Origin of the sequence: Streptomyces panaciradicis (assembly GCF_023516615.1) — a bacterium.
GTDB lineage: Bacteria > Actinomycetota > Actinomycetes > Streptomycetales > Streptomycetaceae > Streptomyces > Streptomyces panaciradicis.
The window spans coordinates 1-99,451 of sequence record NZ_JAMGBF010000067.1 but is presented as its reverse complement, the minus strand read 5'-3'; the positions used below and the strand labels follow the sequence as shown (position 1 = coordinate 99,451).

Here is a 99,451-nt window from a genome sequence, read left to right as displayed (position 1 = left end):
ACCCGATGTCCGACGACATCGACTACAGCAAGGTCGGCTTCGCGTCCCAGGACAACCTCGGCACGACCAAGCTCCAGCGCTACTCGAAGCTGACGGTCAACGCCTCGCCGGAGCCGGTCACCAAGGGCAAGACCATCACGGTCACCGGCAAGCTCTCCCGCGCCAACTGGGAGGACTTCGCGTACCACGGCTACACCAACCAGCCGGTGAAGCTGCAGTTCCGCAAGAAGGGCTCCAGCACCTACACGACGCTGAAGACCATCACCTCGGACTCGACCGGCAACCTCAAGACGACGACGAAGGCCACGGTCGACGGTTACTTCCGGTACTCCTTCGCCGGCACCTCGACCACCCCGGCGGTCAGCGCCGCCGGTGACTACGTCGACGTGAAGTAGTCCTGAAGCAGGCACGAAGCAGGCGCGTTGGGGCGGACTTCATCCGGGATTCGCAATGAGTTCGCAATCCCCGGACAAAGATCCGCCCCACGCGTACAACCCCCCACATCCGTCACGGATCTGATCCCGTGAGCCAACAGGCTCCACGATCACTTTCTCCAACTGGGGAACACATGCGTATACGTGCCACTGTGGCCGCCGTCTCCGGCGCCCTGGCCCTCACCGCCTTCGCCGCGCCGGCTTCGCAGGCCGCCGGCTCCGCCACCTCGTACCAGGCGGAAGCCGCGAAGATCCTCGCCGCGCACGGCAGGACGACGTTCGGCGCCACCACCGCCACCACGGCGGCCGACCTCGGCGTCACCTTCTCCGACCTCAAGATCGCCTCCGCGATCAAGGTCGGCACCACGAACCACGTCAGCACCACGGTCACCTACACGCTGACCCACGGGGCGAACTACGACCTCTCGTCGTCCGACTTCGACAGCGGTCCGGTCATCTACAAGGGCACGCTCGACAACCCGACCAACATGCTCGGCGGCGTGGACCCGGCGACCTGCACCGCGGTCACCGACACCACCGCCACCTGCTCGGGCAAGGTCGACATCTACCCGGCCGACGGCGACCTGATGAATGCCGACGCGGGCACGTGGTCGGCCGGCGCGCTCGCGCTGCAGTACAGCACCGGCGACTACTCCCTGCAGGGCGGCCTGGGCTCCACGCTGGTCCAGCGCTACTCCAAGCTGACGGTGAACGCCGGTCCCGAGCCGGTCTACAAGGGCAAGACGATCACCTCGACCGGCAAGCTCTCCCGGGCCAACTGGGAGGACAACGCCTACCACGGCTACACCAACCAGCCGGTGAAGCTGCAGTTCCGCAAGGCCGGTACGAGCACCTACACCACGGTCAAGACGGTGTACTCGGACAAGTACGGCAACGTGAAGGCCACCGCCACCGCGGCGTCCGACGGCTACTGGCGCTTCCGTTTCGAGGGCACCTCGACCACCCCGGCCGTCTCGGCCACCGGTGACTACGTCGACGTGAAGTAACCCCGGCACGCGCCCGCTAGGCGGGAAAGCGGCGGTCGACCCACTTCCACAGGAACTCCAGGACGACCGCCGCCACCGCCGCGATGCCGACCGCGATCCACGGCATCGTCATGCCGACCAGCTTCAGCGCGAAGAAGTGCTGCAGCGAGGGCACGACGAGCACGAGGAGGAACGCCGCGCCCATCGCGGCGACCAGCGCGATCCGCCACCAGGTGTAGGGACGGGCGATGATCGCCAGCACCCACATGGAGATCAGGAAGAGCGTGAGCGTCGCCGCGCTGGTCTCCGCGTCCAACTGACCCGCACCCGTGTAGTGGTGACGGGCGATCAGGTAGGTGACGAAGGTCGCGATCGCGGCCACCACCCCGCCCGGCACCGAGTACCGCATCACCCGCCGCACGAAGTGGGGTTTCGCCCGCTCCTTGTTGGGCGCGAGGGCGAGGAAGAAGGCCGGGACGCCGATGGTCAGGGTGGACAGCAGCGTCAGGTGACGGGGCAGGAACGGGTACTCGACCTGCCAGCAGACCACCAGGATCGCCAGCAGCACCGAGTAGACCGTCTTCACCAGGAACAGGGTCGCCACCCGCGTGATGTTGCCGATGACCCGCCGGCCCTCCGCCACCACCGAGGGCAGGGTCGCGAAGCTGTTGTCGAGCAGCACGATCTGCGCCACGGCCCGCGTCGCCTCGGAGCCCGACCCCATCGACACCCCGATGTCGGCGTCCTTCAGTGCCAGGACGTCGTTCACGCCGTCGCCGGTCATGGCCACGGCGTGCCCGCGTGACTGCAGCGCGCCCACCATGTCCCGCTTCTGCTGCGGGGTGACCCGCCCGAAGACGGTGCCCTCGTCGAGGTGGGCCGCCATCTCCTCGCGGTCGGCGGGGAGCCGGCGGGCGTCGACCGTCGTGCCGTCGAGCCCGAGCTTCGCCGCCACCGCGCCCACGGAGACGGCGTTGTCGCCGGAGATGACCTTGGCCCGCACGTCCTGCTCGGCGAAGTAGCGCAGGGTGTCGGCCGCGTCGGGCCGCAGCCGCTGCTCCAGCACGACCAGGGCCGTGGGACGGGCGCCCCGCGCCGGCTCGGGGTCGCCCAGCTCGCGCCGGGTGCGGGCCAGCAGCAGCACGCGCAGACCCTGTTCGTTGAGCCGCTCGGTCTCCGCGAGGGCCGGGTCGTCGTCGGCGAGCAGGACGTCCGGCGCCCCCAGCAGCCAGGTGCTGGACTCGCCGTTGCCCTCGCTGAAGGCGGCCCCGCTGTACTTGCGGGCCGAGGAGAAGGGCAGGGCCTCGGTGCAGCGCCAGTCGTCCACGTCCGGGTAGGCGTCGATGACGGCCTGGAGGGAGGCGTTGGGGCGCGGGTCGGCCTCGCCGAGCGCGCCGAGCACCTTGCGGACGTAGGACTCGTCGGCGCCCTGCAGCGGCCTGAGCTCGGTGACGTCCATGCCGCCCTCGGTGAGGGTGCCGGTCTTGTCGAGGCAGACGGTGTCGATGCGCGCCAGGCCCTCGATGGCCGGGAGTTCCTGGACGAGGCACTGTTTTCGGCCAAGCCGGATGACGCCGATCGCGAAGGCGACGGAGGTGAGGAGCACCAGCCCCTCCGGGACCATGGGCACGATCCCGCCGACCGTGCGGGCGACCGAGTCCTTGAAGCCGTGCTGCTTGACGAAGAGCTGGCTGACGACGAGGCCGATCGCGGTCGGGATCATCATCCAGGTGACGTACTTGAGGATCGTGGAGATGCCGGTGCGCAGTTCGGAGTGGACGAGGGTGAAGCGGGAGGCCTCCTCGGCCAGTTGCGCGGCGTAGGCCTCGCGGCCCACCTTGGTGGCCCGGAACGCGCCACCGCCGGCGACCACGAAACTGCCCGACATCACCTGGTCCCCGGGCCCCTTGACCACCGGGTCGGCCTCGCCGGTCAGCAGCGACTCGTCGATCTCCAGCCCGTCGGCCTCGACGCACACGCCGTCGACGACGGCCTTGTCCCCGGGCCCGATCTCCAGGACGTCGTCCAGCACGATCTCCGAGGTGCCGACCCGGACGGCGACCCCGTCGCGCCGCACCGTGGGCCGGGCCTCCCCGATCACGGCGAGCGAGTCCAGGGTCCGTTTCGCCCGCCACTCCTGGATGATCCCGATGCCGGTGTTGGCGAGGATCACGTACCCGAACAGGCTGTCCTGGAACGGCGCGACGAACAGCATGATCAGCCAGAGCACGCCGATGATCGCGTTGAACCGGGTGAACACGTTCGCCCGGACGATCTCGCCTATCGACCGGCTGCTGCGCACCGGTACGTCGTTGACCTGCCCCCGGGACACCCGCTCCGCGACCTCGGCCGCGCTCAGGCCGCGTGCCGCCGCCGGCGTGCCGGGCGGGTGCACCGGGTCGAGCTCGGCGCCCGCGTCGATGTGGGTCATGCATTCGACGGTACGTGCGGATCTACGGCTTCACCCGCCGAGTGCCCGGAAGATCCGACCTGGGGAGGAGCGACGTCGTGCGGTGGGTGTACGGCCTACTCGGCCGCCTCCGGCTCCGCGCCGGCCGACCGCTTGATCGCCGCGTCCCGCTTCCTGACGAAGTAGACGCCGTACAGGCCGAGGACGCCCCCGGCCAGACACGTCCACAGCCACCACGTGTGCCCGTGGTCGTCGAACCAGCCGTAGAAGGGGAGCTGGACGAGGAAGAGGACGAACCAGAGGATCGTGCCGCCGGTGATGACCGGGACGACGGGCCCCTCCAGGGGCTCCGGCGCCTCGTGCTTGGGGGTCCACTTCGCCATGGGCACAGCTTACGAGGCGGCGGGGCGCGGCAGGAGTCGGGCGGGGTGAGCGGGGGTCTACGCGCGGAGATAGCGTTTACGGGATTCATATGTTCATACTGAAACGGTTTCCGTCTGTCCACTTCTGCTCGTAGGAACATCCAATGCCCACCTCGGCTCCCGCCAAGGCCAGCGCCCCGCAGCAGCCGGGGGACACCCCCGCGTCGGGTGCGATCGACCGCTACTTCAAGATCTCCGAGCGGGGCAGCACCCTCGCCCGTGAGGTCCGCGGCGGCTTCGCCACCTTCTTCGCGATGGCCTACATCATCGTGCTGAACCCGATCATCCTCGGCAGCGCGAAGGACATGTACGGGCACCACCTGGACAACGGCCAGCTGGTCACCGCCACCGCCGTGACCGCGGCCTTCACCACCCTGCTGATGGGCGTCATCGGCAACGTGCCCATCGCGCTGGCCGCCGGCCTCGGCGTGAACTCGGTCGTCGCGCTCCAGCTGGCGCCCCGGATGTCGTGGCCGGACGCCATGGGCATGGTCGTCCTGGCCGGTCTCGTGGTGATGCTGCTGGTCGCCACAGGCCTGCGCGAGCGCGTGATGAACGCCGTCCCCTACAGCCTGCGCAAGGCGATCTCCATCGGTATCGGCCTGTTCATCATGCTGATCGGGCTGGTCGACTCCGGTTTCGTCTCCCGCATCCCGGACGCCGCCCAGACCACCGTCCCGCTCCAGCTCGGCGCCGACGGTCACCTCAACGGCTGGCCGGTGCTGGTCTTCATCCTGGGCGCGCTGCTCACCCTGGCGCTCATCGTGCGCAAGGTCCCCGGCGCGATCCTGATCTCGATCGTGGCGATGACGGTCCTGGCCGTGGTCATCGAAGCGGTCGCGAAGGTGCCGTCCTGGGGTCTGACCACGCCCAAGTGGCCCGGCAACCCGGTCGCCACCCCCGACTTCGGCCTGATCGGCAAGGTCAGCCTGTTCGGCGGCTTCTCCAAGGTCGGCGTACTGACCGGAATCCTCTTCGTCTTCACGGTCCTGCTGTCGTGCTTCTTCGACGCCATGGGCACGATCATGGGCGTCAGCGACGAGGCGAAGCTGACCAATGCCAACGGCGAGATGCCGGGCATCAACAAGGTCCTGTTCGTCGACGGCATCGCCGTCGCCGCGGGCGGCGCCAGCTCCTCCTCCGCCACCACCTGCTTCGTGGAGTCCACGGCCGGCGTCGGCGAGGGCGCCCGCACCGGCTTCGCGAACGTCGTCACCGGCGCGCTGTTCGCCGTCGCGCTGTTCCTGACCCCCGTGGCCACCATGGTCCCGTCCCAGGCGGCCACCCCGGCCCTGCTCGCGGTCGGCTTCCTGATCCTGGCCGGCTCGGTCAAGGAGATCGACTGGGCGGACTACACGCTCGCCATCCCGGCCTTCGTGACGATGGTGATGATGCCGTTCACCTACTCGATCACCAACGGCATCGGCATGGGCTTCCTCACCTTCGCCCTGCTGCGCCTGGCCGCGGGCCGCGGCCGCGAGGTCCCGGTGGCGATGTACGTCGTCGCGGCGGTGTTCGGCTTCTACTACCTGATGCCGGCCCTCGGCCTGACGTGAGCACCGCTCACGTGACCCCGTAGAACTTCTCCGTCTCCTCGACGGCGGTCTGGAACCGCTCGTCGAAGTCGTCCCGAATGAGCGTCCGGACCACGTAGTCCTGGACGCTCATTCCCCTTTTGGCGGCGCGGTCCCGGAGCCGTTCGAGCAGCTCTCCGTCGATCCGCAGGCTGAGCACGCTGGTCCCCATGAGGACGAGGGTCGCTGGCGGGTGCGGCGCGGCGTTCACTTTCCGCGTCGTCGTCACCCGTAAGGGTGATGGTTCGGTTGAGTGGCCGGATTCACGGGAATCCTCCGGTACGTCAGCTTGTTTAGCGAGAGTAATGAGTTACGCTAAGGACATGCCGGACCTCACCCATGGCGACGACGTAGCCGCCGTGAACTCGCTTCGCTCAGGCGTCATGCGACTGTCCCGTCGACTCAAGCACCAGCGGGTCGACGAGTCGCTCAGCCCCACCGAGATGTCGGTGCTGGGCACCCTCTCCCTCTGCGGACAGGCCACCCCGGGCGAACTCGCCCGCAAGGAGCACGTCCAGCCGCCGTCGATGACCCGCATCGTCGCGCTGCTGGAGGCCAAGGGACTGGTCCGGCTGGAGCCGCACCCCGAGGACCGGCGCCAGAAGGTCGTCACCAAGACCGAGCAGGCCGAGACCATGCTCGCGGAGAGCCGCGCCAAGCGGAACGCCTTCCTGGCCGATCTGGTCGCGGGCCTGGACGAGGACGAGTGGGCCGCACTGCGCGCCGCCGCCCCCGTACTGGAGAAGCTCGCACACCTGTAAGCAGCCCTACGCAAGGAGGCGACCCTTTTGAGTTCGGGATCCGGAGCAGCTTCCGCCCCCGCACCGACCGCCACTACCCCCTCCCGCACGTCCTCGATGTTCAGCTCCCTGAAGGTCAGGAACTACCGCCTGTTCTTCCTGGGCCAGGTCGTCTCCAACATCGGCACCTGGATGCAGCGCATCGCCCAGGACTGGCTGGTGCTCAGCCTCACCGGCTCCGCCACCGCCGTCGGCGTCACGACGGCGCTGCAGTTCCTGCCGATGCTGCTCTTCGGCCTCTACGGCGGCGTCCTCGTCGACCGGCTGCCCAAGCGCCGCACCCTGCTGTTCACGCAGTCCGCGATGGGCCTCAGCGGTATCGCGCTCGCCGTGCTCACCCTCTCCGGACACGTCCAGGTCTGGCACGTCTACCTGGCCGCCTTCTTCGTCGGCCTCGCCACGGTCGTCGACAACCCGGCCCGCCAGTCCTTCGTCACTGAGATGGTCGGCCGGGACCAGCTGCAGAACGCGGTCAGCCTGAACTCCGCGAACTTCCAGTCCGCCCGCCTGATCGGTCCCGCCGTCGCCGGTGTGATGATCACCGGCGTGGGCACCGGCTGGGCGTTCCTCTTCAACGGCCTGTCGTTCATCGCCACCCTCACCGGCCTGGTCATGATGAGGTCGCGCGAGCTGCACGCCGTCGAGCGCGCCCCGCGCGGCAAGGGCCAGCTGCGCGAGGGCCTGCACTACGTCGCCGGGCGCCCGGAGCTGATCTGGACGATCGTCCTGATCGGGTTCGTCAGCACCTTCGGCTTCAACTTCCCCGTCTACCTCTCGGCCTTCGCCGACGACGTCTTCCACGCGGGCGCGGGCTCCTACAGCCTCTTCAACACCCTCATGGCCGTCGGCTCGCTGGCCGGCGCCCTGCTCGCGGCCCGCCGCGGCACCGCCCGGATGCGGGTGCTCGTCGTGGCCGCGGCCGCCTTCGGCACGCTGGAGATCGTGGCCGCGGTGGCGCCCTCGCTGTGGCTGTTCGCCCTGTTCATGGTCCCGATCGGCATGTTCGGCATGACGGTCAACGTCACCGCCAACACCAGCGTCCAGATGAGCACCGACCCGGCCATGCGCGGCCGGGTGATGTCCCTCTACATGATGGTGTTCATGGGCGGTTCCCCGGTGGGCGCGCCGATCGCCGGCTGGGTCACCGACACCTACGGCGTCCGCGCGGGCCTCGCGGCGGGCGGTGCGATCGCCGCGGGCGCGGCGGTCGTCATCGGCCTCGTCCTGGCCCGCGTCGGCAACCTGCGCCTGTCGGTCGGCTGGAACCGCGGCCACCCGCACGTCCGCTTCGTGCCGCGGGAGGCACAGGAGCAGCTGGCGCCCGCCGCCTGACGGGCGCCCCGCCGGGACTACACGCGCCGCTCCAGCACCTGCCCCGGCCAGTCGCCCGCACCGAGATAGGTCTCGGTGCGGGTGAAGCCGTTGTCCTCGTAGTAGCGGACGAGCCTGCCGTCGCCGCCCGCGTAGCAGTCGACCCGCAGCAGGCCGACGCCCGCGCCCCGGGTCACCTCGGCGGCGTGCGCGAGCAGCGCGCCGCCCACGCCGTGGCCCTTGAAGCGGCGGTCGGAGGCCAGCCAGTGGATGTACCGCTCGGGCTCGCCGACCGGCGGCAGGTGGGACAGGTAGGCGCCGGGCGCGTCGGTGAGGGTGAGGGTGGCGGCCGGCTCGCCGTCGGCCTCGGCGATGTAGGCGGCGCCCTCCTCCATGTACCGGACGACCGACTCCACCGTCCTCGGGCTCTGCGACAGCGGCTTCGTGCCCCACTGCCCGGTCCGCCCCTGCCCGGCCAGCCACTCCACGCAGCTGTCGAGCATGCCGAGTATCACGGGGACGTCGTCCGCCCCGGCGTCTCTGATGGTGATCTCCATGCCCCCATGGTGGCAGGCTGGTCCCCATGAGACTCTTCGCCGCGGTGCTGCCTCCAGAGGAAGTGGCGGAGGAACTCGCCGCCGAACTGGCCGAGTTGAGGAGGCTCCCCGGCGCGGACGGCCTGCGCTGGACCGGCCGCCCCGGCTGGCACTTCACCCTCGCCTTCTACGGCGAGGTCGACGACGACCTCGTCCCCGAGCTGTCGGAACGCCTGGAGCGGGCGGCGCGGCGGTCCGGGCCGTTCCCGCTCGCCCTGCGCGGCGGCGGGCAGTTCGGGCACGGCCGGGCGCTGTGGGTGGGCGCCGAGGGGGAGACGGCCGCGCTGCGGCTGCTGGCCGACCGGGCCGAGGCGGCGGGCCGCAGGGCCGGGGTCGACATGGGGGAGCACCGGCGCTACAGGGCGCACCTGTCGGTGGCGCGCAGCCGCGACGCGGTGGACGTACGGCCGTACCTGACGGCCCTGGAGGAGTTCCGCAGCCGCACCTGGACGGTGGCGGAGCTGGTGCTGGTGCGCAGCAATCTGCCGAGGTCCGGGGTGCCGGGCGAGCAGCCCCGCTACGAGACGGTCGCCCGTTGGCCGCTCGGCGGCGCCGGTTAGGCTCGGGGCGTGGACCCGAAGACCCGGAACCGGATCATGGCCGTCGTGCTCGTGCTGTTGTTCGTCGTGGTGGTGCTGGCGGCGGCGCTCGGCAAGTGACCCCGACCGCCGCCGCGCAGCGGTGACGCCTACCAGGCGAAGGCCTCCGGGGAGGGGCCGGGGCCCGGGAAGACCTCGTCGAGGCCGGCCAGCAGTTCCTCGCTCAGCTCCAGCTCGGTCGCGCGGACCGCGGAGGCGAGCTGTTCGGCCGTGCGCGGGCCGACGATCGGGCCGGTCACGCCCGGGCGGGTGAGCAGCCAAGCGAGTGCCGTCTCGCCCGGCTCGACGCCGTGCTTGTCGAGCAGGTCCTCGTAGGCCTGGATCTGCGCGCGGATGGTGGTGTTGGCGAGGGAGTCGGCGGCCCGGCCGCTCGCCCGGCGCCCGCCCTCGACCTCCTTCTTGATCACGCCGCCGAGCAGGCCGCCGTGCAGCGGCGACCAGGGGATGACCCCGAGGCCGTACTCCTGCGCGGCCGGGATGACCTCCATCTCGGCGCGGCGCTCGGCGAGGTTGTAGAGGCACTGCTCGCTGACGAGGCCGATGGTGCCGCCGCGGCGGGCGGCGATCTCGTTGGCCTGGGCGATCTTGTAGCCGGGGAAGTTGGACGACCCGACGTAGAGGATCTTGCCCTGCGTGATCAGGGTGTCGATCGCCTGCCAGATCTCCTCGAAGGGGGTGGCGCGGTCGACGTGGTGGAACTGGTAGACGTCGATGTGGTCGGTCTGCAGCCGCTTGAGGCTGGCGTCCACGGCCCGCCGGATGTTCACGGCGGACAGCTTGTCGTGGTTGGGCCAGGCGTCGCCGTCGGCGGCCATGTTGCCGTACACCTTGGTGGCGAGGACGACCTTGTCGCGCCGGTCGCCGCCCTGGGCGAACCAGTTGCCGATGATCTCCTCGGTACGGCCCTTGTTCTCACCCCAGCCGTACACGTTCGCGGTGTTCAAAGATCAATTTTAACGCCATGATCCGAACCGCATACCGTCACCCCTTGTGCGCGATGCGTGACACAGGGGAGAGGGAGAACGAGCATGGCGAGAGTTCTGGGTGTGATCCGTCTGTCGAGGGTGTCGGACGAGACCACATCGCCGGAGCGTCAGCGTCGGTCCATCCAGCGATGGGCCGATCAGGAGGGGCACGTCGTCGTGGGGTGGGTCGAGGACATCGACGTGTCCGGCGGGGTAGAGCCGTGGAAGCGTCCGGAGTTCGGCAAGTGGCTTCCCTCGACCATCGGGAAGGAGGTCAGCGCGATCGAGCACCGGATCGCGGTGGAGGAGTCGCGCGCCGACGAGTACGACATCATCTGCGCGCTGAAGATCGACCGTCTCTCGCGACGCGTGCTCCACGTGCACGCCCTCCTGGAGTGGTGCGAGAAGAACGGCAAGGAGGTCGCCACCGTCGAGGACGGGATCAACCTCAACACGCAGATGGGGAAGCTCCTCCTCAGCCTGATCGCGTCCTTCGCGGAAGGGGAGCTCGAAGCCATCAAGGCGCGGGCCAAGTCCTCGTACAACCACCTGGTGAAGGAGGGGCGCTGGCGCGGCGGCCGCACTCCATACGGTTACCGGGAGGAGAAACAGGAGACCGGCGACGGATGGAAGCTCGTCCCGGACGACTACGGGACCGACACGGCCGGGACGCTCCGTGAGATCGTCCGCCGTCTCATCGCGGGCGAGTCGGCGAACAGCATCGCGCAGTGGCTCAACGAGGACGTGTCGAAGACCCCGACGTCACTCGACGCCCAGATGATCCGTAACGGCAAGACCCCGAAGGGAAGCCGCTGGACCGCCGCGAACACGGCCAAGGTCGTACGTTCCCGCTGCATCCTGGGGCAGATGGAGGTGTCCGAGGAGGTGATGGTCGACGGGGAGAAGACGACACGACGCCGGGTCGTCCGGGACGCGGACGGTCAGCCCCTCCAGCGCGCGGAGCCTCTGATCACGCACGAGGAGTGGGAGCTGGCCAACAAGAAGCTGGACGAGAACACCAGCAAACGCAACGGCAACCGCAAGGGTGGGTCGCCCTTGCTCCAGGTCGCGTTCTGCACATGTGGGGAGCCGGCGTATCTCGCCCCTGGCCGTAACTGGCCCTACTACCGCTGCGCCTCCCGTACCACGCACAAGCCGTGTCTGACCGGAAGCAAGGGCATCGCGGCGCACACGCTGGAGGACGCCGTGGGGAAAGCGTTCCTCCTCGCTGCCGGGGACGTCGAGATCGTCCGGAAGGTCTTCCGGCCGGGCGTGGACTACACGCGCGACATCGAGGAAGTGAACCGCGCCCTCTCGGACCTGAGGGAGGACCGCGAGGCGGGCCTCTACTCCAGTGAGCTGGGCAAGCAGGAGTACCGGGAGGCGTACAAGCGGTTGGACGCGCGACGTGAACAGCTCATCGCGCAGCCCACGCGCCCGGACACCTGGGAGGAGATCCCGACAGGAGAGACCTACCGGGAACGGTGGAGCACGTTGTCGACCCAGCACGAAAAGGGCAGGGAGCTACGCGCCGCAGGGGTCAAGGCCATCATCCATGCCGAGCCGATTCCCGGGATGACCGCCGCGCAGCTCATGGCTCCCGATGGCCATGACGGGATGTGGCAACACCCAGTCGGGAGGGTTCAGGTTCTGATCCCCATGGACTTCAAGCAGCGTCTGCGCAACATGGCGGCGGTCCACAGCGAAGGCTGACCGACAACTGCATGCGACGAGGAGGGCCCTGTGGTCGGGGCCCTCCTGCGCGTTTGCAGGATGCCCGGCAGTTCGCCGCCGTCGCTCCCGACCGCAAGAGACAGGGTCCAGGCCCGATGCCCTGGGCGCCCAACCTGTGAAGCGCCGTGCCTCCCGCACGGCACCCCCGCGAAGAAGGGAGACACATGTCCCGCCGTCCGGCGGGGTCGTGAGGCGCACCCTCGTGCGCCTCACAGGAAGGAGCCGCGAGCCAGTGGCCATCAGCTTCGGTCATGACCGCCTGTGGGGCGGAGTCTCCCAGCGCGAATACCAGCGCAAGGCGCAGGACCCGCTACACCCGCTGGCCTACCGTGTCCACTTCGCCGCCATCGGATGGGCCGACCGTCACGAGCACGCAGCCTTCGACCCTGGGAAGCTGGCCACCCTCTTGTCCTCACTTGCGGGTGAAGGGAGAGAGCGTCAGTGCCATCGCCAAGGCTCTGGGCGTCTCCCGGGCCACGCTGTACCGGCACCTCGGAGACGACTCCTGACGGCGGAACCTGATGCCCTTGCCTGGAGCGGACTCGAAGCAGTTGGCTTGTGGCCCATGAAGTACACCCAGCTCGGACGCACCGGACTCAAGGTCAGCCGACTCGTTCTCGGCACGATGAACTTCGGTCCGCAGACAGACGAATCAACCAGCCACGGCATCATGGACGCCGCTCTCGACGCGGGTCTGAACTTTCTGGATACGGCCAACGTCTATGGGTGGGGTGAGAACAAGGGCCGCACCGAGGAAATCATCGGAACTTGGTTCGCCCAGGGTGGCGGGCGGCGCGACAAGGTCGTCCTCGCCACCAAGGTGTACGGGAACATGGCGGGCGACGGGGACGTCTGGCCCAACCACGACAAGCTCTCCGCGGTGAACATCCGACGGGCCGTCGACGCCTCCCTCAAGCGGCTGCAGACCGACTACATCGACATCTACCAGTTCCATCACATCGACCGGTCGACGCCGTTCGAGGAGATCTGGCAGGCGATCGACGTCCTGGTCCAGCAGGGCAAGATCCTCTACGCGGGGTCGTCCAACTTCCCCGGCTACAAGATCGCCCAGGCCAACGAGACCGCCGCCCGGCATGGCCGCATGGGCCTGGTCAGCGAGCAGTGCCTCTACAACCTCGCTGAGCGCCGCGCCGAGATGGAGGTCATCCCGGCCGCGCAGGACTACGGTCTCGGTGTCATCCCCTGGTCTCCGCTGCACGGAGGACTGCTCGGCGGCGTCCTCAAGAAGGAGGCCACACAGGGGCGCCGGGCGAGCGGCCGCGCTGCCGACGCGCTCAAGGACACCAAGACACGCGAGCAGATCCAGGCGTACGAGAACCTCCTCGACAAGCACGGCCTGGAGCCTGGTGAGGCGGCACTGGCCTGGCTGCTGACCCGCCCCGGCGTCACCGGCCCGATCGTCGGCCCTCGCACGCAGGAGCAGCTGGACTCGGCGCTGCGCGCCCTACAGCTGGAGTTGAGCGAGGAACTGCTGACGTCTCTGGACGAGATCTTCCCCGGTCCCGGACCGTCTCCCGAAGCCTTCGCATGGTGAGGTAGCGGGGCTGTGGCGGAGTCGTCGCCTTCTGCTTGCGTTCGAGGCGAGTGGGAGGCGGCGGCTTCGTCATTTCCGCTCGGGGTCCGCAGTAGCGGTGAGCGTCAGCGATGCGTTGCTGCGGAATCTGGCGTCAAAATTGCCGGTTGGCGGTGTCGAAGAAGTTGATGCCTGGCGTCCAGCGCCGCGTCCATGATCGCGTGGCTGTCGGCCTCGTTCGTCTGCGGTCCGAAGTTCATGGTGCCGAGGACGAGTCGGCTTACCTTGAGTCCCGTGCGTCCGAGCTGCGTGTACTCCATGACCACCTAGCCAACGGCGTGGAGTGCACTCTAGGCAAGGAGGTTCCGGTCCGTCATGAGGGGGATGTCGTGAGAGCTGCTGTCCACGGTGCCGGGTTGCTGCTGCCGCTGGGGGCCGGGGGAGCCGCGGCCGGGGTGACGGTGTGGGCCGTCGGCGCCACCTGGCGTGCCTGCGACGTCGGCAACACGTCCGCGAACGGGATGATCCTGCTCCTCGGCTTCCCCGTGCTGTGGGGCGGCTTCGCCGCGCTCTGGAGCACCGTCCTGCGGCTCCTCGGCGCGGAGCGCCGCGCGAGCGCCTGTGCCGTCGCCGTCTGCGTGAGCGTGGCGCTGGTCTGGGGGCTGATCGCGTGGATCGGCGTCCTCGACTCCTACCCGGCGCCGGTGTGCCCGGGGAACGTGCCCCCGTGGTGGCCGGAGATCATCCCCGTGTAGCGGACACCAGCGAGCCGAGGAACCGCGTCCAGGCGAGCGGGGCGACCTGGAGGGGGCGGACTTCCGGCGACTTGGAGTCGCGGATGTGGAGGGTGGTGGGGGTGCGGGCTATTTCCAGGCATTCGCCTTCGCCGCTGCTGTAGCTGCTCTTGAACCAGACGAGGTTCGTGCTCATAGCTCCTGCGCCACCCTTTCCATCAGCTGCGCGGACTCCTCGGGGGTGAGAGCCTGCGCCCGCAGAATGCCATATTTACCGAACAGGTCTCCCACGTCCGGCCGTTCGCTGACGAAGTAACCGCCGCTCGGGCCTTCGATGTAGGCGAGATGGTCTCGTTCGTCCGTCTCCAGAAGGATCATGCTGCCGGTCAGTCCGGCGTGCACCTCCCGGTGGTGTGGCATGACCTGAATCTCGACATGGCGCAGTTCGCTGATCGCGAGGATGTGGTGCAGTTGCTCCTTGAGCGTGGCCGCGCCGCCCAGGGGGCGGGTCAAGGCGCTCTCTTCCAGCACGTAGCTGATGCTGGGAGTCGGCTTGCGCTCGAAGAGTTGCTGACGTTCCATCCGGGAGGCCACGCGCCGGTCGATCTCTTCGTCGTCCAGGGTCGGACAGCGGTTGGACGCGTAGACGGCGCGTGCGTATGACTCGGTTTGGAGTGAACCGGGGACCAACTGGGTCTGGTACACGTGCAGGCCCAGAGCCCTGCGCTCCTCCGCGAGGTAATCCTCGGTCCACGGGGGCAGCCCGCTCGTCCTGAACTCCTTGTCCGCCACCACCAGCAGTGCACCTTGTGCACCGACTGCCTCGTCCGCGCTCTCGACGAACTGTCCCCTCGGAAAACGCTCCCCGCGCTCCACCATCGCCACCTGCGACTTGGAGTATCCGACCTGGTTGCCCAGGGCTTCCTGCGTGATTCCGGCGCGCTCGCGGAAGAACCGCAACAACGCCCCGAATGACTTCGATCCACGTTCACCCGAGTGCACAACTGCCTCCCCAAGTGCACAGCGCTGCACGGACGTTCCGCAGCTCTGGTCACAGTATGTGAGGGGGCGGAACCATTTGCGTCATGAACGAGAGAATCTCCGCCCCCTGGATCCCGCTCTGGGTCCCCGCCTCCGGCCACGCCCTCCGTCATGCGGGCATCCATTTCGACGCCGTACGCGTCAAGGGAGCTGTGGGGGAACGCGTCGCGGCGGAGCTGATGGCGGCGACCGGCTTCGACGCGGGACCGGTCGTGCAGGAGTTCGCGGGCGACCGCAACATGTACTTCCTGTTGCCCCCGCAAACCGCGTCGGCGCACCACTGGCCGCCCGGCGCACGGGCGTTGACGCGCGGTCACGGCTGCCTCGCCTATGTGGGCGTCCCGGCGCTGACCGGCGTCACCTGGCCGCTCGGCTGGCGGTCGGTGCCGTCGAGGGAAAGGCCCTTCGTCGACGGGGAGCTGCTGTCACGGATCGTGTCGGCGCACCCGATCGTCAGCCGCCGTTGAAGAAGATCAGCAGACCACGCGCTGAGTCCGTCGCGGTGGTCGTGTTGGCCACGGCGAGGACGACCAGGGCAAGCGAGGCCACCCCGGAGAGCGCGCCGAACGATCCCAGTACGCGCCGTGGCCGCCGCTGCGGCGTTCCCGTCCTCGCGAACCGCCGCCACAGGGCGACACTCATGCCGGCGAAGACCGTCGCGACGACACCGGCGGTCACCGCGAGGGTGGCGTGGTAGCGGGAGTTGTCGCTGATCATCGTCGCGAGGGCGGGTGGGGCCGGGGCGCCGCCCGGGTGCGAGGCGTCCGTCAGGCGCTGTCGGACCTGGTCGAGGGTGTCGGCGAGGGCGCCGTGGCCCGGTGTGCCGACGGGCAGCATCGACAGCAGCGAGGTGAAGGGGGCCGCCGCGCCCTGGACGTTGGCCATCACGACGAGCAGGGAGAGCAGGGAGAGGGCCGCGACGCACGTGCCCGCCGCGGCGAGCGCCGCCCTCCGTGCCGTACCGGGGCCGCCGGACCGGGCGTAAGCCCGCCACAGCAGGACGCCGAGTGCGGTGAGCACGAGCAGCAGGAGCGCGGCGATCACGGCCTTGGCGACGTGGAAGCGGAACCAGTAGTCGACGAGTTGCCGCATGTCCGGGGAGAGACGGCGGTCGCCCGCGTGCCAGTACCCGACGAAACCGTCGCCGACGGCGTCGACGAGGTGGCGCTGGTCCGCGAGGCCGTCCTGCGAGCCGTTCGCCGCCAGGGCGTGCGGGGCGAGGAGGAGGGCGGGGACCAGGGCCGCGGCGAGCGTGGCGAGCAGGGCGAGCAGGCGCCCGTGGGCGGGGACGGGCGTGGCGGCTGGACTGGACAAGGGGTTCCCCCGGGTTTCGTACGGCTGCCGGTCACCCTGCCGCACGCGGGGCCGCCCGGGCACTGGGGAGGGCCACCGGCCCGGGCGGGGGGTTCGCCCTACCCGGCGCTCGGGCCGTGGAGGGCGGCGAACAGCGCGCGTGCGCGGGTGCCTTCGGGGGCGTCGGGGGACTGCCAGGCGCCGGTGACATGGCCGATCGCGTGCGCCGGGCGGGTGTCCGGGGCGGTCGGGTCGAGGACGCGGTGGACGCGGAGGGTCGTGCCGCCCGGCGCGGGGAGCACGGTGCCTTGCTCGTCGTCGGTGACGTCGACCGGCCAGGACGGTGCGCCCAGGCCGGTGCCCGCGTAGGAGCGGGCCACCTCGTGGTCGGCGGTGTCCGTGATGCTCTGGGCCATGGCCGGGGCACGGCCCTCGATCAGGGCGAGGAGTTCGGTGTACAGCACCGGGTCGTGGCAGCCGTCGTAGGCCCAGCGTGGGCCGAGGACACCGTGCTCCATGGTGCCGATCAGAGCGTGTTCGGCGCCGGGGAGCGGGGCGCCGCGGTAGGTGAGGGGCACGTGGTAGGCGACCGGTCCGGGGCCGGAGGTGTCGACGGCCACCATGAACTCGATCCCGACCTCGCCTTCCGGGTCGTCCAGCCGGAACCCGCCGGCTCTGGTCAACTCCGGTGTGCCGGAACCGGCGTACCACGGCCTCGTGGGCAGCCAGGGGGCGAGCAGTTCCAACTTGGTCGGCTTGACGGTGGTGTTGTGGATGATCGCCATGTGCCGGATTGTGTCAGTCAGCCGCGGGGGAACTCATCCGTCTTGAGCGTGAGGCCGAGATCCGTGACGGTGAGGTCGACGTCCCCTCCGAAGCTGACGGTCGTCTCCGAGACGTAGTCGCCGTCCTTGGGCTGGGTGAACAAGTGGCACTTGCCCTGGTAGGGATCGGCGATGAGGTAGACCGGGACTTCGGCGACGGCGTAGGCGGTCTTCTTGGGCTCGTAGTCGTTGTGCGCCGTGCCCCTCGAGATGACCTCAGCGACGAACTCGACGTCCTGGTAGCTCCAAAGACCCTTCTCGTCCTTCTCGGCGTCCTCGGACACGAGGGTCACATCGGTGGCGAAGCCGTTGAGGTGCCCCGGGTAGTCGATCCGGACGTCGGACTTCACGCGCCTTCGCGGGTACTTGGTGCGCAGTTGCTCGACGATGTCGGCGATGATCTCCCAGTGCGTGTCCCGCTGCGGCGTCATGAAGATGCCGCCCTCGACGATCTCGACCTTGTAGCCCTCGGGGGTGGTCCGCTCAAGAGACTCGAACAACTGGTCCAGAGTCAGCTCGCCGCCGTCGTCGGCCATCTCGATCCTGTCTTCAAGGACGGTCATCGTGGCGCTCCTCCCCGGCTGCCCCACGGACAGGTACAGCCGCGCGGTACAACGATACGCACGGTGACCGGGTCACGCGGAGGGGAACAAACGCCCGATCGCGGCGGTGCCGGAGGTCAGCCCTGGTACGGCTCCCCGACCCCCCACGCCTGGTGCAGGGCGTCCGCGAACGCCGCCGCGATCTTGTGCTCGCCGCTCGCGTTCGGGTGGGTGCCGTCGTAGGTGTCGAGGTGGATGTCGTACGACGGCGGGGGTGAGGCCAGCAGGAGGGGGGAGCGGGGTTCGTCCAGGTCGGCGGCCGCCTTGGCGAGGAGTTCGTTGAAGAGGGTCACCTGGGCGGCGAAGGGCGCGTCCTCGGCGGCGCGGACGTTCGGGATCACCGGCAGTACGGCGATCCGGACGCGCGGGTTCGCCGTGCGGGCCTCGGCCACGAAGCGGCGCACGTTCTCCGCCGTCTGCTCGGCGTTGGTGTAGAAGCCCAGGTCGATCAGGCCCAGCGAGACCAGCAGCACGTCCGCGCGCTGGGCGCGCACCGCCTCGGCGATCAGCGGCGCCATGTGCAGCCAGCCCTCGCCCCAGCCGGCCAGGTGGGCGCGCGGGAAGTCGGGGTCGGCGTACGCGTACGACGTCGGGGCGTCGGCTGCCTTGTCGTACAGCGTCTCGCGGGGCCCGACGAGGGCGAAGGGGCCGCCGTGGGTGTCGCGCAGGTGCTCCCACATGCGGTAACGCCAGGTGTGCTCCCCCGCGCTCCCGATCGTCATGGAGTCACCGACCGGCATGAACCTAAGCATCCGCTCATGATGGACGATGCCGGTGGGATCAATGGGACGGCCGGGGTGTGAGGCCCGCCACCTGTCGCCGCGGTGGCCGGCCCGTCCCGTGAACCCCGGGCGGGGATGGCAGGCTTGGCCCATGCGCCGACCGTTCGCTCTCCTCGCCGGGGTCCTGCTCGTGGGTGCCTTCGCCGTGCCCGCCTCCGCCGCCGGCGGCAAGGGGGACAAGGGGTTCACGATCTCCGACCCCCGGATCACCGAGTCCAGCGGACTCGCCGCCTCCCACCGGCACCCCGGTGTCTACTGGACCCACAACGACAGCAGCGACGGGCCGTACATCTACGCGGTCGACAGCGCCACCGGCAGGACGGTCGCCCGCGTCGCCCTCAGCGGCATCGGCTCGCCGCGCGACGTCGAGGCCATCTCCATCGGTCCGGACGACCAGATCTACGTCGGCGACATCGGCGACAACCTCGGCGGCAAGTGGCCCTACGTGTGGATCTACCGGCTGCCCGAGCCGAAGAAGCTGGTCGACCAGACCGTGCGGGCCACGCAGTACGTCGTCAAGTACACGGACGGCGCCCGCGACGCCGAGTCGCTGGTCGTCGATCCGAAGACCGGGCGCGTGTTCATCATCGACAAGAACGAGAACGGCGGGCACCTCTTCGAGGGCCCGGCCCATCTCTCCGCCTCCGGCACCAACTACTTCCGTCCCGTCGCCACCGTCGACCTCTGGGCCACGGACGCCGCCCTCTCGCCGAACGGCGAACAGCTCGCCGTGCGCGGCTACTTCGGCGGCATCTACTACGACTGGAACGGCGGCAAGATCAAGCGCAAGGGCCGGCTGGACGTGCCGTTGCAGCGGCAGGGGGAGTCCGTCAGCTACTCGGCCGACGGCACCCGGCTGATGTACGGCAGTGAGGGCGCCGACAGTCCCGTGCAGGCGCAGGACGCCCCCGGCGGCGCCACCAAGACCCCCTCCGGCGGCGGCAGTTCGAGCGCCTCCGGCAGCGACGGCGGCAGCTCGGGCGGCAACCTCAAGATCGGCGCCGTCGCCGTGGTCGTCGCGGCGGCACTGCTGTTCGGGGCGCGCCGGCTGTTCCGGCGCGGCTGATCCACGACGGCGCGGCGGACGCCCGGGCGACGCATCGCGGTGCTCCCCGCGGGGCTTCAGCGCTCCGGTCGGGCGGACGGGCCGATCTCTCCGCGGGGCTTCAGCGCTTCGGACCGGTGGCGCATCGCGATACCTCCCGCGGAGCGTTCAGCGTTTCGGTCCGGCGGACGGGGTGATCTCTCCGCGGGGCTTCAGCGCTTCGGACCGGTGGCGCATCGCGATACCTCGCGCGGGGCTTCAGCGTTTCGGTCCGGCGGACGGGGTGATCTCTCCGCGGGGCTTCAGCGCTTCGGACCGGTGGCGCATCGCGATACCTCGCGCGGGGCTTCAGCGTTTCGGTCCGGCGGACGGGGTGATCTCTCCGCGGAGCGTTCAGCGCTCCGGTCCGCCGGACGCGTCGATCTCCCCGGCGAACACGATGACCTGGTCGATGAGGTTGCGCCGCAGATGCACGACGTCCGTTCCCGCCAGGCGGGGGCCACCGTCGGGCGTGGTGAACACCCACTGGTACCGGGCCCACTCGCCGGGCATGTCCACCGTCGAGCACCGCACCATCGTGCCGGTGCCCGCCGGGTGGCGCCGCAGGTCCGTCACGAACCGCTCGACCGACTCGATCCCCTCGCTGCGGCCCAGCGGCCCCCAGAACACCACGTCCGAGGTCAGGGCCTGGGCGAGCAGCCCGGTCACATAGGCGTCGCTGGAGGCGTTGAACGCCGAGATGAACGTGTCGATGGCGGACCGCGCGATCTCTTCCTGCATACACCAGTAGTACCAGCCGCACCTGACCCACGACGCAGGGGCGGCCGTCGGCCTCCACCCCTCTTCTCCGGTCGTCCGCGTCCGAACTATTGACGCGGTCATGACCTGTCGGTTTCCTGGGAGGCGTATGGGTGGTGGGAGCGCTCCCATCGGTTCCGGGCCCGGCACTTCCGAGACTGACGAGACCCCCGAGAGGAACCAGGCACATGTTCCGCAGCTTGCGAAGAGCGCTGTGCGCCGCCGCGGCGGCACTGCTGTTGCCGCTCGCCGCCGCGCACACGGCCGACGCGGCCGACAGCGCCGCCGGCGCCGGGTACTGGCACACCAGCGGTCGTCAGATCCTCGACGCCGCCGGGCAGCCGGTCCGGATCGCCGGGATCAACTGGTTCGGCTTCGAGACCGCCAACTACGTCCCGCACGGCCTGTGGTCCCGCGACTACAAGTCCATGATCGACCAGATGAAGTCGCTCGGGTACAACACCATCCGGCTGCCCTACAGCGACGACATCTTCAAGTCCTCCACCGTCCCCAACAGCATCGACTTCAGCAGCGGCAAGAACGCCGATCTGCAGGGCCTCAACTCCCTCCAGGTGATGGACAAGCTCGTCGCCTACGCCGGCCAGGACGGGATGAAGGTCATCCTCGACCGGCACCGCCCGGACTCCGGCGGCCAGTCGGCGCTCTGGTACACCGCGGCGGTCCCCGAGTCGACGTGGATCGCCAACCTGAAGGCGCTGGCGGCCCGTTACAAGGGCCAGGACACCGTGGTAGGCATCGACCTGCACAACGAACCGCACGATCCGGCCTGCTGGGGCTGCGGGGACACGGCGACCGACTGGCGGCTGGCCGCCCAGCGCGCCGGGAACGCGGTGCTCTCCGCCAACCCCGACCTGCTGATCTTCGTCGAGGGCGTGCAGACGTTCAACGGTGTGTCGGGGTGGTGGGGCGGCAACCTCATGGGGGTCGCCCAGTACCCGGTGCAGCTGAACGTGGCGAACCGGGTGGTGTACTCCGCCCACGACTACGCCACGAGCGTCGCCCAGCAGCCCTGGTTCACCGACCCCTCCTTCCCCGCCAACATGCCGGGCGTCTGGGACAAGTACTGGGGCTACATCTTCAAGCAGAACATCGCCCCGGTGTGGGTGGGCGAGTTCGGCACCACGCTGGCCTCCACGACCGACCAGAAGTGGCTGTCCGCGCTGGTGAGCTACCTGCGCCCGACGTCGACGTACGGCGCCGACTCCTTCCACTGGACCTTCTGGTCCTGGAACCCCAACTCCGGTGACACCGGGGGCATCCTCAAGGACGACTGGCAGACCGTGGACACCGTGAAGGACGGGTACCTGGCGAGCATCAAGGCGCCGCTGTTCCCGGGCACCGGCACGGGCGGTGGCGGCGGCGGTGGCGGCGGGAGCACGGCCGCGTGCAGCGCCTCCTATACCGTCAGCAGCGACTGGGGGAGCGGGTTCAACGCCGAGGTGAAGGTGACCAACACCGGCTCCACGGCCATCGGTTCGTGGAAGGTGACCTGGACCTGGAGCGGGTCGCAGCAGGTCACGAACATGTGGAACGCCTCCTACACGCAAACCGGTTCCACGGTCACCGCGGTGAACGCAGCGCACAACGGCAGTGTGGCGGCGGGGAGTTCGGTGACGTTCGGGTTCGGTGGCGCGCCCGGGGGCGGGAGCGTGCCGACGGTGAGCTGTACGGCGTCGTAGGGGCCGTGTGTGACGGAGGCGCCCACGGTGGAACGGGCGCCTCCAGATCACAGGAGATTCAAATCTTTACCCAAGTTGTTCCTTACGTTGGTGCTTCTTCGAAAGTATCCGGACAGGACCGTGAACTTTCCGGTCCTTCCAACCCCCCATGTCGTGAGGGAACTTGATGAGAAGAAGCGCAGCCGTGCTGTGCGGCACGGCCGTCGTCCTCGCCGGATCGGTCACGGCCGTCCCCGCCGAGGCCAGCACCTCGTCCTCCGCCCCCTCCTTCCAGCCGGCCAAGGTCACCTGGAAGAAGTGCGGCACGGACGAGTCCCCGACCCTGCAGTGCGGTTCGGTGAAGGTGCCTCTCGACTACGCCAAGCCGCAGGGCCGGAAGATAACCCTGGCCCTGACCCGGGTCCCACACACCGCGACCAAGTTCCAGGGCCCGCTGCTGGTCAACCCCGGCGGCCCCGGCGGCAGCGGTCTGAGCCTCGCGCCCTTCGTCGCCTCCTCGCTGCCCAAGGCGGTCGCGGCCCAGTACGACGTCATCGGCTTCGACCCGCGCGGCGTCGGCGAGAGCAAGCCCGCCCTCGACTGCAAGCCGGGCTACTTCAACCCGGTCCGCCCGGCCAGCGTTCCCACCAGCCCGGCCATCGAGAAGGCCAACCTGGAGCGCGCCAAGTCCTTCGCCGCCGCCTGCGGCCGCAAGTACGCCGACGTGCTGCCGTACATCAACACCGTCAGCGCCGTGAAGGACATGGACTCGATCCGCAAGTCCGTCGGCGCGAAGAAGATCAACTACTTCGGCTACTCCTACGGCACCTACCTGGGCCAGGTCTACGCCAAGCTCTTCCCGCACCAGGTGCGCCGTCTGGTCCTGGACTCGATCGTCGACCCCGACGGGGTCTGGTACGACGACAACATCGGCCAGGACTACGCCTTCGACGCCCGCCACAAGGCGCTCATGGCCTGGATCGCCAAGTACGACTCGACGTACAAGCTCGGCACCGACCCGGCCAAGATCGAGGCCAAGTGGTACGCGATGCAGGCCGCACTCGCCAAGACGCCCGCGGGCGGCAAGGTGGGCGCCGCGGAGCTGGAGGACACCTTCCTGCCCGGCGGCTACTACAACGGCTACTGGCCCTACCTGGCCCAGGCGTTCGCCGCGTACGTCAACGACCACAACTCCGCCCCGCTGGTGACGGCGTACCAGAACTTCGCCGCCATCGACGCCTCCGGTGACAACGGCTACAGCGTCTACGCGGCCGTGCAGTGCCGTGACGTGTCCTGGCCGCGGGACTGGAAGCAGTGGCAGAAGGACAACTGGGCGGTGTACGCCAAGGCGCCCTTCAACGCCTGGAACAACGCCTGGTACAACGCGCCGTGCGCGTTCTGGCCCACCAAGTCGCTGAAGCCGGTGAACGTCGCCAACTCCAAGCTGCCGCCGGTGCTGCTGTTCCAGGCGACGAACGACGCGGCCACCCCGTACCAGGGCGGTGTCACCGTCCACCGCCTGCTCAAGCACTCCAGCCTGGTCGTCGAGCAGGGCGGCGGCAACCACGGCATCACGCTGAGCGGCAACGCCTGCCTGGACAAGTACCTGGCGAAGTACCTGACCGACGGCACCGTCCCGCGCGGGCACGGCACGGCCGACGCGGTCTGCCAGAAGACGGCCGACCCCAAGCCGCAGGCCACGGCGAAGTCCGCGCTGACGGCCCAGCAGCCGGCCGCCGGGGCGAGCGGTGAGGCCCTGCACGGCCTGCTCGGCTTCCGCGGCTGAGCGGCACGCGAGCGAGGCAGAGGTACGCGAGAAGGGGCGCCCGGTGTTCGCCGGGCGCCCCTTCGTCGTCGTACGGGAAGCGGTGGTGACAGCTGGTTACAGCTTCTCGATGACGTAGTCGATGCACTTCGTCAGCGCCTCGACGTCCGCCGGGTCGATCGCCGGGAACATCGCCACGCGCAGCTGGTTGCGGCCGAGCTTGCGGTAGGGCTCGGTGTCGACGATGCCGTTGGCGCGCAGCACCTTGGCGACGGCGGCCGCGTCGACCTCGTCGGAGAAGTCGATCGTGCCGATGACCTGGGAGCGCTTGGCCGGGTCGGTGACGAACGGCGTCGCGAACTTCACGTCCTCCGCCCAGCCGTACAGCGTGCGCGCGGAGGTGGCCGTGCGGCGCACCGCGAAGTCCAGGCCGCCCTGGCCGTTGAGCCACTCCAGCTGCTGGTTCAGCAGGAACAGGGTGGCCAGCGCCGGGGTGTTGTACGTCTGGTTCTTGCGGGAGTTGTCGATCGCCGTCGGCAGCGAGAAGAACTCCGGGACGTGCCGGCCCGAGGCGTGGACGCGCTCGGCGCGCTCGATCGCGGCGGGGGAGAAGACGCCGATCCACAGGCCGCCGTCGGAGGCGAAGGACTTCTGCGGGGCGAAGTAGTAGACGTCCGTCTCGGAGACGTCCACCGGCAGGCCGCCGGCGCCGGAGGTGGCGTCGACCAGGACCAGCGAGCCCTCGTCCGCACCGGCCACGCGCTTGATCGGCATGGCGACACCGGTGGAGGTCTCGTTGTGCGTGAAGGCGTAGACGTCGACGCCCGCCTCGGCCTGCGGCTCCGGGTGGGTGCCCGGGTCGGAGGCGATCACGGTCGGCTCGGCCAGCCACGGGGCCAGCTTGGACGCCTTGGCGAACTTCGAGCTGAACTCGCCGAAGTTGAGGTGCTGGGACTTGTTCTCGATCAGCCCGTGCGTCGCGACGTCCCAGAAGGCCGTCGAGCCGCCGTTGCCGAGGATCACCTCGTAGCCCTCGGGCAGGGAGAACAGTTCGGAGATGCCCTCACGGACCTTGCCGACCAGGTTCTTCACCGGAGCCTGGCGGTGGGAGGTCCCCATGAGGGACGTACCGGTGGCGGCCAGCGCGTCCAGCGCTTCCGTCCGCACCTTGGAGGGGCCCGCGCCGAATCGACCGTCGGCGGGCTTGATGTCAGCGGGAATCTGGATCTCAGCCACGAGCCGGAGCGTATCCCCTCGGCGAAACCGCACGGAAACGTGTCCGTTCGATGAGACGAGTCCTCCGGCCCGTGGACTTGTCGTGATCTACGAGGCCGTGAGCCGGACCGGCAGCTCGAACAGGTCGTTCTGGGTCACCACCGGCTTGTTGCGCAGGTCGGTGGCCGGTACCGCCAGGTCGAGGTCCGGGAAGCGGGCGTACAGGGCGGGCAGCGCGACTCCCGCCTCCAGACGGGACAGGGCGGCGCCGGGGCAGACGTGCGGGCCGTGACCGAAGCTGATGTGCCGGTTCGGCGAGGTCCGCGTGATGTCGAAGTCCCCGGCGGTCGGGCCGTGCGCCTCCTCGTCGCGGCCGATGGCGGCGTACGACACGATCAGCGCGTCGCCCGCCGGGAGGACCCGGTCGCCGACCGGGACGTCCTCGGTCGCGAAGCGGATCAGCACATGGGAGGTGGGGGTGGAGTGGCGCAGGGTCTCCTCGGTCACCTGGGACCAGTCGGCCGCGCCGGACAGCACCAGCGCTCGCTGATCCGGGTGGAGTGACAGCTGGACCACCGCGTTGACGATGAGCGAGATCGTCGTCTCGTGGCCGGCCGCGACCATCAGCTGCAGCGTGGAGACGATCTCCTCGTCGCTGAGGTGGTCGCCGTTCTCCGAGGCCAGGATCAGCGCCGAGGTCAGGTCGTCGCCCGGCTCGGCACGCTTGGCGGCGACCGTGTCGGCCATGACCCCCGCGAGTTCGGTGAGGGTGGCGACGACCTCGGCCGGCGGGGTCTGGGTGGAGAAGAACTTCTCGAACAGCTCCTTCAGGCGGGGCAGGCGTGCCTGGTCGATGCCCATGAGGTCGGCGACGACGTACATGGGCAGCGGGTAGGCGAAGGCCGCCTTCAGGTCGACGACACCGTCGGTGGCCGCCGCGGCGAGGTCGTCGAGGAGCCGCTCGGTGAGCTCGGTGATCCGGCCCCGCATCTCCTCCACCCGGCGCGGGGTGAGCGCCTGGGCGACCAGCGCCCGCATCCGCCGGTGGTCGGCGCCGTCCACGGTGAGCATCGAGCGGCCGGGGTTGGCGAGGCCGATGAGCGGCCAGTCCGGCGGGATCTCCCCGCGCCGCCAGGCGCCCCAGACGCCGATGTCCTTCACCAGCCGCGGATCGGTGAGCAGCCGCTTGGCCTCGGCGTGCCGGGTGACCGCCCAGACGGGCACGCCACCGGGCAGCTCCACGGCGGCCAGCGGTCCCGCCGCACGCAGCCGCGCGCTCTCGCCGTCCAGATCCCGCACGAAGGGATCGAGCACGATACGCGTCTCCTCCGCACGGCTCTGTTCAACACCGGTCGTGGTCATACGGGCCTCCTGGGCAGCAGGGCGGTCGGGAATGGCGCACGGGGCTTTCGATCGCGGGGTGGAGCGTGGCGCGGTGGGGCGGGGTGGTGCGGGTCACGGTCGGCGCTGGGGGCGGGCGGTCGAGGCCGGGCGACGGCACGGGATCGGCGGGCCGGGCGGTGGGTCCGGTCGATGGGCGGGGCTTCGGTGGTGGTCGAGGCGGGGCGGGGCCGGTGTGGCCAGGTGGCGGAAGTGGTCGAGGGCTTGCGGCACGGGATTGCAGGGCCGGGCGGTCGGGAATGGCGCACGGGCGGGGCTTCGGCGAGGGGTCAGAGGGTGGGGACCGGGGTGAAGCGGGTCGGGAGGTGGGAGAGGCCTCTGAGCCAGGGGGAGGGGCGGCGGGTGAGGGACCCGGCGGGGACGGCCAGGTCGATGTCAGGCAGCCGGTCCAGCACCACCTCGATGCCGGTGCGCGCGATGACCTCGGCGATCTCCTGCGCCGGGAACGGGCAGCGGTGCTCGCCGTGCCCGAAGGAGAAGTGCGCGCTGTTGCCGCCGGTGAGCGCCGAGCCGTCGGTGCGCACCTGCGGGTCGGAGTTGGCGCCCTGCAGCCCGAGCAGGAGCAGATCGCCGGCGCGGATGCGGCGCCCGCCGAGCTGGGTGTCGCGGGCGGCCCAGCGGCCGGCCACGTTCTGCGTGGGCGTGTCCTCCCACAGCACCTCGTTCATGGCGTCGGCGACGCTGTTGCGCCCGCCGAAGAGGGAGGCCGCGAACCGCTCGTCGGTCAGCATCAGCCGCAGCGAGTTGCCGATCCAGTCGGCCGTCGGCTGATGGCCCGCCGCCATCATCACCATCAGGTCCTGGACGATCTCCTCGTCACCGAAGCCCGCACGGTCGGCGAGCATCCGCGAGACGACGTCGTCGGCCGGACGGGCCTTCCGCTCGGCCACCAGCCGGGCCATCGAGCCGGCCAGGTGGGTCTGCCCGGCGAGCGCCCGCTCCCGGCCGTCGATCATGTCGTTCAGCGCGGTCACCAGGCCCGGCCCCTGCTCGTCGGGAAAGCCGAAGAGCCGGGCGAGGACGCGCACGGGCAGCAGCATGGCGTACTCGGCGACGAGGTCCGCCCGGCCGCGCCCGCACACCGCGTCGATGAGTTCGTCGGCGAACTTCTCGGCGTGGCCCCGCAGTTCGGAAGGGGCGACGGCCTCCAGCGCACCGCTGATCATCGCGGCGCGCTCGCGGTGGCGTTCACCGACGGTGTAGAGGATCGAGGGCTGCCCGCGGCCGATCATCGGCAGCAGCGGCCAGTCGGCGGGGATGCGGTCCCACTGGTTCCACAGCCCGGAGTCCCGGCTGAACAGCACCGGATCGCCGGTGACCTGGTGCAGCTCGCGATAGCCCAGCACCAGCCAGGCCGGTACGCCCCCGTCGAGCACGACCGGGGTCACGGCACCGTGCTCGCGCCGCATCTCGCGGTACAGCCGGGCCGGTTCGGTCTGGAACCTGGGTCCACCGAGCGGCACGGGGACGGTCGCACCCGAGGGGGTGCGGGCGTCAGAGGTTGCGGAGTCCAACGAGCACCTGTTCCAGGACGTCGGGGTCGATGACGGCGGCCTTCCTCGGATGGCGGGCGCTGACGCGGCCCGCCGCGAGGAGGTCGGAGAGAAGGATCTTGGTGATGCCGACGGGAAGCCGCAGCTCGGCCGCCAGCTCCACCACGGCGACGGGGCGCTGGGCCGCGCGCAGGATCGTCACGTGCTCCGACTGCATGCCGGGCACCGGATCGCACTCGGCGACCACGAGGGTCACCAGGTCGAAGGGGCTGTCCGGCGCGGAGCGGGCCCGGCCCTGGGTCAGGGTGTAGAGGCGGTCGGGTGAGTCGTCCCTGCCGGGGCGGCTCATGACGTCCGGGGCTGTGCGCTCAGGTGCGGGCCGAGCTGTTCCACGAGTTCGCTCATCTGGTGCCCGACGAGCCCCGCGTCGGCGTCCTCCTCCGTGAGAACGGCCAGATGCGCGCCGTCGCCCGCCTCCACGATGTACAGCACTCCGCCGTGGAACTCGGTCATCGCCGACCGGATGCCGCCGCTGCCGTCCCCGAACTCGCTGGACGCGCCGTGCGCCAGCGACTGGATGCCGGCGGCGATCGCGGCGAGCTGGTCGGCCCGGTCGACGGTGAGCTCCGGTGTCCGGCACAGCCTCAGCCCGTCCCGCGACAGCACGAGCGCGTGCCGCGCCCCCGGGGTGCGCTCCAGCAGTCCCTCGATGAGCCAGGTGAGCTTCTGGTCGACGGTGTTCGGGCCGGTGCCGATACCGGTCATGAGGTGGCGTTGCCTTCCGGGTGGGGGCGGGAGGTACGGGTCGGATCGGGGGCGGGCTCCGGGGTCGCGGGGGTGGCGGTGTCCTCCGCCGGCGCGGACCCCAGGTCGGAGAGCGAGCCGCGTACGGCCCGCTGGAAGCTGCTGAACCGGGCGGCGCGGGCCAGGGGGTCGTCCAGGGAGACGACGGCGGGGCGCGGCGGCTCCTCGTCGGCACGCGCGCGTGCCCGCTCCTGCTCGGCCTCCGCGAGCGCGCGGCCACGGCGGCGCTGGGGCAGGCCGTCGGGGAGGGGGTCCGTGTCCCGGCCGGAGGAGTCGTGGCGGGGCAGGGGGCCGTGGTCCGGGGTGGCCGGGGCGTGGTGCGTCTCCGCGGGGACGAGCGACGAGGAGCCGTAGGACACCGGCCACTCCTCCCCGTACGGCACCAGCGCCGTCCCGCTCCCGCTCCCGGAGCCGTCGCCGCCGGGCCACTGCTCGTCGTCGTGGGCGGTGTCGTGCGAGGTGCCCTCGAACCAGGGCCAGTGGGGAGCTCCCTGCGGCCGGGAGGCCGGCTGCTCGCCGGTGCTCCACTCCGCTCCCTCGACCGGGCGGCCCGAGGGCGGCTCCGGGAGGGCCGGTGCGGAGGCGGCCGGCGCGGGCTCGACGGGCTGTTCCGGTACGAGGATGTCCTGCGGTACCAGCATCAGCACACCGGTGCCGCCGCGGGCGGACGGGCGGTAGGAGACCTTCAGGCCGTACTTGCGGGCGAGGCGGCCGACGACCGCGAGCCCGAGGCGGGTGCCGGTGAGGCCGCCCAGCCCGCCGACGTCACCGGAGACGGCGCGCTCGGCGCGGCGCATCTGCACATCGCCCATGACCAGCCCGCTGTCCTCGACGGACACGATGACCCCGGCCGGCACCTCCTCGACGTAGACGTGCACCTCGGCGGTCGGCGGCGAGAAGTTGGCCGCGTTGTCGAGGAGTTCGGCGAGCGCGTGCATCACACCCTCGGCGGCGTGCCCGGCGACCGCGGCCTCGCACGCGGAGTGCACGCGCACCCGCCGGTAGCCGCTGATCCGCCCCATGGCGCCCCGCAGGATCGACTCCATGCCGATCGGGCGGGCCCACCGGCGCCCGGAGCGCGCCCCGGCGAGGACGGCGACGGAGTCGGCGATCCGGCCCGCCTGCGCGGTGCGGTGGTCGAGGTGGAGCAGATCGGCGAGGACGTCCTCGTCCTCGTGCCGTTCCTCCATGGCGCGCAGATCGGCGAGCATCCCGGTGGCCAGGGCCTGCATCCGGCCGGCCGCGTTGGCGGTCGCGGCGATCGCGGCGGCCCGCTCCTGCTCGGCCTGCCGGGCCCGTTCGGCGACAGCGGCGTGCTCGGCGGCCTGCCGTGCCCGCTCCTCACCGAGCGCGGCGGCCGACCGGGCGCGCTCCTGGGCGAGTTCGGCGGCGTGGCGGGCCCGCTCCCGGGTCAGCTCCTCCGTCAGCCGCACCCGTTCCTGGTCGAACTCCGCGCTCTGCCGGATCCGGTCCTGCAGCAGCCGCCCGGTGTCGGCGGTGACGGCGTCCAGCCGGCGGCGGGTGATCCGGGCCGTGAGGACGGAGCGGGTGGCCACGGCGACGGCCGCGCACAGCAGCAGGGCCCCGGCGCCCGCGCCGAGGGCGAGCGGCAGGCGCTGCGCCTGGGGGGTCCGGGCGACCGCGCCGGCCACCGCGAGGGCGGCCAGCACGGCGGTGAGCAGGGGGACGGGCGCGAGGGAGCGCAGGGAGGGACGTTCGCCGGGCTGGAGGGGGGCGGTCATGAGTCGGGTCCTCGGTCGGGGGTCCTCGGTGGGGGTCCTCGGTCGTCCTTGTCCGTGTCCGTGCCGTGAGCCTGTCCATCTGCTGAGCGAGTAGAGACACCTGGTGCTCAACTGGCGGTCACTATATGGGAGTTCGTGATCGAATTGGGAAGGTTCGGAATCCGTTCACAGTTTCTGTCCCCTCATCGGTGAGCGTCCGGTGGACAGAGCGGTCGTCACTGTCAGTGGCGGGATGCATGCTGGGGGCATGACGGATCTCGAGGCGGAGCTGCGGGGGGCCGTCCGGGGCGAGGTCGGCTTCGACGCCGTGTCCCGGGCGCTGGCGACGATGGACGCGTCGAACTACCGGCGCGTCCCGCTGGGGGTGGTCGCGCCCCGGGACGCGGACGACGTGGCGGCCGTGCTGGCGGTGTGCCGGGAGCGCGGGGTGCCGGTCGTGCCGCGCGGCGGAGGCACGTCGATCGCGGGACAGGCGACCGGCACCGGTGTCGTACTGGACTTCACCCGTCATATGAACCGCCTGCTGGCCGTCGACCCCGAGGCGCGTACGGCCGTGGTCCAGCCCGGACTCGTCCTGGACCGCCTCCAGGAGGCCGCCGCCCCGCACGGCCTGCGCTTCGGCCCCGACCCCTCCACGCACAGCCGCTGCACCCTCGGCGGAATGATCGGCAACAACGCGTGCGGCTCCCACTCGGTGGCCTGGGGGACGACGGCCGACAGCGTGCGGGAGCTGGACGTGGTCACCGCGCGCGGCGAGCGGCTGCGGCTCGGGCGGGAGTGGGCCGGGGCGCCGGAGGGCCTGCGGGCGCTGGTGGAGGGCGAGTTGGCGCGGCTGCGGACCGGCTTCCCGGAGCTGCCCCGCCGTATCTCCGGCTACGCGCTGGACGCGCTGCTGCCCGAGAAGGGCGCGGACGTCGCCCGCTCCTTCTGCGGCAGCGAGGGCACCCTCGGGGTGCTCACGGAGGCGGTCGTACGACTCGTGGAGGCACCCCGCGCGCGGGCGCTGGCCGTCCTGGGCTACACGGACGAGAGCGCGGCCGCCGAGGCCGCGGCGGGGCTGCTGCCCCACCGGCCGCTCACGGTCGAGGGGATGGCGGCGGACCTGGTCCCCGCGGCGTCGTCGGCCGGGCTGCCGAGGGGCGGCGCATGGCTGTTCGTCGAGGCGGGAGGGGAGTCGGCGCCCGAGGCACGCGCGCGTGCGGAGGCGATCGTGCGGGCGGCGGACGTCCTGGACTCGCTGATCGTGACCGATCCGGCCGGGCAGCGGGCACTGTGGCGCATCCGCGAGGACGCGAGCGGTACGGCGACGCGCATGCCGGACGGCACCGAGGCATGGCCCGGCTGGGAGGACTGCGCGGTGCCGCCCGCGCGGCTCGGCGCGTATCTGCGGGACTTCCGGGGGCTGTTGACGGACCACGGCCTGCGCGGGACGCCGTACGGCCACTTCGGCGACGGCTGCATCCACGTCCGCATCGACTTCGACCTGCTGACCGCGGCGGGCGTCGCCCGCTTCCGCCGCTTCTCGGAGGAACTGGCCGAACTCGTCGTGGCCCACGGCGGATCGCTGTCCGGCGAGCACGGCGACGGACAGGCGCGGGCGGAGCTGCTGCCGAGGATGTACGGCCCCGAACTGATCGCCCTCTTCGAGCGGGCGAAGGCCCTCTGGGACCCCGACGACCTCCTCAACCCCGGCATGCTGGTCCGCCCCGCCCCCCTCGACGGCAACCTCCGCTTCTCGGTCCTGCCGCGCGAGCCGGTCGACGTGGCCTTCGGCTACCCGGCGGACGGCGGCGACTTCGCGGCCGCGGTGCGGCGCTGCGTGGGCGTCGCCAAGTGCCGTACGACATCCGCCGCCGGCGCCTCCGTGATGTGCCCGTCCTTCCGGGCGACCGGCGAGGAGGAGCACTCCACGCGCGGGCGTGCCCGGCTGCTGCACGAGATGCTGGCCGGCGAGGTGATCACCGACGGCTGGCGGTCGACGGAGGTGCGGGACGCGCTGGATCTGTGCCTGTCCTGCAAGGGATGCCGTTCCGACTGCCCGGTCGAGGTCGACATGGCCACGTACAAGGCGGAGTTCCTGCACCACCACTACGCGGGACGACGCCGCCCGGCCGCGCACTACAGCATGGGATGGCTGCCGCTGTGGCTGCGCTGGGTGACGCGGACCCGGACGGCCGGCCTGGTCAACGCGCTCGCCTCGGTGGGGCCGTTGGCGGCCCTCGCCAAGCGGCTGGGCGGGATCGCGCCCGAGCGGGAGCTGCCGCGGATCGCGCCGGAGACGTTCAGCCGGTGGTGGACGCGCAGGACCGTGGAACAGGTGCGGCGGATGACGGCCGAGTGGAAGCTGCGGGGCGGCCCGGCCGACGCCCGGCACCCGCACGACACCGACGACCCCGAGTCCGCGGACGGGGTCACGGACGACGTCGATGACGCCGACTGCGCCGATGACACCGATGACGACTTCCCGCCCGTCGTCGCCCTGTGGCCCGACACCTTCACCGAGCACTTCGCGCCCGAGGTGGGGAAGGCGGCCCTGAAGGTGCTGGAGGCGGCCGGGCTGATGGTGATGCAGCCGCCGCGCTTCAAGTGGAAGGCGCGGGTGGAGCAGATGCCCGAAGGTGAGGCGTGGGGGTACGGCGCGAACCCGCTGACCTCCCGCCGCTCCCGCGTCTGCTGCGGGCTGACGTACCTCTCGACCGGCCAACTCGACCGCGCGCGTGCGGTGTTGCGTCGCACCCTGGACCTCCTGGCCCCCTTCCTCGACCCGCGGCTGGAGACAGTCCCGGCGTTCGTCGTCCTGGAGCCGAGCTGCGCCGCTGCCCTGCGCACGGACCTTCCCGAGCTGCTGCACGACGACCCGCGCGCGGCCCGCCTCGCCGCCTCGGTCGTCACGTTCGCCGAGGCGCTTGAGCGGTACGCGCCCGACTGGACCCCGCCCGCCCTCGACCGCCCGGTCACCGGGCAGACCCACTGCCACCAGCACGCGGTCCTCGGCGACGCCCCCGACCGCCGCCTGCGCGCGGCCGCCGGACTCACCGGCGAACTGACCGGCGGCTGCTGCGGGCTCGCGGGCAACTTCGGCTTCGAGAAAGGCCACTTCGCGGTGTCGGCGGCCTGCGCGGAGGAGCAGCTGCTGCCGGCCGTCCGCGCGGCGGCGGAGGGGGCCGAGGTGCTGGCCGACGGCTTCTCGTGCCGGACCCAGCTGGAGCAGCTGGCCGGAGTACGGGCCCGGCATCTCGCCCAGCTGCTTGCCGAGGGTCTCGACTGAGGGGGCTCGACTGACGTTCTCCAAAAGGTTTCTCTCAGGTTCATAAGAGAACTCTCAGGTTCGGCGGGCGCTCCAAGGATTCTCCAAGGTATTCACAGCGCCTGCTTGCCATTTCCGCGCCGACTTTGCCGTCGCTTGAGTTGCGGGGCATGTAGGTTCATCGGTGTCGGGGAGCCGGACGCGGAATTCCCGAACCATTGAACTGCGAAACGCTAGGAGTCGGAATGAGCCTCAAGAAGCTCGCCCCGCTGCCCCCGAAGCCCAAGAAGCAGCTCCCCCCGCCGCCGCCGAAGCCCAAGAAGAAGCACCCCAAGCCCCCGGTGCCGAAGCCGATCCCCGGCGGCGACGACCACTGAGTGAGTTCTGAGAGGACCGGCGGTTTTTCCGCCGGTCCTCTCCGCTTGCGAATTCGTCGACTTTCGCAGCCGATTCCAGCGACCGAAAGCGGAGGGAATACGCCATGGATATGGACGAGGATGACGAGGAGTGCGAGTACGGCACTCCCACGATTCCGGCCCGTGCCGCTTTCCGCCGTTTCTGGCCGCTGACCGGAGGGCTGCGCCGCTGGCTGCTGCTGGTCTGGGCGTGCACCGTGCTCGCCGCGCTCGCCGAGACCGAGGCGATCCTGGTCTTCAGCGACCTGACCGACAACGCCCTGCAGAAGGGATCACTGGCCGCCTTCTGGGGCCCGGCCGCGAAGTGGCTCGTGGTCGCGGTCGTCGGCGCGGTCGTCGCCTACGCCGGCAACTCCCTCGCCGCCTGGGTCACCGAACGGTTCGTGATGAGACTGCGCGAGCACGTCTTCGACCACGTACAGCAGTTGCCCCCGCACTTCTTCCAACGCCACCGCCAGGGCGACCTGTTGTCCCGGCTGACCAGTGACGTCGAGGCGATCGAGACGATGGTCGTCTCCGGGCTGGTCGGCGCCGCGTCCGCCGCCTTCTCCGCCCTCTTCTACGCGGCCGCCGCCTTCTGGCTGCGCTGGGACCTGGCCGCCGCCACCTTCGTCCTGGCCCCGCTGTTCTGGCTGGCGGCCCGCCGGTTCTCCGGCTCCATCAAGGACGTCTCGCGCGACGGCCGGGTCGCCGACGGCGCGATCACCTCCGTCGTCGAGGAGTCCCTGTCCAACATCGTGCTCACCCAGGCGTACGACCGCCGGGACGCCGAACGCCGCCGGCTGGGCGAGGAGGCGAACGCCTGGTTCCGCGCCTCGGTGCGCTCCACCCGCCTGAACGAGGCGTACCAGCAGCTCGTCGCCGTCATCGAGACCGTCTGCGTGCTCGCGGTGATCGGCATCGGCGCCTGGGAGATCTCCACCGGCCGTATGACGCTGGGCCAGCTGCTCGCCTTCTCCGCCTTCCTCGGCTACCTCTACCCGCCGGTCCGCGGGCTGGCCCAGCTCGGCCTGACGGTCACCGCCGCGACCGCCGGCGCCGAGCGGCTGATCGAGATCCTCGACGTCCGCCCCGCCGTCGCCGACCCCCGTCACGCCGCCGTGACCGGCCGCCCCGACGGCGCCGTCGAGGTCCGCGACGTCTCCTTCACCTACCCGGGCGCCGACACCGTCGCCCTGCGGGACCTGTCCTTCACGGTCGCCCCCGGCGAGCTGGTGATCGTCACCGGCCCGAGCGGCGCCGGCAAGTCCACGGTCTCCAAACTCCTGCTCCGCTTCTACGACCCGGACGCCGGCGACGTACTCCTGGACGGCACACCGGTCCGGGACCTGCCGCTGGCCCGGCTGCGCGAGTACGTCACACTCCTGCCGCAGGAGACGCTCGTCCTGCACGACACCGTCCGCGCCAACATCGCCTGCGGCCGCCCCGGCGCCAGTGACCACGCCATCGAGGAGGCCGCGCGGGCGGCGGACGCGCACGACTTCGTCGTCCGGCTCCCCGACGGCTACGACACCCGGGTCGACCCCCACTCGGCCCGGCTGTCCGGCGGGCAGCTCCAGCGCCTCGCCATCGCGCGGGCGATCCTGCGCGACTCCCCGGTCCTGGTCCTGGACGAGCCCACGACCGGCCTCGACGCCATGGCCGCCCGCCGGGTCGTCAAGCCGCTGCGCCGCCTGATGGCGGGCCGTACGACCATCATGATCACCCACGACCTCAACCTCGCCCCCGACGCCGACCGCATCCTGGTCGTCGACCGGGGCCGGATCGTCGAGACCGGCCGGCACGAGGACCTGCTCGCGCGGGGCGGCGCGTACGCCCGGCTGCACCGCTCCCAGAACAACGCGGTCACCGACACCGGCGAACTGCGCATGCCCCTGTTCGTGGAACAGCAGCCGGCCCCGGAGCAGGCGCAGACGGTCTACGTGTACGAGCCGTACGGCACCTGGCAGGAGCCGGCGTACTACCCCTACGCGCAGGCCGCCCACGACCCCTACGCCCCCGGCGCGGTCCCCGTGACCCTCGATGACGGGCGCCCCCTCTTCCGCGAGGAGGAACCCTGGCCCGGCATCTGAGGCCCACGAGGCGAGGGGGTCGACAAGGTCCACGGATTCCACAGTGCGGGACAGTCCCATACCGGGTTTACGGGCCTGACAAAGGCTATTAGCCTGGACTCGGCAGTACATCACGCTGAACGAAACCCGAGCCGAGCACCCTGGACAGCCCGTGACCAGCTCCAGCACGACCACTCCCGCCGCGTCGCAGGCCGTCGGCGGTCCGCCGCGCCCCGGCGGCTCCCTCGGCCCGGTCGGCCTGGTGCTGGCGGGCGGTGTCTCCGTGCAGTTCGGTGCCGCGGTCGCGGTGAACCTGATGCCGCGGGCCGGCGCGCTGGGCGTCGTCACGCTGCGGCTGCTCGCGGCGGCCGTCGTGCTGCTGGTGTTCTGCCGGCCCCGGCTGCGCGGCCACTCCCGCGCCGACTGGGGCACGGTGATCGTCTTCGGCGTCACCCTCGGCGCGATGAACGGCCTGTTCTACCAGGCCCTCGTCCGCATCCCGCTGGGCGCCGCGGTCACCCTGGAGGTCCTCGGGCCGCTGGCCCTGTCGGTGCTGGCCTCCCGCCGGGCGCTCAACGCCCTGTGGGCCGCCCTCGCCCTCGCCGGCGTCTTCCTCCTCGGCGGCGGGGGCTTCGGCGACCTCGACCTCGTCGGCGTGGCCTTCGCGCTCGGCGCGGGCGCCATGTGGGCGACGTACATCGTCTTCAGCGCGCGCACCGGGCAGCGGTTCCCGCAGGCCGACGGGCTGGCGCTGGCCATGGCGGTGGGCGCGCTGCTCGTCCTCCCGCTGGGCATCGCCGAGTCCGGGTCCAAGCTGACCGACCCGGTGACCATCGGGCTGGGCGCGGCCGTCGCCCTGATGTCGTCGGTGCTGCCCTACACCCTGGAACTGCTCGCCCTGCGCCGGCTGCCCGCCTCCACCTTCGCCATCCTGATGAGCCTGGAACCGGCCCTCGCGGCCTCGGCCGGCTTCCTCGTCCTCGGCCAGACCCTGTCCGCCGTCCAGGTCGCGGCGATCGCCCTGGTCATCGCGGCAAGCATGGGAGCGGTCAGAACCCAGATAGGCCGAGGCAAAGCAAAGCTCCCGGCAACGGCCCCAGAAGCCTGACCCCCTGACGCCGGCCGCCTGGGCCCGGTACCGGGGCCTGATGTCCCGGCGGTGACCTTCGGCTCCTGACGCCGTAGGCGGCCCCCGACTCCCGGCGACCCCCGAAGCCCGACGCCCACCCGCAGGGTGCCGAGGGCACCCGGCGTGCAAATTAATGCAAGCATGCTTGCTTGTTTCTTGGGGCGGTGCCATGCTCGACCCATGGCTGACCCGACGCCCGTCATCGACGCCCTGCGTGCGGAGAGCGAGGAACTCGACCTGATCGTGGCCGAGTTGAGCCCCGAGCAGTGGGCCCTCGCGACCCCCGCCCCCGGCTGGACCGTCGCTCATCAGATCGCACACCTCGCCTGGACCGACCACTCCTCTGTGCTGGCCGTGACCGACCACGACGCCTTCTCCCGCGAGGTCGAGAAGGCCCTGGCCGCGCCGGGGGACTTCGTGGACGAGGGCGCGGAGGACGGCGCGCGCAAGCCGCCCGAGCGACTGCTCGCCGACTGGCGGGCCGGACGCGAGGCGCTGGAGAAGGCCCTGCGCGCCGCGCCCGAGGGCGCCCGCTTCCCCTGGTACGGGCCGCCGATGTCCACCGCCTCGATGGCCACCGCCCGCCTCATGGAGACCTGGGCCCACGGCATGGACGTCGCCGAAGCCCTCGGCGTCGAGCGCACCCCCACCGACCGGCTCCGCCACATCGCCCGCCTCGGCGTCCGCACCCGCGACTTCGCCTTCGGCGTGCACGGCATGTCCGTGCCGTTCGAGGAGTTCCGCGTCGAGCTGACCGCCCCCTCCGGCGAGTTGTGGACCTACGGTCCCGAGGACGCCGCCGACCGCGTCACCGGCCCCGCCCTCGACTTCTGCCTCCTGGTCACCCAGCGGGCCCACCGCTCCGACCTCGGCCTGCGCGCCGCCGGCCCCGACGCCGACCGCTGGCTGGACATCGCGCAGGCCTTCGCGGGCCCGCCCGGCAAGGGCCGCCAGGCGAAGGGGGACACCCCGTGACGGTGCTGCGCGTCGGCAACGCGTCCGGCTTCTACGGCGACCGCTTCGACGCCGTGCGGGAGATGCTCACCGGCGGCGAGCTGGACGTCCTCACCGGTGACTACCTCGCCGAGCTGACCATGCTCATCCTGGCGCGGGACCGCCTGAAGGACCCCGCCGCCGGGTACGCCCGGACCTTCCTGCGCCAGCTGGAGGAGTGCCTCGGCCTCGCCCACGAGCGCGGCGTCCGGATCGTCGCCAACGCCGGCGGCCTCAACCCGGCCGGGCTCGCCGACGCCGTACGGGAACTGGCCGACCGGCTCGGCATCCCCGTGCGCGTCGCCCACGTCGAGGGCGACGATCTCAAAGCCCTGCATCCGGACAGCCTCGCCGCCCACGCCTACCTCGGCGGGTTCGGCATCGCCGCGTGCCTGCGGGCCGGCGCGGACGTCGTCGTCACCGGCCGGGTGACGGACGCGGCGCTGGTCACCGGGCCCGCCGCCGCCCACTTCGGCTGGGGGCCCGGCGACCACGACCGGCTCGCGGGCGCCGTCGTCGCCGGGCACGTGCTGGAGTGCGGCACCCAGGCCACCGGCGGCAACTACGCCTTCTTCCAGGAGGGCGACGTCCGCCGGCCCGGCTTCCCGCTCGCCGAGCTGCACGAGGACGGCAGCTGCGTCATCACCAAGCACCCCGGCACCGGCGGCCTCGTCGACGTCGGCACGGTGACCGCGCAACTGCTGTACGAGACGGCGGGCGCCCGCTACGCCGGGCCCGACGTCACCGCCCGCCTCGACACCGTCCGCCTCACCCAGGACGGCCCCGACCGCGTCCGGATCGAGGGCGTGCGCGGCGAGGCCCCGCCCCCCGACCTCAAGGTCGGCCTGAACCGCCTCGGCGGCTTCCGCAACGAGGTCGCCTTCGTCCTCACCGGCCTCGACATCGAGGCCAAGGCCGCCCTGGTGCGCGAGCAGATGGCACCCGCGCTCGGCAAGGTCGCCGACGTCCGCTGGGAGCTGGCCCGCACCGACCGGCCCGACGCGTCCACCGAGGAGACGGCGAGCGCCCTGCTGCGGCTCGTCGTGCGCGACCCGGACGAACGGCAGGTCGGACGGGCGCTGACCGCCGCGGCCATCGAGCTGGCGCTGGCCAGCTACCCCGGCTTCCACGTCCTCGCCCCGCCCGGAAAGGGCATGCCCTTCGGGGTCTTCGAGGACGCCTACGTCCCCCAGGACACCGTCGCCCATGCGGCCGTCCTGCACGACGGGCGCCGGGTGGCCGTGCCGCCGGCCCACGACACCCTCGTACTCGACGACCTGCCCGAGCCCGCGCCGCCCGAGCCGCTTCCCGCCGGGCCCGTGCGCCGCGCTCCCCTGGGGCTCGTCGCGGGCGCCCGCAGCGGGGACAAGGGCGGCAACGCCAACGTGGGGGTGTGGGCGCGCTCGGAGGCCGCCTGGCGCTGGCTCGCCCACGAGCTGACGGCGGACCGCTTCCGCGACCTGCTCCCCGAGAGCCGGGACCTGCCCGTCACCCGGCACGTCCTGCCGAACCTGCGCGCCCTGAACTTCGTCGTCGAGGGCATCCTCGGCGCCGGCGTCGCCTCCCAGCACCGCTTCGACCCGCAGGCCAAGGCCCTCGGCGAATGGCTGCGCTCCCGCCACCTGGACATCCCGGAGGACCTGCTGTGACGGTGATCAACTCCGGCCTGGACACCGCCGGTCCCGACTACCGGGCGAACCGCGAGGCCATGCTCGCCAAGCTCGCCGACCTCGACGCCGAGCACGCCAAGGCGCTCGCGGGCGGCGGCGAGAAGTACGTCGCCCGGCACCGCGGGCGCGGCAAGCTGCTCGCCCGCGAACGCATCGAACTGCTCCTCGACCCCGACACCCCGTTCCTGGAGCTCTCCCCGCTCGCGGCCTGGGGCAGCGAGTACACGGTGGGCGCCTCGCTCGTCACCGGCATCGGCGTCGTCGAGGGCGTCGAGTGCCTGATCACCGCCAACGACCCGACCGTGCGCGGCGGCGCCAGCAACCCCTGGTCGCTGAAGAAGGCGCTGCGGGCCAACGACATCGCGCTCGCCAACCGGCTGCCCTGCATCAGCCTGGTGGAGTCCGGCGGCGCCGACCTGCCCTCCCAGAAGGAGATCTTCATCCCGGGCGGCGCGATCTTCCGCGACCTGACCCGGCTGTCGGCCGCCGGCATCCCCACCGTCGCCGTCGTCTTCGGCAACTCCACCGCGGGCGGCGCCTACATCCCCGGCATGTCCGACCACGTGATCATGGTCAAGGAGCGCGCCAAGGTCTTCCTCGGCGGACCGCCGCTGGTGAAGATGGCGACCGGCGAGGAGAGCGACGACGAGTCGCTCGGCGGCGCCGAGATGCACGCGCGCGTGTCCGGGCTCGCGGACTACTTCGCCGTCGACGAGCAGGACGCCCTGCGCCAGGCCCGGCGCGTGGTGGCCCGCCTCAACCACCGCAAGGCGTACGGCGATCCGGGCCCGGCCGAGCCCCCGAAGTACGCCGCCGACGAACTGCTCGGCATCGTCCCCGGCGACCTCAAGGTCCCCTTCGACCCGCGCGAGGTGATCGCCCGGATCGTCGACGCCTCCGACTTCGACGAGTTCAAGCCGCTGTACGGCACCAGCCTGGCCACCGGCTGGGCCACCCTGCACGGCTATCCCGTCGGCGTCCTCGCCAACGCCCAGGGCGTGCTGTTCAGCGAGGAGTCGCAGAAGGCCGCCCAGTTCATCCAGCTCGCCAACCAGCGCGACATCCCCCTGCTGTTCCTGCACAACACCACCGGCTACATGGTCGGCAAGGAGTACGAGCAGGGCGGCATCATCAAGCACGGCGCCATGATGATCAACGCGGTCTCCAACTCGAGGGTGCCGCACCTGTCGGTCCTCATGGGCGCCTCCTACGGCGCCGGGCACTACGGCATGTGCGGGCGCGCCTACGACCCCCGCTTCCTGTTCGCCTGGCCCAGCGCCAAGTCCGCCGTGATGGGCCCGCAGCAGCTCGCCGGCGTCCTGTCCATCGTCGCCCGCCAGTCGGCCGCCGCGAAGGGACAGCCCTACGACGACGACGCGGACGCCGCCCTGCGCGCCATGGTCGAGCAGCAGATCGAGTCCGAGTCGCTGCCCATGTTCCTGTCCGGGCGGCTGTACGACGACGGCGTCATCGACCCGCGCGACACCCGCACCGTCCTCGGCCTGTGCCTGTCGGCCGTCCACACGGCACCGTACGAGGGCGCCCGCGGCGGCTTCGGCGTCTTCCGGATGTGAGGGATCACGTGATTTCGACACTGCTCGTCGCCAACCGGGGCGAGATCGCCTGCCGCGTCTTCCGCACCTGCCACGATCTGGGCATCCGCACGGTCGCCGTGCACTCGGACGCCGACGAGGGCGCCCTGCACACGCGCGTGGCCGACACGGCGGTACGGCTGCCGGGCGCGGCGCCCGCGGACACCTACCTGCGCGGCGACCTCATCGTGAAGGCCGCCGTCGCCGCGGGCGCGGACGCCGTGCACCCCGGCTACGGCTTCCTCTCCGAGAACGCCGACTTCGCCCGCGCCGTCCTCGACGCGGGGCTCGTCTGGATCGGCCCGCCGCCGGACGCCATCGAGGCGATGGCGTCCAAGACCCGCGCCAAGGACCTCATGGGCATCGCCCCGCTGGCCGTCGAGGACGTGACCGAGGCCGACCTGCCGGTGCTGGTGAAGGCGGCCTCGGGCGGCGGGGGGCGCGGCATGCGGATCGTGCGCCGCCTGGAGGAGCTGGACGCCGCACTGCAGGCCGCGCGCGCCGAGGCCGCGAGCGCCTTCGGCGACGGAGAGGTGTTCGTCGAGCCGTACCTGGAGGGCGGGCGCCACGTCGAGGTCCAGGTCCTCGCCGACACCCACGGCACCGTGTGGACACTGGGCACCCGCGACTGTTCCCTGCAGCGCCGCCACCAGAAGGTGATCGAGGAGGCGCCCGCGCCGGGCCTCTCCGAGAAGCTCACGGAGGAACTGGCCGCGCTGGCGGTACGCGCCGCCCGCGCCGTGGACTACGTCGGCGCCGGCACCGTCGAGTTCCTGGTCGCCGGCGACCGGGCGCACTTCCTGGAGATGAACACCCGCCTCCAGGTCGAACACCCCGTGACCGAGGCCGTGTTCGGCATCGACCTGGTCGCCGAGCAGATCCGCGTCGCCGAAGGCCACGCCCTCGCGAGCGAGCCGCCCCCCGCGCGGGGCCACGCCGTCGAGGCCCGCCTCTACGCCGAGGACCCGGCGACCGACTGGACCCCCCAGACCGGCACCCTGCACCGCCTCGCCTTCCCGGACGGCATCCGCCTCGACACCGGCTACACGGACGGCGACACCATCGGCGTCCACTACGACCCCATGCTCGCCAAGGCGATCGCGCACGCCCCCACCCGCACGGAGGCGCTGCGCGCCCTGGCGGGCGCCCTGGAACGCGCCGCCGTCCACGGCCCCGTCACCAACCGCGACCTCCTCGTCCGCTCCCTGCGCCACGAGGAGTTCACGCGGGGCCGTATGAACACGGCCTTCTACGACCGCCACCTGCCCGAGCTGACGACCCCCGCCCCCGACCCCCACGCCCCGCTGGCCGCCGCCCTCGCCGAAGCCCACGGCGCCTCCCGCTTCGGCGGCTGGCGCAACGTCCCCTCCCAGCCGCAGGTGAAGCGGTACGCGATGGCCGGCGAGGAGCACGAGGTCCGCTACCGGCACACCCGCGACGGACTGGAAGCCGACGGAGTCCGGGTCGTGCACGCCGCCCCCGATCTCGTCGTCCTCGAAGTGGACGGCGTACGGCGGAAGTTCGAGGTGGCGCGGTACGGCGACGAGGTGTACGTGGGCGCGTCCGCCCTGCGCGCCCTGCCCCGCTTCCCCGACCCGGCCGCCCAGCACGCCCCCGGCTCCCTCCTCGCCCCCATGCCGGGCACGGTCGTCAGGGTGGCGGACGGGCTGGCCGTGGGAGCCGCGGTGCGGGCCGGAGAGCCCCTGCTGTGGCTGGAGGCCATGAAGATGCAGCACAAGATCACCGCCCCGGCCACGGGCACGCTGAGCGAGCTGCGCGTGGGACTGGGGCAGCAGGTCGAGCCCGGCGCTCTCTTGGCGGTGGTGCAAGCGCCCCTTTAGGGGCGCGGGGCTGTATCGATTTGCGGCTACCGCCGCGCGAGCGCGACCAGCCACACACAACCCGCACCCCGAAGGAGTCCTGATGCCCCTCCTCGAATCCGACGAACACAAAGCCCTCCGCTCCGCCGTCGCCGCCCTCGGCAAACGCCACGGCCGCGACTACGACCGCGAAGCCCTCTGGGCCGAAGCGGCCAAACTCGGCTACCTCGGCGTCAACCTCCCGGAGGAGTACGGCGGCGGAGGCGGCGGCATCTCCGAACTCTCCATCGTCCTGGAGGAGCTGGGCGCCGCCGGCTGCCCCCTGCTCATGATGGTCGTCTCCCCGGCCATCTGCGGCACCGTGATCTCCCGCTTCGGCACGGACGCCCAGAAACGGGAGTGGCTCCCCGGCCTCGCCGACGGCACCCGCACCATGGCCTTCGGCATCACCGAACCCGACGCCGGCTCCAACAGCCACCGCATCACCACCACCGCCCGCCGCGACGGCACCGACTGGCTCCTCACCGGCCGCAAGGTCTTCATCTCCGGCGTCGACATCGCCGACGCCACCCTCATCGTCGGCCGCACCGAGGACGCCCGCACCGGCACCCTCAAGCCCTGCCTGTTCATCGTGCCGCGCGACACCGAGGGTTTCCAGCGCCGCCGCATCGACATGGAACTGAACGCCGCGGAATGGCAGTTCGAGCTCACCCTCGACGACGTGCGCCTCCCCGCGGACGCGCTCGTCGGCGACGAGGACGCCGGACTCCTCCAGCTCTTCGCCGGCCTCAACCCCGAACGCATCATGACGGCCGCCTTCGCCCTCGGCATGGGCCGCTACGCGCTCGCCCAGGCCGTCACCTACGCCCGTGAACGCACCGTGTGGAAGACCCCCATCGGCGCCCACCAGGCCATCGCCCACCCCCTCGCCCAGGCCCACATCGAACTCGAACTCGTCCGCCTGATGATGCAGAAGGCCGCCGCCCTCTACGACGCCGGCGACGACGTCGGCGCGGGCGAAGCGGCGAACATGGCCAAGTACGCGGCCGGCGAGGCCTGCGTGAAGGCCGTCGACCAGGCCGTGCACACCCTCGGCGGCAACGGCCTCACCCGCGAGTTCGGGCTCGCCCGGTTGATAACGGCGGCACGCGTGGCTCGTATTGCTCCGGTGAGCCGGGAGATGATTCTCAACTACGTCTCCCACCAGACCCTGGGCCTGCCCAAGTCGTACTAGGAGGAACCGTGTTCCGGAGCGAGTACGCAGATGTGTCCGCAGTCGACCTCCCCATCCACGACGCGGTCCTGGCCCGGGCCGCCGAGTACGGCGACGCCCCGGCCCTCATCGACGGCACCGACGGCACCACCCTCACCTACGAACAGCTCGACCGCTTCCACCGGCGCATCGCGGCCGCCCTCACCGAGACGGGCGTACGCAAGGGCGACGTACTGGCCCTGCACAGCCCCAACACCATCGCCTTCCCCACCGCCTTCTACGCCGCCACCCGCGCGGGCGCCGCCGTCACCACCGTGCACCCCCTCGCCACCGCCGAGGAGTTCGCCAAGCAGCTGGGGGACTCCGCCGCCCGCTGGATCGTCACCGTCTCGCCGCTGCTGGACACCGCCCGCCGGGCCGCCGAACTCGCCGGCGGCGTCGAGGAGATCCTCGTCTGCGACAGCGCCCCCGGACACCGCTCCCTGATCGACATGCTGGGCTCCACCGCCCCCGAACCGGTCGTCGACATCGACCCCGCCGAGGACATCGCCGCCCTGCCGTACTCCTCGGGCACCACCGGCATCCCCAAAGGGGTGATGCTCACCCACCGGCAGATCGCCACCAACCTCGCGCAGCTGGAATCCGCCATGCCGGCTCGCCCCGGCGACCGCATCCTCGCCGTCCTGCCCTTCTTCCACATCTACGGCCTGACCGCCCTGATGAACGCACCCCTGCGGCTCGGCGCCACCGTCGTCGTGCTGCCCCGCTTCGAACTCGACACCTTCCTCGCGGCCATCCAGAACCACCGCATCACCGGCCTGTACGTCGCCCCGCCGATCGTCCTGGCCCTCGCCAAGCACCCCCTGGTCGAGCAGTACGACCTGTCGTCCCTCACCCACATCACCAGCGCGGCGGCACCCCTGGACGCGAGCCTCGCCGAGGCCTGCTCCCGGCGCCTGGGCCTGCCGCCCGTCGGCCAGGCCTACGGCATGACGGAACTCTCGCCCGGCACCCACGTCGTCCCGCTCGACGCCATGCGCGACGCCCCGCCCGGCACCGTCGGCAAACTCATCGCCGGCACCGAGATGCGCATCGTCTCCCTGGACGACCCCGACAAGGACCTCGGCGTCGGCGAGCCCGGCGAGATCCTCATCCGCGGCCCCCAGGTCATGAAGGGCTACCTCGGCCACCCCGACGCCACCGCCGCCATGATCGACCCCGACGGCTGGCTGCACACCGGCGACGTCGGCCACGTCGACGCCGACGGCTGGCTGTTCGTCGTCGACCGCGTCAAGGAACTCATCAAGTACAAGGGCTTCCAGGTCGCCCCCGCCGAACTCGAGGCGCTCCTGCTGACCCACCCCGGCATCGCCGACGCGGCCGTCATCGGCTCCTACAACGACGAGCACAACGAGGTCCCGCACGCCTATGTCGTCCGCCAGCCCACCGCCGCCGAACTCAGCGAAGGCGAGGTCATGATGTACGTCGCCGAACGCGTCGCCCCCTACAAACGCGTCCGCCAGGTCACCTTCATCGACGCCGTCCCCCGGGCCGCCTCCGGCAAGATCCTCCGCCGCGAACTGCGGGCACCGAAGGAGCACACATGACCTTGATCGGACGCACCCGCGCACGGGGAGTGGAGACCCTCAGCCTCGACTCCCCGGCCAACCGCAACGCCCTGTCCGCCGCCCTCGTCGGCGAACTCGCCGACGCGCTCACCGACTGCGCCAAGGACAGCGACGTCCGCGCGATCGTCCTCACCCACACCGGCAACACCTTCTGCGCCGGCGCCGACCTGCGCGACCCGCCGCACCCCGACGCGCTCGTCGCACTGCTGCGGCAGATCGTCGAACTGCCCCGACCGGTCGTGGCCCGGGTCACCGGGCACGTCCGCGCCGGCGGCCTGGGCCTGCTCGCGGCATGCGACATCGCGGTCGCCTCCGCCGAGGCCACGTTCGCCTTCACCGAAGTACGCATCGGCGTGGCCCCCGCCGTCATCTCCCTGCCCCTGCTGCCCCGCACCGACCCCCGCGCCCTCGCCCGCTACTACCTCACCGGGGAACGCCTCGACGCCGCCGAGGCGGCCCGCATCGGCCTGCTCACCGCGGCCGGCGACGACGTCGACGCCGTACTCGCACCTGTCCTCGACGGCCTGCGCAGAGCCGCACCCCAGGGCCTGGCCGAGACGAAGGCACTGCTCACGGCTAAGGTGCTGGAAGCCTTCGACCGGGACGCGGACCGTCTCACCGCGCTCTCGGCCCGGCTGTTCGCCTCCCCGCAGGCCCGCGAGGGAATGACGGCCTTCCTGGAACGACGGGATCCCACATGGGTGCTGTGACCACAGCCGACCGCGGCGAGCGCGCCCCCAAGCAGGACCGCAGCCGGGCCACCCGGCAGCGCCTGCTGGAGGCCGCCGTCGCCTGCCTCGCCGAACACGGCTGGGCCGGCTCCACGGTCTCCGTCGTCGCCGAACGCGCCGGCGTCTCCCGCGGCGCCGCCCAGCACCACTTCCCCACCCGGGAGGACCTGTTCACGGCGGCCGTCGAATACGTCGCCGAGGAACGCTCCACGGCCATCCGCGCCCTCTTCCCCGACGGCGCGGGCGACGACCGGCAGGCCGTCGTCGCCGCCCTCGTCGACCTCTACACCGGCCCCCTCTTCCGCGCCGCCCTGCACCTGTGGGTGGCCGCCTCCAACGAGGAACCGCTGCGCCCCCGCGTCACCGAACTGGAGGCGCGGGTCGGCCGCGAGACCCACCGCATCGCGGTGGAACTGCTGGGCGCCGACGAGTCCCGCCCCGGCGTGCGCGAGACCGTGCAGGGCCTGCTCGACATGGCCCGCGGCCTCGGCCTGGCCAACCTGCTCACCGACGACACCGGCCGCCGCGACCGGGTGATCGCCCAGTGGTCGAGCATCCTCGACCGCGTCCTCACGGACTGAGCCGCTCCACCCGCCAGCTGCCGTCCGCCTCCGCCACGTACCTGAGCCGGTCGTGCAGCCGGTTCTCCCGGCCCTGCCAGAACTCCACCGTCTCGGGCGCCACCCGGAAGCCGCCCCAGTGCGGCGGCACCGGCACCTGCTCGCCCTCCGGGTAGCGGGCCTCAAGCTCCGCGTACGAGGCGTCCAGCTCCGCCCGCGAGGCGACGACGCTGGACTGGGCGCTGGCCCAGGCACCGAGCTGCGAGCCGTGCGGACGGGTGCGGAAGTACGCCGCCGTCTCGTCGCGGCCCGTGCGGCGGGCGACGCCGCCGACGATCACCTGGCGGGCCATCGGGTGCCAGGGGAACAGCAGCGAGACGTACGGGTTCTCCGCGAGATCGAGGGCCTTGCGGGAGCCGTAGTTGGTGTAGAAGACGAAACCCTGCTCGTCGAAGCCCTTCAGCAGCACCGTGCGGGAACTCGGCCGGCCCTGCGCGTCGGCCGTGGAGACCACCATGGCGTTCGGCTCGAACAGATGGGCCTCGGTCGCGGCCTGCGCGAACCAGTGCGCGAACTGTGCCACCGGGGTGGCGGCCAGATCGGACTCGGCGAGCCCTTCGGCCCGGTACTGCTTGCGCATGGCGGCGGGATCGAGGGGGACGGCGTGTCGATCGGTCACGCGGTCATCTTGCCGTACGCACGCGTGCCGTCCGGCAGGGTGCCGGGCATTACAGGGGCCAATGCATGGCACTGAGTGCCACGAAGACTCCCCAAATATGGCACTGGGGGATATCGTGCTGGTGTCGTTCCGGTTGAGCGACCCGCCGCACGGGGCATCACCAGGGTGGCCACCAGGACCGCGAGTCGCACGACCGACCGGGGATCCAGTGGCCGAGCCGCCCGTACGTCCGCCCCCACCCATCACGAGGAGCCGCCTGATGTCCGACTTCGTACCCGGACTCGAGGGAGTCGTCGCGTTCGAGACGGAGATCGCCGAACCGGACAAGGAGGGCGGCGCCCTCCGCTACCGGGGCGTCGACATCGAGGACCTGGTCGGTCACGTCTCCTTCGGCAACGTCTGGGGGCTGCTCGTCGACGGCGCCTTCAACCCCGGCCTGCCGCCCGCCGAGCCCTTCCCCATCCCCGTGCACTCCGGCGACATCCGGGTGGACGTCCAGTCGGCGCTCGCCATGCTCGCGCCGGTGTGGGGCCTGAAACCGCTGCTCGACATCGACGCCGAGCAGGCCCGCGAGGACCTCGCCCGGGCCGCCGTCATGGCCCTGTCCTACGTCGCCCAGTCCGCCCGCGGCCAGGGTCGCCCCATGGTCCCGCAGAGCGAGATCGACAAGGCCCACTCCATCACCGAGCGCTTCATGATCCGCTGGCGCGGTGAGCCCGACCCCAAGCACGTCGCCGCCGTCGACGCCTACTGGACCTCCGCCGCCGAGCACGGCATGAACGCCTCGACCTTCACCGCCCGGGTCATCGCCTCCACCGGCGCCGACGTGGCCGCCGCCCTCTCCGGCGCCGTGGGAGCCATGTCCGGCCCGCTGCACGGCGGCGCCCCCTCCCGCGTCCTTGGCATGATCGAGGAGATCGAGCGCACCGGCGACGCCGAGGCGTACGTCAAGCAGGCCCTCGACAAGGGCGAGCGCCTGATGGGCTTCGGTCACCGCGTCTACCGCGCCGAGGACCCCCGCGCCCGCGTCCTGCGCCGCACGGCCCGCGAGCTCGGCGCCCCCCGCTTCGAGGTGGCCGAGGCTCTGGAGAAGGCCGCCCTGGCCGAGCTGCACGCGCGCCGCCCCGACCGGGTGCTGGCGACGAACGTCGAGTTCTGGGCGGCGATCGTGCTGGACTTCGCCGAGGTCCCGGCGCACATGTTCACGTCGATGTTCACCTGCGCCCGTACGGCGGGCTGGTCGGCGCACATCCTGGAGCAGAAGCGCACCGGACGCCTGGTCCGCCCCTCCGCCCGCTACGTCGGCCCGGGCGCCCGCTCGCCGCGCGAGGTCCAGGGCTACGACGGCATCGCCGCGGGCTGACCCCCATCACGCAGACGACCCGCGAGCTCTGGTCCCTCCGCCTCGGCGGAGGAGCCGGCCGGACGTACCGGCGAGCTCGCGGGTCGGGTGACTGCTTGGGATTGGGCCGGCTGCACGCTTCTCTCACGCGCTGGTCCGGCACCGCACTAGATGTGGTGCAGGGCCACTAGCCCGCAGCCACCTCACGCGTCCGGTATTCATACATTCGCCGAACCACCTCCCTTCTCGTGTGCCCACACATTAAGAACGGCCCGGCCCGGGGATCAACCTCTTTTTCCGAGAGCCGAAATTTCGACAGCCGTCGACGGATGCCGCTCGGTAGCGTTCCGCCCATGACGAACCGGCGTGCGATTCTCAGTGGGTCCTCCTTCGAGGAGCGGATCGGGTATGCCCGGGCCGTGGTCGACGGGGAGTGGGTGCATGTGTCGGGGACCACGGGGTTCGACTACTCGGCCATGACGATCTCCGACGATGTCGTGGAGCAGGCCGAGCAGTGTCTGCGGAACATCGGGGACGCGCTCGCAGAGGCGGGGTGCGGGTTCGAGGACGTCGTGCGGGTGCGGTACCTGCTGCCCGAGCGGGAGGACTTCGAGCCCTGCTGGCCGGTGCTGCGGCGGGCGTTCGGCCAGGTGCGGCCGGCGGCGACGATGATGGTGTGCGGGCTGGCCGATCCCCGGATGCGGATCGAGATCGAGGTGTACGCGCGGCGGCCGCGGCTGCGGATCGAGGCCGTGCACGGGGTGGACATGCTGGAGGAGTGGCGGCACGTGCACAACGTGATCGTGCCGCCCGCCGCGATGTCGCTGGACGACGCGCGGGAGCGGCTCGCGCGGTACCGGATGGAGAACGCGTACCTGGGGGACGTGCTCGTCGGGTGTTCCACCGTGCGGCCGCCGCAGGGCGAGGACGCGGCGGCGACGGTGATCGCCCGGGTGCTGCCCGGGTACCGGGGGCGGGGGTTCGGTACGGCCCTGTACGAGCGGGGGCTCGCCCACGCGCGCGTGCTGGGCGCGCGGGCCGTGGAGACGTGTGTGCTGGCGGTGAACGAGGACGGGCTGCGGTTCGCCGGGAAGCGGGGGTTCGTGGAGACCGAGCGGTACGTGCTCGACGGCGGGAGCGACCTGTGGATCGATCTGCGCCTCGCAATGGATTGATCTTCGGCCGTCGGTGGGCGGATGCTGGAGACAGAGGCGGCTTGCAACGATTCCCTCAATCTTGTGGGAACTCGGTGTGTGCTGCGTCACGTTCCAGTTAGATGATTGCGAGTGAGCGAACCGGCGTTCCGTACGTGCGGACGCGGCTTGGCAGGGGGTCCAGGTGAGTGCTTCCCGGCATAGTGGGACCACCGACGAGCTGGGGCCCGATGAGCCCGAGCGGGACGGTCCCGTGGGTCCCGACGGCTCGGACCTGCTGGCGGCGCTGCTCGACGGGATGGACGCGGCCCTGTGCGCCTTCGACGCGGGCGGTGTCGTCACGCACTGGAACCGCGAGGCGGAGCGGATCCTCGGCTGGACCGCGGCGGAGGCGGTGGGACGGCACGGATTCGCCGGATGGGCCGTGCGGGAGGCCGACGCCGAGGAGGTCGAGGGGCGGCTGATGTCCGCCATGGAGGCCCCGGGACGGCAGGTGCACGAGTTCGCGCTGCTGACCAAGGACGGCGGACGGGTGCTCGTACGCACGCAGTCGGCGGCCGTACGGGGCCCGGACGGCAAGCCCGCGGGGGTGTACTGCGCCTTCAGCGAGGTGCACACCCAGATCGACCTGGAGCGGTCCATCGCGCTGAGCGAGGCGCTGTTCGAGGACGCGAGCTGGGGTGTCGTGCTGGTGGACGCCGATCTGCGGCCCGCGGTGGTGAACGCGCACGCCGCGCGGTCGCTGGGCATCGGCCGTACGTCCGCGCTCGGGCGGCCGCTGGGCGAGTTGCTCGCGCAGGGTGTGGAGGAGCTGGAGAGCGCGCTCACCCATGTGCTGGCGGAGGGCGCGCCGCCCGCGCCGGCCGAGATCTGGGTGAGCGTGCGCGCGCCGGAGGGCGAGCAGCGGCGGTGCTGGCGGTGCGGGTTCGTGCGATTGGCCTCGCCGCTGGCCGAGGAGCCGGTGCCGCTCGGGGTCGGCTGGCTGTTCGTCGACGTCACCGAGGGCAAGCAGGGCGAGCAGGAGGCGTCGCTGCTGCGGTTCCGGGCGAACCAGCTGCACCGCGCGGCCCGCGCGGCGGCGGAGTGCGAGGACCCGCGGGAGGCGGCGACGATCCATCTGGACTTCGCGCTGGCCGGGTTCGCCGATCACGCGCTGATCGACCGGGTGGCGGGTGGCCCGGTGGCCGACGCGGAGGCGGAGGGGCCGGTGCGGCTGGTGCGGGTCGCCGCGACGCCGTCCGGCGCTCCGGGGCCGAGTCTGCTGACGGGCGCGGCGGGGCTGCCGGTGCGCTACGGGCAGGGGCATCCGGCGTTGCAGTGCGTGGAGCGGGCGGGGTCGGTGCGGGCCAGTGCGGGGTCGGTGCCGGCGGAGAAGGCGCGGGAGTGGGCCGTGGGGCGGCAGTGGCCGGCGGACGCGGTGCACGCGCTGTGCGCGGTGTTGCGCAGCCGGGGGCGGACGCTGGGGGTCGTGACGTTTCTGCGCGGGGCCGGCCGGAGTTCGTTCGAGCGGAGCGACGCCGTGTACGCGGAGGACGTCGCGGTGCGGATCGCGACCGTGCTCGATCTGGCGGGGGTCGTGGACCGGGAGTAGCCGGGCGGCCCCCGGCCCCCGGCCGACTCCGGCGCCCTACTGCCGGTAGAAGATCCGGTCCCCGTACTCCTTCATGACCCGTCCGTTCCACTCGTGGCCGCCGTCCACGTTCCCCGACCGGAGCAGCGGTGGTTCGATGCCGCGGTCCGCCAGGGAGCCGGCCGCCGTGGCCATCACCGCCTGCATGATCGCGCTGGTGACGACGGTCGAGGCGGGGGCGAAGGGGGCGGGGACGGTGTCCAGGGCGAGGGTCGCGTCGCCGATGGCGATCATGGAGTCGAGGACGATGTCGCAGTGGTCCTTCAGGTAGGTGCCGGAGGAGTGGCGGGAGCGGGTCTCGGTCGCGTAGGCCACCGACGTGACGCCGATGACCTTCACGCCGAGGGCGCGGGCGTTCATGGCCATCTCGACGGGCAGGGCGTTGCGGCCGGAGAGGGAGATGATCACCAGGGCGTCGCCCGCGCGCAGCGGGGAGGTGTCCAGGACCGCGCTCGCGAGGCCGTCGACGCGCTCCAGGGCGGAGCCGAGCGTGGCCGGCATGACGTCGACTCCCACGACGCCGGGGACGACGAGGAGGTTCATCAGGGCGAGGCCGCCGGCACGGTAGACGACGTCCTGGGCGGGCAGCGAGGAGTGGCCCGCGCCGAAGGCGAAGAGGCGGCCGCCGGCGGCGACGGTGTCGGCGAGCAGGGTGCCGGCCGCCGTGATGGACTCCGTCTGCTCGTCGCGTACGCGCCGGAGGAGGTCGATCGCGGCGTCGAGGAACTGGTCGGCCAGGCTGCCGTCGCTCATGCGGGTCCTTTCGGGGCGCACCGTGCGGAGTCCGTGTCGCGGATCACGGTGCGGTCTGGACCAGTGCCGTGTCAATACGGCCGTACGACCCCGCGACGGGAGGGTGCGGCGGGACCGGTCGTCGTCCCGTACCCGCCCGTAACCCGGTGGTTTCCACGGTGCGGCACGGTTGTCGGTGCCATGCGTCAGAATTGAGTCCAGGGCCAGCGCACGCGCCGGGATGCCGTTCGTGCTTCCGGCAGATCTCATCGAGGGGCACGTATGTCCGGACTGATCGACACCACGGAGATGTATCTCCGCACCATCCTCGAGCTGGAGGAGGAAGGTGTGGTCCCCATGCGTGCCCGGATCGCCGAGCGGCTGGACCAGAGCGGCCCGACCGTGAGCCAGACGGTGGCGCGGATGGAGCGGGACGGACTGGTCGCCGTGGCCGCCGACCGGCATCTGGAGCTGACGGACGAGGGCCGGCGGCTCGCCACGCGCGTGATGCGCAAGCACCGGCTCGCCGAGTGTCTGCTCGTCGACGTTATCGGCCTGGAGTGGGAGCAGGTGCACGCGGAGGCGTGCCGCTGGGAGCACGTGATGAGCGAGGCGGTGGAGCGGCGCGTGCTGGAGCTGCTGCGGCACCCGACCGAGTCGCCGTACGGCAACCCGATCCCGGGTCTGGAGGAGCTGGGCGAGAAGGACGGCGCGGACCCGTTCCTGGACGAGGGCATGGTGTCGCTGGCGGACCTGGACCCGGGTGCCGACGGCAAGACGGTGGTGGTGCGCCGTATCGGCGAGCCCATCCAGACGGACGCGCAGCTGATGTACACGCTGCGGCGGGCGGGGGTGCAGCCCGGTTCGGTGGTGAGCGTGACGGAGTCGGCGGGCGGGGTGCTGGTCGGCAGCGGGGGAGAGGCGGCCGAGCTGGAGGCGGACGTGGCGTCCCACGTCTTCGTCGCCAAGCGCTGAGCGACGGGACGGCGGGCCGCGGGGGCGGGAAGGCGTCGGGGGCGTCTTGACGGTCCGTGGAATCCGAGATTCAGTGCGTCGCATCGCAGCGCTTCGACGGGTCGCGTGCGAGGCTTGCCCGTGAGGCATATGACCGGAGGGGGCGGAGGATGTGCCGGAGACGTGTGGAGGGCCCCGGCGCCTCGCGGCGCCGGGGCCTGTCCTCCCCTGTGCTGACCCGGAGCCCCGAGCTCTCAGGGTCATTCCCCTCGGACCGGTTTCCCCGAGCGGTCCGCCTCCCGCTGAAAATCTCCCCTCGGCTGCGGCGATCATTCCCTGAGTGCGGTCACTCGAACGAGGGGTGTTGTCGGCAGACGAGGCATTTTCGAATACCCATTCGATAGTCTGCGAGTGACAGGGCGGGCGGAATCCGCGCTTCAGCAGTGAGTGCACCGCGGAAGGCAGCACCGGGACACGCACCGGAACAAGCACCAGTACAGACAGCTGCACGGCACGGCAGGACACGGTTCACAGGACCGGCCGGCTCGAGCGGGAGCGAGCGGTCCGAGCGGAGCTAGGGGGGTGCCAGAACCATGGCGCGACGCATCGACGTGACGGGGGCGGGCGGCGTACGCCTCGCGGCATGGGAGTTCGGGGACCCTCCCAAGGCGGACCCCGCGACCCTCGTACCGGAACAGCCCGGCCCGCCGGACCGGGCCGCCCCGCAGGCGCAGCAGGAGCACGGGCCCGGGGTCCTGTTACTGCACGGCCTGATGGGCCGCGCCTCGCACTGGGCCTCCACCGCCCGCTGGCTCTCCGAGCGGCACCGCGCCGTCGCGCTCGACCAGCGCGGCCACGGCCAGAGCGACAAGCCCCCACGGGCCGCCTTCACCCGGGAGGCGTACGTCGAGGACGCGGAGGCCGCCCTCGAACAGCTCGGCCTCGCCCCGGCCGTCCTCATCGGCCACGCCATGGGCGCCCTGACCGCCTGGCAGCTCGCCGCCAAGCGCCCCGACCTGGTGCGGGGCGTGATCATCTGCGACATGCGGGCCTCCGCCCTCGGCGCCGCCTCCCAGCGCGAGTGGGCCGACTGGTTCCGGGCCTGGCCCGTCCCCTTCGCCACCCTGGCCGACGTGCGCAAGTGGTTCGGCGAGGACGACCCGTGGGTCGAGCGGCCCAACCCCGCGCGCGGGGAGTTCTACGCCGAGGTGATGCACGAGGGCCCGGACGGCTGGAAGCCCGTCTTCGACCCCGACCAGATGCTCGAGTCCCGGGAGACCTGGGTCTACGACGCGCACTGGGAGGAGCTGGCGCAGGTGCGGTGCCCGGCGCTGGTGGTGCGGGGGCTCGACGGCGAGCTGGGGCGGGCCGAGGCCCAGGAGATGGTCCGGGTGCTGCCCGCCGGGGAGTACGCGGAGGTCGCCGACGCCGGCCACCTCGTGCACTACGACCAGCCGGAGGGCTGGCGGGCGGCGATCGAGCCGTTCCTGGACGCCGTGCTCACCAGCCCCTGAGGGCGCGTGTCGCCCTGGACCCTCACCCCTTGCTCACCGCGGTCAGGATCTCCGGGAGCCGGGCCGCCGTGCGTGGGGCCGCCAGACGCAGGCCCGCCCAGGTGATCGCCGCGCCGTACGCGGCCCCGAACGGCAGCAGCAGCCAGCCCCAGGAGTCGCCGCCCTGCGCCACGTTCGCCCAGATCGCGGCGGCGATGACCGGCGCGGACAGCAGGGCCGCCGAGACCATGCCGCCGAAGATCGAGATCCAGGCGAGGCCGGTCTGGCCGGGGGCCACGTTCTTGTAGCCCTCCTGCGGGATGGAGTACGGGAACCGGGCGGACGTCCAGGCGCCGGTGGCCAGCATCGCGCCGAGCAGCGCGAAGGACAGGCCGAGGACCTCGGGCAGCCGGGGCCAGTCGCCGAGCATCGCGGTCGTCACGACGGTGACGAAAGTGGCGTACGGCAGCGTGATCACCAGCAGGGCGAGCGCCCGCCCGCGCAGCTCCACGTAGGCGTCCCGGCCCGAGGAAATGGTCAGCGCGACCATCCAGAACGCGGAGGTGTCCTGCCCGAACTGGTTGTACATCTGGATGCCGAGCATCCCGGCGGCGAAGCACGCGAAGTAGACGGAGCCGGTGCCCTGCAGGGCGTTGAAGACGGGCACGATCAGCCCGATGGCCAGCGACGTCACCCAGGCCGCCTTGGTCTTGGGATCGCGCCACACATACCGCAGGCTGCGTTCCATGACCGTGCCGGTGCGGCCGGCCGGCAGCAGGCGCGACAGGCCGGAGCCGGCCCGGCCGCGCGCGGCGGGCTCGGCGGACACCTGCAGGGTCGAGCCGTCGGGCGAGGTCATCAGCCGGGTCAGGTGCCGCGCCCACACGGCGATGAGCGCGGCCAACGCAGCCGCGCTGAGCGCCAGTTGCAGGGCGGCGACCCCGTAGGACCCGGAGCTGACCGAGTCCACCGCGCCGATCGCCGAGGCGGGCGGCACCCACTTCACCACGTCGCCCGCCGGCGCGAGCTGCTTGAGGCCGCTCGAACCCAGCCGCTGCGCACCGAAGTTGACCAGCTGCGCCCCGATCGCGATGACGAGCCCGCTGAGCACCGCCAGATCGCGGCCCTTGCGGCTGGTCAGCAGCCGGATGTTGGCGGCGGCGACGGCCCGCGCGAGGGCCACGCACACCAGCAGCGCGAGCACGACGGCGACGACACCGACGGCGTACGCCGCTCCGCCGCGCGCGACGGTGATCACCGAGCCGGTCAGCAGGAGCAGGGTGAACAGCGGGCCGATGCCGACGAGGGAGGCCGCCAGCAGGGCCCGTACCAGGGGCCGCGGGCGCAGCGGCAGCATGACCAGGCGGGTGGGGTCCAGGGTCTCGTCCCCGCCGGGGAAGAACAGCGGCATGACCGCCCAGCCCAGCGCCAGGACGGCCGTCAGCAGGACGACCACCGCCTCGGCGTGCGCGTGTCCGCGCAGCGCGGCCAGGCCCAGCAGCTGCAGCGCCCCGAAGAGGAGGACGACGACCGCGGAGACGACGTAGGCGGCCCGCCGGCCGCCCGACTGCCGCAGTCCGTTGCGCAGCAGCGACAGCTTCAGCCGTACGACGACGGCGGTGACGTCGGTGGCCGTCATCGCGCGCCGCCGCCCAGCCAGTCGAGATCGGAACCGGTGTCGCGGCCGCCCGCGCCGACGAGTTCCAGGAACGCCTTCTGCAGCGAGGGGGCCTCACCGCGGACCTCGGCGAGGGTGCCCTGGGCGCGGATGCGGCCGGCGGCCATCACGGCGACCCAGTCGCACAGGGACTCGACGAGCTCCATGACATGGGAGGAGAAGACGACGGTGGCGCCGGAGGCGGTGTAGCGCTCCAGCACACCCCGGATGGTCTGCGCGGACACCGGGTCCACGCCCTCGAACGGCTCGTCCAGGAAGAGCACTTCGGGGTTGTGCAGCAGGGCGGCCGCGAGCCCGATCTTCTTGCGCATGCCGGTCGAGTAGTCGACGACGAGCTTGTGCTGGGCACCGGCCAGGTCCAGCACGTCGAGCAGCTGGGTGGCCCGCTTGTCGACCTCGGCGCCGGGCAGTCCGCGCAACCGGCCGCTGTAGACGAGCAGTTCGCGGCCCGACAGCCGCTCGAACAGCCGCAGTCCCTCCGGCAGCACCCCGATCCGCGCCTTCACCGCGACCGGATCCCGCCACACGTCGTGCCCCACGACCTCGACGGTGCCCTGATCGGGCCGCAGCAGCCCGGTCACCATGGAGAGGGTGGTGGTCTTCCCGGCCCCGTTGGGCCCGACGAGGCCGATGAACTTGCCGGCGGGCAGCTCGAGATCGATCCCGGCGACCGCGATCTGCTGCCCGAACCGTTTCCAGAGGCCTTGAACGCGTACGGCGGCTGAGGTCATGAAGGAACCCTACGGGCAGGTGGCGCCGCTCAGGGATGCGGGCCGCACCCGATCCGCGGCTCCGCCGCTCGGGCTCACGTCACCTGTCCCGGCCGCACGCGTAGGCCAGGGGCGACGTCAGCTCCTCCGCGTCCGGCAGCCAGCGGTTGGCGGGCGTGGGGCGGCAGGCCCACTGGACGGCGCCGCGCGAGCCGAACCGGGTGGGCGGCGCGGCCACGTAGGAGCCCTCCCCGAGCACCGCCAGATCGAGGGAGGAGGGAGTCCAGCCGAGCCTGCGCAGCGACTCCGGCACCTTCACCGAGGCGCCCGGCAGCACGAAGAAGTGCATCCGCCGGTCCGGCGTCAGCGTGACCGGCCCCAGCGTCAGCTCCATGCGCTCCATGCGGGCCAGCGCCAGGAACCCGGCCGTCTCCGGCACGGAGATCGCGTCGAACGTACGCCCCGTCGGCAGCAGGATCGACGCCGTCGGCTGCTTCTGCCACATCCGGCGCGCGACGGTCGCACTGCCCGTGGCCTGCGTCGCCCAGTCGTCCCGCGCGGGATGCGCGCCCGGGGCGGCGCACGCCGCGTCACCGCAGGAACAGCGCTGCACCCCGTCGACGGCTTCCAGCCAGGTGCCGGGGAAGACGTCCCAGTGGCGCTCCTCGGCGTAGCGTACGGCGGTCTCCAGCAGCGATTCGCCGCGCTGCTGCGGGATCTGAGCGGCTTCGGTGCCCGCGATCGTCTCTTCCACGATGAACACAACTCCCGCACCCACCTGGAGTTACGGGCGTAACGCGCGCGGGGGAGGGGCATCGATCCCTCGTCCGGGGCGCATGGATGCACGTGTGGGGGCGCGCGGGAGGAACCACGGCGTGAGCTGGGTAGCCACGAACGGGGACGGCTTCCCTTCAAGAGGCCCTTACCCCGGCAATCCTCGGAATTCCTCGCATGGCGCGCATTTTGCGCATGTCGGCGGGGCATCGATCTTCAGGGCCGGATCTTCTCGCCTCCCAGGGCGAGGCGTTCCGGCCGTGGAAGACACGCCAACTCGGTGCGTGGGCAGGCACCGCAGCCACAGGGGGTAGTGCCAATGGCCGCAAGGCCTCTCGTCGCGCGGCAGCCGAACGAACGGCTGCAGGCGCTCATCCAGGAAGCGGGGTGCTCGAACGCCGGGCTCGCCCGCCGGGTCAACATGTGCGGCGCCGAGCACGGCCTCGACCTGCGCTACGACAAGACGTCCGTGGCCCGCTGGCTGCGCGGACAGCAGCCGCGGGGCCGGGCGCCCGCGATCATCGCCGAGGCGCTGGGCCGCAAGCTGGGCCGCACGGTCACGATCGACGAGATCGGCATGGCCAACGGCAAGAACCTCGCCTCGGGCGTCGGCCTGCAGTTCTCGCCGACGGTGCTGGGGGCCATCGAGCAGGTCTGCGAGCTGTGGCGCAGCGACGTCGGCCGGCGGGACTTCCTGTCCGGCTCGTCCGTCGCCGCCTCCGCCCTGGTCGAGCCCAGCCGTGACTGGCTGATCTCCTCGCCCGACTCGCAGGTGGCGCGCTCGGCGGGGCCGCGGGTCGGCCAGTCCGACGTGGCCGCCGTGCAGGCCATGACGCAGGCCCTCGTGGACCTCGACCACCAGTACGGCAGCGGGCATGTGCGCCCGGTCGTCGTGCACTACCTCAACAGCGTCGTCTCCGGGCTGCTGGCGGGCTCCTACCGGGAGGCGGTGGGGCGCGACCTGTTCGCCGCGGTCGCCCGGCTCACCGAACTCGCCGGGTACATGGCCGTCGACACGGGCCAACCCGGCCTGGCCCAGCGGTACTACATCCAGGCGCTGCGGCTCGCCCAGGCGGCCGGTGACCGCGGCTACGGCGGCTATGTGCTGGCCGCCTCGATGAGCCACCTCGCCGCGCAGCTCGGGAACCCGCGTGAGATCGCCCAGTTGGCGCGGGCGGCGCAGGAGGGCGCGCGCGGGCGCGTCACCCCGCGCGCGGAGTCCATGTTCCACGCGGCGGAGGCGCGCGGGCACGCCCTGATGGGCGATGTGCGGGCGGCCCAGCTGGCGTCCGGGCGGGCGGTGAGCGCGCTGGAGTCGGCCGACTCCGCCTCCGGGGACGACCCGGTGTGGATCGCGCACTTCGACGAGGCCTATCTCGCCGACGAGTTGGCGCACTGCCACCGCGACCTCGGCCAGGCCGAGGCGGCGGCGCGGCGCGCGGAGGAGTCGCTGGCCGGGCTGCCGGAGACGAAGGCGCGCAGGCGGGCCATCGGGTACGTGCTGCTGGCCACCGCGCAGGTGCAGCAGCGCGAGATCGAGCAGGCCTGCAACACCGGCCTGAAAGCGGTGGAGTTGCTGGAGAGCGTGCGCTCCAACCGGGGCGCCGAGTACCTGGAGGACTTCCAGCAGCGCCTGGAGCCGTACCGGGAGGAGCCGGTGGTAAGGGAGTTCGGGGCCCGGATGGAGCTGCAGGCCGCGGCATGAACGGGCGGGAAACGGTTGGTTGACGATCGGATTCGATCGGAGGTGGACATATACGGCGACCTGCGAAGCTCCCCTGTTACCGCCGTCACAGGGGAGGAGGTTGCGCCCTGAGCTGTGTCGCACCCGGCTCCGGGGACCCGGTAGCGTGAGCCGACGGTTTCACAAGGTCCCCCATTAGTAGGAGTCCCGGTGACGCAGAGTGGACAGAGCGAGGAGCCCTCGCAGCGCCAGGCGCGCGAAGGCATCGTGCTGCCCTCCGACGGCGGCGAACCGTTGCTGCCGGGCATGCTGGGCAACCAGACCGGCCCGCGGCACGGCTCGCCGCAGGCCCCTCAGGGCGGATCGCACACCGCGCAGTACGGCGACCTCTACGCCGGGCAGCAGCCCGGGCAGCCGCCCGCCTCGGCCCCGCCCGGCGGCCAGTCCTGGGGCACGCCCTGGGGCCCCGACCGGCAGGAGTCCGCGCCCCCGGCGGCGGGCCAGGGCTGGGACACCCCGCAGGCCCAGTCCTGGGGCACGCCGGGCCCGTACCAGCCGCCGGCCACGGACCAGTGGAACGCCGGTTCCCAGCCGCTGCCGCAGGAGGGCGCGCCGTCCCCGTCCTACGGCGGCGCGGCGCAGCCCACGCCGGGCGCCTCCGCGCACGACGGCTACCCGCCCGCCGCCCACCAGCCGACGTCCGGCTCCCCGCTGCCGCCGGCGAACCCCTACCCGGGCGCCCCCGGCTACGGCGCTCCCGCCGCCTTCGGTGCCCCGCTGCCCCCCGCCGACGAGGGCGCCACCCAGCTCATACCCCCGGTCACCGGCGGTGCGCCCGGCAGTGAGGGGGCGACGCAGTATCTGCCGCCCGTGCCCGCGGCACCCGCCGACGAGGGGGCCACGCAGTTCCTGCCGCCCGTGGGGCCCGGCGCGCTGCCGCCCCAGGCCGGTGGCCACCCCTCCGGCGAGGCGACCCAGTTCCTCGGCCGCCCGGCGCAGGCCGGTGCCGGGCCGCTGCCGCCCGCCGCCGACCCGGACGCGCAGGCCACCCAGTTCATCCCGCCGGTGGGCGACCACCGTCAGCCGCCCGCCGAGTTCGACAACCTGTTCCGCGGCGCACCGGGCGGCGAGGCCCCGGCGGGCTCCACGCAGCAACTGCCGCGCATCGAGCAGCCGCAGCAGCCCGCCTACGGCGGCCCCCAGTCCTCGTACTTCCCGCCCGGGCGCGACCACGACGACGACGGTGGTGGCGGTGGCCGGGGCGGCCGCGGCGGCCGTACCAAGTCGCGCGTGCCGCTGATCGCGGCCGTCGGCATCGGCATCGTGGTGCTCGGCGTCGGCGCGGGCGCGCTGATGGGCGGTGGCGGCGGGGACGACGGCAAGGACAAGAACCAGCCGGTCTCCGCCACGGCCCCGGCCGGCGACGGCTCCGCCTCGCCGTCCGCCGACCCCGCCAAGCAGCAGGCCGTCGCCCTGGACAAGCTCCTGGCCGACAGCGGCAACAGCCGGGCCTCGGTGATCAACGCGGTGGCCGACGTCAAGGCGTGCCGGAACCTGGGCGGCGCGGCCTCGGACCTGCGGGCCGCCGCCAGGCAGCGCGGCGAGCTGGTCACCCGGCTGTCGGGACTGTCCGTCGACAGGCTCCCGAACCACGCCGACCTGACCGCCGCCCTCACCAAGGCGTGGCAGGCCTCCGCGTCCGCCGACAACCACTACGCGGCCTGGGCCGACCAGGTCGGCGGACGCAAGGGCTGCCACAAGGGCCAGGCCCGCGGCACCGGGCAGACCGCGGCCGGCAACGCCGCGAGCGGCATCGCCAGCCAGCAGAAGCTCAAGGCCTCGCGGCTGTGGAACGCGATCGCGAAGTCCTACGGCCTGACCCAGCGCGGACCGACCCAGCTCTGAGCCGGTCCCGGCCCGGCCCGGCGCGGACGGTCAGTCGACGTCCGCGCCCTGCAGGGTCTGCGCCACGTCGAGGAAGCCCTGCTTCGCCGCCACCAGCTGCCCCTGCCGCACGACCTGGAGCGTCACGTCCGTGTTGACGATCCGGGAGAAGCCGATGGTGGCCACCGGGCCCTGGTCGCTCCAGTTCAGGGGCGGCGTCAGTCCGCCGGTGGTGACCTTCAGGCCGTCGTCGAGGGCACGGCGCACGGAGTCGGCCGTGACGTCGCCGCCGCCCAGCGAGTCGACGACCTTCTTGAACACCGTGTAGGCGATCCAGGTCGTCTGCACGCCGACGTCGCCGGCGTCGATCCGGTTGTCGCCGAAGGCCTGCTCGCTGATCACCTTCTTCATCGGGGCCCAGCGCGGGTCGCTCGACACCGGGTACCAGCCGGTGACGTAGGAGCCCTCGTACGGTCCCGACGGGCCACCGGACTCGTTGATCACCGTCTGGTCGACGCTGTCGAGCGTGGCTGCGGTCCGTACCGCCGGATACTCCTCGCGCTCGCGCCGGAAGGAGTCCATGAAGGTGCTGGTGCGGTCCCCGAGCGCCGGGATCGCGCACCCCTTCTTCGCCGCGCCGCCGGTGGTGGCGGCCAGCGCCTTCACGGCCGGCCCCGCGTACTCGGTGGTGTCGTCCGCGGCCCGCTGGTCGATCGAGGGCCGGTGCCCGCCGGCCTTCAGACCGGAGTCGAGCATGGGGGGAAGCTCGTCGCCCGCAATGGTGTCGGGCCGGATCAGCGCGACGGGCCCGCAGCTCGCGGCGAGTTCCTTGCCGAGGCCGGCCAGCAGCGTCGGCTGGCCGCCGTTGACCGGGTAGGACAGCGGGCTGGTGAACTCGGAGGTGGTGGCGCCGTAGCCGCCGATGAAGGGGATGCCGGCGCCTTCCAGGTCGGGGAGGTAGGACTCGCCGTACTGGCTGTAGGAGCCGACGACCGCGACGACGTTCTGCTTGACGGCCGTGCGGGCGCACTTGGCGGCGGCCACGCTGTCGTTGTGGTCGTTGCAGGTCAGGACCTTGAGCTTGCGGCCACCCAGGCCGCCGTGCGCGTTGACGTACCGGGCGTAGGCCTGCGCGAAGGCCGGCATCCCGGGCTTGTTGGTGGCGCTGGTGCCCTGCGGCGCCCAGGTCATCACGGTGATCGGGTCGCCCCCGGCGGCACTCGCGGTACCGGGGATGACCCCGCAACCGGTGGCCAGGGACGTACACACCGCGAGGGCTCCCGCCGCGAGGGCGGTAGCTCTGCCGGGCCGGGTGCGGGTGGGGAGGAAGGTGCTGCGGAAGCGTCGCCTGCCGGTCATGGACCCACACGCTTCCGTCACATCGCCAACCCTGTGGTGACCTACGGTTATTGATCGGTGACGTGCAGGTGAATTACGGGGGCAGGTGAGGCGCGAGTGCGAAAGAACGTACGATCGGTGACCGTGCAAGGTTCGGACAACTCTTCCCGTCGCGGTCGTCGCTCCTCCACCATGGGCGGTATGCCACTGAACGACATGCCGTGGTGGCGCTGGCGCAGCAATGTGCGCTCCGCGCTGCACATGCTCTCCGACCCCGGGTTCCAGCAGAACGTCTGGCTGGCCGGCGTCGACGGGTACGGGGACGTCACCGACGCCGTGTACCGCCTGGTCGAGGACACCTGGCTGGACAACTGGTCCGCCGAGAAGTACGTCGGCACGATCTTCCGGGACTCCCAGGAGGCGGCCCTCGTCGACACCGCCGTGCTGCGGGTGCTGCGCATCATGCACCAGGTCGGGCCGGACGCGCCCGTCTCCGCCTACCTGGAGCACCAGGGCTGGCCGGAGGCGGTACGGGCGGCGCGGGACGCGCACGTGCGCATGGCCGTGGCCGACGGCGAGGACCCGGACGCGCCGCCGCGCACCCTCGAGGTGCTGCGGATCATGACGCGTTCCGCTTAGCGGACGCGGGTTCGGACCCGAGTTCACTTATGGGACCCTGTCCTGCATGAGCGAGCAGTCCACCCGAGCCGCGGCGAACCCCGCCGACCAGTACGTCCTCACTCTCTCCTGCCCGGACAAGCAGGGCATCGTGCACGCCGTGTCGAGCTACCTGTTCATGACCGGCTGCAACATCGAGGACAGCCAGCAGTTCGGCGACCACGACACGGGTCTGTTCTTCATGCGCGTCCACTTCTCGGCGGACGAGTCGGTGACGGTGGACAAGCTGCGCGCCAGCTTCGCGGCGATCGGTGACGCCTTCCACATGGACTGGCAGATCAACCGGGCCGACGAGAAGATGCGGATCGTCCTGATGGTCAGCAGGTTCGGGCACTGCCTGAACGACCTGCTGTTCCGGGCCCGGATCGGCGCGCTGCCCGTGGAGATCGCGGCCGTGGTGTCCAACCACACGGACTTCGCCGAGCTGGTGGGCTCGTACAACATCCCCTTCCACCACATCCCGGTGACGAAGGACACCAAGGCGGAGGCCGAGGCGCGGCTGCTCGAGGTCGTCCGGGAGAACGACGTCGAACTGGTCGTGCTCGCCCGGTACATGCAGGTGCTCTCCGACGACCTGTGCAAGCAGCTCAGCGGGCGGATCATCAACATCCACCACTCGTTCCTGCCGAGCTTCAAGGGAGCGAAGCCGTATCACCAGGCGCACACCCGGGGCGTCAAGCTCATCGGGGCGACCGCGCACTACGTGACCGCGGATCTCGACGAGGGGCCGATCATCGAGCAGGAGGTCGAGCGGGTCGGGCACGACGTCACGCCGGACCAGCTGGTGGCGATCGGGCGGGACGTGGAGTGCCAGGCGCTGGCGCGGGCGGTGAAGTGGCATGCCGAGCGGAGGATTCTGCTCAACGGACGCCGGACGGTGGTGTTCGCCTAGCGGCGGGCTGGGGGGCTCGGGTTCGGGGCGGGTGCGGGTGGTTCGTGGCTGGTCGCGCAGTTCCCCGCGCCCCTGGGTGGGTCCACTGCAAGGCTTTTAGGGGCGCGGGGAACTGCGCGACCAGCCCCCACCTACCCGCACCCACCCCGAAACCGAACCCCGCCCTTACATTCTGCTCAGGGACGCCGCCGCGAAGAGGACGTCCCTGATCGCCTCGCGGTCGCCCACCTGCCCCGCCGCCGCCTCCTCCGGCGGCACATGGCCCGCGGCCAGTCTGCAGAACTCCACGCCGTCCAGGGCGACATGGGCGATCTCGTGCTCGGGCGACGCCTCCGCCGCCGGTGAGTCCAGCGGGATCAGCCACTCGCCCCCGCCGAGGCCCTCGATCTCCAGCCGCAGGCTCCGGCCGGGCCCGCCCGCCACACCGAGGTGCCGCCCGGGAGCGGGGGAGGCGAGCCCCTCCTGGCGCCGCCCCGCCAGCACGACGGGAAGCATGCGCGCCGCCAGATCGATCATGCGGTGCAGATGCCGGGGAGCGGGCGGCTCGTACGGGTAGTCGACCGCGTCGGCGATGTCCTCCGCGTGCACCCAGCACTCGAACGCCCGGTCCAGCATCGCGTCGTGCAGCGGCAGGTCGAAGTCGCCGTAGGAGACCGCCAGCCGCCCCGAGCCGGAGCCGCCGGTGAAGGAGACCGTGCGGACCAGGTCGTGGCTCTGCTCCCGCCACGGGCGCCGGACCGCGCGCGTGGGCGGGGAGGGGGCGCTGCGCCAGAGCGCCTCGGTGCGGAACGCCGGGCCGGGGCCGTCCGCGGGGCTGCCGCCCAGCGGGTCGTCGAGGCCGAGCGCGACCGCCACGAGGCCGTCGACGCACAGCAGGTGGGCGATGACGCCGGCGACCGTCGTACGGCGGCTGGTCGGGCCCTCGCCGTCGAACCAGCGCAGCCGCACGGGCGCGTGCCACTCGGCGTCGCCGATGTCCTGCAGCAGGGCGTCGAGCCGGGCCGTCTCCGCGTCGTACGGGGTCGCCCAGTCCGGGACCGGGATGCGCGGCGGGCGCCGGTCGAGGCAGCGCTGCAGCACGCGGGTGCGCAGGGCCGGGTCCAGGTCGAGGCTTTCGGGCGGGTGCAGCAGGCCCACCGCGTCGCGCAGCCGCAGCGCCTCCTCCGCGCAGGGGCCGCAGCCGCCCAGGTGGTCCTCGACGGCCGCCGTCTCCTCCGCCGAGCAGGCGGCCAGGGCCCACGCCCCGAGCAGCGACTTCAGCACATGGTGCTCCAGGACCAGCGGGGCGGACGCGGGCTCCCGCGGCGCGGGCAGCGGCCGGTCGCCGTCCTCGACGGAGGACCGGGGCAGGGGTATGCGCGGCGGCTGCCCGGGCTCGCGCGGTGCGTCGAACGCCTCGAAGCCGCTCACACCGCACCCCCGTACCCGGGGGGTGAGCCGGGCGCGCCGGCGTCGTGGGCGGTGGACAGCAGCTGCAGGCCCAGGCGGAGGCGACGGCGGGCCTCGTCCTCGGTGACGCCGAGGTCGGCTGCGGTCTGGCGGTAGTCGCGGCGCTGGAAGTAGGCCAGCTCCAGGGCGGCGCGCAGCGGGGAGGGCATGGAGGTGACGATGTAGTCGGCGCGGGCGGCGACCGAGGCGCGGCGGACCTTGCGCTCCAGTTCCTCGGTGGAGCCGCCGCCTTGGGCCAGCGCGGCGGTCTCGGTGGCGCGCAGTCGCTGCACGGCGAGGCGGTGGGTCAGCGTGGCCACCCAGGAGCGCAGCGGCCCCTGCTTGGGGTCGTAGGTCTCGGGGTGCTCCCAGACGTGGGCGAAGACGTCCCGGGTGATGTGGTCCGCGGCCCGCTCGTCGCCGAGGACACGGTGGGCCAGGCCGTGCACGAGCGAGGCGAAGCGGTCGTAGAGCTCGCCGAGGGCGGCCGCCTCACCGCGTGCCAGCCGCTGCTGCATCTTGCGGTCCCAGCGCGGCGGTGCGTCCTTCTTCGCCATGCGGTCCCCCCACCCTGTTCGTCGGCCTGCCCGCGCTCTCGTCCAGCCTGCGTCCACCGTCTCCTCGAATGTAGTCGGCACCTGTGACAGCGCACGCCCCTTTATGGCATTGCGCGCCCCCATGGAACCGTCAGGTGGTAGTGGACCTTCATCCACCCCCCCTCTCGGACCAGATCTGTCCCGATCCGATCGAACAGGATCGAAGTAGACAAAAACAAGCCTCTTTCGATCGGTTTCCGTTTCCCCTGAAGGGTTTCAGGGCAAGGCCGCTGGGCAGCCACGCTGCGAGGAAGCGTAAGGATGGCTTCCGTTTTGCGGGGGACCGGCGAACGAAGGGCATGGTGGTGGCGTTCTATGTGAACGGCGACGAGCAGGGCGAATGGACCGTGCTCAGTGTGTCGGGCGAACTGGACCTGGTGACCTCTCCGGCACTGCGTCAGCGCGTGCACGACGCGGTGGCCGACGGCCGCCACAGTCTCGTCCTCGACCTCTCGGAGGTCTTCTTCTGCGACTCCAGCGGTGTCGGCGTGCTCATAGCCGCCCGCCGGCTGATCCGCTCCTGCCAGGGCAGCCTGCGGCTGATCCTCCCCGCGCGGGGCGCGGTCGAAGGCTCCCACGTCAACCGGGTGCTCGGTGCGCTCGGCGTGCGCCGGCTGTTCGACGTGTACGCCGACCTGGACGAGGCCGTCGCCGAGGAGGCCGGACCGCTGTCGGCGTAGCGGCGCCCGCAGAGGTCGCCCATAAAGGGTGCCCGGTCCTTCTGCCACACGGTTGTCCCGGAATTCCCCCGGTCTTGGCACAAGCGTCGCTTTCGCGCGCCCCGAGGCGCCGACGCGTCGTACGCTCCCGTCCAGGAACACCCCGACGTGACGTGAGGCGGCTCGAGAGACATGGTCAGCAGCGAGTACGAGCGCAGGATCGCCGCCCGGTTCGCCACCTTCGACCAGGACGGCAACGGCTACATCGACCGCGAGGACTTCAGCGTGGCGGCCAAGGCGCTGCTCACCGAGTTCGGTGTCGCGGCGCGCTCCGACAAGGGGCAGGCGCTGTACGCGGGCGCCGAGGCGTTCTGGCAGGGCATGGCCGGGATCGCGGACCGGGACGGCGACCAGCGCATCACCCGCGAGGAGTTCGTCACGGGCGCGGTCAAGCGCCTGCGGGACAACCCCGACCGGTTCGCCGAGATCGCCCGCCCCTTCCTGCACGCGGCCCTCGACCTCGCCGACTCCGACGGCGACCGGGCGGCCACCGTCGCGGACACCGTGCGCGTGCTGCGCGTCCTGGGGGCGGACGAGGAGGTCGCCGGGGCGGCCGCCGCCACGCTCGACACCGACGGCGACGGCAGGGTCGGGGAGGCGGAGATCGTGGCCGCGTTCGCCCGCTACTTCACCGTCCCCGAGTAGCGCCGTCCGCATAGCGCTCGCGCAGCTTGTACTTGAGCACCTTGCGCAGCGTGTCGTTGCGGGGAAGGGCGTCCACCAGCTCCAGCTGCTCCGGCAGCTTGTGCACCGACAGCCCTTCCGCGCGCAGGTACGACGTCACCGCGTCCAGGGTCAACTCCGTTGCCCCGGACGGCTGTTCGACGACCGCGCAGACCCGTTCCCCGCGCTCGGCGTCCGGCAGGCCGATCACCGCGACGTCCCCGACGGCCGGGTGGGCGGCCAGCAGGTCCTCGATCTCCTTGGCCGAGATGTTCTCGCCCTTGCGGATGATGACGTCCTTGAGTCTGCCGGTGAGCACCAGGTGGCCGCCGTCCGTCACGAACCCCAGGTCCCCGGTGCGCAGGAACCCCTCGTCGTCGAAGGCCTCGGCGGTCTGCGCCGGGTCCAGGTAGCCCTGGCAGACGGCCTCGCCGCGCAGCCGCACCTCGCCGTCGACGATCCGTATCTCCATACCCTGAGGCGGCCTTCCCTCGGTGGTCGCCAGGTTCTCCACGCTGTCCTCCGGGTCGCCCATGGTGATCATCGGCACCTCGGTCATGCCGTACCCGTGGGTGAGCTGCACGCCCATCTCCCGTACGACCGCGTGGTACACCTCCGGCGGCTTCGGGGCGCCGCCGCCCGCGAGCAGCCGGAGTGAGGGGATGATCTTGGTCCCCGGCTGCTTGCGCTGCTCGGCGAGGAACATCGAGTAGAAGGCCGTGGACCCGCCGGCCACCGTCACCCGGTGCCGGCGGTAGCCCTCCAGTGCGTCGGGCAGCGCGAACTGCTCGAACATCACCGCCGGGAAGCCGTACAGCAGGAGCATCACCGTGTAGTCGGGCCCGGCTATGTGGGCGTACGGGAAGGCCATCGAGCCGACGTCGTCGGCCGACAGGCGCAGCGCGTGGGCGAGGCAGGAGCCGCCGGCGATCAGCGAACGGTCCGTGTGCAGCACGCCCTTGGGGTCCGACGTCGTCCCCGAGGTCCAGTAGATCCAGCGGACCGAGGTGCCGTCGGCGGGCGGCGGGGGCAGGACGGCCGGGTCGCCGTCGGGGAGGGTGTCGTACGCCTCGAAGACGCCCTTCGCGCCCAGCCGCCGGGCCATCCCGGTGTGGTCGAAGCCCCGCCAGGTCCCCGGCACCGCGAAGTACTCCGCCTTCGACTCCCGCAGCGCGAAGCCGACCTCGCGGTCCCGGTAGAAGGGGATCACCGGCGTCTGCACGGCGCCCAGGCGGGCCAGCGCGAAGGACAGCAGCGCCGTCTCGATGCGGGTGGGCAGCTGCCAGGCGACCACCGTGCCGGGGCGTACGCCCATGTCGTACAGGCCGGCCGCCACGCGCTCGGCGCGGGCGCGCAGTTCCCCGAAGGTCAGGCGGCGGTCGTCCTGGAGGAGGACCGGGCGGTCGGGGGTGAGGCCGGCGCGGCGCACGACCAGGTCCCACAGGGTCCGGGCGGAGCTCAGGGAGTGCGGGGTCTCGTTCACGGGTGCCCCCTGCTTGGCTGACGACTCGTCAGGTGACATGCTATCTGACGACCCATCAGATAGCGCCTGTCAGGGAAACACCGTCCGGCGGAGGGGACCATGGACACCGAACTGCCCCGCATCATCAGCGTCGACGACCACGTGATCGAGCCCGCACACCTCTTCGACACCTGGCTGCCGGAGAAGTACCGCGACCGCGGCCCCCAGGCCCTGACCGCCGGCATCGGCGAACTCGCCTACGTCGCCGGCAAGTACCAGATCACGATGGACCCGGACGGCCCGCCGACCGACTGGTGGATCTACGAGGACCTGAAGTTCCCGTACAAGCGCAACATCGCCGCCGTCGGCTTCGACCGCGACGAGATGACCCTGGAGGGCATCACCCGACAGGAGATGCGGCGCGGCTGCTGGGACCCCAAGGCGCGCCTGGAGGACATGGACCTCAACCACGTCGAGGCCTCCCTGTGCTTCCCCTCCTTCCCCCGCTTCTGCGGGCAGACCTTCGCCGAGGCGCACGACAAGGAGGTCGCGCTGGCCTGCGTGCGCGCCTACAACGACTGGATGGTCGAGGAGTGGTGCGGCGACAGCGGCGGCCGGCTCATCCCGCTGTGCCTGATCCCGCTGTGGGACGTGGAGCTCGCCGTCGCGGAGATCCGGCGCAACGCCGCGCGCGGGGTGAGGGCCGTGACGTTCTCCGAGATCCCCACCTACCTGGGCCTGCCGTCCATCCACTCCGGCTACTGGAACCCGTTCTTCGCGGTGTGCCAGGAGACCGGCACGGTCGTCAACATGCACATCGGGTCCTCGTCCCAGATGCCGGCCGCCTCCCCGGACGCCCCGCCGGCCGTCCAGGCCTCCCTCAGCTTCAACAACGCCATGGCCTCGATGATGGACTTCCTCTTCAGCGGCGTGCTGGTGCGCTTCCCGACCCTCAAACTCGCCTACTCCGAAGGGCAGATGGGCTGGATCCCGTACGCCCTGGAACGCGCCGACGACGTCTGGGAGGAGCACCGCGCCTGGGGCGGCGTACGCGACCTGATCCCCGAGCCGCCGTCCACGTACTACTACCGGCAGATGTTCTGCTGCTTCTTCCGCGACAAGCACGGGGTGGCGTCCCTGGACGCGGTCGGCCGGGACAACGCCACCTTCGAGACCGACTACCCGCACGTCGACTCGACCTTCCCGCACACCAAGGAGATCGCCCTCGACCATGTGAAGGGCCTCGACGACGAGACGGTCTACAAGCTGATGCGGGGCAACGCGATCCGCATGCTCGACCTCGACCTGGACCGCTAATGGACCTGTCGTACACCCCGGAGGAGGAGGAGTTCCGGTCGCACTTGCGCGAATGGCTCGCCAAGGTGCTGCCGACCCTGCCGCCGAAGCCGTCCCCGGACGACTGGCCCGGGCGCCGGGCCTACGACCTCGGCTGGCAGCGGATGCTGTACGACGCCGGGTACGCCGACGTCCACTGGGAGGGCACCCCGAGCGTCCGGCTGATCTTCCTGGAGGAGACCGAGAGGGCGGGCGCGCCCTACGTCGGCGCGAACTTCGTGGGGCTCCTGCACGCCGGACCCACCATCGCCGCCGAGGGCACGCCCGAGCAGCGCGCCCGCTGGCTGCCGCCCGTCCTGCGCGGCGAGGAGGTCTGGTGCCAGGGCTTCAGCGAACCCGACGCCGGCTCCGACCTGGCGGCGCTGCGCACCCGCGCGCGCCGGGACGGCGACGACTACGTGGTCAGCGGGTCCAAGATCTGGACCTCCCACGCCGAGGTGGCCGACTGGTGCGAACTGCTGGTGCGGACCCACCCGGACGCCCCCAGGCACCGGGGCATCAGCTGGCTGGCCCTGCCCATGGACGCCCCCGGCGTCACCGTACGGCCGCTGCGCACCCTCGCCGGGTCGGCCGAGTTCGCCGAGGTGTTCCTCGACGACGTCCGGGTGCCCGTCGCCAACCGGGTCGGGGACGAGAACGACGGCTGGCGCGTGACGATGGTGACGCTCTCCTTCGAGCGCGGCACGGCGTTCGTCGGGGAGGTGGTCGCCTGCCGGCGCGTGCTGGGCGAACTGGCGGTCACCGCGCGGCGGAACGGACGCTGGGACGATCCCGCGCTCCGGCGGCGGCTGGGCCGGCTGAACGCCGAGTTCCGGGCGCTGTGGCGGCTGACGCAGTGGAACGTCAGCGAGGCGGAGGCCTCCGGCGGAGTGCCGGGGGTGGGCGGCTCGGTGTTCAAGCTGCGGTACTCGCACGCGCGGCAGGAGCTGTACGACGCGGCGGCGGAGGTGCTGGGGGCGGACTCGCTGGATCTGGAGCGGCCCTGGGTGCTCGACCGGCTGTCGTCGCTGTCGTACACCATCGCGGCCGGGACCTCGCAGATCCAGCGGAACATCGTGGGTGAGCGGATTCTCGGGCTGCCGAAGGGGAGGTGACGATGCGTTTCCAACTGACGGGAGAGCAGGAGGCGTTGCGCGGGGCCGTGCGGGGGGTGTTGCGTCGGGTGGCGGGTGCGGGTTCGTCGTGGCTTGTCGCGCCCCGCGGCGGAGCCGCAGACGGATACAGCCCCGCGCCCTTTCCCGGCGACGCCCGACCCGGCGATGAGAGGCCACGTCTCGACCGGGGGCTGTGGCGGGCCTTGGGGGACCTCGGGTTCTTCTCGCTGCGGTTGCCCGAAGCCGACGGTGGGGCCGGACTGGGTTTGCCGGAGGCCGTGTTGGTGTTCGAGGAGGCCGGGCGGGCGCTCGTGCCCGGGCCGCTCGTCGCCACGCATCTCGCCGCCGGACAGGTGCCGGGGGCGGCCGAGGGGGAGGTCGTCGTGGCCGCCGCCGACGGGCGGCTCGTGGAGTGGCTGGAGGAGGCGGACGTCGTGCGGCCGGGTGCCGAGGGGGCCCTACCGCTGCGGTCGGTGGACCCGCTCACGCCCCTGCACCGGGTGCCCGCACCGGCCCCTACCGATCCCGTCGCCGTGCTGCTGACCGCCGCCGAGCAGCTCGGGACCGCCGCACGCGCGGGCGAACTGGCGGTGCAACACGCCCGGACGCGCGAGCAGTTCGGGCAGCCGATCGGGGCCTTCCAGGCGGTCAAGCACAGTTGCGCGCAGATGCTCGTGCGCACCGAGGTGGCCCGCGCCGCGGTCTACGCGGCCGCCGTCACCGCCGACCGGGCCGACATCGCCGCGGCCCGGCTGCTGGCCGACGAGGCCGCCGTGCGCGGCGCCCGCGACTGCCTCCAGGTGCACGGCGGCATGGGCTTCACCTGGGAGAGCGAGGTGCATCTGCTGCTGAAGCGGGCGTGGGTGCGCTCGGAACGTTGCGGCGGCGGCACGGAGAGTGAGGAGCTGCTCGCGGCCGACCTCGTGGCATGAACAGGGCGGGCCTGCGGCTTTTCGCCGGGCGGCCGTCGGGATGTCGCGGATCGTGGCACAGCGCCATCACGGAGCGTTGATACCGGGTTGTGTCCTACGTGTGACCCGTCACGGCCCGGAGTCGGCGACCGGCTCCGGTACCTTCTGTGGGATGCGAGTGGTTCCGGGCGCGGTCCGTACCGGTGTCGCCCCCGGGGCGGCCCCTCAAACGGCCTGTTCGACTCCTCGTAGGGAGCGTCGCACAGTATGCCGCACGGGTACTCCTTCGCGCTGGAATATGCCCGAAGCGCTTGTTGAGGTGACTGTACGTCAACCATGCTGTCGTGCAAGGGATTCACGTTCCGTGACCCCTGCCCTGGGCTCTGCGTCGGCTGTTGTTCTGGCCATGCAGAAAATGGCTACGATCGTGGCCCTCGCCGCGGTGCCTCTGGCACGGCTCGCGCGGCATGAGGTCATGTGTCCGCCGGTTCGGATGGTGTGAACGGTGCAGGTGCTTCAAGTGCAGCTGGAGATCCGGCCCGACCCCACTGAGGTGGGGCGAGCCCGGAGGTGGACCCGTTCACGCCTCGCCGTGTCCGGAATAGCGGCCGACGAGCCGCTCGCCGAGACGCTGATCCTGCTCGTCTCCGAACTGGTCACCAACGCCGTGGTGCACACCGGCTGTCCGGCCGTGCTGCGGCTGAGCCTGCCCGAGGGGGCGGCCGAGCCGTCCACCGTCCGCCTCGAGGTCGCCGACGCCAGCGACCGGGCCCCGGTGCCCCGCTGTGCGGACGGCGACGCGACCGGCGGGCGCGGACTCGCCCTCGTCGACGGTCTCGCCGACCGCTGGGGCTGGAGCCCCGAGGGGGCCGGCAAGAGCATCTGGTGCGAACTCGACCGCTGCGACCGGCCGCGCGGGGACGCGGCGAGCTGTCTGGGCGGCGTCCCGGCCTACGAGGGGCTGGCGTTCGAGACGGTGTGACCGTCCGGGGTGTCGTCACCGTTCGAGACGGTCTGGCCGATTGTCGTCATGTCCGATGCACGGGTGCAGAAATCCCCGTCGCCCCCGTCCTGCGCGGTGCGGTGCGCCGGGGCCGTGCACCCGTGCGCGGCCACTGCAAAAGGGACGTAAGTCGTAAATCTCCACTGGGCTGTTGACGCGTCGTGACCGGGCGAACACGCTGGTGGTCAGCGATTCGCCGTGAGGGGACGGCGAGGGTTTCGGTGACGGAGGTCCTCGTCGAGCGCGGATCGTGAGTCGGCGTCAGCTCTTTCGGATTCAGGGCCAGAGGGCTGGGGCGGGTACGCCGGGGTCGGATGGCGGCGCGTATGCCGTGCTCGGGGCGGTGGGGGGAGGCCGCGCCGCCAGACGACGCCTCCCGCCGTGCGGCGCACGGCTACAGCACGGCGACGGGGGCCACCGGAGTCCCCGTCGCGCCGACGAAGGGCTCGGGCATCGCCGACAGCAGGAACGCGTACCGGCCGGTTTCTCCACAGGCTGTGGACAACTCTTCCAGATTCCAGTTCTGCCCCTGCAGCATCCCCATCTCCACCAGGTCGAGCGCGTGCACGCCCAGCCACAGGTCCTCGATCTCGGGCGGGAAGATCTCGAAGGTCAGGGTGTCGTCGGCGACGGCGGCCACGTCGCGGGCGTGGAACCACTCCGGAGTGCGGACGGACAGCCCGGGCGACGGATAGCCGTACCCCTCCCGGTCCCCGGCGAGATACACCTGGATCTGCCCGGTCCGTACGAGCGCCACGTCACCGGCGCGCACGCGGGTGCCGGCGAGGTCCTCGGCGGCCTCCAGGTCCTCCGGCGTGACCGCGTGCCCGCCGTCGAGCCGGTCCCTGCCGAGCGCCCGGGCCACGTCCAGCAGCACCCCGCGCGAGACCACGTGCCGCGCCTTGTCGATGCCCCCGAACTCCGCGCCGCCGTGCGGGGTGACGGCGGTGGCCGGGCGGCCGTTGTAGATCCTGCCCGAGTGCGAGACATGGGTCAGCGCGTCCCAGTGGGTGGCCGCCTGCAGGCCCATGGTCACGATGTCGTCGCTGCACGCCACCGTCCCCGGGCCGAAGAGCTCCTGGTTGATCTGCACCATGGCGTGCAGCGGGTTGACCCGGCCCGGGATCATCCCGCTCTGCACGCCGTCCTGCTTCAGGGGCAGGGCGAGCGGGACGCGACGGCCGCTGCGCACGGTCGCCGCCGCCTCGCGGACGACCTCGTCGGTGATCAGGTTGAGGGTGCCGATCTCGTCGTCGGCTCCCCAACGCCCCCAGTTGTTCACGCGCTTGGCGATCTCGTGGAACTCGGCCGGCAACGACATCGGCTCTCCCCGGGGCTTGTCTCCAGGCATCTGACGGGACATAAAATCTAACGGTCCGTCAGAAACCGCGGGAAGGGGCCGGGCGTGGGGAACTTCTTGGCAGGCAAGGTGATCGCCGTGACCGGGGCCGGGCGGGGTATCGGGCGGGCCGTCGCACTGGCCGCCGCCGCCGAGGGGGCGCGGGTCGTCGTCAACGACTACGGCGTCTCGGTGGCGGGGGAGTCCCCCACGAGCGAGGTCGCCGCGAGCGTGGTCAAGGAGATCGAGGCCGCGGGCGGGGAAGCGGTGGCGGTCGCCGACGACGTGTCCACGATGGCCGGCGGACAGCGGATCGTCGACCGCGCGCTGTCCTCGTACGGGCGGCTCGACGGCGTCGTGTGCGTCGCCGGGATCCTGCGCGAGCGGATGCTGTTCAACATGTCCGAGGACGAGTGGGACCCGGTCCTCGCCACGCATCTCAAGGGCACGTTCACCGTCTTCCGGGCGGCGTCCGCGGTCATGCGCAAGCAGCGGGCGGGGACGCTGATCGGGTTCACCAGCGGCAACCACCAGGGGTCGGTGTCGCAGGCCAACTACAGCGCCGCCAAGGGCGGGATCATCTCGCTGGTCCGCAGCGCGGCGCTGGGCCTGCACAAGTACGGCGTGACCGCCAACGCGGTCGCGCCGGTCGCCCGGACCCGGATGTCGGCCAACGTGCCCGTGGAACTGGCCGAGATCGGGGAGCCGGAGGACGTGGCCGCCCTGGTCGTCTACCTGCTGTCCGACCGCGCGAAGGAGATCACCGGGCAGGTGTACACGATCGCCGGGGCGAAGCTGGCGGTGTGGGCGCAGCCGCGGGAGCTGCGGGCGGCGTACGCCGAGGGCTCTTCCTGGACGCCGGAGCGGATCGCGGAGTTTCTGCCGGGGTCGGTGGGGGTGGATCCGATGCCGATGCTTGTGCAGGTGGAGGCGATGGAGAGGGCGGCGCGGGATGGGGCTCGGCCGAACGCCCAGTAGCTCGGGGGTGCGGTGCGTGGGCGGGTGCGGGTTGTCGGTGGCTCGTCGCGCAGTTCCCCGCGCCCCTGGGTGGGGCGAGTCGCCCGGCATCAGGAGCAACCCCCACTTCCTGTGAGGAGACGTTCGTGGACTTCGGATTCAGTGGCGAGGACGAGGTGTTCCGGGACGAGGCCCGGGGCTGGCTGCGTGAGCACGTCGGGTCCGATCCCGATCGTCGGGTCTGGGAGCGCACGCTGGGGAAGGCCGGGTGGATCGGGCTCGGGTGGGGGGAGGGCGGGTACGGCAACCGGACCGCCACCCTCACCCAGCAGGTCGCCTGGGCCGAGGAGTACGCGCGGTCGGGGGCGCCGCCCCGCTCCGGGCACATCGGGGAGAACCTGCTCGCCCCCACCCTCGTCGCCCACGGCACCGACGAGCAGAAGGCGCGTTTCCTGCCGCCGATCGCCGCCGGGGACGAGCTGTGGTGCCAGGGGTACAGCGAGCCGGACGCCGGGTCCGACCTGGCCGGGGTGCGCACCGCCGCCGTGCGGGAGGGGGAGGGCTACCGGATCTCCGGGCAGAAGATCTGGACGTCGCTGGCGCACGAAGCCGACTGGTGCTTCGTCCTGGCGCGCACGGAGGCCGGGTCGCGCCGGCACCACGGGCTGACCTTCCTGCTCGTGCCGATGGACCAGCCGGGGCGGATCGAGGTGCGGCCCATCCGGCAGATGACCGGCACGAGCGAGTTCAACGAGGTCTTCTTCGACGGGGCACGCGCGCGTGCGGAGCATGTCGTCGGCGCTCAGGGGCAGGGCTGGCGGGTCGCGATGAGCCTGCTCGGGTTCGAGCGGGGGGTGTCCACCCTGGCCCAGCAGATCGGCTTCGCCCAGGAGTTGACGCGGGTGGTGCGGACCGCGGTACGCACCGGTGCGGCCGACGACCCCGTCGTACGCGCCGCGCTCGTGCGGCAGTGGGCCGAGCTGCGCGCCATGCGCTGGAACGCCCTGCGCACCCTGGGCGGCTCCGGTGACGCCGGTGCGCCGAGCGTGTCCAAGCTGCTGTGGGCGAACTGGCACCAGCGGCTGGGCGAGTTGGCGGTGCTGGTGCGCGGGGCGGAGGCGTCCGCCGGGCCGCGGGACTGGGCGCCCGAGGCGCCGTACGAGATCGACCGCGACCAGCAGCTGTTCCTGTTCTCCCGGGCCGACACGATCTACGGCGGCTCCGACCAGATCCAGCGCACGATCATCGCCGAGCGTGTGCTCGGCCTGCCGAGGGAGCCCAAGGGGGTCGTCTGATGCGCGGTGTGGTGTTCGACGGGAAGCGGGTCGAGGTCGTGGACGACCTGGAGGTACGGGACCCGGGGCCGGGCGAGGTGCGGGTCGCGCTGTCGGCGGCCGGGCTGTGCCACAGCGACCTGTCGGTGGTGGACGGCACCATCCCCTTCCCCGTCCCGGTCGTGCTGGGGCACGAGGGGGCGGGGGTGGTGGAGGCCGTCGGCGCCGGGGTCACCCATGTCGCGGCCGGGGACCATGTGGCGCTGTCCACGCTCGCCAACTGCGGCACGTGCGCGGACTGCGACCGGGGGCGGCCGACGATGTGCCGGCAGGCGATCGGCCGGCCGGGCAAGCCCTTCGTACGGGGCGGGACGGCGGTGTACCAGTTCGCTTCCAACTCCGCCTTCGCGGAGTCCACGGTGGTCAGGGCCGTGCAGGCGGTGCGCATCCCGAAGGACGTCCCGATGCCGTCCGCCGCGCTCATCGGATGCGCGGTGCTGACCGGGGTCGGGGCCGTCCTCAACCGCGCCCGGGTGGACCGCGGGGAGTCCGTCCTGGTCATCGGGACCGGCGGGATCGGGCTGAACGTCCTCCAGGGCGCGCGGATCGCGGGGGCGTCGCGGATCGTGGCGGTCGACGCCAACCCGGCGAAGGAGGCCGTGGCGCGGCAGTTCGGCGCCACCGACTTCCTGACCTCCACGGACGCGGTGCGCGACCTGCTGCCCCACGGGGTCGACCACGCCTTCGAGTGCGTCGGACGCGTCGAGCTGGTCCGGCGGGCCGTCGACCTCCTCGACCGCCACGGCCAGGCCGTGCTGCTCGGCACGGCGCCCGCGAAGGCGGAGGCGTCCTTCCTCGTCTCCTCGATGTTCCTGGACAAGTCGATCCTCGGCTGCCGGTACGGCTCCTCCCGGCCGCAGCGCGACATCCCGCTGTACGCCGAGCTCTACCGGCAGGGCCGGCTGCTCCTCGACGAGCTGGTGACCGCCACCTATCCCGTGGAGGACTTCGAGAAGGCGGCGGCCGACGCGGAGGCCGGCCGGGTGGCGCGGGCGGTACTGACCTTCTGACCCCGTCAGGCCGATTCCAGCGCCCCGACGGGCTCGGCGGCGGAACCCGTGTTGGTGGCGCGGAAGGTGCGTCGGTAGGCGGTCGGGGTCACCCCGAGCGCCGTCTGCAGGTGCTGGCGCATCGACTGGGCCGTGCCGAAGCCGGCGTCGTGGGCGATGCGGTCCATGGACAGGCCGGTGGTCTCCAGCAGCTGGCGGGCGCGTTCCACGCGCTGCTGGGTCAGCCACTGGCCCGGGCTGACGCCGACCTCCTCACGGAAGCGGCGCGTGAACGTCCGTACCGACATGGACTCCTGCGCGGCCATGTCGCGCAGCTGGATCGGCTCGTGCAGGCGGCCCAGCGCCCAGGCGCGGGCCCCGCGCGTGGTCGCGAGCCGGGGCTCGGGGACGGGCCGCTGGATGTACTGCGCCTGGCCGCCGTCGCGGTGCGGCGGTACGACGGTGCGGCGGGCGACGTCGTTGGCGACGGCCGTGCCGTGGTCGCGGCGCACCATGTGCAGGCACAGGTCGATGCCGGCCGCGACGCCGGCCGAGGTCAGGACGTCGCCGTCGTCGATGAACAGGACGTTCGGGTCGACCTCGACCTGCGGGAAGAGGCGCTGCAGCTGGTCGGTCTCCGCCCAGTGCGTGGTCGCCGGCCGGCCGTCGAGATAGCCGGCGGCGGCGAGGACGAAGACGCCGGTGCAGATGGAGGCGAGCCGGGTGCCGGGGCGGATGTGGGCGAGGGCGGCGGCCAGCTCGGCGGTGAGGACGCCCTCCTCGAAGACCGGACCGAGTTCGTACGACGCCGGGACGATCACCGTGTCGGCGGTGGCCAGCAGCTCCGGGCCGTGCTGGACCGCGATGGCGAAGTCGGCGTCGGTGCGCACCGGGCCGGGCGGCCGGACCGAGCAGGTCAGGACCTCGTACAGGCGGCGCCCCAGGGTGTCCTTGGGGCGCCCGAAGATGCGGTGCGGGATGCCCAGCTCGAAGGGGAGCAGCCCGTCCATGGCGAGGACCACCACGCGGTGCGGGCGGAACTGCGGCTCGGCGGGCTCGCTGCTCGGGCTGCTCATGGCCGTGTCCATGGCCCGATCCTAACGAATGCTGTCCTTCGGGCCAGTGGTTGCGCGGTGCCGCGGACCGGATGCTCTATGGCGTGACCCAGACAACCGAACCCGCAGTCGTCGAGGCGGCTGACGCGCCCCGCAGATCCCGTCGCGTCCACCGCGCCTGGTTCGTCGCCGCCGTCACCTTCGTGACGATCATCGGCGCCGCCGCCTTCCGCTCGCTCCCCGGACTGCTCATCGACCCGCTGCACCAGGACTTCGGCTGGTCGCGCGGCACGATCGGCGCCGCGGTCTCCGTCAACCTCGCGCTGTACGGTCTGACCGCGCCGTTCGCGGCGGCCCTGATGGACCGCTTCGGCATCCGCAAGGTCGTCGCCGTGGCCCTGACCGTGATCGCGCTCGGCTCCGGTCTGACGGTGTGGATGACGGCGGCCTGGCAGCTGATGCTCTGCTGGGGCCTGCTGGTCGGTCTCGGCTCCGGCTCGATGGCCCTCGCCTTCGCGGCGACCGTCACCAACCGCTGGTTCACCGAACGCCGGGGCCTGGTCACGGGCATCCTGACCGCCGCCTCCGCCTCCGGCCAGCTGATCTTCCTCCCCCTGCTGTCCTGGATCGTGGAGAAGCACGACTGGCGTCCGGCCGCCGTCACGGTGGCCCTGGCCGCGCTCGCGGTCGTCCCCTTCGTCTGGCTGCTGCTGCGCGACCACCCGGCGGACGTGGGCCTGAAGCCTTACGGCGCCGTGGAGTTCGTACCGAAGCCCGCGCCCGCGGTCGGGGCCGCCCGCCGCGCGGTCACCGTGCTGCTGAAGGCCTCCCGCACCGGCACCTTCTGGCTGCTGGCCGGCACCTTCGCGATCTGCGGCGCCTCCACCAACGGCCTGGTCCAGACCCACTTCGTGCCCGCCGCGCACGACCACGGCATGCCCGTGCAGGCGGCGGCCTCGCTGCTCGCGGTGATCGGCGTCTTCGACGTGGTCGGCACGATCGCCTCCGGCTGGTTCACCGACCGCTTCGAACCGCGCCGGCTGCTCGCCGTCTACTACGCCCTGCGCGGCATCTCCCTGCTGTTCCTGCCGATGCTGCTGGCGCCGAGCGTCCATCCGCCGATGCTGTTCTTCATCGTCTTCTACGGCCTGGACTGGGTCGCCACCGTCCCGCCGACCGTCGCCCTGTGCCGGGAGCAGTACGGCGAGGACAGCGCGATCGTCTTCGGCTGGGTGCTGGCCTCCCACCAGGTCGGCGCGGCGCTGGTCGCCTTCCTCGGGGGCGTGGCGCGGGACGTCTTCGGCTCCTACGACATGGTCTGGTACGCGTCGGGCGCCCTGTGCGCGGCGGCGGCCCTGATGGCCCTGGTGATCCGCCGCAGGCCGACCCCGGCCACGGCGGTGGCGACCGTGACGGCCTAGAGACCACAGTTCAGGTGTCGCGGGCCCTGCCCCTCGCTCCCCGCTCCCGGCGTCGCCCGAGCGGGGGCGTCGGCGCGTGGGCTCTCTCCTCAGCCGTGCGGTCGCAGGCTCCTCCGGTCACCCACCAGCCAGCCGCGTCACCACCCTGTCCGGACAGCACACCTAGCGGAAGCGGCCGCGGTGGAAGAGCAGGGGTTCGCTCTCCTCGTCGCCGGTGCCCAGTGCCTCCACCCGGCCCACCACGATCAGGTGGTCGCCGCCGGTGTGCACCGCGTGGACCGTGCAGTCGATCCAGGCCAGCGCACCGGCCAGGCGCGGGGAGCCGGAGACCGGGGCCGGGTCGTGGGCGACGCCCGCGAACTTGTCCGCGCCCCTCACCGCGAAGGACCGGCACAGCTCGCCCTGCCCTGCGCTCAGGACGTTGACGCAGAAGACGCCCGCGCGGGCGATGCGCGGCCACGTCGTCGACGTACGGCCGACCATGAACGCGACCAGGGGCGGGTCGAGGGAGAGGGAGGAGAAGGACTGGCAGGCGAAGCCGGCGGGGGTGTCCTCGCCGGGCCCGGGGGGCGCGGTGACGACGGTGACGCCGGTCGCGAAGTTCCCGAGCACGCGCCGGAAGCGGGCCGGGTCGACCGGAGCAGGCTCGTCCTCGCGGACGCAGCGCAGTTCCGGGCGCGGCAGCGCCTCCACGGGGGCCGGGGGCCCCGACCTCAGGTACCGGACGGCGGCCGCGGCCGCTCCTGCGTGTCCCATCACCCCTCCATTGAAGCTGACGGTTCGTCAGATGGGAAGGTCAGCGGCCCCGGTACTCCGGGCTTCTGCGCTCCACGAAGCTGCGGACGCCTTCCTGGGCGTCCGCCGTCGTCATGTTGATCTCCTGCGCGGCGGCCTCGGCGGCGAAGGCGGCCGCCCGGTCCCCGTCGAGGGAGGCGTTGACGAGCTGCTTGGTGAGGGCGAGGGCCCGGGTGGGGCCGGCGGCCAGACGGGCCGCCCACTCCCGGGCCGTCTTGTCCAACTCGGCGTCCGGCACGACCCGGTTGACCAGGCCGACGCACTCGGCGTCGGCCGCGGTGAGCGCGTCGCCGAAGAACATCAGCTCCTTCGCGCGCTGCGGGCCGACCAGACGGGGCAGAAGATAGGCGCCCCCGCCGTCCGGCACGAGCCCGCGGCGCACGAACACCTCGATGAACTTCGCCGACTCCGCGGCCAGGACGAGATCGCAGGCGAGGGCGAGATGCGCGCCGAGGCCCGCCGCCGTGCCGTTCACCGCCGCGATCACCGGCTTCTCGCAGTCGAGGACGGCGGCGATCAGACGCTGCGCGCCCGTGCGGATCAGGCGCGCCACATCGCCGGCGACCCGCTCGCCGCCCGCCGCCCCGCCCCGCAGGTCGGCCCCCGCGCAGAAGCCGCGCCCGGTCCCGGTGAGGACGACGGCCCGCACGTCCGGGTCGGCCGAGGCGCCCGCCAACAGCTCGACGAGCAGCTCGCGTTGGTCGGGGGTGAGCGCGTTGAGGGCCTTGGGCCGGTTCAGGGTGAGGTGGGCGACCCCGGCGTCGACGGTGTGCAGCACCCCGGTCACCGGCACACCGCCAGCGCGTCCAGCGCCACCGCGCCCTGCCCCCTGGGCAGCACCATCAGGGGGTTGATGTCGAGCTCCGCGAGGACGTCCCCGAGCTCCAGCGCCATGCGCTCCACCCGCAGCACGACCTCCACGAGCGCGTCCAGGTCGGCCGGCGGACGCCCCCGCACCCCGTCGAGCAGGGCCCGCCCGCGCAGGTCGCCGAGCATGTCCCGGGCCTGCTCCTCCCCGAAGGGCGGCACGCGGACGGCCACGTCGTGCAGCACCTCGACCAGCACCCCGCCGAGGCCCACGGTCACGGTCGGCCCGAAGAGCTCGTCGTGGGTGACGCCGACGACCATCTCCACGCCCCTCTCCACCATCTGGCAGACCAGCACGCCGTCGAGCGCGACGCCCTCGTGGCGGGCGATGTCGGTCAGCTCCCGGTAGGCGTCCCGGACCTGGCTGGCGGAGGTGAGCCCGACCTTCACCAGGCCCAGCTCGGTCTTGTGGGCGATCTGCGCGCCGGACGCCTTCATCACCACCGGGTAGCCGACCAGGCCCGCGGCGCGTACGGCGGCCGCAGCGCTGGTCACCAGCTGCTCGCGCGGCACCCGGATGCCGTACGCCCGCAGCAGCTGCTTGGCGGCGTGCTCGCTCAGCTGCTGGCCCGGGCGCATGAGGGCCTGCGCCTTGCGGAAGGACGGCGAGGGGGTGCGCGGCGCCTCGTCGAAGGGGGAGCGGTAGCGGGCGGTGAAGCGGTGGTGGTCGAGGTGGGCGCGGACGGCGGTGACGCAGTTCGCGGCGGTGCGGAAGGTGGCCACCCGGGAGGAGCCGAGCAGCACCTCCCGGTAGGCGGGCTCGGTGCCCACCGGGGAGCCCCAGACCACGCAGACCAGTTTGTCGGTGCGCTCGGCCGCGTCCACCAGGTCCTGCACCAGCCGGTCGCTCAGCGGCGGGAAGGGGCCGGTGATCGGGCAGATGAGCACGCCCACCGCGGGGTCGTCGAGGATGGCGTCGATGATCTTCCGGCCGCGCTCGTCGCCGACCGGATGGCCGCCGTTGTCCACGGGGTTGGCGACGCTCAGGTACTCGGGTATCCACTGGTGCAGCTCGGCCTGCTTCGCCTCGGACAGCACCGGCAGCCGCAGTCCCGCCTCGGTCGCGAGGTCGGCGAAGTGGGCGCCCGTGCCGCCCGAGATGGAGTAGACGACGACGCCGTCGGCCACCGGCGGCCTGGCCCGGGCCAGCAGGGCGGCGGTGTCCTGGAGTTCGTCGAGTCCGTCCACCCGGATCACGCCGAACTGCCGCAGCGCCGCGTCCACCACGGTGTCGGCGCCGGTCAGCTTCCCGGTGTGGGAGGCGGCCGTGCGGGCGCCGGTCTCGGTGCGCCCGACCTTGACGGCGACGACCGGCACCTTGCGGCGGGCGGCCCGGTCGGCGGCGAGCAGGAAGGACCGGCCGTCCTTGAGGCCCTCGATGTAGCAGGCGATGGCGCCGACCTCGGGCCGCTCGGCGAACCAGGAGAGGAAGTCGGCCGTCTCCAGGTCCGCCTCGTTGCCGGTGGGCGCCCAGTGGGACAGCCGGATGCCGAGCTCCTGGAGGGCGAAGACCGGCCGGCCCTGGTGGCCGGACTGGGTGATCAGGGCGATGGCCGGACCGTCGAGGTCGTCGCGGAACCGCTCGAAGGCGTTGAGATTGGTGTTGGGGCCCAGCAGGCGCATGCCGGAGCGGGCCACGGCGGCGGCCAGCCGCTCCTGCGCGGCCGCGCCCGCCGCACCCGTCTCGGCGAACCCGGAGGCGAAGACGACCGCGAACTTCGCCTTTGCCTCGGCCAGTTGGTCGATCACCGGCAGCGGGTCGGCGACCAGCAGGACGGCGAGATCGACCTGTTCGGGCAGGTCGGCGACGGAGGGGGAGCAGGGGATGCCGAAGACGGACGGCCGGCTGGGGTGGACGGGGTGCAGACGCGCCCCGACGCGCTCGGCCCAGGCGACCAGCTGCCGGGTGATACCGGTGTTGGGCCGCCCCTCGGCGTCCGAGGCGCCGACCACGGCCACGGACTCGGGCCGGAAGAACCGGTCCAGATCGGGGACGGCGGCATAGAGGGGACGGCCGCTGACGTCGAGGTCGTCGACGTCGGCGGGCCGGCCGTGGACGGCGGGGCCGGGTTGCTCGCCGCAGGCGATGACCCGGGCCCGGCGGGAGTCGGTGGTGAGGGTGCCGTGGGTTGATCCAAGCATCGGTCCGCCCGCTCCTGTGTGACAGCCAATAACTGACGTAGTGTCAGATTAAGTGAACTGACGCTGTGTCAGGAACCGCTGTGCACGCAAAGTTGGTGAACCCGAAACCGGATCAACCCCGGCCCGGAGGATCACAGGGCGGCGAGCACCTCCTTCGCCACCCGCTCGCCCGAGCGCACCGCGCCGTCCATGAACCCGGTCCAGTACGTGGAGGTTTCCGTGCCCGCCCAGTGGATGCCGCCGAACGGCTTGCGCAGGGCCGCGCCGTACTCGGTGAGGACGCCGGGCGGGGCGTAAGCCACCGGGCCGCCGCGCGAGAAGCCCTCGTTGTCCCAGCGCTGCAGGACGAAGGAGGACGGCGACTTCGCCTTGTCGCCGAAGTAGGTGACGTAGTCCTTGAGGACGGCCGCCTTCACCTCGTCGGCGGAGGAGGCGTCGTAGGCGCGCATCTCGTCGGCCTCGATGAAGCCCATCAGGGCGCCGTAGGAGGCGTCGGGCGGGGAGTTGTCGAAGGTGGAGCGGACCACGCCGGAGTCGCTGACGACCTGGCCGTTGAGGCCGTCGGCCCGCCAGAACGGGGTGTCGTAGACCGCGATCGCCTTGCCGATCGAGCCCATCGGCATGCGCTGGCTCAACTGGTCGCGGGCGGCCGGCAGCAGCGGGTCGAAGGCGATCCGGCCGGTCAGCGGCAGCGGTACGGCGACCACGACCTTCCTCGCGGTCACGGTGGCGCCGTCCGCGCTCACCACGTACTTCACGCCGGACTGCGTCACCGAGCGCACCGGTGCGCTCAGCACCACCCGGTCGCCGAGCGTGGCGGCCAGCTTGATCGGCACCTGCTGGGAGCCGCCCACGAAGCGGGACTCCTGGGCGCCGTTCGCGGTGTCGGTGAGGCGTTCCAGGGTGCCGGCGGTGGACTCGTTGCCGGCGGCCGCTATGTAGAACAGGACGTAGAGCAGGGAGAGTTCACGCGGCTGGGCCGAGAAGATCGAGGTGCAGGCCACGTCGAGGAGGAACTTCGCCGACGGCACGATCGCGTTGGCGTTCAGCCAGCTCTCGAAGGTCTGCTTGTCCCACTCGGCGGCCTTGGGTGCCGTCCACGGCGCGTCGACCGGCACCGTCTTGGCCATGTCGTCGAGCTTGGCCTGCACGATGGCGGCGTTGGCGAGGCCGGCCGCGTCGACGGGCGGGACCGAGCCGAGGAGGCCGTCGGTGGCGTACGGGGTGCGGGTGCCGTCCTTGTAGAGCAGGTTCTTGCCGGTGTTGTACGTGGTGAAGGTGGCCACGCCCAGCGAGTCGGCGAGCGCCTTGATGCGGTCCTGGGTGGGGCCGATGAACTCGCCGCCGCCCTCGGTGACTCCGCCGTTGGCGAGGGAGAGGTTGACGACCCGGCCGCCGACGCGGTTCCGGGCCTCCAGGACGGCCACCGTCTTTCCGCCGGCCACCAGGTCGCGGGCCGCGGTCAGGCCGGCGATGCCGCCGCCGATGACGGCGACGTCCACGTCCCGGGTGGTTGCCGCCGCGGCGGTTCCGGCGCCGGTGCCGGCGAGGGTCACGGCGCCCGCCGCCGCGGCGGCGCCGCCGAGCAGGGAGCGCCGGGAGAACTGTCTTTCGCGTGCCACGTGCGTCCTCCGAGGGGAGAGGGTGTGGAGCCAGAAAGTGAGCAGTGTTCACATTCTGGCCCGGCAGGGCGACACACCACAACGCTCCCGTCACATCTGGCACGTGAGCAACGGGAGCGTGGAGAAAGGGAGTTGAGCGGTTCCCGCGTCAGCCGGGCAGCCGGGACAGGGTGTCCCCGCCGTTGCGGACGACCGACTTCGCGATCTTCTCGGCGTCCCTCGCCACCTCGCGGAGCGTGCCGCTGAGGGGGGTGGTGAAGCCGGTGAAGTGCAGGCCGGGCGCGTTCTGCGGGGCGCGGGCGCCGTGCGCGAGGGGTCTGCCACGGTCGTCCAGCACGCCGAGGTGGCCGACGAGGTCCTCCAGCGCGCGGACGTATCCGGTGGCGGCGACGACCGCCTCGGGGGAGATGCGGGTGCCGTCGGCGAGGACGACCTTGCCGGAGTCGAAGCCGTCGACGGCGGCCACCACCTCGACGCGGCCCTTGCGCACGGCGTCGACGAGGCCGACGTCCTGGACCGGGATGGCGCCGTCCCTGGCACGGCTGTACAGGCCGGTGTCCGGGCGGGGCAGCCCCTGCGCGGACAGGTCCGGCACGCTGAGCTTCGCCAGCGGCCGCGCCAGCCGGTCCACCAGCCCGACCGGCAGCCGCCGTACCAGCACGCCCGTGTACTGGGCGGCCCAGCCGGCCGTGGAGCGCCGGACGATGTGCGGGGCCGTGCGCACCGACAGCCGTACCCGCGCGGCGCCGCCCTCCACCAGGTCCACGGCGATCTCCGCGCCGGTGTTGCCGACGCCGACGACGAGGACGTCACGGCCGGCGTAGGGCTCGGGGTTGCGGTAGGCGCAGGCGTGCGCGAAGTCGCCGGTGTAGTCGTCGAGACCGGCCCAGTCGGGGACGTACGGCGTGTGGTTGTAGCCGGTGGCGACGACGACGGCCGCGCCGGTCAGCTCCCGTCCGCCGGTGGCGTGCAGCAGCCAGCCGGTGCCGTCGGGCAGGCGTTCGATCCGCGAGACCTCGACGCCGGTGACGATCTCCAGCTCGTGCACCTCGGCGTACTTCTCCAGGTAGCGCACCACGTCGTCCCGGGCCGGCCAGCGCCCGAACCGGCGCGGGATCGGCAGTCCCGGCAGGGCCGACAGCCGCCGGGTGGTGTGCAGGCGCAGCCGGTCGTAGTGCCGCCGCCAGGAGTCGCCCACGCTGTCGGACTTCTCCAGCACGACGGCGCGTATGCCCCGGGCCCGCAGCGCGTACGCGACGGAGAGCCCCGCCGGACCGCCGCCGACGATGTAGACGGGGCGGTCCGAGGGGCTCGGGGACGGTGTGGAGTCGGCCATGAGCGCGAGCGTAATCACGCAGCAGCTTGATGGGTCTCGGTCAAGACCACAATTGGTTGCGGATTGATCACGCCTGTAGGAGGAGTGGGTGGGGCTTGTGACGTAGGCCACCTGGTTGTGGTCGTACGGGGAAGCCGGGCCCGGTGACCTCGGGTGCCTGCTAGTTCTTCGCGCGCTTGAACCCCGTCACCTCGGCGATCCAGGAGATGAAGTCACCCGGGTCCGTGTTCGCGCCGTGGCCCTGGTCCCAGTAGTAGAGGTGGTTCACCTCGTCGCCCAGGCCGGCCGCGGCGGCGGCGAGGTTGGCGGAGATGACGTGCGAGGTGTCGGTGTCGTCGGTGCCGAGGCGGATCCACCAGTGCTTGGAGCGGCGGCCGTTGACCTTGTCCACCAGGTGGTGCATCGGGTTCATCAGGCGCAGTTTCTCGGGGATGTCGGCGGCGACCCGCTTCGTGCCGAGCCCGGTGGTGTCGTTCTTCGCGCCGTAGGCGGTGAAGTGGCGGTTCGCGGTGGTGCCCGCGCCGAACTCGTTGTTCTCGCCGGCCGACAGGTCGAAGGCGTCGAAGGCGGGCGCGGTCTTCTTCCGGGCGCCGACGTGGGCGAGGTAGCCGTCCCAGGTGAAGGCGGCCTTGCCGCCGGACCAGGTGATGAAGGTGTTCTTCGCCAGGTACGTCTCGCGCTCGGAGGCCGACAGGGCGGCGAGGTACCGGGTCGCCGACGGCCGCAGGTACTGCTCCAGCAGGTAGTCGTCGTAGTTGCGGGCGGTCAGCGCGCCGAAGCGGTTCAGGCCGCGCAGCCGCAGCGACGCCTGGTACTCCGCGAACTGCGCCGCGAGGTCCCTCGACACGCTCTGGTCGACGACCTTGCCGGTGGACTGGGTGGCGTTGGCGCCCCAGTTCCACTCGTAGGCGCCGTCGGCGTGCTCCAGGTCGGTGATCGGGCACCAGGCGCCCGTCGCGAAGATCGCGTCGGAGGCGTCGGCCGCGCCGAGCTCCTTCAGGTACGGATCGTAGATCGGGCTGTCGCCGGAGGCGCCGAGCAGCGCCGACAGGGCGCCGCCCGCGCTCGTGCCGGCCGACACGATCCGGTCCACGTCGCCGGGGATGCGCCCCTTGTTGGACCTGACGTACCGCACGGCCGCCTTCAGGTCGACGATCGCGGCCGGGGCGGTGCCGTAGTACTCGCCCGCGGAGTTCTTCAGGGTGCGGCCGCGCGCGCCGGGCTCGACGACGACGTAGCCGGCGGCCAGCGCCAGGAGCTGGTTGGAGGCGGTGGCGCCGCCGGTGGCGTTGGTGTTGCCGTTCGCGCCCGGGGCCGAGGCGCTGGGCGCGGCGCTGCCGCTCGGGGCGCCGCCGCCGGGCGCGCCGCCGCCCATGCCGCCGGCGCCGACACCCGTCGCGTCCGCGACGGAGGACGGCATGTAGCCGCCGACGGAGTTCGCGAACAGGATCGGCGCGTCGGACGCGTCGACCGCCTTGCCGTCGATCTCGACCGGCGCGCTGACGACGAGCGACTGGTAGGTGGCGTCCACCGGCTTGGCGACGTAGGTGATCGCCTTCCAGAAGTGGTACGTCACCGCGTGCTCGGCGCCGTCGGTGCCGGTGACCGTCGTCGTCAGCTTCTCGTAGCCGTCCGGGTCGAAGACCAGCGAGCCGGAGGAGGACGCGGACGACGAGGAGCCGGTGGACGCCTGGGCGCCGAGGGCGATGCCGCCGGCCGCGGCGACGCCCGCCGTGGCGCCGATGCCCATCACGACGGTCCTGCGCTTGACTGCCCTGTGCTTCACGGTTTCGTCTCCCTCGGTATGCGGGTTGCGTCTGTGAAGCTAGTGAGAGTGCAGACAAAATTGCCAACAATCCGCGGGTATTCATGGCGACCCCACAGCTTCACGGGTGACGCACAGGCGGCTTCCGGGATCGCGTTATCTGACGTACCGTCAGATGTCATGGACTCGATCTGGCTCACGGGCGCGCAGTGGCTGGCCGTGCTGCGCATAGGACTCGGGCTGTGGTGGCTGGAGAGCTGGCGGCACAAGGACCGCAAGGCCTGGTTCGAGCGCGGGACCGGAATCCAGTGGGCGGCCGGCATCGCGGCGAAGCACCGCTGGAACGCCGTACGCTCCGGCTTCGAGGTCATGGTCGCGCCCCGGCCGCGCACGATGGCGTACGTCGTCGTCTACGCGGAACTGGCCATCGGCCTCGGCCTGGTCGCCGGATTCCTCACGCCCGTCGCCCTGGTCGGGGGCCTGCTGCTGAACGTCCTCTACTTCATCCTCATGATCCACGAGGTCGCCGAGCAGGGGCAGAACGCGATGATGGCGCTGATGTCGCTGGTCGGCCTGTTCGGGATGTCGTGGCAGACCTGGTCGCTCGACAGCGCGCTGGGCCTGTTCCGATGACCGCCGCCCGTAACGACGTCCCCGAGCCCGACGCCTTCACCCGTACGTACTGGGAGGCGGCCGCCGAGGGCCGGCTGCTGATCCGCCGCTGCGGGGCCTGCGGGCGGGCGCACCACTACCCGCGGGAGTTCTGCCCGCACTGCTGGAGCGAGGACGTGACCTGGGAGCGGGCAGGCGGGCGGGCCGCGCTCTACACCTGGTCCGTCGTCCACCGCAACGACCTGCCGCCCTTCGGGGAGCGGACGCCGTACGTCGCCGCCGTGGTCGACCTCGCGGAGGGGCCGCGGATGATGACCGAGGTCGTGGAGTGCGCGGAGCCGGCCGCCGGCCTGGAGCTGGAGGTGACGTTCCGGGACGGAGTGCCGGTGTTCCGGCCGCGCACGGGCGGCACAGCGGCTTGAATGGGGCGATGCCCCCCGTCGACGGACAGCACGCCCTCTCGCCCTTCCCCGTCCTGCACGGGTACGGCCTGCGCCTGCGCCTGTGGGACGCCGGCAGCGAGACCGACGTCGCGCACTGGCTGCGCGGCCTGACCGACCCCGACTTCCGGCGCTGGAACACCCCGCTCAGGCCGGTCACCGACCTGGAGTCGGCCCATGAGTCACTGAGCGCGAAGACGCTGAGCGCGACGGAGGGCACCGGGGCGTCCTACTGCGTGACCGACGCCGGCAGCGGCACGATCCTCGGCCACATCGGCCTCAACCTCATCAACCACGCGCTGAGCAACGCCCGCGTCGGCTACTGGGTGCTGCCCGAGGCGCGCGGCCGCGGGGTCGCCACCCGCGCCCTGGCCGTCGCCTCCCGCTGGGCGCTCACCGATCTGGGCCTGCACCGCCTCGAACTCGACCACGCCCTCGGGCACGAGGCCTCCTGCCGGATAGCGGAGCGATGCGGCTTCCGGTACGAGGGGACGCTGCGCGGGGCGATGTTCGAGGCGGGCCGGCACGACGCGTTCCGAGACATGCACCTGCACGGCCGCCTGGCGACGGACGGCGAGCCGGAGGGGCTGTAAGACCCCGGGCGTAATTCGGAGGCGTTCGGTGTCGGGGGCGGGGGAGCATGGGGTATGCGGCCCGATGACTGGTACTTCCTCGACGACCTGGACGCCTTCCTCGCGCGCGCCGGGGCCTTCCTCCGCTCCCGTCCCGCCCTGCACACCGTCCCGCTGACGGTGACCGAGGGCCTGCGCACCCGCGGCTCCGGCCACTACGGCGGCGAGGCGCCGTACTTCGGCGTCCTGGAGAGGGACGGCGCCGTCCGCGCCGCCTGCTTCTGCACCCCTCCCTACGAGCTGTACGTCACCGCCCTCGCCCCCGAGGACGCGGACGCCCTCGCGCTCCATCTGACCCGCTTCGGAAGGGCGTTGACCGGCGTCAACGGCGAGGCGGCCACCGCCGCCGCACTCGCCGAGGCCTGGCGGCGGCACACGGGCGGGACCGCGGCGGAGCGCGAACGCCACCGGCTGTACCGGCTGGGCACCCTGACGGAACCGGGCCCCGTGCCGAAGGGCCGGCCACGGGTGGCGCAGGAGGCCGACCGGGGGCAACTGGAGCGCTGGTACGAGGAGTTCTCGCAGGCCGTCGGCGCCCATGCGGCGGTGCCCGCGGACCGGTGGGCCGACGCCCGCCTCTCCTACGGCGGGGTCACCCTCTGGGAGGACACCGACGGCACCCCCCTGTCCATGGCCGGGGTGACGCCGATGGTCGCCGGGCAGATCCGCGTGGCACCCGTCTACACCCCGGCCCCCCTGCGCGGCCGCGGCTACGCGGGGGCGGTCACGGCCGAGGTCAGCCGGGCCGCGCTGACGGCGGGCGCGCAGGAGGTGCTGCTGTTCACCGACCTCGCGAACCCGACCAGCAACGCCCTCTACCAGCGCATCGGCTACCGCCCGGTGGCCGACTTCACGGTCTACGGCTTCACCGGGGCCTGAGCGGTCACGGCCACAGCAGCTCCTTGGCCCAGCCACCGTCCTGCCGGCGGTAGGTGAGCCGCACGTGCCGGCGCCGTTCGTCGCCCTGGAAGAACTCCGCCTCCTCGGGCCGCAGCCGGTACAGGGTCCAGGTGGGCACGGGCGCGCCGGGCTCCCGCCGGGCCCGCTCCCAGGCCGCCTCGGAGGCCCGCGCCAGCTCCTCGACCGACCCCAGGACCTCGCTCTGCCGGCCGGTGAGGGCGGCGGCCAGGGCGCCGGTGGAGCGGGCGTGCAGATCGCCCTGGGACTCGGCCGAGGGCGCGGCGGTGACCGGGCCGCGCAGCCGGACCTGGCGGCCCAGACGCGGCCAGTAGAAGCCGAGGGCGGCGTACGGCCGTGCCTGGAGCTGCCGGCCCTTGCGGCTGCTCACATGCGTGGCGAACGTCCAGCCGTCCGCGTCCGCGCCGTGCAGCATCACGATCCGTACGTCCGCCGCGCCGTCCTCGCCGGAGGTGGCCAGGGACATCGTGTGCGGCTCCGGCTGACCGGCCGCCACCGCCTCGGCGAACCACGCGGTGAACAGGGGCAGGGGCTCGGCAGGCGTACCGGCCGGGTCGAACGGACGGAGGTCGGTGACCTCCGGGTCCCACACCCGGAGCGACCGCAGCAGTTCGTGGAGATCCTCGCTCATGCGCCGAGTATCGCCTCGCCGGACCCCGCCGAACGATTCGCGGGCAGAGCTGCGCGGTGCCGGGCGACGAGGTCGCCCGCCGTCAGTCCCGCCCCAGCACCACCGTCCCCGACGAGCAGAACCAGCCGCCCGTCCCCGAGGCCACCCCCAGCCGCGGCAACTGCCCGTCCCGTGCGCGCACTTGACGGGCTCCGGCCTCCCCGCGCAGCTGCCGTACCGCCTCCACGAGCAGGAACAGCCCCCGCATCCCCGGATGCTGAGCCGACAGCCCGCCCCCGTCGGTGTTCACCGGCAGCTCCCCGCCCTCCACCCTCAGCCGGCCCTTCTCCACGAACGCCCCGCCCTCGCCTTTTCCGCAGAACCCCAGGTCCTCCAGGGTCACCAGGGTCATGTAGGTGAAGGCGTCGTAGATCTGCGCGAAGTCCATCTCCTCGGGCCGCACCCCCGCCCGCCCGAACGCCAGCCTTCCGCTCACCGCCGCCGGGGACACCGTGAAGTCCGCCCACTCCGACATCGCCGCGTGGCTGACGTGCTCCCCGGTGCCGAGCACCCGGACCGGGGCGGTGCGGCAGTCCCGCACGTACTCCTCGGCCGCCAGCAGCACCGCCGCCCCGCCGTCGGAGCGGATGCAGCAGTGCAGCTTGGTGAAGGGGTCGGCGATCATCGGGCCGGACAGCACGTCGTCCACCGTGACCGGGTCGCGGAACATCGCCTCGGGATTCAGGGCCGCGTTCGCCCTCGCCTGTACGGCCACCTCCGCCAACTGCTCGATCGTCGTGCCGTGTTCGACCATGTGGCGGCGGGCGGCCATGGCGTACTTGGCGATGAGCGTGTGGCCGTAGGGGACCTCGAACTGCAGCGGGCCGCGCGCGCCGAAGGAGAGGTTCCCGGTGCGCCGGCCCGCCCTGATGTCCGCGCGGGCCGTGGAGCCGTACACGAGCAGCACGGCGTTCGCGTGCCCGGCCGCGATCGCGTCCGCCGCGTGCGCCGCCATCACCTCCCACGTCGAGCCGCCGACCGCCGTGGAGTCGACCCAGGTGGGGCGCAGGCCCAGGTACTCGGCCACCTCGACCGGCGGCAGCGTGCCGAGGCCGGCCGACGCGAGGCCGTCCACGTGCCGGCGGTCCAGTCCCGCGTCCGCGAGGGCGCGACGGGCCGCCTGGGCGTGCAGGGCGTACGGGGTCGCGTCGTCGACGCGCCCGCAGTCGGACAGGGCGACGCCGACCACGGCCACCCCGCGGCTCCCGCGTGTCATGAGAGGTCTCCTCCCCCTGGGCATCTGGGTCCCGCCCCCCTAATATGACGGACCGTCAGATCCGGAGGGAAGAGCCATGGACGCGAGCTTCACCGCCGAACAGGACGAGATCCGCCGCACCCTGCGCGAACTGCTCCGCAAACGCTGCGGCCCCGAGGCGCTGCGCGCCGCCCTGGACACCCCGGACGGCCACGACCCGGCCCTGTGGAGCCTGCTCGGCGAGCGGCTCGGCCTGCCCGGCCTCGCCCTCCCGGAGGCGTACGACGGAGTCGGCTGCTCCACGGCCGAGCTCGCCCTGGCCGCCGAGGAGACCGGCCGGGTCCTCGCGCCCACCCCGCTCCTGGCGACCTGCGCCCTGGCCGCGCCCCTGGTCCTCGCCCTCGGCACCGAGGCCCAGCGCGCCGCCGTGCTGCCCCGTCTCGCCTCCGGCGCCCTGACCGCCGCCCTCGCCGTGCCCGGCACCGCCCTCGCCGCCGCCCTCGCCCTGACCGGCGACAACGGCGGCGCGTGGGCCGGCGGCGGGCGGGCCGGGGGAGTGCAGGCCAGGCGGGCGGGGGAGCGGTGGCTGCTGTACGGGCAGGTCGAGCAGGTGCTCGACGGGCACGGCGCGGGTCTGCTGCTGGTCGCCGCCCACACCGGCGGCTTCGCCCGCTCGCGGACCCTTCTCTTCCTCGTACGGGGGAACGCCGACGGGCTGGTGCGGGTACGGCGGACCGCCCTCGACGCCACCCGTCCGCAGGCCCGGCTGCAGCTGCGTGACGTGGAGGGCGAGCTGCTCGGCGAGGACGGCGCGGACGTCCTGGGCGCCCTCGCGGCCGTGGGCGACGCGGCCGCCGCCGTGCTGGCCTGCGAGGCCGTCGGAGCCGCCGACCGGGCGCTGGAGCGGACCGTGGAGTACGTCGGGCAGCGGGAGCAGTTCGGGCGGGCGATCGGCTCCTTCCAGGCGGTCAAGCACCGGCTCGCCGACGTCTACGTGGGCGTGCAGGCGGCGAGGTCGGCGGCCTACTACGCGGCCTGGGCCACCGCCGGTCCCGAGCCCGTGGGCGGGCTGGCCCTCGCGCAGGCGCTGGAGGCCCTGCGGCGGGCCGCCGCGGAGGGCATCCAGTTGCACGGCGGCATCGGTTTCACCTGGGAGCACGAGGCGCATCTCTACTTCAAGCGGGCCGCCGGTGACGAACTGCTGTTCGGGCCGGTGCACCGGCTGCGGGCGCACGCGGCCGACGCGGCGCGGCTCTTCGGCGACCGGGAGGTGGCGGTGTGATCGGCGAACGCGTGGTGCAGAGGATCTCCTCGACGCGAGGCTTCGCGAAAGTGGCCCCGCACGTCGTCCCCGTGCTGGACCGTGCCGTGCACCGGCTGACCCGGGGGAAGGTGCTGCTCAGCGCCCAGATGCTGCCCGGCGTCATCCTGACCTCGACCGGTGCGAAGAGCGGTCTGCCCCGCCGTACGCCGCTCGCGTGCATGCCCGAGGACGGCGGCGGGAGCTGGATCCTCGTCGGCTCGAACTTCGGCCGTACGGACCACCCCGGCTGGACCCACAACCTCCTCGCCCATCCGGACGCGGAGATCAGCTTCAAGGGCGCGGACATCCCCGTTCACGCCCGGCTGCTCGGGGGCGAGGAGCGGACGGCGGTCTGGAAGGAGCTGCTGGTCTTCTGGCCGCCGTACGCCACCTATCAGGAGCGGGTGGACAGGGAGATCCGGATCTTCCGGATCACCCGTCGCGGTCAGTGAGCCGAGACCTGGGTGCAGGCCACGTCGTACTGGGACACCGCGTTGCCGCTGCCCGCGTTCTGGACGGAATGGGGGCCGGAACCGGCGTAGTTGGCCCCGGCGACACCGCCCGGGTCCTCGTTGAACGCGGAACCGGGGGCGCTCGACGCGTGGCCGGGGCTCGCGGGCTCGGCCTGGCAGGACTGGTTGGGCTGGCCCGTCGCGAGGGCGGGCCCCGCGGCGATCCCCGCGGCGCCGGTGATCAGGGCGGCCGAGGCCATGGCGACGGCCGCTCGCTTCAGGAGGTTCATGAGTACGTCTCCCTTCGCGGAGTATCTCCCCATAGATACGCAAACCGGATGGAAAGCACTCACCGCGATCAGGGTGCCGTCGAATCCTTTGCTCAGCACAGCAGGCGGTGGTCCGGGGCTCGATCACCCGGGGCCACCGCCTGCGAGACAGGACTGGGGTCTGAAAAGGAGGGGCGGGCTACTTCGTCGGTTTCTTGCCCGTCACGCCCAGGTGCACCAACAGCGCCAGGTTCGGCTTCAGTTCGGCCTGCTTCACACCCCAGGTCTGAAAGCCCTTCTGGTGCGAGGCGACGGCCGCGAGCATCGCGACCAGTGAACCGGCGACCGCGGCCGGGTTCACGTCCTTGTCGACCTTGCCCTTGGACTGCAGCTCGGCGACCGAGTCCGCGAGGGAGTTGTTCACCGAGTTCAGGATCTTCATGCGGATCTTGTAGAACCGCTTGTCGCCCTCGGCCGCGCCGAGGTCGACGACGCGCAGGATCGCGTCGTTCTTGCGCCAGAACTCCAGGAATCCGTCCACGAGTTCCTGCGCGGTCTGCCAGCCGGCCTTGCCGACCCAGGAACGGCCCTCGAGCAGTGCCGTCAACTGGCCGCCCTCGGTGGCCATTTGCTCGGCGATCTCCAGGACGGCGCCTTCGACGTCCGGGAAGTACTGGTAGAAGGTCGCGGGCGAAGTCCCCGCCTTCCGGGCGACATCGATGACTTTGACGTCCCGGTAGGGGGAGGAGCTGAGCATCTCGCTGAGGCAGTCGAGCAGCTTCTGCCGGGTCGCCTGCCCACGCCGACCCGCCACACGGCCGTCGACGGTACGCACTTGTCCTGTCATGCCGTCAGCTTACCGAGGGGTGATCGGAGCGCGATTCGGCCGACTGCAAATGGGGTGCACGAGGGTGCGGAGACGGGTGTGCCTGGTCCTGCGCGGTGTGCAAGGCGCCGCTAGGTTGGCGGTATGGCCGAAAACAGGGCATCCGCGTACGGAGAGGGCGTCCCCTGCTGGGTGGACGCGCAGCTTCCCGACGTCGAGGCGGGCAAGCGGTTCTACGGTGAGCTCTTCGGGTGGACCTTCGAGGAGCAGCGCTACGGCGGCTCCGTGTGGGCGCACCAGGGGGGCGAGCCGGTGGCCGCGCTGGCCCGCAAGGCGGACGGGCGGCTGCCCACCGTCTGGACGGTGTACTTCTGCACGCCGGACGTGGAGGCGCTGGCCGACCGGGTCTGGGCGGCCGGCGGCCAGGTGGTCACCGCGCCCGTGCCGGTGGGCGACCTGGGCACGACCGCGCTGGTGACCGACCCCGAGGGGGCGGTCTTCGGCCTCTGGGAGCCGGGCGCGCACCCCGGCTTCGGCCGGCGGCACGAGCCGGGCACCTTCGCCTGGGCCGAGCTGTACGCCCGCGACACCGAGGCCGCCAACACCTTCTACGGCGAGCTGTTCCACGACGCCCTGTTCGGGCCGGACGCCGCGCCCGACTTCGGCCGTGCGGCGGTCTCGGAGGTCTTCCCGGCCGAGATGCCGCCGCACTTCCTCGTCCATTTCGCGGTCGAGGACTGCGAGGAGGTCCTCGGCACCGTCGGCCGGCTCGGCGGCCGCGTCCAGGCGCCACCATTCGAGACGTCGTACGGAAGGGTGGCGGTCGTCACCGACAATCAAGGGGCCTCGTTCGCCGTACTGGAGCGGCCCGAGCGCTGAGCCGAGCCGGGAATCGTGCCGTTTTGGGGTGAGACACCCCGATTCGTGTCCGGGTTCGCCACAGGTGCCCGGGCCAGGAAGAATCGGGGTGCGTGCCGCCAGGGCGGTGCGGTGGTGAGACGCTGCACTTCGGTCGCGTAATCATGTGACTGGCGCGGCTCGTACGGGGAGGTGGCAGGCAGAGTGGTGGATCAGCTGACGCAGCACGATCCGCGGCGGATCGGGCCGTTCGAGGTGCTGGGACGGCTGGGAGCCGGCGGCATGGGGCTGGTCTATCTCGCGCGCTCGGCGTCGGGCCGGCGCGTGGCGATCAAGACGGTGCGGACCGAGCTCGCCGAGGACCAGCTCTTCCGGGTGCGCTTCACGCGCGAGGTGGAGGCGGCCCGGGCGGTCTCCGGCTTCTACACGGCGGCGGTCGTGGACGCCGACCCGCGCGCGGCCGTGCCCTGGCTGGCCACCGCCTACGTCCCCGCGCCCTCCCTCGAGGAGATAGTGAACGAGTGCGGGCCGCTCCCGGCCCAGGCCGTGCGCTGGCTCGCGGCCGGCGTGGCCGAGGCGCTGCAGTCCATCCACGGCGCCGGGCTGGTCCACCGCGACCTCAAGCCCTCGAACGTCCTCGTGGTCGAGGACGGCCCCCGGGTGATCGACTTCGGTATCGCCTCCGGCGTCTCGAACACCCGGCTGACCATGACGAACGTCGCCGTCGGCACCCCCGCCTACATGTCCCCGGAGCAGGCCAAGGACTCCCGGAGCGTGACCGGCGCGAGCGACGTCTTCTCGCTCGGCTCGATGCTGGTCTTCGCCGCCACCGGTCACCCGCCCTTCCACGGCGCCAACCCGGTCGAGACGGTCTTCATGCTGCTGCGCGAGGGCCCGGACCTGGAGGGCCTGCCGGACGAGCTGCGCCCGCTGATCGAGTCGTGCATGCAGATGGAGGCCACGGCCCGCCCCAACCCGGCCGACCTCCAGGCCCAGCTCGCCCCGCACCTGTTCGGCTCCGGCTCCGACGACAGCGGTACGGCCTCGGCCTGGCTGCCCGACAAGGCGGTCGCCCTGATCGAGGCGCGGGGCCGCGGCGGCCGCCCGCTGCCCCAGGGTCCCGGCCGCGGCGCCGGCGGCCGCCAGATCCCCGCCCCCATCCCGCCG

The 99,451-nt window shown here is 72.1% G+C and carries 91 protein-coding genes and 2 pseudogenes; 53 read left to right on the top strand and 40 right to left on the bottom strand.

The window, feature by feature from the left end:
- Both M8J74_RS22630 and M8J74_RS22625 read left to right on the top strand, forming a co-directional pair.
- Nucleotides 1–395: pseudogene (locus M8J74_RS22630) on the top strand (hypothetical protein); the annotation flags it as partial.
- Nucleotides 396–568: 173 nt separating this feature from the next.
- Nucleotides 569–1,441 (top strand): hypothetical protein, encoded by an 873-nt coding sequence (locus M8J74_RS22625; RefSeq protein ID WP_249838192.1) that lies wholly within the window; start codon nucleotides 569–571, stop codon nucleotides 1,439–1,441.
- A gap of 16 nt (nucleotides 1,442–1,457) precedes the next feature.
- Here the strand turns inward: M8J74_RS22625 and M8J74_RS22620 are convergent, their stop codons facing one another.
- Nucleotides 1,458–3,851, bottom strand: a complete 2,394-nt coding sequence (locus tag M8J74_RS22620; RefSeq protein ID WP_249838191.1) for an HAD-IC family P-type ATPase — start codon at nucleotides 3,849–3,851, stop codon at nucleotides 1,458–1,460.
- A 95-nt stretch (nucleotides 3,852–3,946) separates the two neighbouring features.
- Nucleotides 3,947–4,213, bottom strand: a complete 267-nt coding sequence (locus M8J74_RS22615) for a DUF2530 domain-containing protein (RefSeq protein WP_249838190.1) — start codon at nucleotides 4,211–4,213, stop codon at nucleotides 3,947–3,949.
- Between the two features lie 143 nt (nucleotides 4,214–4,356).
- Between M8J74_RS22615 and M8J74_RS22610 the strand changes: the two genes are divergently transcribed.
- Complete coding sequence (locus tag M8J74_RS22610; protein ID WP_249838189.1) at nucleotides 4,357–5,808, top strand: NCS2 family permease; 1,452 nt, start codon at nucleotides 4,357–4,359, stop codon at nucleotides 5,806–5,808.
- Between the two features lie 7 nt (nucleotides 5,809–5,815).
- Here M8J74_RS22610 and M8J74_RS22605 read toward each other — a convergent pair whose 3' ends face one another.
- A complete protein-coding gene (locus tag M8J74_RS22605; protein ID WP_058928335.1) occupies nucleotides 5,816–5,998 on the bottom strand; it encodes a hypothetical protein in 183 nt (60 codons plus the stop codon).
- Nucleotides 5,999–6,149: 151 nt separating this feature from the next.
- Here M8J74_RS22605 and M8J74_RS22600 point away from each other — a divergent pair, with 151 nt between their 5' ends.
- The gene (locus M8J74_RS22600; protein WP_058924666.1) at nucleotides 6,150–6,587 is read left to right on the top strand and encodes a MarR family winged helix-turn-helix transcriptional regulator; all 438 of its coding nucleotides are present in this window, start codon (nucleotides 6,150–6,152) and stop codon (nucleotides 6,585–6,587) included.
- A gap of 27 nt (nucleotides 6,588–6,614) precedes the next feature.
- Nucleotides 6,615–7,958, top strand: coding sequence for an MFS transporter (locus tag M8J74_RS22595; protein ID WP_372500238.1), 1,344 nt, complete (start codon nucleotides 6,615–6,617; stop codon nucleotides 7,956–7,958).
- A 17-nt stretch (nucleotides 7,959–7,975) separates the two neighbouring features.
- Here the strand turns inward: M8J74_RS22595 and M8J74_RS22590 are convergent, their stop codons facing one another.
- Complete coding sequence (locus M8J74_RS22590; protein WP_249838187.1) at nucleotides 7,976–8,494, bottom strand: GNAT family N-acetyltransferase; 519 nt, start codon at nucleotides 8,492–8,494, stop codon at nucleotides 7,976–7,978.
- A gap of 26 nt (nucleotides 8,495–8,520) precedes the next feature.
- Here M8J74_RS22590 and thpR point away from each other — a divergent pair, with 26 nt between their 5' ends.
- Nucleotides 8,521–9,093: an RNA 2',3'-cyclic phosphodiesterase gene (thpR, locus tag M8J74_RS22585; protein WP_249838186.1), complete on the top strand. Its 573-nt coding sequence runs from the start codon at nucleotides 8,521–8,523 to the stop codon at nucleotides 9,091–9,093.
- A 128-nt stretch (nucleotides 9,094–9,221) separates the two neighbouring features.
- Here the strand turns inward: thpR and M8J74_RS22580 are convergent, their stop codons facing one another.
- Nucleotides 9,222–10,076: an aldo/keto reductase gene (locus M8J74_RS22580; RefSeq protein ID WP_249838185.1), complete on the bottom strand. Its 855-nt coding sequence runs from the start codon at nucleotides 10,074–10,076 to the stop codon at nucleotides 9,222–9,224.
- Between the two features lie 84 nt (nucleotides 10,077–10,160).
- Between M8J74_RS22580 and M8J74_RS22575 the strand changes: the two genes are divergently transcribed.
- The 3 genes from M8J74_RS22575 to M8J74_RS22565 all read left to right on the top strand — a co-directional run bounded on the left by M8J74_RS22575 (nucleotide 10,161) and on the right by M8J74_RS22565 (nucleotide 13,386).
- Entirely contained in the window at nucleotides 10,161–11,810 is a 1,650-nt protein-coding gene (locus M8J74_RS22575; protein ID WP_249838184.1) for a recombinase family protein, read from the top strand.
- Nucleotides 11,811–12,082: 272 nt separating this feature from the next.
- A complete protein-coding gene (locus tag M8J74_RS22570) occupies nucleotides 12,083–12,340 on the top strand; it encodes a helix-turn-helix domain-containing protein (protein ID WP_249838183.1) in 258 nt (85 codons plus the stop codon).
- A 56-nt stretch (nucleotides 12,341–12,396) separates the two neighbouring features.
- Nucleotides 12,397–13,386: an aldo/keto reductase gene (locus tag M8J74_RS22565; protein WP_093724609.1), complete on the top strand. Its 990-nt coding sequence runs from the start codon at nucleotides 12,397–12,399 to the stop codon at nucleotides 13,384–13,386.
- Between the two features lie 145 nt (nucleotides 13,387–13,531).
- Here the strand turns inward: M8J74_RS22565 and M8J74_RS22560 are convergent.
- Nucleotides 13,532–13,685 (bottom strand): annotated as a pseudogene (locus M8J74_RS22560) (aldo/keto reductase); the annotation flags it as partial.
- Between the two features lie 69 nt (nucleotides 13,686–13,754).
- On the opposite strand from M8J74_RS22560, the gene M8J74_RS22555 reads away from it, so the two are divergent.
- The gene (locus M8J74_RS22555) at nucleotides 13,755–14,120 is read left to right on the top strand and encodes a hypothetical protein (RefSeq protein ID WP_249838182.1); all 366 of its coding nucleotides are present in this window, start codon (nucleotides 13,755–13,757) and stop codon (nucleotides 14,118–14,120) included.
- On the opposite strand, the gene M8J74_RS22550 is transcribed toward M8J74_RS22555, so the two are convergent.
- Together M8J74_RS22550 and M8J74_RS22545 are read right to left on the bottom strand one after the other, a co-directional pair.
- Nucleotides 14,107–14,295: a DUF397 domain-containing protein gene (locus M8J74_RS22550; RefSeq protein WP_249838181.1), complete on the bottom strand. Its 189-nt coding sequence runs from the start codon at nucleotides 14,293–14,295 to the stop codon at nucleotides 14,107–14,109. The genes M8J74_RS22555 and M8J74_RS22550 overlap by 14 nt on opposite strands.
- Nucleotides 14,292–15,101, bottom strand: a complete 810-nt coding sequence (locus tag M8J74_RS22545) for a helix-turn-helix domain-containing protein (protein WP_249838180.1) — start codon at nucleotides 15,099–15,101, stop codon at nucleotides 14,292–14,294. The genes M8J74_RS22550 and M8J74_RS22545 overlap by 4 nt, the downstream gene beginning before the upstream one ends.
- Nucleotides 15,102–15,184: 83 nt before the next feature.
- Between M8J74_RS22545 and M8J74_RS22540 the strand changes: the two genes are divergently transcribed.
- The gene (locus M8J74_RS22540; RefSeq protein ID WP_249838179.1) at nucleotides 15,185–15,607 is read left to right on the top strand and encodes a hypothetical protein; all 423 of its coding nucleotides are present in this window, start codon (nucleotides 15,185–15,187) and stop codon (nucleotides 15,605–15,607) included.
- On the opposite strand, the gene M8J74_RS22535 is transcribed toward M8J74_RS22540, so the two are convergent.
- The 4 genes from M8J74_RS22535 to M8J74_RS22520 form a co-directional block, all read right to left on the bottom strand.
- Entirely contained in the window at nucleotides 15,594–16,454 is an 861-nt protein-coding gene (locus M8J74_RS22535) for a hypothetical protein (protein WP_249838178.1), read from the bottom strand. The two genes, M8J74_RS22540 and M8J74_RS22535, sit on opposite strands and share 14 nt — an antisense overlap.
- Before the next feature lie 98 nt (nucleotides 16,455–16,552).
- On the bottom strand, nucleotides 16,553–17,218 hold the full coding sequence (locus M8J74_RS22530) for a maltokinase N-terminal cap-like domain-containing protein (RefSeq protein ID WP_249838177.1): 666 nt from the start codon (nucleotides 17,216–17,218) through the stop codon (nucleotides 16,553–16,555).
- 17 nt (nucleotides 17,219–17,235) lie between these two features.
- On the bottom strand, nucleotides 17,236–17,820 hold the full coding sequence (locus M8J74_RS22525; RefSeq protein ID WP_249838176.1) for a Uma2 family endonuclease: 585 nt from the start codon (nucleotides 17,818–17,820) through the stop codon (nucleotides 17,236–17,238).
- Between the two features lie 116 nt (nucleotides 17,821–17,936).
- Complete coding sequence (locus M8J74_RS22520) at nucleotides 17,937–18,611, bottom strand: GDSL-type esterase/lipase family protein (protein WP_249838175.1); 675 nt, start codon at nucleotides 18,609–18,611, stop codon at nucleotides 17,937–17,939.
- 121 nt (nucleotides 18,612–18,732) lie between these two features.
- On the opposite strand from M8J74_RS22520, the gene M8J74_RS22515 reads away from it, so the two are divergent.
- A complete protein-coding gene (locus M8J74_RS22515; protein WP_249838174.1) occupies nucleotides 18,733–19,707 on the top strand; it encodes a WD40 repeat domain-containing protein in 975 nt (324 codons plus the stop codon).
- Between the two features lie 372 nt (nucleotides 19,708–20,079).
- Here M8J74_RS22515 and M8J74_RS22510 read toward each other — a convergent pair whose 3' ends face one another.
- The gene (locus M8J74_RS22510) at nucleotides 20,080–20,466 is read right to left on the bottom strand and encodes a nuclear transport factor 2 family protein (RefSeq protein ID WP_249838173.1); all 387 of its coding nucleotides are present in this window, start codon (nucleotides 20,464–20,466) and stop codon (nucleotides 20,080–20,082) included.
- 206 nt (nucleotides 20,467–20,672) lie between these two features.
- Between M8J74_RS22510 and M8J74_RS22505 the strand changes: the two genes are divergently transcribed.
- Nucleotides 20,673–22,184: a cellulase family glycosylhydrolase gene (locus M8J74_RS22505; RefSeq protein ID WP_249838172.1), complete on the top strand. Its 1,512-nt coding sequence runs from the start codon at nucleotides 20,673–20,675 to the stop codon at nucleotides 22,182–22,184.
- A gap of 166 nt (nucleotides 22,185–22,350) precedes the next feature.
- Nucleotides 22,351–23,949 (top strand): alpha/beta hydrolase, encoded by a 1,599-nt coding sequence (locus M8J74_RS22500; protein WP_249838171.1) that lies wholly within the window; start codon nucleotides 22,351–22,353, stop codon nucleotides 23,947–23,949.
- A gap of 96 nt (nucleotides 23,950–24,045) precedes the next feature.
- Here the strand turns inward: M8J74_RS22500 and serC are convergent, their stop codons facing one another.
- The 6 genes from serC to M8J74_RS22470 all read right to left on the bottom strand — a co-directional run bounded on the left by serC (nucleotide 24,046) and on the right by M8J74_RS22470 (nucleotide 30,583).
- On the bottom strand, nucleotides 24,046–25,164 hold the full coding sequence (gene serC, locus M8J74_RS22495) for a phosphoserine transaminase (protein WP_058924679.1): 1,119 nt from the start codon (nucleotides 25,162–25,164) through the stop codon (nucleotides 24,046–24,048).
- A gap of 87 nt (nucleotides 25,165–25,251) precedes the next feature.
- Nucleotides 25,252–26,505 (bottom strand): cytochrome P450 family protein, encoded by a 1,254-nt coding sequence (locus M8J74_RS22490; RefSeq protein WP_249838170.1) that lies wholly within the window; start codon nucleotides 26,503–26,505, stop codon nucleotides 25,252–25,254.
- Between the two features lie 308 nt (nucleotides 26,506–26,813).
- Nucleotides 26,814–28,058: a cytochrome P450 gene (locus M8J74_RS22485; protein WP_249838169.1), complete on the bottom strand. Its 1,245-nt coding sequence runs from the start codon at nucleotides 28,056–28,058 to the stop codon at nucleotides 26,814–26,816.
- Entirely contained in the window at nucleotides 28,039–28,386 is a 348-nt protein-coding gene (locus M8J74_RS22480; protein ID WP_249838168.1) for a DUF742 domain-containing protein, read from the bottom strand. The genes M8J74_RS22485 and M8J74_RS22480 overlap by 20 nt, the downstream gene beginning before the upstream one ends.
- Nucleotides 28,383–28,802, bottom strand: a complete 420-nt coding sequence (locus M8J74_RS22475; protein ID WP_249838167.1) for a roadblock/LC7 domain-containing protein — start codon at nucleotides 28,800–28,802, stop codon at nucleotides 28,383–28,385. The genes M8J74_RS22480 and M8J74_RS22475 overlap by 4 nt, the downstream gene beginning before the upstream one ends.
- Entirely contained in the window at nucleotides 28,799–30,583 is a 1,785-nt protein-coding gene (locus tag M8J74_RS22470; RefSeq protein WP_249838166.1) for an ATP-binding protein, read from the bottom strand. The genes M8J74_RS22475 and M8J74_RS22470 overlap by 4 nt, the downstream gene beginning before the upstream one ends.
- 247 nt (nucleotides 30,584–30,830) lie before the next feature.
- Here M8J74_RS22470 and M8J74_RS22465 point away from each other — a divergent pair, with 247 nt between their 5' ends.
- The 12 genes from M8J74_RS22465 (at nucleotide 30,831) to M8J74_RS22415 (ending at nucleotide 47,654) form a co-directional block, all read left to right on the top strand.
- Nucleotides 30,831–33,851, top strand: a complete 3,021-nt coding sequence (locus tag M8J74_RS22465; protein WP_249838165.1) for an FAD-binding and (Fe-S)-binding domain-containing protein — start codon at nucleotides 30,831–30,833, stop codon at nucleotides 33,849–33,851.
- A gap of 224 nt (nucleotides 33,852–34,075) precedes the next feature.
- On the top strand, nucleotides 34,076–34,207 hold the full coding sequence (locus M8J74_RS44570) for a hypothetical protein (RefSeq protein WP_275297609.1): 132 nt from the start codon (nucleotides 34,076–34,078) through the stop codon (nucleotides 34,205–34,207).
- A gap of 104 nt (nucleotides 34,208–34,311) precedes the next feature.
- On the top strand, nucleotides 34,312–36,318 hold the full coding sequence (locus tag M8J74_RS22460; RefSeq protein ID WP_372500237.1) for an ABC transporter ATP-binding protein: 2,007 nt from the start codon (nucleotides 34,312–34,314) through the stop codon (nucleotides 36,316–36,318).
- Nucleotides 36,319–36,469: 151 nt separating this feature from the next.
- On the top strand, nucleotides 36,470–37,405 hold the full coding sequence (locus M8J74_RS22455; protein WP_249838164.1) for an EamA family transporter: 936 nt from the start codon (nucleotides 36,470–36,472) through the stop codon (nucleotides 37,403–37,405).
- A gap of 201 nt (nucleotides 37,406–37,606) precedes the next feature.
- On the top strand, nucleotides 37,607–38,401 hold the full coding sequence (locus tag M8J74_RS22450) for a TIGR03084 family metal-binding protein (protein ID WP_249838163.1): 795 nt from the start codon (nucleotides 37,607–37,609) through the stop codon (nucleotides 38,399–38,401).
- The gene (locus tag M8J74_RS22445; protein WP_249838162.1) at nucleotides 38,398–40,068 is read left to right on the top strand and encodes an acyclic terpene utilization AtuA family protein; all 1,671 of its coding nucleotides are present in this window, start codon (nucleotides 38,398–38,400) and stop codon (nucleotides 40,066–40,068) included. Before M8J74_RS22450 ends, M8J74_RS22445 begins: the two co-directional genes overlap by 4 nt.
- The gene (locus tag M8J74_RS22440) at nucleotides 40,065–41,663 is read left to right on the top strand and encodes an acyl-CoA carboxylase subunit beta (RefSeq protein WP_058924690.1); all 1,599 of its coding nucleotides are present in this window, start codon (nucleotides 40,065–40,067) and stop codon (nucleotides 41,661–41,663) included. Before M8J74_RS22445 ends, M8J74_RS22440 begins: the two co-directional genes overlap by 4 nt.
- An 8-nt stretch (nucleotides 41,664–41,671) precedes the next feature.
- A complete protein-coding gene (locus M8J74_RS22435; RefSeq protein WP_249838161.1) occupies nucleotides 41,672–43,522 on the top strand; it encodes an acetyl/propionyl/methylcrotonyl-CoA carboxylase subunit alpha in 1,851 nt (616 codons plus the stop codon).
- An 82-nt stretch (nucleotides 43,523–43,604) separates the two neighbouring features.
- Complete coding sequence (locus M8J74_RS22430; RefSeq protein WP_249838160.1) at nucleotides 43,605–44,735, top strand: acyl-CoA dehydrogenase family protein; 1,131 nt, start codon at nucleotides 43,605–43,607, stop codon at nucleotides 44,733–44,735.
- Nucleotides 44,736–44,743: 8 nt separating this feature from the next.
- Complete coding sequence (locus tag M8J74_RS22425) at nucleotides 44,744–46,321, top strand: 4-coumarate--CoA ligase family protein (RefSeq protein ID WP_249838159.1); 1,578 nt, start codon at nucleotides 44,744–44,746, stop codon at nucleotides 46,319–46,321.
- Nucleotides 46,318–47,052: an enoyl-CoA hydratase family protein gene (locus tag M8J74_RS22420; RefSeq protein WP_249838158.1), complete on the top strand. Its 735-nt coding sequence runs from the start codon at nucleotides 46,318–46,320 to the stop codon at nucleotides 47,050–47,052. The genes M8J74_RS22425 and M8J74_RS22420 overlap by 4 nt, the downstream gene beginning before the upstream one ends.
- The gene (locus M8J74_RS22415; RefSeq protein ID WP_249838157.1) at nucleotides 47,040–47,654 is read left to right on the top strand and encodes a TetR/AcrR family transcriptional regulator; all 615 of its coding nucleotides are present in this window, start codon (nucleotides 47,040–47,042) and stop codon (nucleotides 47,652–47,654) included. The genes M8J74_RS22420 and M8J74_RS22415 overlap by 13 nt, the downstream gene beginning before the upstream one ends.
- Here M8J74_RS22415 and pdxH read toward each other — a convergent pair.
- The gene (gene pdxH, locus M8J74_RS22410; protein ID WP_249838156.1) at nucleotides 47,644–48,312 is read right to left on the bottom strand and encodes a pyridoxamine 5'-phosphate oxidase; all 669 of its coding nucleotides are present in this window, start codon (nucleotides 48,310–48,312) and stop codon (nucleotides 47,644–47,646) included. The genes M8J74_RS22415 and pdxH overlap by 11 nt on opposite strands.
- Before the next feature lie 259 nt (nucleotides 48,313–48,571).
- Between pdxH and M8J74_RS22405 the strand changes: the two genes are divergently transcribed.
- From M8J74_RS22405 to M8J74_RS22395, 3 genes are all read left to right on the top strand, one after another.
- On the top strand, nucleotides 48,572–49,675 hold the full coding sequence (locus M8J74_RS22405; protein ID WP_058924697.1) for a citrate synthase 2: 1,104 nt from the start codon (nucleotides 48,572–48,574) through the stop codon (nucleotides 49,673–49,675).
- A 332-nt stretch (nucleotides 49,676–50,007) separates the two neighbouring features.
- The gene (locus M8J74_RS22400) at nucleotides 50,008–50,829 is read left to right on the top strand and encodes a GNAT family N-acetyltransferase (protein ID WP_249838155.1); all 822 of its coding nucleotides are present in this window, start codon (nucleotides 50,008–50,010) and stop codon (nucleotides 50,827–50,829) included.
- A 163-nt stretch (nucleotides 50,830–50,992) separates the two neighbouring features.
- The gene (locus M8J74_RS22395) at nucleotides 50,993–52,399 is read left to right on the top strand and encodes a PAS domain-containing protein (RefSeq protein ID WP_249838154.1); all 1,407 of its coding nucleotides are present in this window, start codon (nucleotides 50,993–50,995) and stop codon (nucleotides 52,397–52,399) included.
- 36 nt (nucleotides 52,400–52,435) lie between these two features.
- Here the strand turns inward: M8J74_RS22395 and M8J74_RS22390 are convergent, their stop codons facing one another.
- A complete protein-coding gene (locus M8J74_RS22390; protein ID WP_249838153.1) occupies nucleotides 52,436–53,191 on the bottom strand; it encodes an SIS domain-containing protein in 756 nt (251 codons plus the stop codon).
- 261 nt (nucleotides 53,192–53,452) lie between these two features.
- On the opposite strand from M8J74_RS22390, the gene M8J74_RS22385 reads away from it, so the two are divergent.
- Both M8J74_RS22385 and M8J74_RS22380 read left to right on the top strand, forming a co-directional pair.
- Nucleotides 53,453–54,145: an iron-dependent transcriptional repressor DtxR gene (locus M8J74_RS22385; protein ID WP_058924701.1), complete on the top strand. Its 693-nt coding sequence runs from the start codon at nucleotides 53,453–53,455 to the stop codon at nucleotides 54,143–54,145.
- Between the two features lie 572 nt (nucleotides 54,146–54,717).
- Nucleotides 54,718–55,638, top strand: a complete 921-nt coding sequence (locus M8J74_RS22380; protein ID WP_249838152.1) for an alpha/beta fold hydrolase — start codon at nucleotides 54,718–54,720, stop codon at nucleotides 55,636–55,638.
- Between the two features lie 22 nt (nucleotides 55,639–55,660).
- Here M8J74_RS22380 and M8J74_RS22375 read toward each other — a convergent pair whose 3' ends face one another.
- The 3 genes from M8J74_RS22375 to M8J74_RS22365 form a co-directional block, all read right to left on the bottom strand.
- Nucleotides 55,661–57,256 (bottom strand): transporter, encoded by a 1,596-nt coding sequence (locus M8J74_RS22375; RefSeq protein ID WP_249838151.1) that lies wholly within the window; start codon nucleotides 57,254–57,256, stop codon nucleotides 55,661–55,663.
- Nucleotides 57,253–58,026: an ABC transporter ATP-binding protein gene (locus M8J74_RS22370; RefSeq protein WP_249838150.1), complete on the bottom strand. Its 774-nt coding sequence runs from the start codon at nucleotides 58,024–58,026 to the stop codon at nucleotides 57,253–57,255. The genes M8J74_RS22375 and M8J74_RS22370 overlap by 4 nt, the downstream gene beginning before the upstream one ends.
- Nucleotides 58,027–58,105: 79 nt before the next feature.
- Nucleotides 58,106–58,768, bottom strand: coding sequence for a bifunctional DNA primase/polymerase (locus tag M8J74_RS22365; protein ID WP_249838149.1), 663 nt, complete (start codon nucleotides 58,766–58,768; stop codon nucleotides 58,106–58,108).
- A 330-nt stretch (nucleotides 58,769–59,098) separates the two neighbouring features.
- Between M8J74_RS22365 and M8J74_RS22360 the strand changes: the two genes are divergently transcribed.
- Nucleotides 59,099–60,484 (top strand): NsdA family TPR-like regulatory protein, encoded by a 1,386-nt coding sequence (locus M8J74_RS22360; protein ID WP_058924705.1) that lies wholly within the window; start codon nucleotides 59,099–59,101, stop codon nucleotides 60,482–60,484.
- Between the two features lie 189 nt (nucleotides 60,485–60,673).
- A complete protein-coding gene (locus M8J74_RS22355; protein WP_249838148.1) occupies nucleotides 60,674–62,368 on the top strand; it encodes a hypothetical protein in 1,695 nt (564 codons plus the stop codon).
- A 30-nt stretch (nucleotides 62,369–62,398) separates the two neighbouring features.
- Here M8J74_RS22355 and M8J74_RS22350 read toward each other — a convergent pair whose 3' ends face one another.
- A complete protein-coding gene (locus M8J74_RS22350) occupies nucleotides 62,399–63,706 on the bottom strand; it encodes an ABC transporter substrate-binding protein (protein WP_249838147.1) in 1,308 nt (435 codons plus the stop codon).
- Nucleotides 63,707–63,823: 117 nt separating this feature from the next.
- Between M8J74_RS22350 and M8J74_RS22345 the strand changes: the two genes are divergently transcribed.
- Nucleotides 63,824–64,324: an SCO4402 family protein gene (locus M8J74_RS22345; RefSeq protein ID WP_249838146.1), complete on the top strand. Its 501-nt coding sequence runs from the start codon at nucleotides 63,824–63,826 to the stop codon at nucleotides 64,322–64,324.
- Nucleotides 64,325–64,370: 46 nt separating this feature from the next.
- The gene (gene purU / locus M8J74_RS22340; RefSeq protein ID WP_058924708.1) at nucleotides 64,371–65,255 is read left to right on the top strand and encodes a formyltetrahydrofolate deformylase; all 885 of its coding nucleotides are present in this window, start codon (nucleotides 64,371–64,373) and stop codon (nucleotides 65,253–65,255) included.
- A 165-nt stretch (nucleotides 65,256–65,420) separates the two neighbouring features.
- Here purU and M8J74_RS22335 read toward each other — a convergent pair whose 3' ends face one another.
- Complete coding sequence (locus tag M8J74_RS22335; RefSeq protein ID WP_249838145.1) at nucleotides 65,421–66,665, bottom strand: zf-HC2 domain-containing protein; 1,245 nt, start codon at nucleotides 66,663–66,665, stop codon at nucleotides 65,421–65,423.
- On the bottom strand, nucleotides 66,662–67,240 hold the full coding sequence (locus M8J74_RS22330) for a sigma-70 family RNA polymerase sigma factor (RefSeq protein ID WP_058924710.1): 579 nt from the start codon (nucleotides 67,238–67,240) through the stop codon (nucleotides 66,662–66,664). Before M8J74_RS22330 ends, M8J74_RS22335 begins: the two co-directional genes overlap by 4 nt.
- A 338-nt stretch (nucleotides 67,241–67,578) precedes the next feature.
- On the opposite strand from M8J74_RS22330, the gene M8J74_RS22325 reads away from it, so the two are divergent.
- Nucleotides 67,579–67,959 carry an STAS domain-containing protein gene (locus tag M8J74_RS22325; protein ID WP_249838144.1) on the top strand — a complete coding sequence of 127 codons (381 nt, stop codon included), beginning with the start codon at nucleotides 67,579–67,581 and terminating at the stop codon, nucleotides 67,957–67,959.
- 171 nt (nucleotides 67,960–68,130) lie between these two features.
- Nucleotides 68,131–68,643 carry an EF-hand domain-containing protein gene (locus M8J74_RS22320; protein ID WP_249838143.1) on the top strand — a complete coding sequence of 171 codons (513 nt, stop codon included), beginning with the start codon at nucleotides 68,131–68,133 and terminating at the stop codon, nucleotides 68,641–68,643.
- On the opposite strand, the gene M8J74_RS22315 is transcribed toward M8J74_RS22320, so the two are convergent.
- On the bottom strand, nucleotides 68,627–70,144 hold the full coding sequence (locus M8J74_RS22315) for a class I adenylate-forming enzyme family protein (protein WP_249838142.1): 1,518 nt from the start codon (nucleotides 70,142–70,144) through the stop codon (nucleotides 68,627–68,629). The genes M8J74_RS22320 and M8J74_RS22315 overlap by 17 nt on opposite strands.
- 99 nt (nucleotides 70,145–70,243) lie before the next feature.
- Between M8J74_RS22315 and M8J74_RS22310 the strand changes: the two genes are divergently transcribed.
- From M8J74_RS22310 to M8J74_RS22295, 4 genes are all read left to right on the top strand, one after another.
- Nucleotides 70,244–71,440: an amidohydrolase family protein gene (locus tag M8J74_RS22310; RefSeq protein ID WP_249838141.1), complete on the top strand. Its 1,197-nt coding sequence runs from the start codon at nucleotides 70,244–70,246 to the stop codon at nucleotides 71,438–71,440.
- Entirely contained in the window at nucleotides 71,440–72,573 is a 1,134-nt protein-coding gene (locus tag M8J74_RS22305; protein WP_249838140.1) for an acyl-CoA dehydrogenase family protein, read from the top strand. The genes M8J74_RS22310 and M8J74_RS22305 overlap by 1 nt, the downstream gene beginning before the upstream one ends.
- A gap of 2 nt (nucleotides 72,574–72,575) precedes the next feature.
- Nucleotides 72,576–73,505 (top strand): acyl-CoA dehydrogenase family protein, encoded by a 930-nt coding sequence (locus tag M8J74_RS22300; RefSeq protein WP_249838139.1) that lies wholly within the window; start codon nucleotides 72,576–72,578, stop codon nucleotides 73,503–73,505.
- A 499-nt stretch (nucleotides 73,506–74,004) separates the two neighbouring features.
- Entirely contained in the window at nucleotides 74,005–74,466 is a 462-nt protein-coding gene (locus M8J74_RS22295) for an ATP-binding protein (RefSeq protein WP_249838193.1), read from the top strand.
- A gap of 415 nt (nucleotides 74,467–74,881) precedes the next feature.
- Here M8J74_RS22295 and M8J74_RS22290 read toward each other — a convergent pair whose 3' ends face one another.
- The gene (locus M8J74_RS22290) at nucleotides 74,882–75,808 is read right to left on the bottom strand and encodes a cyclase family protein (RefSeq protein WP_249838138.1); all 927 of its coding nucleotides are present in this window, start codon (nucleotides 75,806–75,808) and stop codon (nucleotides 74,882–74,884) included.
- 84 nt (nucleotides 75,809–75,892) lie between these two features.
- Here M8J74_RS22290 and M8J74_RS22285 point away from each other — a divergent pair, with 84 nt between their 5' ends.
- From M8J74_RS22285 to M8J74_RS22275, 3 genes are all read left to right on the top strand, one after another.
- Nucleotides 75,893–76,804 carry an SDR family oxidoreductase gene (locus M8J74_RS22285; protein ID WP_249838137.1) on the top strand — a complete coding sequence of 304 codons (912 nt, stop codon included), beginning with the start codon at nucleotides 75,893–75,895 and terminating at the stop codon, nucleotides 76,802–76,804.
- Nucleotides 76,805–76,929: 125 nt separating this feature from the next.
- Complete coding sequence (locus M8J74_RS22280; protein ID WP_249838136.1) at nucleotides 76,930–78,078, top strand: acyl-CoA dehydrogenase family protein; 1,149 nt, start codon at nucleotides 76,930–76,932, stop codon at nucleotides 78,076–78,078.
- Nucleotides 78,078–79,127 (top strand): Zn-dependent alcohol dehydrogenase, encoded by a 1,050-nt coding sequence (locus M8J74_RS22275; protein WP_249838135.1) that lies wholly within the window; start codon nucleotides 78,078–78,080, stop codon nucleotides 79,125–79,127. The genes M8J74_RS22280 and M8J74_RS22275 overlap by 1 nt, the downstream gene beginning before the upstream one ends.
- A gap of 5 nt (nucleotides 79,128–79,132) precedes the next feature.
- Here the strand turns inward: M8J74_RS22275 and M8J74_RS22270 are convergent, their stop codons facing one another.
- Entirely contained in the window at nucleotides 79,133–80,194 is a 1,062-nt protein-coding gene (locus tag M8J74_RS22270; RefSeq protein ID WP_249838134.1) for a GlxA family transcriptional regulator, read from the bottom strand.
- 71 nt (nucleotides 80,195–80,265) lie between these two features.
- On the opposite strand from M8J74_RS22270, the gene M8J74_RS22265 reads away from it, so the two are divergent.
- The gene (locus M8J74_RS22265) at nucleotides 80,266–81,582 is read left to right on the top strand and encodes an MFS transporter (protein WP_372500234.1); all 1,317 of its coding nucleotides are present in this window, start codon (nucleotides 80,266–80,268) and stop codon (nucleotides 81,580–81,582) included.
- 162 nt (nucleotides 81,583–81,744) lie between these two features.
- Here M8J74_RS22265 and M8J74_RS22260 read toward each other — a convergent pair whose 3' ends face one another.
- From M8J74_RS22260 to M8J74_RS22235, 6 genes are all read right to left on the bottom strand, one after another.
- Nucleotides 81,745–82,338 (bottom strand): flavin reductase family protein, encoded by a 594-nt coding sequence (locus tag M8J74_RS22260; protein WP_249838132.1) that lies wholly within the window; start codon nucleotides 82,336–82,338, stop codon nucleotides 81,745–81,747.
- A 40-nt stretch (nucleotides 82,339–82,378) separates the two neighbouring features.
- On the bottom strand, nucleotides 82,379–83,170 hold the full coding sequence (locus tag M8J74_RS22255; RefSeq protein ID WP_249838131.1) for an enoyl-CoA hydratase/isomerase family protein: 792 nt from the start codon (nucleotides 83,168–83,170) through the stop codon (nucleotides 82,379–82,381).
- Nucleotides 83,161–85,386 carry an acetate--CoA ligase family protein gene (locus M8J74_RS22250; protein WP_249838130.1) on the bottom strand — a complete coding sequence of 742 codons (2,226 nt, stop codon included), beginning with the start codon at nucleotides 85,384–85,386 and terminating at the stop codon, nucleotides 83,161–83,163. Before M8J74_RS22250 ends, M8J74_RS22255 begins: the two co-directional genes overlap by 10 nt.
- A gap of 131 nt (nucleotides 85,387–85,517) precedes the next feature.
- Nucleotides 85,518–87,008, bottom strand: a complete 1,491-nt coding sequence (locus M8J74_RS22245) for a flavin monoamine oxidase family protein (protein ID WP_249838129.1) — start codon at nucleotides 87,006–87,008, stop codon at nucleotides 85,518–85,520.
- A 148-nt stretch (nucleotides 87,009–87,156) separates the two neighbouring features.
- A complete protein-coding gene (locus M8J74_RS22240; protein WP_249838128.1) occupies nucleotides 87,157–88,344 on the bottom strand; it encodes a flavin-containing monooxygenase in 1,188 nt (395 codons plus the stop codon).
- Nucleotides 88,345–88,504: 160 nt separating this feature from the next.
- Entirely contained in the window at nucleotides 88,505–90,094 is a 1,590-nt protein-coding gene (locus M8J74_RS22235) for a subtype B tannase (protein WP_283948453.1), read from the bottom strand.
- 195 nt (nucleotides 90,095–90,289) lie between these two features.
- On the opposite strand from M8J74_RS22235, the gene M8J74_RS22230 reads away from it, so the two are divergent.
- The 4 genes from M8J74_RS22230 to M8J74_RS22215 are packed head-to-tail and all read left to right on the top strand — an operon-like array spanning nucleotide 90,290 to nucleotide 92,672.
- Nucleotides 90,290–90,742 carry a DoxX family protein gene (locus M8J74_RS22230; protein WP_249838126.1) on the top strand — a complete coding sequence of 151 codons (453 nt, stop codon included), beginning with the start codon at nucleotides 90,290–90,292 and terminating at the stop codon, nucleotides 90,740–90,742.
- The gene (locus tag M8J74_RS22225; protein ID WP_249838125.1) at nucleotides 90,739–91,143 is read left to right on the top strand and encodes a Zn-ribbon domain-containing OB-fold protein; all 405 of its coding nucleotides are present in this window, start codon (nucleotides 90,739–90,741) and stop codon (nucleotides 91,141–91,143) included. The genes M8J74_RS22230 and M8J74_RS22225 overlap by 4 nt, the downstream gene beginning before the upstream one ends.
- 8 nt (nucleotides 91,144–91,151) lie before the next feature.
- Nucleotides 91,152–91,754, top strand: a complete 603-nt coding sequence (locus M8J74_RS22220) for a GNAT family N-acetyltransferase (RefSeq protein WP_249838124.1) — start codon at nucleotides 91,152–91,154, stop codon at nucleotides 91,752–91,754.
- Between the two features lie 54 nt (nucleotides 91,755–91,808).
- Nucleotides 91,809–92,672: a GNAT family N-acetyltransferase gene (locus M8J74_RS22215; protein WP_249838123.1), complete on the top strand. Its 864-nt coding sequence runs from the start codon at nucleotides 91,809–91,811 to the stop codon at nucleotides 92,670–92,672.
- A gap of 4 nt (nucleotides 92,673–92,676) precedes the next feature.
- Here M8J74_RS22215 and M8J74_RS22210 read toward each other — a convergent pair whose 3' ends face one another.
- Nucleotides 92,677–93,342 (bottom strand): pyridoxine/pyridoxamine 5'-phosphate oxidase, encoded by a 666-nt coding sequence (locus M8J74_RS22210; protein WP_249838122.1) that lies wholly within the window; start codon nucleotides 93,340–93,342, stop codon nucleotides 92,677–92,679.
- Nucleotides 93,343–93,424: 82 nt separating this feature from the next.
- Nucleotides 93,425–94,597, bottom strand: a complete 1,173-nt coding sequence (locus tag M8J74_RS22205) for a thiolase C-terminal domain-containing protein (protein WP_249838121.1) — start codon at nucleotides 94,595–94,597, stop codon at nucleotides 93,425–93,427.
- 76 nt (nucleotides 94,598–94,673) lie between these two features.
- On the opposite strand from M8J74_RS22205, the gene M8J74_RS22200 reads away from it, so the two are divergent.
- Both M8J74_RS22200 and M8J74_RS22195 read left to right on the top strand, forming a co-directional pair.
- Nucleotides 94,674–95,858, top strand: a complete 1,185-nt coding sequence (locus tag M8J74_RS22200) for an acyl-CoA dehydrogenase family protein (protein WP_249838120.1) — start codon at nucleotides 94,674–94,676, stop codon at nucleotides 95,856–95,858.
- On the top strand, nucleotides 95,855–96,331 hold the full coding sequence (locus M8J74_RS22195) for a nitroreductase family deazaflavin-dependent oxidoreductase (protein WP_249838119.1): 477 nt from the start codon (nucleotides 95,855–95,857) through the stop codon (nucleotides 96,329–96,331). The genes M8J74_RS22200 and M8J74_RS22195 overlap by 4 nt, the downstream gene beginning before the upstream one ends.
- Here the strand turns inward: M8J74_RS22195 and M8J74_RS22190 are convergent.
- Both M8J74_RS22190 and M8J74_RS22185 read right to left on the bottom strand, forming a co-directional pair.
- Nucleotides 96,325–96,621, bottom strand: a complete 297-nt coding sequence (locus M8J74_RS22190; protein ID WP_249838118.1) for a hypothetical protein — start codon at nucleotides 96,619–96,621, stop codon at nucleotides 96,325–96,327. The two genes, M8J74_RS22195 and M8J74_RS22190, sit on opposite strands and share 7 nt — an antisense overlap.
- 178 nt (nucleotides 96,622–96,799) lie before the next feature.
- Nucleotides 96,800–97,435 (bottom strand): TetR family transcriptional regulator, encoded by a 636-nt coding sequence (locus M8J74_RS22185; protein ID WP_058924738.1) that lies wholly within the window; start codon nucleotides 97,433–97,435, stop codon nucleotides 96,800–96,802.
- A gap of 135 nt (nucleotides 97,436–97,570) precedes the next feature.
- Here M8J74_RS22185 and kbpA point away from each other — a divergent pair, with 135 nt between their 5' ends.
- Nucleotides 97,571–98,305 carry an AfsK-binding protein KbpA gene (gene kbpA, locus M8J74_RS22180; RefSeq protein WP_079078096.1) on the top strand — a complete coding sequence of 245 codons (735 nt, stop codon included), beginning with the start codon at nucleotides 97,571–97,573 and terminating at the stop codon, nucleotides 98,303–98,305.
- Between the two features lie 183 nt (nucleotides 98,306–98,488).
- Nucleotides 98,489–99,451: serine/threonine-protein kinase (locus M8J74_RS22175; RefSeq protein ID WP_249838117.1), on the top strand; the 963-nt coding region annotated here is incomplete at its 3' end.

Excerpts from the sequence above, each read along its gene's own strand:
- M8J74_RS22625 (WP_249838192.1), top strand. The coding sequence starts at position 569 with ATGCGTATACGTGCCACTGTGGCCGCCGTCTCCGGCGCCCTGGCCCTC.
- M8J74_RS22620 (WP_249838191.1), bottom strand. The coding sequence starts at position 3,851 with ATGACCCACATCGACGCGGGCGCCGAGCTCGACCCGGTGCACCCGCCC.
- M8J74_RS22615 (WP_249838190.1), bottom strand. The coding sequence starts at position 4,213 with ATGGCGAAGTGGACCCCCAAGCACGAGGCGCCGGAGCCCCTGGAGGGG.
- M8J74_RS22610 (WP_249838189.1), top strand. The coding sequence starts at position 4,357 with ATGCCCACCTCGGCTCCCGCCAAGGCCAGCGCCCCGCAGCAGCCGGGG.
- M8J74_RS22605 (WP_058928335.1), bottom strand. The coding sequence starts at position 5,998 with ATGGGGACCAGCGTGCTCAGCCTGCGGATCGACGGAGAGCTGCTCGAA.
- M8J74_RS22600 (WP_058924666.1), top strand. The coding sequence starts at position 6,150 with ATGCCGGACCTCACCCATGGCGACGACGTAGCCGCCGTGAACTCGCTT.
- M8J74_RS22590 (WP_249838187.1), bottom strand. The coding sequence starts at position 8,494 with ATGGAGATCACCATCAGAGACGCCGGGGCGGACGACGTCCCCGTGATA.
- thpR (WP_249838186.1), top strand. The coding sequence starts at position 8,521 with ATGAGACTCTTCGCCGCGGTGCTGCCTCCAGAGGAAGTGGCGGAGGAA.
- M8J74_RS22575 (WP_249838184.1), top strand. The coding sequence starts at position 10,161 with ATGGCGAGAGTTCTGGGTGTGATCCGTCTGTCGAGGGTGTCGGACGAG.
- M8J74_RS22570 (WP_249838183.1), top strand. The coding sequence starts at position 12,083 with ATGACCGCCTGTGGGGCGGAGTCTCCCAGCGCGAATACCAGCGCAAGG.
- M8J74_RS22565 (WP_093724609.1), top strand. The coding sequence starts at position 12,397 with ATGAAGTACACCCAGCTCGGACGCACCGGACTCAAGGTCAGCCGACTC.
- M8J74_RS22550 (WP_249838181.1), bottom strand. The coding sequence starts at position 14,295 with ATGAGCACGAACCTCGTCTGGTTCAAGAGCAGCTACAGCAGCGGCGAA.
- M8J74_RS22540 (WP_249838179.1), top strand. The coding sequence starts at position 15,185 with ATGAACGAGAGAATCTCCGCCCCCTGGATCCCGCTCTGGGTCCCCGCC.
- M8J74_RS22530 (WP_249838177.1), bottom strand. The coding sequence starts at position 17,218 with ATGGCGATCATCCACAACACCACCGTCAAGCCGACCAAGTTGGAACTG.
- M8J74_RS22525 (WP_249838176.1), bottom strand. The coding sequence starts at position 17,820 with ATGACCGTCCTTGAAGACAGGATCGAGATGGCCGACGACGGCGGCGAG.
- M8J74_RS22520 (WP_249838175.1), bottom strand. The coding sequence starts at position 18,611 with ATGCTTAGGTTCATGCCGGTCGGTGACTCCATGACGATCGGGAGCGCG.
- M8J74_RS22515 (WP_249838174.1), top strand. The coding sequence starts at position 18,733 with ATGCGCCGACCGTTCGCTCTCCTCGCCGGGGTCCTGCTCGTGGGTGCC.
- M8J74_RS22510 (WP_249838173.1), bottom strand. The coding sequence starts at position 20,466 with ATGCAGGAAGAGATCGCGCGGTCCGCCATCGACACGTTCATCTCGGCG.
- M8J74_RS22505 (WP_249838172.1), top strand. The coding sequence starts at position 20,673 with ATGTTCCGCAGCTTGCGAAGAGCGCTGTGCGCCGCCGCGGCGGCACTG.
- M8J74_RS22500 (WP_249838171.1), top strand. The coding sequence starts at position 22,351 with ATGAGAAGAAGCGCAGCCGTGCTGTGCGGCACGGCCGTCGTCCTCGCC.
- M8J74_RS22490 (WP_249838170.1), bottom strand. The coding sequence starts at position 26,505 with ATGACCACGACCGGTGTTGAACAGAGCCGTGCGGAGGAGACGCGTATC.
- M8J74_RS22480 (WP_249838168.1), bottom strand. The coding sequence starts at position 28,386 with ATGAGCCGCCCCGGCAGGGACGACTCACCCGACCGCCTCTACACCCTG.
- M8J74_RS22475 (WP_249838167.1), bottom strand. The coding sequence starts at position 28,802 with ATGACCGGTATCGGCACCGGCCCGAACACCGTCGACCAGAAGCTCACC.
- M8J74_RS22470 (WP_249838166.1), bottom strand. The coding sequence starts at position 30,583 with ATGACCGCCCCCCTCCAGCCCGGCGAACGTCCCTCCCTGCGCTCCCTC.
- M8J74_RS22465 (WP_249838165.1), top strand. The coding sequence starts at position 30,831 with ATGACGGATCTCGAGGCGGAGCTGCGGGGGGCCGTCCGGGGCGAGGTC.
- M8J74_RS44570 (WP_275297609.1), top strand. The coding sequence starts at position 34,076 with ATGAGCCTCAAGAAGCTCGCCCCGCTGCCCCCGAAGCCCAAGAAGCAG.
- M8J74_RS22460 (WP_372500237.1), top strand. The coding sequence starts at position 34,312 with ATGGATATGGACGAGGATGACGAGGAGTGCGAGTACGGCACTCCCACG.
- M8J74_RS22450 (WP_249838163.1), top strand. The coding sequence starts at position 37,607 with ATGGCTGACCCGACGCCCGTCATCGACGCCCTGCGTGCGGAGAGCGAG.
- M8J74_RS22430 (WP_249838160.1), top strand. The coding sequence starts at position 43,605 with ATGCCCCTCCTCGAATCCGACGAACACAAAGCCCTCCGCTCCGCCGTC.
- M8J74_RS22420 (WP_249838158.1), top strand. The coding sequence starts at position 46,318 with ATGACCTTGATCGGACGCACCCGCGCACGGGGAGTGGAGACCCTCAGC.
- M8J74_RS22415 (WP_249838157.1), top strand. The coding sequence starts at position 47,040 with ATGGGTGCTGTGACCACAGCCGACCGCGGCGAGCGCGCCCCCAAGCAG.
- M8J74_RS22405 (WP_058924697.1), top strand. The coding sequence starts at position 48,572 with ATGTCCGACTTCGTACCCGGACTCGAGGGAGTCGTCGCGTTCGAGACG.
- M8J74_RS22400 (WP_249838155.1), top strand. The coding sequence starts at position 50,008 with ATGACGAACCGGCGTGCGATTCTCAGTGGGTCCTCCTTCGAGGAGCGG.
- M8J74_RS22390 (WP_249838153.1), bottom strand. The coding sequence starts at position 53,191 with ATGAGCGACGGCAGCCTGGCCGACCAGTTCCTCGACGCCGCGATCGAC.
- M8J74_RS22385 (WP_058924701.1), top strand. The coding sequence starts at position 53,453 with ATGTCCGGACTGATCGACACCACGGAGATGTATCTCCGCACCATCCTC.
- M8J74_RS22380 (WP_249838152.1), top strand. The coding sequence starts at position 54,718 with ATGGCGCGACGCATCGACGTGACGGGGGCGGGCGGCGTACGCCTCGCG.
- M8J74_RS22375 (WP_249838151.1), bottom strand. The coding sequence starts at position 57,256 with ATGACGGCCACCGACGTCACCGCCGTCGTCGTACGGCTGAAGCTGTCG.
- M8J74_RS22370 (WP_249838150.1), bottom strand. The coding sequence starts at position 58,026 with ATGACCTCAGCCGCCGTACGCGTTCAAGGCCTCTGGAAACGGTTCGGG.
- M8J74_RS22360 (WP_058924705.1), top strand. The coding sequence starts at position 59,099 with ATGGCCGCAAGGCCTCTCGTCGCGCGGCAGCCGAACGAACGGCTGCAG.
- M8J74_RS22350 (WP_249838147.1), bottom strand. The coding sequence starts at position 63,706 with ATGACCGGCAGGCGACGCTTCCGCAGCACCTTCCTCCCCACCCGCACC.
- purU (WP_058924708.1), top strand. The coding sequence starts at position 64,371 with ATGAGCGAGCAGTCCACCCGAGCCGCGGCGAACCCCGCCGACCAGTAC.
- M8J74_RS22330 (WP_058924710.1), bottom strand. The coding sequence starts at position 67,240 with ATGGCGAAGAAGGACGCACCGCCGCGCTGGGACCGCAAGATGCAGCAG.
- M8J74_RS22325 (WP_249838144.1), top strand. The coding sequence starts at position 67,579 with ATGGTGGTGGCGTTCTATGTGAACGGCGACGAGCAGGGCGAATGGACC.
- M8J74_RS22320 (WP_249838143.1), top strand. The coding sequence starts at position 68,131 with ATGGTCAGCAGCGAGTACGAGCGCAGGATCGCCGCCCGGTTCGCCACC.
- M8J74_RS22310 (WP_249838141.1), top strand. The coding sequence starts at position 70,244 with ATGGACACCGAACTGCCCCGCATCATCAGCGTCGACGACCACGTGATC.
- M8J74_RS22305 (WP_249838140.1), top strand. The coding sequence starts at position 71,440 with ATGGACCTGTCGTACACCCCGGAGGAGGAGGAGTTCCGGTCGCACTTG.
- M8J74_RS22300 (WP_249838139.1), top strand. The coding sequence starts at position 72,576 with ATGCGTTTCCAACTGACGGGAGAGCAGGAGGCGTTGCGCGGGGCCGTG.
- M8J74_RS22290 (WP_249838138.1), bottom strand. The coding sequence starts at position 75,808 with ATGTCGTTGCCGGCCGAGTTCCACGAGATCGCCAAGCGCGTGAACAAC.
- M8J74_RS22275 (WP_249838135.1), top strand. The coding sequence starts at position 78,078 with ATGCGCGGTGTGGTGTTCGACGGGAAGCGGGTCGAGGTCGTGGACGAC.
- M8J74_RS22270 (WP_249838134.1), bottom strand. The coding sequence starts at position 80,194 with ATGGACACGGCCATGAGCAGCCCGAGCAGCGAGCCCGCCGAGCCGCAG.
- M8J74_RS22260 (WP_249838132.1), bottom strand. The coding sequence starts at position 82,338 with ATGGGACACGCAGGAGCGGCCGCGGCCGCCGTCCGGTACCTGAGGTCG.
- M8J74_RS22250 (WP_249838130.1), bottom strand. The coding sequence starts at position 85,386 with ATGCTTGGATCAACCCACGGCACCCTCACCACCGACTCCCGCCGGGCC.
- M8J74_RS22240 (WP_249838128.1), bottom strand. The coding sequence starts at position 88,344 with ATGGCCGACTCCACACCGTCCCCGAGCCCCTCGGACCGCCCCGTCTAC.
- M8J74_RS22235 (WP_283948453.1), bottom strand. The coding sequence starts at position 90,094 with ATGGGCATCGGCGCCACGGCGGGCGTCGCCGCGGCCGGCGGCATCGCC.
- M8J74_RS22230 (WP_249838126.1), top strand. The coding sequence starts at position 90,290 with ATGGACTCGATCTGGCTCACGGGCGCGCAGTGGCTGGCCGTGCTGCGC.
- M8J74_RS22225 (WP_249838125.1), top strand. The coding sequence starts at position 90,739 with ATGACCGCCGCCCGTAACGACGTCCCCGAGCCCGACGCCTTCACCCGT.
- M8J74_RS22220 (WP_249838124.1), top strand. The coding sequence starts at position 91,152 with ATGCCCCCCGTCGACGGACAGCACGCCCTCTCGCCCTTCCCCGTCCTG.
- M8J74_RS22215 (WP_249838123.1), top strand. The coding sequence starts at position 91,809 with ATGCGGCCCGATGACTGGTACTTCCTCGACGACCTGGACGCCTTCCTC.
- M8J74_RS22210 (WP_249838122.1), bottom strand. The coding sequence starts at position 93,342 with ATGAGCGAGGATCTCCACGAACTGCTGCGGTCGCTCCGGGTGTGGGAC.
- M8J74_RS22205 (WP_249838121.1), bottom strand. The coding sequence starts at position 94,597 with ATGACACGCGGGAGCCGCGGGGTGGCCGTGGTCGGCGTCGCCCTGTCC.
- M8J74_RS22200 (WP_249838120.1), top strand. The coding sequence starts at position 94,674 with ATGGACGCGAGCTTCACCGCCGAACAGGACGAGATCCGCCGCACCCTG.
- M8J74_RS22190 (WP_249838118.1), bottom strand. The coding sequence starts at position 96,621 with ATGAACCTCCTGAAGCGAGCGGCCGTCGCCATGGCCTCGGCCGCCCTG.
- kbpA (WP_079078096.1), top strand. The coding sequence starts at position 97,571 with ATGGCCGAAAACAGGGCATCCGCGTACGGAGAGGGCGTCCCCTGCTGG.